This is a genomic window from Streptomyces tremellae (assembly GCF_039540215.1).
GTDB classification, from domain to species: domain Bacteria; phylum Actinomycetota; class Actinomycetes; order Streptomycetales; family Streptomycetaceae; genus Streptomyces; species Streptomyces tremellae.
Window position 1 is genome coordinate 1 of the sequence record NZ_BAABEP010000006.1, and the last position, 106,649, is coordinate 106,649.

General features: G+C 72.4%; 133 protein-coding genes, 1 tRNA gene and 5 pseudogenes (1 of these 139 running past the window's edge). 94 read left to right on the plus strand and 45 right to left on the minus strand.

The window, feature by feature from the left end; genetic code table 11:
• From ABEA77_RS06860 to ABEA77_RS06870, 3 genes and pseudogenes are all read right to left on the minus strand, one after another.
• Positions 1 to 181 (minus strand): annotated as a pseudogene (locus tag ABEA77_RS06860) (hypothetical protein); the annotation flags it as partial.
• Positions 168 to 734, minus strand: coding sequence for an RNA polymerase sigma factor (locus ABEA77_RS06865; protein ID WP_345642653.1), 567 nt, complete (start codon positions 732 to 734; stop codon positions 168 to 170). The gene ABEA77_RS06865 and the pseudogene ABEA77_RS06860, both read right to left, overlap by 14 nt.
• A gap of 63 nt (positions 735 to 797) precedes the next feature.
• On the minus strand, positions 798 to 1,295 hold the full coding sequence (locus tag ABEA77_RS06870) for a TIGR03668 family PPOX class F420-dependent oxidoreductase (RefSeq protein ID WP_345642656.1): 498 nt from the start codon (positions 1,293 to 1,295) through the stop codon (positions 798 to 800).
• A 165-nt stretch (positions 1,296 to 1,460) separates the two neighbouring features.
• Between ABEA77_RS06870 and ABEA77_RS06875 the strand changes: the two genes are divergently transcribed.
• The 3 genes from ABEA77_RS06875 (at position 1,461) to ABEA77_RS06885 (ending at position 4,933) form a co-directional block, all read left to right on the plus strand.
• A complete protein-coding gene (locus tag ABEA77_RS06875) occupies positions 1,461 to 3,164 on the plus strand; it encodes an alkaline phosphatase D family protein (protein ID WP_425588217.1) in 1,704 nt (567 codons plus the stop codon).
• Between the two features lie 246 nt (positions 3,165 to 3,410).
• Positions 3,411 to 3,875: a DoxX family protein gene (locus ABEA77_RS06880; protein WP_425588218.1), complete on the plus strand. Its 465-nt coding sequence runs from the start codon at positions 3,411 to 3,413 to the stop codon at positions 3,873 to 3,875.
• Positions 3,876 to 4,183: 308 nt separating this feature from the next.
• The gene (locus ABEA77_RS06885) at positions 4,184 to 4,933 is read left to right on the plus strand and encodes a DedA family protein (protein WP_345642659.1); all 750 of its coding nucleotides are present in this window, start codon (positions 4,184 to 4,186) and stop codon (positions 4,931 to 4,933) included.
• A 19-nt stretch (positions 4,934 to 4,952) separates the two neighbouring features.
• Here ABEA77_RS06885 and ABEA77_RS06890 read toward each other — a convergent pair whose 3' ends face one another.
• Together ABEA77_RS06890 and ABEA77_RS06895 are read right to left on the minus strand one after the other, a co-directional pair.
• On the minus strand, positions 4,953 to 5,180 hold the full coding sequence (locus ABEA77_RS06890) for a DUF2277 domain-containing protein (protein ID WP_345643119.1): 228 nt from the start codon (positions 5,178 to 5,180) through the stop codon (positions 4,953 to 4,955).
• A gap of 173 nt (positions 5,181 to 5,353) precedes the next feature.
• Entirely contained in the window at positions 5,354 to 6,430 is a 1,077-nt protein-coding gene (locus ABEA77_RS06895) for a LacI family DNA-binding transcriptional regulator (protein WP_345642662.1), read from the minus strand.
• 205 nt (positions 6,431 to 6,635) lie between these two features.
• Here ABEA77_RS06895 and ABEA77_RS06900 point away from each other — a divergent pair, with 205 nt between their 5' ends.
• The 5 genes from ABEA77_RS06900 (at position 6,636) to ABEA77_RS06920 (ending at position 13,718) form a co-directional block, all read left to right on the plus strand.
• The gene (locus ABEA77_RS06900) at positions 6,636 to 8,039 is read left to right on the plus strand and encodes an extracellular solute-binding protein (protein WP_345642665.1); all 1,404 of its coding nucleotides are present in this window, start codon (positions 6,636 to 6,638) and stop codon (positions 8,037 to 8,039) included.
• A gap of 19 nt (positions 8,040 to 8,058) precedes the next feature.
• Positions 8,059 to 8,985: a carbohydrate ABC transporter permease gene (locus ABEA77_RS06905; RefSeq protein ID WP_345642668.1), complete on the plus strand. Its 927-nt coding sequence runs from the start codon at positions 8,059 to 8,061 to the stop codon at positions 8,983 to 8,985.
• Positions 8,982 to 9,887 carry a carbohydrate ABC transporter permease gene (locus ABEA77_RS06910; protein ID WP_345642670.1) on the plus strand — a complete coding sequence of 302 codons (906 nt, stop codon included), beginning with the start codon at positions 8,982 to 8,984 and terminating at the stop codon, positions 9,885 to 9,887. The genes ABEA77_RS06905 and ABEA77_RS06910 overlap by 4 nt, the downstream gene beginning before the upstream one ends.
• A complete protein-coding gene (locus tag ABEA77_RS06915) occupies positions 9,884 to 12,337 on the plus strand; it encodes a beta-xylosidase/alpha-l-arabinosidase (protein WP_486389438.1) in 2,454 nt (817 codons plus the stop codon). Before ABEA77_RS06910 ends, ABEA77_RS06915 begins: the two co-directional genes overlap by 4 nt.
• Before the next feature lie 310 nt (positions 12,338 to 12,647).
• Positions 12,648 to 13,718 carry a glycoside hydrolase family 25 protein gene (locus ABEA77_RS06920; protein ID WP_345642673.1) on the plus strand — a complete coding sequence of 357 codons (1,071 nt, stop codon included), beginning with the start codon at positions 12,648 to 12,650 and terminating at the stop codon, positions 13,716 to 13,718.
• 77 nt (positions 13,719 to 13,795) lie between these two features.
• On the opposite strand, the gene ABEA77_RS06925 is transcribed toward ABEA77_RS06920, so the two are convergent.
• Positions 13,796 to 13,996, minus strand: coding sequence for a hypothetical protein (locus ABEA77_RS06925; RefSeq protein WP_345642675.1), 201 nt, complete (start codon positions 13,994 to 13,996; stop codon positions 13,796 to 13,798).
• Between the two features lie 87 nt (positions 13,997 to 14,083).
• Between ABEA77_RS06925 and ABEA77_RS06930 the strand changes: the two genes are divergently transcribed.
• From ABEA77_RS06930 to ABEA77_RS06940, 3 genes are all read left to right on the plus strand, one after another.
• Positions 14,084 to 14,725: an HAD family hydrolase gene (locus tag ABEA77_RS06930; protein ID WP_345642677.1), complete on the plus strand. Its 642-nt coding sequence runs from the start codon at positions 14,084 to 14,086 to the stop codon at positions 14,723 to 14,725.
• Positions 14,726 to 15,106: 381 nt separating this feature from the next.
• Positions 15,107 to 16,417 carry an MFS transporter gene (locus ABEA77_RS06935; protein ID WP_345642680.1) on the plus strand — a complete coding sequence of 437 codons (1,311 nt, stop codon included), beginning with the start codon at positions 15,107 to 15,109 and terminating at the stop codon, positions 16,415 to 16,417.
• Positions 16,418 to 16,476: 59 nt separating this feature from the next.
• Complete coding sequence (locus tag ABEA77_RS06940; RefSeq protein ID WP_345642681.1) at positions 16,477 to 17,064, plus strand: TetR/AcrR family transcriptional regulator; 588 nt, start codon at positions 16,477 to 16,479, stop codon at positions 17,062 to 17,064.
• Positions 17,065 to 17,083: 19 nt separating this feature from the next.
• Here the strand turns inward: ABEA77_RS06940 and ABEA77_RS06945 are convergent, their stop codons facing one another.
• Positions 17,084 to 18,085: an aldo/keto reductase gene (locus ABEA77_RS06945; RefSeq protein ID WP_345642684.1), complete on the minus strand. Its 1,002-nt coding sequence runs from the start codon at positions 18,083 to 18,085 to the stop codon at positions 17,084 to 17,086.
• Positions 18,086 to 18,274: 189 nt separating this feature from the next.
• Here ABEA77_RS06945 and ABEA77_RS06950 point away from each other — a divergent pair.
• Positions 18,275 to 18,514, plus strand: a pseudogene (locus ABEA77_RS06950) (GNAT family N-acetyltransferase); the annotation flags it as partial.
• Between the two features lie 276 nt (positions 18,515 to 18,790).
• Here the strand turns inward: ABEA77_RS06950 and ABEA77_RS06955 are convergent.
• Positions 18,791 to 19,081 (minus strand): hypothetical protein, encoded by a 291-nt coding sequence (locus tag ABEA77_RS06955; protein WP_345642686.1) that lies wholly within the window; start codon positions 19,079 to 19,081, stop codon positions 18,791 to 18,793.
• Between the two features lie 88 nt (positions 19,082 to 19,169).
• Entirely contained in the window at positions 19,170 to 19,973 is an 804-nt protein-coding gene (locus ABEA77_RS06960; RefSeq protein ID WP_345642689.1) for a class I SAM-dependent methyltransferase, read from the minus strand.
• A 253-nt stretch (positions 19,974 to 20,226) separates the two neighbouring features.
• Here ABEA77_RS06960 and ABEA77_RS06965 point away from each other — a divergent pair, with 253 nt between their 5' ends.
• On the plus strand, positions 20,227 to 20,763 hold the full coding sequence (locus ABEA77_RS06965) for a GNAT family N-acetyltransferase (RefSeq protein WP_345642691.1): 537 nt from the start codon (positions 20,227 to 20,229) through the stop codon (positions 20,761 to 20,763).
• 415 nt (positions 20,764 to 21,178) lie between these two features.
• On the opposite strand, the gene ABEA77_RS06970 is transcribed toward ABEA77_RS06965, so the two are convergent.
• From ABEA77_RS06970 to ABEA77_RS06990, 5 genes are all read right to left on the minus strand, one after another.
• A complete protein-coding gene (locus ABEA77_RS06970) occupies positions 21,179 to 22,438 on the minus strand; it encodes a cytochrome P450 family protein (protein WP_345642694.1) in 1,260 nt (419 codons plus the stop codon).
• Positions 22,439 to 23,091: 653 nt separating this feature from the next.
• Positions 23,092 to 23,703 carry a dihydrofolate reductase family protein gene (locus ABEA77_RS06975; RefSeq protein WP_345642697.1) on the minus strand — a complete coding sequence of 204 codons (612 nt, stop codon included), beginning with the start codon at positions 23,701 to 23,703 and terminating at the stop codon, positions 23,092 to 23,094.
• 460 nt (positions 23,704 to 24,163) lie between these two features.
• Complete coding sequence (locus tag ABEA77_RS06980; protein ID WP_345642699.1) at positions 24,164 to 25,456, minus strand: site-specific integrase; 1,293 nt, start codon at positions 25,454 to 25,456, stop codon at positions 24,164 to 24,166.
• Positions 25,446 to 25,691, minus strand: coding sequence for a hypothetical protein (locus tag ABEA77_RS06985; RefSeq protein ID WP_345642701.1), 246 nt, complete (start codon positions 25,689 to 25,691; stop codon positions 25,446 to 25,448). Before ABEA77_RS06985 ends, ABEA77_RS06980 begins: the two co-directional genes overlap by 11 nt.
• Positions 25,692 to 25,858: 167 nt before the next feature.
• On the minus strand, positions 25,859 to 26,224 hold the full coding sequence (locus ABEA77_RS06990; RefSeq protein WP_345642703.1) for a helix-turn-helix domain-containing protein: 366 nt from the start codon (positions 26,222 to 26,224) through the stop codon (positions 25,859 to 25,861).
• 272 nt (positions 26,225 to 26,496) lie between these two features.
• Between ABEA77_RS06990 and ABEA77_RS06995 the strand changes: the two genes are divergently transcribed.
• The 30 genes and pseudogenes from ABEA77_RS06995 to ABEA77_RS07140 all read left to right on the plus strand — a co-directional run bounded on the left by ABEA77_RS06995 (position 26,497) and on the right by ABEA77_RS07140 (position 40,845).
• Entirely contained in the window at positions 26,497 to 26,799 is a 303-nt protein-coding gene (locus ABEA77_RS06995) for an XRE family transcriptional regulator (protein WP_345642706.1), read from the plus strand.
• Positions 26,783 to 27,022 (plus strand): hypothetical protein, encoded by a 240-nt coding sequence (locus ABEA77_RS07000; protein ID WP_345642709.1) that lies wholly within the window; start codon positions 26,783 to 26,785, stop codon positions 27,020 to 27,022. The genes ABEA77_RS06995 and ABEA77_RS07000 overlap by 17 nt, the downstream gene beginning before the upstream one ends.
• A gap of 92 nt (positions 27,023 to 27,114) precedes the next feature.
• Positions 27,115 to 27,450 (plus strand): hypothetical protein, encoded by a 336-nt coding sequence (locus ABEA77_RS07005; RefSeq protein WP_345642711.1) that lies wholly within the window; start codon positions 27,115 to 27,117, stop codon positions 27,448 to 27,450.
• Between the two features lie 26 nt (positions 27,451 to 27,476).
• Positions 27,477 to 27,956, plus strand: a complete 480-nt coding sequence (locus tag ABEA77_RS07010) for a hypothetical protein (protein WP_345642713.1) — start codon at positions 27,477 to 27,479, stop codon at positions 27,954 to 27,956.
• The gene (locus ABEA77_RS07015; protein WP_345642715.1) at positions 27,953 to 28,093 is read left to right on the plus strand and encodes a hypothetical protein; all 141 of its coding nucleotides are present in this window, start codon (positions 27,953 to 27,955) and stop codon (positions 28,091 to 28,093) included. The genes ABEA77_RS07010 and ABEA77_RS07015 overlap by 4 nt, the downstream gene beginning before the upstream one ends.
• A complete protein-coding gene (locus ABEA77_RS07020; RefSeq protein ID WP_345642717.1) occupies positions 28,083 to 28,403 on the plus strand; it encodes a hypothetical protein in 321 nt (106 codons plus the stop codon). Before ABEA77_RS07015 ends, ABEA77_RS07020 begins: the two co-directional genes overlap by 11 nt.
• Entirely contained in the window at positions 28,396 to 28,761 is a 366-nt protein-coding gene (locus ABEA77_RS07025; RefSeq protein ID WP_345642720.1) for a hypothetical protein, read from the plus strand. The genes ABEA77_RS07020 and ABEA77_RS07025 overlap by 8 nt, the downstream gene beginning before the upstream one ends.
• On the plus strand, positions 28,758 to 29,141 hold the full coding sequence (locus tag ABEA77_RS07030; protein ID WP_345642722.1) for a hypothetical protein: 384 nt from the start codon (positions 28,758 to 28,760) through the stop codon (positions 29,139 to 29,141). The genes ABEA77_RS07025 and ABEA77_RS07030 overlap by 4 nt, the downstream gene beginning before the upstream one ends.
• Positions 29,138 to 30,136 carry an RING finger protein gene (locus tag ABEA77_RS07035; RefSeq protein WP_345642725.1) on the plus strand — a complete coding sequence of 333 codons (999 nt, stop codon included), beginning with the start codon at positions 29,138 to 29,140 and terminating at the stop codon, positions 30,134 to 30,136. The genes ABEA77_RS07030 and ABEA77_RS07035 overlap by 4 nt, the downstream gene beginning before the upstream one ends.
• Positions 30,133 to 30,312 (plus strand): zinc finger domain-containing protein, encoded by a 180-nt coding sequence (locus ABEA77_RS07040; RefSeq protein ID WP_345642728.1) that lies wholly within the window; start codon positions 30,133 to 30,135, stop codon positions 30,310 to 30,312. Before ABEA77_RS07035 ends, ABEA77_RS07040 begins: the two co-directional genes overlap by 4 nt.
• Positions 30,309 to 30,752, plus strand: a complete 444-nt coding sequence (locus ABEA77_RS07045; RefSeq protein WP_345642731.1) for a hypothetical protein — start codon at positions 30,309 to 30,311, stop codon at positions 30,750 to 30,752. Before ABEA77_RS07040 ends, ABEA77_RS07045 begins: the two co-directional genes overlap by 4 nt.
• The gene (locus ABEA77_RS07050; protein WP_345642734.1) at positions 30,749 to 30,928 is read left to right on the plus strand and encodes a hypothetical protein; all 180 of its coding nucleotides are present in this window, start codon (positions 30,749 to 30,751) and stop codon (positions 30,926 to 30,928) included. The genes ABEA77_RS07045 and ABEA77_RS07050 overlap by 4 nt, the downstream gene beginning before the upstream one ends.
• Positions 30,925 to 31,971 carry a YqaJ viral recombinase family nuclease gene (locus ABEA77_RS07055; RefSeq protein WP_345642736.1) on the plus strand — a complete coding sequence of 349 codons (1,047 nt, stop codon included), beginning with the start codon at positions 30,925 to 30,927 and terminating at the stop codon, positions 31,969 to 31,971. The genes ABEA77_RS07050 and ABEA77_RS07055 overlap by 4 nt, the downstream gene beginning before the upstream one ends.
• Positions 31,968 to 32,741 (plus strand): ERF family protein, encoded by a 774-nt coding sequence (locus tag ABEA77_RS07060; RefSeq protein WP_345642739.1) that lies wholly within the window; start codon positions 31,968 to 31,970, stop codon positions 32,739 to 32,741. The genes ABEA77_RS07055 and ABEA77_RS07060 overlap by 4 nt, the downstream gene beginning before the upstream one ends.
• Entirely contained in the window at positions 32,738 to 33,457 is a 720-nt protein-coding gene (locus ABEA77_RS07065) for a 3'-5' exonuclease (protein WP_345642742.1), read from the plus strand. Before ABEA77_RS07060 ends, ABEA77_RS07065 begins: the two co-directional genes overlap by 4 nt.
• Positions 33,454 to 33,714 (plus strand): hypothetical protein, encoded by a 261-nt coding sequence (locus tag ABEA77_RS07070; protein WP_345642744.1) that lies wholly within the window; start codon positions 33,454 to 33,456, stop codon positions 33,712 to 33,714. The genes ABEA77_RS07065 and ABEA77_RS07070 overlap by 4 nt, the downstream gene beginning before the upstream one ends.
• Positions 33,711 to 34,334, plus strand: coding sequence for a hypothetical protein (locus ABEA77_RS07075; protein WP_345642747.1), 624 nt, complete (start codon positions 33,711 to 33,713; stop codon positions 34,332 to 34,334). Before ABEA77_RS07070 ends, ABEA77_RS07075 begins: the two co-directional genes overlap by 4 nt.
• Positions 34,331 to 34,798, plus strand: coding sequence for a WhiB family transcriptional regulator (locus ABEA77_RS07080; protein ID WP_345642749.1), 468 nt, complete (start codon positions 34,331 to 34,333; stop codon positions 34,796 to 34,798). Before ABEA77_RS07075 ends, ABEA77_RS07080 begins: the two co-directional genes overlap by 4 nt.
• A complete protein-coding gene (locus ABEA77_RS07085) occupies positions 34,795 to 35,040 on the plus strand; it encodes a hypothetical protein (RefSeq protein WP_345642752.1) in 246 nt (81 codons plus the stop codon). The genes ABEA77_RS07080 and ABEA77_RS07085 overlap by 4 nt, the downstream gene beginning before the upstream one ends.
• Positions 35,037 to 35,405, plus strand: coding sequence for a hypothetical protein (locus ABEA77_RS07090; RefSeq protein WP_345642755.1), 369 nt, complete (start codon positions 35,037 to 35,039; stop codon positions 35,403 to 35,405). The genes ABEA77_RS07085 and ABEA77_RS07090 overlap by 4 nt, the downstream gene beginning before the upstream one ends.
• Before the next feature lie 2 nt (positions 35,406 to 35,407).
• On the plus strand, positions 35,408 to 36,238 hold the full coding sequence (locus ABEA77_RS07095; protein WP_345642757.1) for a DUF2303 family protein: 831 nt from the start codon (positions 35,408 to 35,410) through the stop codon (positions 36,236 to 36,238).
• Entirely contained in the window at positions 36,238 to 36,540 is a 303-nt protein-coding gene (locus tag ABEA77_RS07100; RefSeq protein ID WP_345642760.1) for a hypothetical protein, read from the plus strand. The genes ABEA77_RS07095 and ABEA77_RS07100 overlap by 1 nt, the downstream gene beginning before the upstream one ends.
• 12 nt (positions 36,541 to 36,552) lie before the next feature.
• Positions 36,553 to 37,020, plus strand: a pseudogene (locus tag ABEA77_RS34075) (DnaB-like helicase N-terminal domain-containing protein); the annotation flags it as partial.
• 81 nt (positions 37,021 to 37,101) lie between these two features.
• A pseudogene (locus ABEA77_RS07110) lies at positions 37,102 to 38,364 on the plus strand (AAA family ATPase); the annotation flags it as partial.
• 48 nt (positions 38,365 to 38,412) lie between these two features.
• The gene (locus ABEA77_RS07115) at positions 38,413 to 38,922 is read left to right on the plus strand and encodes an Lsr2 family DNA-binding protein (RefSeq protein ID WP_345642761.1); all 510 of its coding nucleotides are present in this window, start codon (positions 38,413 to 38,415) and stop codon (positions 38,920 to 38,922) included.
• Between the two features lie 69 nt (positions 38,923 to 38,991).
• Positions 38,992 to 39,567: a hypothetical protein gene (locus ABEA77_RS07120; RefSeq protein WP_345642764.1), complete on the plus strand. Its 576-nt coding sequence runs from the start codon at positions 38,992 to 38,994 to the stop codon at positions 39,565 to 39,567.
• 5 nt (positions 39,568 to 39,572) lie between these two features.
• Positions 39,573 to 39,785 carry a hypothetical protein gene (locus tag ABEA77_RS07125; RefSeq protein ID WP_345642766.1) on the plus strand — a complete coding sequence of 71 codons (213 nt, stop codon included), beginning with the start codon at positions 39,573 to 39,575 and terminating at the stop codon, positions 39,783 to 39,785.
• Between the two features lie 69 nt (positions 39,786 to 39,854).
• Entirely contained in the window at positions 39,855 to 40,043 is a 189-nt protein-coding gene (locus tag ABEA77_RS07130; RefSeq protein ID WP_345642768.1) for a hypothetical protein, read from the plus strand.
• The gene (locus tag ABEA77_RS07135) at positions 40,040 to 40,426 is read left to right on the plus strand and encodes a hypothetical protein (RefSeq protein WP_345642770.1); all 387 of its coding nucleotides are present in this window, start codon (positions 40,040 to 40,042) and stop codon (positions 40,424 to 40,426) included. Before ABEA77_RS07130 ends, ABEA77_RS07135 begins: the two co-directional genes overlap by 4 nt.
• Complete coding sequence (locus tag ABEA77_RS07140; RefSeq protein WP_345642773.1) at positions 40,423 to 40,845, plus strand: SLOG family protein; 423 nt, start codon at positions 40,423 to 40,425, stop codon at positions 40,843 to 40,845. The genes ABEA77_RS07135 and ABEA77_RS07140 overlap by 4 nt, the downstream gene beginning before the upstream one ends.
• 147 nt (positions 40,846 to 40,992) lie before the next feature.
• Here ABEA77_RS07140 and ABEA77_RS07145 read toward each other — a convergent pair whose 3' ends face one another.
• Positions 40,993 to 41,343: a hypothetical protein gene (locus tag ABEA77_RS07145; protein ID WP_345642775.1), complete on the minus strand. Its 351-nt coding sequence runs from the start codon at positions 41,341 to 41,343 to the stop codon at positions 40,993 to 40,995.
• Positions 41,344 to 41,845: 502 nt separating this feature from the next.
• Between ABEA77_RS07145 and ABEA77_RS07150 the strand changes: the two genes are divergently transcribed.
• Positions 41,846 to 42,670: a DUF3800 domain-containing protein gene (locus tag ABEA77_RS07150; RefSeq protein WP_345642777.1), complete on the plus strand. Its 825-nt coding sequence runs from the start codon at positions 41,846 to 41,848 to the stop codon at positions 42,668 to 42,670.
• A gap of 250 nt (positions 42,671 to 42,920) precedes the next feature.
• Here the strand turns inward: ABEA77_RS07150 and ABEA77_RS07155 are convergent, their stop codons facing one another.
• Together ABEA77_RS07155 and ABEA77_RS07160 are read right to left on the minus strand one after the other, a co-directional pair.
• The gene (locus ABEA77_RS07155; protein ID WP_345642778.1) at positions 42,921 to 43,148 is read right to left on the minus strand and encodes a hypothetical protein; all 228 of its coding nucleotides are present in this window, start codon (positions 43,146 to 43,148) and stop codon (positions 42,921 to 42,923) included.
• A 23-nt stretch (positions 43,149 to 43,171) separates the two neighbouring features.
• Positions 43,172 to 43,510, minus strand: coding sequence for a DUF6233 domain-containing protein (locus ABEA77_RS07160; RefSeq protein WP_345642780.1), 339 nt, complete (start codon positions 43,508 to 43,510; stop codon positions 43,172 to 43,174).
• A gap of 142 nt (positions 43,511 to 43,652) precedes the next feature.
• On the opposite strand from ABEA77_RS07160, the gene ABEA77_RS07165 reads away from it, so the two are divergent.
• On the plus strand, positions 43,653 to 44,390 hold the full coding sequence (locus ABEA77_RS07165) for a DNA-methyltransferase (protein WP_345642782.1): 738 nt from the start codon (positions 43,653 to 43,655) through the stop codon (positions 44,388 to 44,390).
• A gap of 53 nt (positions 44,391 to 44,443) precedes the next feature.
• Here ABEA77_RS07165 and ABEA77_RS07170 read toward each other — a convergent pair whose 3' ends face one another.
• Positions 44,444 to 44,707 (minus strand): hypothetical protein, encoded by a 264-nt coding sequence (locus ABEA77_RS07170; protein ID WP_345642784.1) that lies wholly within the window; start codon positions 44,705 to 44,707, stop codon positions 44,444 to 44,446.
• A gap of 143 nt (positions 44,708 to 44,850) precedes the next feature.
• On the opposite strand from ABEA77_RS07170, the gene ABEA77_RS07175 reads away from it, so the two are divergent.
• The 5 genes from ABEA77_RS07175 to ABEA77_RS07195 all read left to right on the plus strand — a co-directional run bounded on the left by ABEA77_RS07175 (position 44,851) and on the right by ABEA77_RS07195 (position 47,823).
• Entirely contained in the window at positions 44,851 to 45,018 is a 168-nt protein-coding gene (locus ABEA77_RS07175) for a hypothetical protein (RefSeq protein ID WP_345642786.1), read from the plus strand.
• 72 nt (positions 45,019 to 45,090) lie between these two features.
• Positions 45,091 to 46,098, plus strand: coding sequence for a protein transporter Sec31 (locus tag ABEA77_RS07180; RefSeq protein ID WP_345642789.1), 1,008 nt, complete (start codon positions 45,091 to 45,093; stop codon positions 46,096 to 46,098).
• Positions 46,095 to 46,730, plus strand: coding sequence for a hypothetical protein (locus ABEA77_RS07185; protein ID WP_345642792.1), 636 nt, complete (start codon positions 46,095 to 46,097; stop codon positions 46,728 to 46,730). The genes ABEA77_RS07180 and ABEA77_RS07185 overlap by 4 nt, the downstream gene beginning before the upstream one ends.
• Positions 46,727 to 47,233, plus strand: a complete 507-nt coding sequence (locus ABEA77_RS07190) for a hypothetical protein (protein ID WP_345642795.1) — start codon at positions 46,727 to 46,729, stop codon at positions 47,231 to 47,233. Before ABEA77_RS07185 ends, ABEA77_RS07190 begins: the two co-directional genes overlap by 4 nt.
• Positions 47,230 to 47,823, plus strand: coding sequence for a hypothetical protein (locus ABEA77_RS07195; RefSeq protein WP_345642798.1), 594 nt, complete (start codon positions 47,230 to 47,232; stop codon positions 47,821 to 47,823). The genes ABEA77_RS07190 and ABEA77_RS07195 overlap by 4 nt, the downstream gene beginning before the upstream one ends.
• Positions 47,824 to 48,122: 299 nt before the next feature.
• On the opposite strand, the gene ABEA77_RS07200 is transcribed toward ABEA77_RS07195, so the two are convergent.
• Positions 48,123 to 48,248: a hypothetical protein gene (locus ABEA77_RS07200; protein ID WP_345642801.1), complete on the minus strand. Its 126-nt coding sequence runs from the start codon at positions 48,246 to 48,248 to the stop codon at positions 48,123 to 48,125.
• 157 nt (positions 48,249 to 48,405) lie between these two features.
• Between ABEA77_RS07200 and ABEA77_RS07205 the strand changes: the two genes are divergently transcribed.
• The 26 genes from ABEA77_RS07205 (at position 48,406) to ABEA77_RS07330 (ending at position 70,412) form a co-directional block, all read left to right on the plus strand.
• Positions 48,406 to 48,543, plus strand: a complete 138-nt coding sequence (locus ABEA77_RS07205) for a hypothetical protein (RefSeq protein WP_345642804.1) — start codon at positions 48,406 to 48,408, stop codon at positions 48,541 to 48,543.
• 108 nt (positions 48,544 to 48,651) lie between these two features.
• Positions 48,652 to 49,020 (plus strand): hypothetical protein, encoded by a 369-nt coding sequence (locus tag ABEA77_RS07210; protein WP_345642807.1) that lies wholly within the window; start codon positions 48,652 to 48,654, stop codon positions 49,018 to 49,020.
• A gap of 240 nt (positions 49,021 to 49,260) precedes the next feature.
• A complete protein-coding gene (locus ABEA77_RS07215; protein WP_345642810.1) occupies positions 49,261 to 49,524 on the plus strand; it encodes a hypothetical protein in 264 nt (87 codons plus the stop codon).
• Positions 49,525 to 49,609: 85 nt separating this feature from the next.
• Positions 49,610 to 50,119 carry a hypothetical protein gene (locus tag ABEA77_RS07220; RefSeq protein ID WP_345642813.1) on the plus strand — a complete coding sequence of 170 codons (510 nt, stop codon included), beginning with the start codon at positions 49,610 to 49,612 and terminating at the stop codon, positions 50,117 to 50,119.
• Positions 50,100 to 51,605 (plus strand): hypothetical protein, encoded by a 1,506-nt coding sequence (locus tag ABEA77_RS07225; protein WP_345642814.1) that lies wholly within the window; start codon positions 50,100 to 50,102, stop codon positions 51,603 to 51,605. Before ABEA77_RS07220 ends, ABEA77_RS07225 begins: the two co-directional genes overlap by 20 nt.
• On the plus strand, positions 51,605 to 51,817 hold the full coding sequence (locus ABEA77_RS07230; protein ID WP_345642816.1) for a hypothetical protein: 213 nt from the start codon (positions 51,605 to 51,607) through the stop codon (positions 51,815 to 51,817). The genes ABEA77_RS07225 and ABEA77_RS07230 overlap by 1 nt, the downstream gene beginning before the upstream one ends.
• 19 nt (positions 51,818 to 51,836) lie before the next feature.
• Entirely contained in the window at positions 51,837 to 53,435 is a 1,599-nt protein-coding gene (locus tag ABEA77_RS07235) for a phage portal protein (protein ID WP_345642818.1), read from the plus strand.
• 1 nt (position 53,436) lies between these two features.
• Positions 53,437 to 54,435, plus strand: coding sequence for a head maturation protease, ClpP-related (locus ABEA77_RS07240; protein WP_345642821.1), 999 nt, complete (start codon positions 53,437 to 53,439; stop codon positions 54,433 to 54,435).
• 12 nt (positions 54,436 to 54,447) lie between these two features.
• Positions 54,448 to 55,815, plus strand: a complete 1,368-nt coding sequence (locus tag ABEA77_RS07245) for a phage major capsid protein (protein ID WP_345642822.1) — start codon at positions 54,448 to 54,450, stop codon at positions 55,813 to 55,815.
• A gap of 31 nt (positions 55,816 to 55,846) precedes the next feature.
• Positions 55,847 to 56,296 (plus strand): hypothetical protein, encoded by a 450-nt coding sequence (locus ABEA77_RS07250; protein WP_345642825.1) that lies wholly within the window; start codon positions 55,847 to 55,849, stop codon positions 56,294 to 56,296.
• Positions 56,293 to 56,697, plus strand: coding sequence for a hypothetical protein (locus tag ABEA77_RS07255; RefSeq protein WP_345642828.1), 405 nt, complete (start codon positions 56,293 to 56,295; stop codon positions 56,695 to 56,697). The genes ABEA77_RS07250 and ABEA77_RS07255 overlap by 4 nt, the downstream gene beginning before the upstream one ends.
• A gap of 299 nt (positions 56,698 to 56,996) precedes the next feature.
• Positions 56,997 to 57,254 carry a hypothetical protein gene (locus ABEA77_RS07260; RefSeq protein ID WP_345642831.1) on the plus strand — a complete coding sequence of 86 codons (258 nt, stop codon included), beginning with the start codon at positions 56,997 to 56,999 and terminating at the stop codon, positions 57,252 to 57,254.
• Between the two features lie 38 nt (positions 57,255 to 57,292).
• On the plus strand, positions 57,293 to 58,366 hold the full coding sequence (locus ABEA77_RS07265; RefSeq protein ID WP_345642832.1) for a hypothetical protein: 1,074 nt from the start codon (positions 57,293 to 57,295) through the stop codon (positions 58,364 to 58,366).
• Between the two features lies 1 nt (position 58,367).
• The gene (locus ABEA77_RS07270) at positions 58,368 to 58,754 is read left to right on the plus strand and encodes a hypothetical protein (protein ID WP_345642834.1); all 387 of its coding nucleotides are present in this window, start codon (positions 58,368 to 58,370) and stop codon (positions 58,752 to 58,754) included.
• A gap of 4 nt (positions 58,755 to 58,758) precedes the next feature.
• Positions 58,759 to 59,220: a hypothetical protein gene (locus ABEA77_RS07275; protein ID WP_345642837.1), complete on the plus strand. Its 462-nt coding sequence runs from the start codon at positions 58,759 to 58,761 to the stop codon at positions 59,218 to 59,220.
• Complete coding sequence (locus ABEA77_RS07280) at positions 59,217 to 59,981, plus strand: hypothetical protein (RefSeq protein ID WP_345642840.1); 765 nt, start codon at positions 59,217 to 59,219, stop codon at positions 59,979 to 59,981. The genes ABEA77_RS07275 and ABEA77_RS07280 overlap by 4 nt, the downstream gene beginning before the upstream one ends.
• Positions 59,981 to 60,421, plus strand: a complete 441-nt coding sequence (locus ABEA77_RS07285; RefSeq protein ID WP_345642843.1) for a hypothetical protein — start codon at positions 59,981 to 59,983, stop codon at positions 60,419 to 60,421. The genes ABEA77_RS07280 and ABEA77_RS07285 overlap by 1 nt, the downstream gene beginning before the upstream one ends.
• A gap of 3 nt (positions 60,422 to 60,424) precedes the next feature.
• Positions 60,425 to 60,835, plus strand: a complete 411-nt coding sequence (locus ABEA77_RS07290) for a hypothetical protein (protein ID WP_345642845.1) — start codon at positions 60,425 to 60,427, stop codon at positions 60,833 to 60,835.
• Between the two features lie 2 nt (positions 60,836 to 60,837).
• Positions 60,838 to 61,233, plus strand: coding sequence for a hypothetical protein (locus ABEA77_RS07295; protein WP_345642847.1), 396 nt, complete (start codon positions 60,838 to 60,840; stop codon positions 61,231 to 61,233).
• A gap of 138 nt (positions 61,234 to 61,371) precedes the next feature.
• Positions 61,372 to 64,683, plus strand: coding sequence for a TrbL/VirB6 family protein (locus ABEA77_RS07300; RefSeq protein ID WP_345642848.1), 3,312 nt, complete (start codon positions 61,372 to 61,374; stop codon positions 64,681 to 64,683).
• Positions 64,671 to 67,451 (plus strand): hypothetical protein, encoded by a 2,781-nt coding sequence (locus ABEA77_RS07305; RefSeq protein WP_345642851.1) that lies wholly within the window; start codon positions 64,671 to 64,673, stop codon positions 67,449 to 67,451. The genes ABEA77_RS07300 and ABEA77_RS07305 overlap by 13 nt, the downstream gene beginning before the upstream one ends.
• Before the next feature lie 15 nt (positions 67,452 to 67,466).
• Positions 67,467 to 67,865: a hypothetical protein gene (locus tag ABEA77_RS07310; RefSeq protein WP_345642853.1), complete on the plus strand. Its 399-nt coding sequence runs from the start codon at positions 67,467 to 67,469 to the stop codon at positions 67,863 to 67,865.
• Positions 67,866 to 67,887: 22 nt separating this feature from the next.
• Positions 67,888 to 68,607 (plus strand): C1 family peptidase, encoded by a 720-nt coding sequence (locus ABEA77_RS07315; protein ID WP_345642855.1) that lies wholly within the window; start codon positions 67,888 to 67,890, stop codon positions 68,605 to 68,607.
• Entirely contained in the window at positions 68,604 to 69,779 is a 1,176-nt protein-coding gene (locus ABEA77_RS07320) for a peptidoglycan-binding protein (RefSeq protein WP_345642856.1), read from the plus strand. The genes ABEA77_RS07315 and ABEA77_RS07320 overlap by 4 nt, the downstream gene beginning before the upstream one ends.
• 19 nt (positions 69,780 to 69,798) lie before the next feature.
• Positions 69,799 to 70,125 carry a hypothetical protein gene (locus tag ABEA77_RS07325; protein ID WP_345642858.1) on the plus strand — a complete coding sequence of 109 codons (327 nt, stop codon included), beginning with the start codon at positions 69,799 to 69,801 and terminating at the stop codon, positions 70,123 to 70,125.
• Complete coding sequence (locus ABEA77_RS07330; RefSeq protein WP_345642861.1) at positions 70,122 to 70,412, plus strand: hypothetical protein; 291 nt, start codon at positions 70,122 to 70,124, stop codon at positions 70,410 to 70,412. The genes ABEA77_RS07325 and ABEA77_RS07330 overlap by 4 nt, the downstream gene beginning before the upstream one ends.
• 57 nt (positions 70,413 to 70,469) lie before the next feature.
• On the opposite strand, the gene ABEA77_RS07335 is transcribed toward ABEA77_RS07330, so the two are convergent.
• The 6 genes from ABEA77_RS07335 to ABEA77_RS07360 are packed head-to-tail and all read right to left on the minus strand — an operon-like array spanning position 70,470 to position 72,062.
• Positions 70,470 to 70,670 carry a hypothetical protein gene (locus ABEA77_RS07335; RefSeq protein ID WP_345642864.1) on the minus strand — a complete coding sequence of 67 codons (201 nt, stop codon included), beginning with the start codon at positions 70,668 to 70,670 and terminating at the stop codon, positions 70,470 to 70,472.
• Between the two features lie 11 nt (positions 70,671 to 70,681).
• Positions 70,682 to 70,861, minus strand: a complete 180-nt coding sequence (locus tag ABEA77_RS07340) for a hypothetical protein (protein WP_345642866.1) — start codon at positions 70,859 to 70,861, stop codon at positions 70,682 to 70,684.
• A gap of 16 nt (positions 70,862 to 70,877) precedes the next feature.
• Complete coding sequence (locus ABEA77_RS07345) at positions 70,878 to 71,276, minus strand: DUF6221 family protein (protein ID WP_345642867.1); 399 nt, start codon at positions 71,274 to 71,276, stop codon at positions 70,878 to 70,880.
• The gene (locus ABEA77_RS07350; RefSeq protein WP_345642869.1) at positions 71,273 to 71,440 is read right to left on the minus strand and encodes a hypothetical protein; all 168 of its coding nucleotides are present in this window, start codon (positions 71,438 to 71,440) and stop codon (positions 71,273 to 71,275) included. Before ABEA77_RS07350 ends, ABEA77_RS07345 begins: the two co-directional genes overlap by 4 nt.
• A gap of 8 nt (positions 71,441 to 71,448) precedes the next feature.
• Positions 71,449 to 71,880: a DUF6221 family protein gene (locus ABEA77_RS07355; protein ID WP_345642871.1), complete on the minus strand. Its 432-nt coding sequence runs from the start codon at positions 71,878 to 71,880 to the stop codon at positions 71,449 to 71,451.
• Complete coding sequence (locus tag ABEA77_RS07360; protein ID WP_345642873.1) at positions 71,877 to 72,062, minus strand: hypothetical protein; 186 nt, start codon at positions 72,060 to 72,062, stop codon at positions 71,877 to 71,879. Before ABEA77_RS07360 ends, ABEA77_RS07355 begins: the two co-directional genes overlap by 4 nt.
• Positions 72,063 to 72,168: 106 nt before the next feature.
• On the opposite strand from ABEA77_RS07360, the gene ABEA77_RS07365 reads away from it, so the two are divergent.
• The 7 genes and pseudogenes from ABEA77_RS07365 to ABEA77_RS07395 all read left to right on the plus strand — a co-directional run bounded on the left by ABEA77_RS07365 (position 72,169) and on the right by ABEA77_RS07395 (position 76,514).
• The gene (locus ABEA77_RS07365; RefSeq protein ID WP_345642876.1) at positions 72,169 to 72,504 is read left to right on the plus strand and encodes a DUF6011 domain-containing protein; all 336 of its coding nucleotides are present in this window, start codon (positions 72,169 to 72,171) and stop codon (positions 72,502 to 72,504) included.
• A 270-nt stretch (positions 72,505 to 72,774) separates the two neighbouring features.
• Positions 72,775 to 73,549 (plus strand): annotated as a pseudogene (locus tag ABEA77_RS07370) (DUF6879 family protein).
• Positions 73,550 to 73,558: 9 nt separating this feature from the next.
• The gene (locus ABEA77_RS07375) at positions 73,559 to 74,392 is read left to right on the plus strand and encodes a helix-turn-helix domain-containing protein (RefSeq protein ID WP_345642879.1); all 834 of its coding nucleotides are present in this window, start codon (positions 73,559 to 73,561) and stop codon (positions 74,390 to 74,392) included.
• Between the two features lie 86 nt (positions 74,393 to 74,478).
• Complete coding sequence (locus tag ABEA77_RS07380; protein ID WP_345642881.1) at positions 74,479 to 74,730, plus strand: hypothetical protein; 252 nt, start codon at positions 74,479 to 74,481, stop codon at positions 74,728 to 74,730.
• Positions 74,727 to 75,059, plus strand: a complete 333-nt coding sequence (locus tag ABEA77_RS07385; RefSeq protein WP_345642883.1) for a DUF6415 family natural product biosynthesis protein — start codon at positions 74,727 to 74,729, stop codon at positions 75,057 to 75,059. Before ABEA77_RS07380 ends, ABEA77_RS07385 begins: the two co-directional genes overlap by 4 nt.
• A gap of 225 nt (positions 75,060 to 75,284) precedes the next feature.
• Positions 75,285 to 75,788: a glycine-rich domain-containing protein gene (locus ABEA77_RS07390; RefSeq protein ID WP_345642885.1), complete on the plus strand. Its 504-nt coding sequence runs from the start codon at positions 75,285 to 75,287 to the stop codon at positions 75,786 to 75,788.
• Positions 75,789 to 75,860: 72 nt separating this feature from the next.
• On the plus strand, positions 75,861 to 76,514 hold the full coding sequence (locus tag ABEA77_RS07395; protein WP_345642888.1) for a class I SAM-dependent methyltransferase: 654 nt from the start codon (positions 75,861 to 75,863) through the stop codon (positions 76,512 to 76,514).
• A gap of 46 nt (positions 76,515 to 76,560) precedes the next feature.
• On the opposite strand, the gene ABEA77_RS07400 is transcribed toward ABEA77_RS07395, so the two are convergent.
• Together ABEA77_RS07400 and ABEA77_RS07405 are read right to left on the minus strand one after the other, a co-directional pair.
• Entirely contained in the window at positions 76,561 to 76,803 is a 243-nt protein-coding gene (locus ABEA77_RS07400; RefSeq protein ID WP_345642890.1) for a helix-turn-helix domain-containing protein, read from the minus strand.
• Positions 76,804 to 77,145: 342 nt separating this feature from the next.
• Positions 77,146 to 78,114 carry a hypothetical protein gene (locus ABEA77_RS07405; protein ID WP_345642893.1) on the minus strand — a complete coding sequence of 323 codons (969 nt, stop codon included), beginning with the start codon at positions 78,112 to 78,114 and terminating at the stop codon, positions 77,146 to 77,148.
• 160 nt (positions 78,115 to 78,274) lie between these two features.
• On the opposite strand from ABEA77_RS07405, the gene ABEA77_RS07410 reads away from it, so the two are divergent.
• Entirely contained in the window at positions 78,275 to 78,502 is a 228-nt protein-coding gene (locus ABEA77_RS07410; RefSeq protein WP_345642895.1) for a hypothetical protein, read from the plus strand.
• Between the two features lie 244 nt (positions 78,503 to 78,746).
• Here the strand turns inward: ABEA77_RS07410 and ABEA77_RS07415 are convergent.
• Positions 78,747 to 78,821: transfer RNA gene (locus ABEA77_RS07415), tRNA-Val, on the minus strand.
• Positions 78,822 to 79,000: 179 nt separating this feature from the next.
• On the opposite strand from ABEA77_RS07415, the gene ABEA77_RS07420 reads away from it, so the two are divergent.
• From ABEA77_RS07420 to ABEA77_RS07430, 3 genes are all read left to right on the plus strand, one after another.
• Complete coding sequence (locus tag ABEA77_RS07420; RefSeq protein WP_345642898.1) at positions 79,001 to 79,786, plus strand: DUF4097 family beta strand repeat-containing protein; 786 nt, start codon at positions 79,001 to 79,003, stop codon at positions 79,784 to 79,786.
• Positions 79,787 to 80,022: 236 nt separating this feature from the next.
• Positions 80,023 to 81,345: a hypothetical protein gene (locus ABEA77_RS07425; protein ID WP_345643122.1), complete on the plus strand. Its 1,323-nt coding sequence runs from the start codon at positions 80,023 to 80,025 to the stop codon at positions 81,343 to 81,345.
• A 287-nt stretch (positions 81,346 to 81,632) separates the two neighbouring features.
• Positions 81,633 to 81,854 carry an FmdB family zinc ribbon protein gene (locus tag ABEA77_RS07430; RefSeq protein ID WP_345642901.1) on the plus strand — a complete coding sequence of 74 codons (222 nt, stop codon included), beginning with the start codon at positions 81,633 to 81,635 and terminating at the stop codon, positions 81,852 to 81,854.
• Between the two features lie 103 nt (positions 81,855 to 81,957).
• On the opposite strand, the gene ABEA77_RS07435 is transcribed toward ABEA77_RS07430, so the two are convergent.
• The 4 genes from ABEA77_RS07435 to ABEA77_RS07450 all read right to left on the minus strand — a co-directional run bounded on the left by ABEA77_RS07435 (position 81,958) and on the right by ABEA77_RS07450 (position 88,067).
• A complete protein-coding gene (locus ABEA77_RS07435; protein ID WP_345642904.1) occupies positions 81,958 to 83,118 on the minus strand; it encodes a MalY/PatB family protein in 1,161 nt (386 codons plus the stop codon).
• Positions 83,119 to 83,368: 250 nt separating this feature from the next.
• On the minus strand, positions 83,369 to 84,184 hold the full coding sequence (locus tag ABEA77_RS07440) for an HAD family hydrolase (RefSeq protein ID WP_345642905.1): 816 nt from the start codon (positions 84,182 to 84,184) through the stop codon (positions 83,369 to 83,371).
• Positions 84,181 to 86,754 (minus strand): phosphoribosyltransferase, encoded by a 2,574-nt coding sequence (locus ABEA77_RS07445; RefSeq protein ID WP_345642908.1) that lies wholly within the window; start codon positions 86,752 to 86,754, stop codon positions 84,181 to 84,183. Before ABEA77_RS07445 ends, ABEA77_RS07440 begins: the two co-directional genes overlap by 4 nt.
• 149 nt (positions 86,755 to 86,903) lie before the next feature.
• The gene (locus ABEA77_RS07450; RefSeq protein ID WP_345642911.1) at positions 86,904 to 88,067 is read right to left on the minus strand and encodes an HpcH/HpaI aldolase/citrate lyase family protein; all 1,164 of its coding nucleotides are present in this window, start codon (positions 88,065 to 88,067) and stop codon (positions 86,904 to 86,906) included.
• 209 nt (positions 88,068 to 88,276) lie between these two features.
• On the opposite strand from ABEA77_RS07450, the gene ABEA77_RS07455 reads away from it, so the two are divergent.
• A complete protein-coding gene (locus tag ABEA77_RS07455; protein ID WP_345642914.1) occupies positions 88,277 to 89,107 on the plus strand; it encodes a TerD family protein in 831 nt (276 codons plus the stop codon).
• Positions 89,108 to 89,120: 13 nt separating this feature from the next.
• On the opposite strand, the gene ABEA77_RS07460 is transcribed toward ABEA77_RS07455, so the two are convergent.
• The 7 genes from ABEA77_RS07460 to ABEA77_RS07490 form a co-directional block, all read right to left on the minus strand.
• The gene (locus ABEA77_RS07460) at positions 89,121 to 89,342 is read right to left on the minus strand and encodes a DUF6480 family protein (protein WP_345642916.1); all 222 of its coding nucleotides are present in this window, start codon (positions 89,340 to 89,342) and stop codon (positions 89,121 to 89,123) included.
• A 78-nt stretch (positions 89,343 to 89,420) separates the two neighbouring features.
• Positions 89,421 to 90,158 (minus strand): TerD family protein, encoded by a 738-nt coding sequence (locus tag ABEA77_RS07465; protein WP_345643124.1) that lies wholly within the window; start codon positions 90,156 to 90,158, stop codon positions 89,421 to 89,423.
• 227 nt (positions 90,159 to 90,385) lie between these two features.
• Complete coding sequence (locus ABEA77_RS07470; RefSeq protein WP_345642918.1) at positions 90,386 to 91,549, minus strand: DUF475 domain-containing protein; 1,164 nt, start codon at positions 91,547 to 91,549, stop codon at positions 90,386 to 90,388.
• Between the two features lie 48 nt (positions 91,550 to 91,597).
• On the minus strand, positions 91,598 to 92,173 hold the full coding sequence (locus tag ABEA77_RS07475; protein ID WP_345642921.1) for a TerD family protein: 576 nt from the start codon (positions 92,171 to 92,173) through the stop codon (positions 91,598 to 91,600).
• Between the two features lie 259 nt (positions 92,174 to 92,432).
• A complete protein-coding gene (locus tag ABEA77_RS07480; RefSeq protein WP_345642924.1) occupies positions 92,433 to 93,008 on the minus strand; it encodes a TerD family protein in 576 nt (191 codons plus the stop codon).
• 177 nt (positions 93,009 to 93,185) lie between these two features.
• On the minus strand, positions 93,186 to 93,659 hold the full coding sequence (locus tag ABEA77_RS07485; protein ID WP_345642926.1) for a peroxiredoxin: 474 nt from the start codon (positions 93,657 to 93,659) through the stop codon (positions 93,186 to 93,188).
• A 167-nt stretch (positions 93,660 to 93,826) separates the two neighbouring features.
• Entirely contained in the window at positions 93,827 to 94,264 is a 438-nt protein-coding gene (locus ABEA77_RS07490; RefSeq protein WP_345642928.1) for a DUF3052 domain-containing protein, read from the minus strand.
• Between the two features lie 525 nt (positions 94,265 to 94,789).
• Between ABEA77_RS07490 and aceE the strand changes: the two genes are divergently transcribed.
• Together aceE and ABEA77_RS07500 are read left to right on the plus strand one after the other, a co-directional pair.
• Entirely contained in the window at positions 94,790 to 97,534 is a 2,745-nt protein-coding gene (gene aceE, locus ABEA77_RS07495) for a pyruvate dehydrogenase (acetyl-transferring), homodimeric type (protein WP_345642931.1), read from the plus strand.
• A 309-nt stretch (positions 97,535 to 97,843) separates the two neighbouring features.
• On the plus strand, positions 97,844 to 97,975 hold the full coding sequence (locus ABEA77_RS07500; protein ID WP_345642934.1) for a hypothetical protein: 132 nt from the start codon (positions 97,844 to 97,846) through the stop codon (positions 97,973 to 97,975).
• A 259-nt stretch (positions 97,976 to 98,234) separates the two neighbouring features.
• Here the strand turns inward: ABEA77_RS07500 and ABEA77_RS07505 are convergent, their stop codons facing one another.
• The gene (locus tag ABEA77_RS07505) at positions 98,235 to 98,522 is read right to left on the minus strand and encodes an XRE family transcriptional regulator (protein WP_345642937.1); all 288 of its coding nucleotides are present in this window, start codon (positions 98,520 to 98,522) and stop codon (positions 98,235 to 98,237) included.
• 219 nt (positions 98,523 to 98,741) lie between these two features.
• Between ABEA77_RS07505 and ABEA77_RS07510 the strand changes: the two genes are divergently transcribed.
• Positions 98,742 to 99,209, plus strand: a complete 468-nt coding sequence (locus tag ABEA77_RS07510; RefSeq protein WP_345642940.1) for a helix-turn-helix domain-containing protein — start codon at positions 98,742 to 98,744, stop codon at positions 99,207 to 99,209.
• A gap of 331 nt (positions 99,210 to 99,540) precedes the next feature.
• On the opposite strand, the gene ABEA77_RS07515 is transcribed toward ABEA77_RS07510, so the two are convergent.
• The 3 genes from ABEA77_RS07515 to ABEA77_RS07525 all read right to left on the minus strand — a co-directional run bounded on the left by ABEA77_RS07515 (position 99,541) and on the right by ABEA77_RS07525 (position 102,059).
• Positions 99,541 to 99,819, minus strand: coding sequence for a small hydrophobic protein (locus ABEA77_RS07515; protein ID WP_345642943.1), 279 nt, complete (start codon positions 99,817 to 99,819; stop codon positions 99,541 to 99,543).
• Between the two features lie 109 nt (positions 99,820 to 99,928).
• The gene (locus ABEA77_RS07520; RefSeq protein ID WP_345642946.1) at positions 99,929 to 100,309 is read right to left on the minus strand and encodes a peptidase inhibitor family I36 protein; all 381 of its coding nucleotides are present in this window, start codon (positions 100,307 to 100,309) and stop codon (positions 99,929 to 99,931) included.
• Positions 100,310 to 100,463: 154 nt separating this feature from the next.
• Entirely contained in the window at positions 100,464 to 102,059 is a 1,596-nt protein-coding gene (locus tag ABEA77_RS07525) for an MFS transporter (RefSeq protein ID WP_345642949.1), read from the minus strand.
• Positions 102,060 to 102,242: 183 nt separating this feature from the next.
• On the opposite strand from ABEA77_RS07525, the gene ABEA77_RS07530 reads away from it, so the two are divergent.
• The 3 genes from ABEA77_RS07530 to ABEA77_RS07540 all read left to right on the plus strand — a co-directional run bounded on the left by ABEA77_RS07530 (position 102,243) and on the right by ABEA77_RS07540 (position 105,265).
• The gene (locus tag ABEA77_RS07530) at positions 102,243 to 102,983 is read left to right on the plus strand and encodes a TetR family transcriptional regulator (protein WP_345642952.1); all 741 of its coding nucleotides are present in this window, start codon (positions 102,243 to 102,245) and stop codon (positions 102,981 to 102,983) included.
• Positions 102,984 to 103,048: 65 nt separating this feature from the next.
• The gene (locus ABEA77_RS07535) at positions 103,049 to 104,260 is read left to right on the plus strand and encodes an alpha/beta hydrolase (RefSeq protein ID WP_345642954.1); all 1,212 of its coding nucleotides are present in this window, start codon (positions 103,049 to 103,051) and stop codon (positions 104,258 to 104,260) included.
• Between the two features lie 63 nt (positions 104,261 to 104,323).
• Entirely contained in the window at positions 104,324 to 105,265 is a 942-nt protein-coding gene (locus tag ABEA77_RS07540) for a DUF4429 domain-containing protein (protein ID WP_345642956.1), read from the plus strand.
• A 25-nt stretch (positions 105,266 to 105,290) separates the two neighbouring features.
• Here the strand turns inward: ABEA77_RS07540 and ABEA77_RS07545 are convergent, their stop codons facing one another.
• Entirely contained in the window at positions 105,291 to 106,310 is a 1,020-nt protein-coding gene (locus ABEA77_RS07545; RefSeq protein ID WP_345642959.1) for an aldo/keto reductase, read from the minus strand.
• Positions 106,311 to 106,316: 6 nt separating this feature from the next.
• On the minus strand, positions 106,317 to 106,649 hold the 3' portion of the coding sequence (locus ABEA77_RS07550) for a MerR family transcriptional regulator (RefSeq protein WP_345642961.1). 132 nt of this gene lie beyond the right edge of the window; the window shows 333 of its 465 coding nt (coding positions 133–465); the start codon falls outside the window, past its right edge; the stop codon is at positions 106,317 to 106,319.

Consider the following 106,649-nt stretch of genomic DNA (forward strand, 5'->3'; position numbering starts at 1 on the left):
GGCGCCTGCGCGACGCGGCGGGGGGCGCCGCGCGTACCCGCTCCCACAGCCCCGGCGGGACGGTGAGGGCGTCGTCGGCCGCGCGCAGCCGCGCGCCGAGCGCCGCGGCGAGCCGCTGCTCGTCCACGGGGGTCCCGGGGCCGTCGCGGCCGGCCGGGCCCTCGGCCTCAGGCCCTGTCATGGCCGCCCCCGCCCTCCGCGCAGGACCGGGTCAACTCGGCCCGCAGGGCACCGAGCGCGCGGGTGCGGTGCCGGGCAGCGGTGCCCCGGTGCACCCGCATGATCCGGGCGGCCTGGTCGAGGGTGTAGCCGTCGAGGTCCACCAGGATCACCACGGCGGCCTGCCGCGCGGAGAGGCCACCGAGCAGCCGCATCGCCTCCAACTCGCCCTGCCGCCGCTCGAATCCGCCGTCCCAGGCGACGGCGGGCGCGACACCGCCCGCGGCGCCCTCGGCACCCGCGAGGCTCTCCGGCGCGTCGGTCAGCACGTGGCGCTTCTCCTTCCTGCGGGCGTCGTGCACGGCGCTGAGCATCGCTCTGAAGGCGTAGGCGTACGGCTCGGGATGGCCGAGCAGCTTCTCCGGGCGCGCCACCAGTTTGAGATAGGTCTCGTGCACCGCGTCCTCGGCGGCGTGGGGCGTGCCCGCGAGCATGACGGCCCTGCGGTACAGCCGGGGCAGCAGTCCGCAGAACAGTGTGTCGAACGGGCTCTCGTCCGTCGCGTGGGGGGCCATCACGGAACATGATCCCGCGCCGGGCACGGTGGCGCCGCCCTCGGTGCGCCGCCTCCACAAGACCTACGCGACCGGATCCGTGTATGCCCATCCGGTCAGCTTCCCGACGTCGATGACGATCACCGGCCCGTCCGGCCGTCTCGCCGTGTACTGCGGGTACTTGGCGACGAGCAGGTCCAACGCCGTTGCGCGTTCCGCCTGTTCGCAGGCCGTAGGGCCGCGTTCCGCCCGGCCCTCGGGGCCGGGCGGGCCGTCCTCGCCGTAGAGCACGCGGGCCGTGCCGTCCGCGCGCACCCACCACAGCCGGGTCCAGTCGTCGCTGTACGCGTCGGCGAGCGCGCACACCCGCGGCTCCGCCTCGATGTTGCGCAGGCGGCGCAGGTCGCGGTGGCGCTTGGGCTTGTGGTCGACGGCGATGGCGATACGGTCGCCGCGCGGGCCCGCGTACCTGGCGAAGGTCGCGGGCACCTGGTGCGGCGCCCCGTCCGGGCCCACGGTCGCGAGCCGCAGCACCCGGGCCGCGCCGAGCCGCCGTGCCGCCTCCTCGTCGGTGAGTCGCATGGACCCATTCGTACCGCGTCCGTGCCGTATGTCGGGGAGATCTCAGGGATGTCCCTCGGGAAAAGCCGGGGCCGCGGCGGGTGGCCAGGGGCCCGCCACGGGGCAGCAGTCACGGTGTCCGTAGCGTACGGGCGGACGGAAGCGTGGCGCGGGGAGCGCGGACGGATGACGGATGGAGGACGGATGGAGGAGGGGCAGGTGACGGGGCTTCGGCTGGGGCCCGTGCTGCGGCACGTCGCATGGGACGGCTCCGGCACGGCGACGGTGTGGGTGGAGGCGGACGCGGCGTGCACGGCCGAGGTGCGGTGCGCGGACGGCGCGTCGGGCTCGGCCCCGACCTTCGAGGTGGCGGGCCACCACTACGCGCTTGTGGAGGTGGCGGGACTCACGCCCGGCACGTCGACGCAGTACGAGGTGCGGCTCGACGGCGGTCTGGTGTGGCCGCGCCGGGACGGCGCGTTCCCGCCGAGCGCGATACGCACGCCGGACGCGGGCGCGGACCGGGCCCGCGTCGCGTTCGGCTCCTGCCGGTGGGCCAGACCCGCGAAGGACGCGCCGGACCCGGTCGGTCCGGACGCGCTGGACACGCTGGCGCTGCGGCTCGCGGGGGCGGAGCCCGGGGACCGCCCCGACGTGCTGCTGCTCGTCGGCGACCAGGTCTACGCGGACGAGACCTCGCCCGGCACCCAGGAGTGGCTGGCCCGCCGCCGCGACCTCTCGGAGCCGCCCGGCACGCAGGTGGCCGACTTCGAGGAGTACACGCGCCTGTACGACGAGTCCTGGGGCGACCCCGAGGTGCGGTGGCTGCTGTCGACGGTGCCGAGCTGCATGGTCTTCGACGACCACGACGTCATAGACGACTGGAACACCAGCGCGGCGTGGGTGGCGCAGATGCGCCGCACCGGCTGGTGGGACGAGCGGATCGTCAGCGGCCTGATGTCGTACTGGGTCTACCAGCACCTGGGCAATCTCTCCCCCGCGCAGCTCGCGGCCGACGAGCTGGTCAAGGAGGTGCGCGCGGCGGCCGACGCGACGGCCCCGGTGCGGGAGTTCGCGCGGCGCGCGGACCGCGACCCGGCGAGCGTCCGGTGGAGCTACCGGCGCGACTTCGGCAGGACCCGCCTCGTGGTGATCGACTCGCGGGGCGCGCGGGTGCTGGCCGAGGACGCGCGGGCGATGGTCGGGGAGGACGAGATGGGCTGGGTGCGCGAGCAGGTGCTCGACGCGCCCGGTTCGTACGACCACCTGCTGCTCGGCACGTCGCTGCCGTGGCTGCTGCCGCCGATGATCCACGACCTGGAGAGCTGGGACTCGGTGCTGTGCGGCGGTGGGCGCGGCGCGCGCTGGGCGCGGCTCGGGGAGCGGCTGCGGCGGGCGGCCGACCTGGAGCACTGGCCCGCGTTCCCGCGCTCCTTCGAGGAGTTGACCGGGCTGATAGCCGAGGTCGGCAGCGGTGCCGGGGCGCCGGCGACGGTGTGCGTGCTCTCGGGCGATGTGCACCACGCGTACATCGCGGAGGCCTCGTGGCCCGGTGGCCGGGCGGCGGACGGGGTCGCCTCCCGCGTCGCGCAGCTCACCTGCTCGCCCGTGCACAACTCGGTCCCCGGCTACATGAAGGTCACCTTCCGGCTGGGCTGGAACGTCCTCGGCCGGTGGGTCGGCAGGGCCCTGCGGCGCCACGGCCGCCTCGGCGCGCCGCCGGTGGCGTGGCACCGCACGGGCGGCCCCTGGTTCGGCAACCAGCTGATGACCCTGACCCTGGAGGGCCGCCGCGCCGACCTGCGGCTCGACCAGAGCCGCGCGGACGGCTCAGCCCCGCCCCGCCTGGTCACGGTCGACGCCCGCACCCTGACGCCACACCACGGCTGACCGCCCGGCGCGTGGACGCGGTTTTCGGCCGTCGGCGGGCGCGGGGCAGACCGCCGCAGACGGCGGGATGCCACGCAATCCGGCCGCGCGGTAAGTGAACGACTGCGGGAGAAAGGGGCGTTCGGGCTCGACGCGTTTCGTTCGTGCGAAACCATCGATCTCGTGGGAGACGATTCGGCTCCCGCACGCCCCGGGGAGATTCCACAGGTCCAGACCAACCCCCCAGGGCGAAGGAGTCCCCTCCTCATGTCACGACTGTTCGGCCGGCTCGATCGGGCACAGCCGTACGCACTCGGCCTGTTCCGCATCGTCGTCGGCCTCCTCTTCACCTGCCACGGGGTGGCCACCCTGTTCGGCGTCCTCGGCATGCGGGCGGTACCGGTGGGCGCCTGGCCCGGCTGGTACGCGGCCGTCATCCAGCTCGTGGGGGGCGCCCTCGTGCTGACCGGGCTCGCCGCCCGGCCGGTGGCCCTCGTCGATTCCGGCTCGATGGCCTTCGCGTACTTCAGCGTCCACCAGGCACACGGCGTGCTGCCGCTCCAGAACGGCGGCGAGGCCGCCGTGTTCTTCTGCTGGGCCTTCCTGCTGATCACCGTCATGGGGCCAGGCGCGCTCTCCCTCGGCCGCGCGCGGGGCGCGGCCCGCGCCCCGGGCGGCGGGGACGGGGCCGGGAGCGGCGAGCGCCCGGTGGGTGACGCGGTCGCCGCCTGACCGGTTCCGGCGCCCGTGCCCGCCGCCCACCTGCACGGTCGCCACGCTCGGCACCCGGGCGCACACCCCGCGCGACGGTATCGGGACGGCCGGGCTGCATACCAGGCGGAAACGAACTCCACACATCTCGAAGTGGACAACATCACGCACGGCGGCGGAACCGCGCACAGCACGCGGGCGTACGCTGTTTGGCTGGTAGGCCGCTTCCGCCGCTCCCCTGCGACAACCCGCGGCCGCGCATCAGGGCGCAGACCGGGAACCCGTTCCACCGGGTCCGGAGTCGAGACGGGATCGGGGAACAGGGCACCGTGCTGGAGAGTCTTGGGTCGCTCGCGAGCAGCCCGTGGATCTACGCCGTCGTGGCGCTCTCCGTCCTGCTCGACGTCTTCCTGCCCGTGCTGCCGAGCGGTGTGCTCGTCGTGACCGCCGCCACCGCGACCGCCACGGCCGCGGGCTCCTCGACGGTCGCGCACGCCGCCGACCGGATGGCGGGCACGAGCCGGCTGCCGCACGAGATCGCCTCGCTGATCCTGCTCGGCCTGTGCGCGACGACCGCCTCGGTCCTCGGCGACCTGGCCGCTTTCCGTATCGCGCGCAGCGGCAGGCTCACCGGCGCTCTGACCCGCTCGCGCCGCCTCGCCAAGGCGCACGCAAGCCTGGGCAGGGCGCTCGCCGCGGGCGGCGGCGCCCTCGTCGTGATCGCGCGCTTCGCGCCGGCGGGCCGCTCGGTGATGTCGTTCGGCGCGGGGGCCTCGCAGCGCAGGACGAAGGAGTTCCTCCCCTGGTCGGCGCTTGCGGGCGCGGCGTGGACCGTCTACAGCGTCGGCCTCGGGTACTTCGGCGGGCAGTGGCTCGGCACGAGCTGGTTCGGCACGGCGCTCTCGGTGCTCGCGCTGTTCGGCGCGGGGGCGCTGGCTGCGTATGTCGTGCGGCGCCCGCACGCGCGGGGCGCCGCGCAGGCCGCGCCCGCGCCCCCGGCCGCGCAGCCGGGTGCGGTGCAGGTGATCGGCTGCGAGCCCGCACCCGCCGCCGACCCCGCCGCGGCCCGCGCCGCGTAACTCCGGCCGCCGCCCGCCCTCAGCGGCCTACGGGCTCCCGCCGCGCGGGGCCGCCCCGCACGTCGAGGCCGGACAGCAGGCGTGCGGTGGACGCGGTGATCTCCGCGACGGCCCGGTCGAAGACCTCGCGGTTGTGCGCGGCAGGGGCGCGGAAGCCGGACACCTTGCGCACGTACTGGAGCGCCGCGGCCGTGATCTCGTCCTCGGTGGCCTCTTCGGGGAGCGCGGGCGGACGGAGGGTCTTGATGCTGCGGCACCTGCCTCAAGTGTGCCGCGTACGGACGCGCCCCGCGCAGGCCGTGCCGCGTACGGCCTACGCGGTGCGCCGTGCCGCGCACGGTCCTGCCGCGCACGGCCGCGCCGGTCGTACGCGGCGACGCGCCCGGCGGCCCGGTCCGCGCCCCCCGCGCGGACGGCGGCTCACCGCCCGGCGGGCTCCTTCGGCGCGCGCGTGCTGTCCCGTACGACGAGGCGGGTGCCGAGCTCGATGCGGGTCTCGGGGCCCGCCCCCTCCGCCCGGTCGTCCTGCCGGGGTTCCGCGCGGCCCGCGCCCCGGTCCCCGCGCAGCCGCAGCAACATCTGCGCGGCCTCCTCGGCCATCCGTTCGAGCGGCTGGTTGACGGTGGTGAGGGCGGGGCTCGACCACTGGGCCGGCGGGATGTCGTCGTAGCCGACGACCGAGAGGTCCTCGGGGACCTGGAGGCCGAGGACCCGCGCGGCCTCCAGCACGCCGAGCGCCTGGAGGTCGCTGCCCGCGAAGACCGCGGTGGGCCTGTCGGGGCCGCGCAGCAGGTCGAGCGCGTGCTCCCGGCCCGACGCGACATGGAAGTCGCCGTAGCGCACGAGCGCCGGGTCGGGCGCGATGCCCGCCATGCCGAGCGCCGAGCGGAAGCCGTCGAGGCGTGCGAGCGAGCAGAGCATGTCCTCGGGGCCCGTGATCACCGCGATCCTGCGGTGCCCGAGGTCGAGCAGATGGCGGGTGGCGGCGAGGCCGCCGGCCCAGTTGGCCGAGCCGACCGAGGGCACGTCGGGCTCGGGGTCCCCGGCCGGGTCGACGATCACGAACGGGATGGCGCGGGACCAGAGCTTCTTCTTCAGCTCGTCCGGCAGGGTCGAGAAGACCAGGACGACGCCGAGCGGGCGGCGGCGCAGCACGCCCTCGACCCAGTCGGCGCCGGGCGAGTGCCGGGTGCCCGTCTCGGTGAGGACCACGCTGACACCGTTGCGTCGCGCGATGTTCTGCACGCCCCTGATCAGTTGCATCGACCAGATGCTGTCCAGCTCGTGGAAGACGATCTCCAGCAGCGGGGCCTCGGGCGGGGTGGGCGCGGAGCGCCGGTAGCCGTGCTCGTCGAGGAGTTCCTCGACCCTGACGCGCGTCGGGGCGGAGACGTCGGGCCGTCCGTTGAGCACTTTCGAAACTGTCGAGAGCGACACACCGGCCTCGGCCGCGACCTGGGCCAGGGTGATCCTGCCCGCGCTCCTGTCATCTGCCATGGCTGAAGGATAGAGCACGGGCGCTCGGTAACAGTTTGATTGCGCGAAGCCGCCCGCGTGACGGGACTGTTGACGCCGTGAGCCGCCTTCCCTACGGTCCCCGTCCATAGAGCTTTCGGGAATGATATCGACACTTTCGATACTTCTTTCCGAGCCGTCCTTCCGGACCCGCCGGTCCGGACCCATGTGTGCCGAAGGGGACCCGATGCGGATACCGACATGGACGTCGCTGCGCAGGCCGAGGCGCGGGCGGCCGGCGAGGGGCACGGCGGGGCACGCGGCGGGCGGGACGGCCGCGTCCGGCCCGGGGGCGCGGCCCTGCGGCGCCGTGCGCGCCGCCGCGGGCGCGGGCGCGGCCCTGCTGCTCGGCGCGTCCCTGACCGCCTGCGGCGGCGGCTCGGGCCGGGGCGGCGCCCAGGAGTTCCACGTGCTCGTCTACGGCGACGCGGGCAACAAGGTCGAGAAGCAGATCGTCACGGAGTTCAACAGGACCTCCCCCGTGAAGGCCGTGCTCGACACCATCCCGGGCGCCGACTACCAGCAGAAGCTGCAGACGGTCATCAACACCCCGCAGGCTCCCGACGTCTTCTTCAACTGGGGCGGCGGTTCGATCCAGCCCTTCGTCGAGGCCGGGCTGCTGATGCCGCTCGACGAGGTCTTCAAGGACGACCCGAAGGTCGGCGACCACTTCCTGCCGTCCGTCTACAACACGGCGAAGATCGGCGGGAAGGCGTACGGCGTCCCGATGCGCGGCACCCAGCCCGTGCTGCTGTTCAGCAACAAGAAGGTGCTCGCGGACGCGGGCGTCACCCCGCCGAAGACCTGGGACGACCTGCTCGCCGCGGTCAAGGAGCTCAAGGCGCACGGCGTCACCCCGGTCGCGCTCGGCGGCGGCGACAGGTGGACCACCATGATGTGGTTCGAGTACCTCTACGACCGGATCGCGGGCCCCGGCCTGTTCGAGAAGGCCGTCGGCGGTGACACCGGCGTCTGGGCGAGCCAGGACAGCAGGGCGGCGCTCGCGAAGATCAGGCAGCTCGTGGACGCCGGCGCGTTCGGCACCAACTTCGACTCGGTGAAGTTCACCGACGGCGGCTCCGCGCAGCTCCTCGCGGCGGGCAGGGCGGGCTTCGAGCTGATGGGCTCGTGGGAGTACTCCACGCAGAAGGACGGGGACCCCGGCTTCGCGGCGAAGGACCTCGGCTACAGCACATTCCCGAGCGTGCCGGGCGGCAAGGGCGACCCCGCCGATCTGGTCGGCAACACCAACAACTTCTACTCCGTGATGAAGAAGACGAAGCAGCCCGCGGCCGTCGCGAAGTTCCTGAAGCTCATGTACTCCGACACGTTCGTCAAGGCGCAGCTCGCCATCGGCAACCTGCCGACCACCACGAACACCGAGAAGTTCCTCGACACCAGCGACGACCCGGCGTACGCGAGGTTCCAGCTCGGCCTCGTCTCCAAGGCGCCGTCCTTCCAGGTCTCCTGGGACCAGGCGTACCCGCCGGCCGCGATGACGCCGGTCTACCAGGCGGTGCAGCGGTTCACCGACGGCCAGAGCGACGCGGACGGCTTCGTCAAGGCCATGCAGGCCCTGGACGCGAGCTGACGGCGGGGACGACGACGCCATGACGTCCGCACCGACGACAGCGGCGCGCGCCCGGGGCCGCGCCACCGCCCGGGGCACGGCGCGGCCCGGTGTGGTCTGGGCCCTGCCCGCCCTCGCGTTCTTCGGCCTCTTCGCACTGGTCCCGCTGGTGCTTGTGGCGGTGCTCTCCTTCACCAGCTGGAGCGGGCTCGGCTCGCCCGCCTTCGCCGGACTCACCAACTGGACCAAGCTGTTCCAGGACCCGGTGATGCTCCAGAGCCTGTGGCTGAGCGTGCTGCTCACCGGGCTCGGCGTGCTGGTGCAGACCCCGCTCTCCCTGCTGATCGGGGTGTGGGCCGCGGGCCCGCAGCGCGGCCGCGCGGTGCTCGCCGCGGTGTTCTTCGTGCCGCTGCTGCTCTCGGTGACGGCGGTGTCGGTGCTGTGGCGGGCCCTGCTCGACCCCAACTTCGGGGTGCCCGCGCAGGCCCGCTGGCTGTTCGGCGACGGGAATCTGCTCGGCTCGCGCACCGGCGCGATCGGGGTGCTCGTGGTCGTCAGCGCCTGGCAGTACACGCCGCTGCACTCGCTGATCTACCAGGGGGCGACCCGGGCCATCCCGAAGGTGCTCTACCAGGCGGCCGCGGTCGACGGCGCGGGCCGCGTGCGGCAGTTCCTCCACGTCACCCTGCCGCAGCTGCGCAACGCCGTCGTCACGTCGGTGATCCTGATGGTGGTGGGCGGCCTCACCACCTTCGACTCGGTTCTGATCCTCACCCAGGGCGGTCCGGGCAGCGACACCACCATCACCGCCTACTACATGTACGAGAAGGCGTTCAAGGGCTTCGACTACGGCGCGGGCGCGGCGATCGCGCTGCTGCTCGTGGTGGTGGCAACGGCCGTCTCGCTCGTCGTGGTGCGCCTCTCCGGCTACGACCGGATGGCCGGGACCCAGGAGGGCCTGTCATGAGCGCGCTGCCGCACCCGGCAAAGACCCGCGCCGGGCGCCCGGGGCGGCGGACGGCGCGGCGCGCCGAGGCGGCCGGCGCCGCGGTCGGCAGGCGGCCCAACCACCTCGCGGGCGCGGGCGCTTTTCTGTGGCTGTGCGTGGTGGGCCTGCCGGTGTACGTGATGCTCGGCGCGGCCGTGCGCGACCGGCCCGAGTACACGGCGAACGGCCCGCTCTCGCCGCCCGCCGGCTTCTCCCTCGCCAACTTCGCCCGGGACTTCGAGGGCGGCTTCGGCCGCTACTTCCTCAACACCGCGGTGGTCACGGCGAGCGTGGTGGCACTCGTGCTGCTGCTGGTGCCGCCGCTCGCCTTCGCGATCGTCCGCAACCGGGGCCGCGCCACGTCGACCGTCTTCCGGGTCTTCCTGCTCGGCCTCGCGGTGCCCGCGCAGGCGGTGATCGTGCCGATGTTCTACCTGATCAGCAAGGCCGGGCTCTACGACAACCTGATCGGGGTGATCCTGCCGACCGCCGCGTTCTGCCTGCCGGTGTGCGCGCTGATCCTCACCGGCACCATGCGCGACATCGGCGGCGAGCTGTTCGAGGCGATGGCCATCGACGGCGCGGACACCCGCCGGGTCTTCTTCCAGCTGGTGGTGCCGCTGTCCAGGGGCGGCCTCTCCACGATCACGGTGTTCTCCGCCCTCCAGGCCTGGAACGGCTTCCTCTTCCCGCTGGTGCTCACCCAGTCGGAGAGCACCAAGGTCCTCACCCTGGGCCTCTACAACTTCCAGACGCAGTACGGGGTCGACATCCCCGCGCTGCTCGCCGCGGTGGTGCTCTCCACCGTGCCCGTCCTGCTCGTCTACCTGTTCGCCCGCCGAGCGCTCGTCCAGGGCCTCATGGGAGTCGGAGGAAAGTGAACGCGACCGGTAAGAACACGGCCTCCGGGGACCGTGAGGCGCGCCGCGCCGCCCGGGTGACGGAGCTGGTCGCCGCGATGACGGTGGAGGAGAAGCTCGCGCAGCTGTACGGGCTGTGGGCGGGCGCCTCCGCGGACGGCGCCGAAGTCGCCCCGCACCAGCACGAGATGGCGGCACCGCCGCGCCTCGCCGAGCTGCTGCCGGCCGGACTCGGCCAGCTGACGCGGCCGTTCGGCACCGCGCCGGTCGACCCGGCGCTCGGCGCGCTGTCGCTGCTGCGGACGCAGCGGCTGATCGCGGCGGGGAACCGCTTCGGTATACCCGCGCTCGCCCACGACGAGTGCCTGGCCGGGTTCGCCGCGTGGGGCGCCACCGCCTATCCGGTGCCGCTGTCCTGGGGCGCGTCCTTCGACCCCGACCTCGTACGGGAGACGGCGGCGGCCATCGGACGCGACATGCGCGCGGTCGGCGTCCACCAGGGCCTCGCGCCGGTGCTCGACGTGGTGCGCGACGCCCGGTGGGGCCGGGTCGAGGAGACCATCGGCGAGGACCCGTACCTGGTCGGCGTGGTGGCGACCGCGTACGTGCGGGGGTTGGAGTCGTCGGGCGTGGTCGCGACGCTCAAGCACTTCGCGGGCTACTCGGCGTCCCGCGCGGGCCGCAACCTCGCGCCGGTCGGCATGGGACCGCGCGAGCGGGCCGACGTGGTGCTGCCGCCGTTCGAGATGGCCGTGCGGGAGGGCGGCGCGCGCTCCGTCATGCACGCCTACACCGACACCGACGGCATCCCGTCCGCCGCCGACGCCGCCCTGCTCACCGGACTGCTGCGCGAGACATGGGGCTTCACCGGCACGGTCGTGGCGGACTACTTCGGTGTGGAGTTCCTGCGCACCCTGCACGGCGTCGCGGGCGACGACGGGGACGCGGCGGCGACCGCGCTGGGCGCGGGCGTGGACGTGGAGCTGCCGACCGTGAAGACGTTCGGCGCGCCGCTGCGTGAGGCGGTCGCGGCGGGCCGGGTCCCCGAGCAGGTGGTGGACCGTGCGCTGCGCCGGGTCCTCGCGCAGAAGGCCGCGCTCGGCCTGCTGGACGACGACTGGTCGCCGGTGCCGCCCGCACTCGCCGCGGCGTCGGCGGACGGTACGGCGCCCGACGGCACGGCAGCGGACGGCGCGGCAGCGGAGCGTGCCGCCGGACTACTGCGCGGCACGGTCGACCTGGACTCCCCCGGCAACCGCGCCCTCGCGCGCCGGCTCGCCGAGGAGGCGGTGGTCCTGCTCGCCAACGACGGCACGCTGCCGCTCACCGGCCGCGGGGCCACGGCGGCGGGCGGCGGGGCGGGTCCGCTGCGGATCGCCGTGGTGGGCCCGCAGGCCGAGAGCCCGACCGCGGTCCTCGGCTGCTACTCCTTCCCCGTGCATATCGGCGCCCAGCACCCCGGCCTGGAACCCGGCATTCAACTGCCCACGCTTCGTGAGGCGTTGGCGGCGGAGTTCCCGGACGCCGAGGTCGTCAGCGCCGAGGGCTGCGGCGTCGACACGCCGGACGCCGCGGGGATCCCCGGGGCCGTCGCCGCCGCGCGCGGCGCGGACGTGGTCGTCGCCGCGCTCGGCGACCGGGCCGGACTGTTCGGCCGCGGCACCAGCGGCGAGGGGTGCGACGCGCCCGACCTCGCCCTGCCCGGCGTCCAGCAGGAGCTGCTCGACGCCCTGCTGGACAGCGGCACGCCGGTCGTCGCGGTGCTGCTCGCGGGCCGCCCCTACGCGCTCGGCCGCGCGGCGGCGGAGGCCGCGGCCGTCGTGCAGGCGTTCTTCCCCGGCCAGGAGGGCACCCGCGCGCTCGCCGGGGTGCTCTCCGGCCGGGTCGCGCCCTGCGGCCGGCTGCCGGTGAGCGTGCCGCGGCTGCCCGGCGCCCAGCCCTCGACGTATCTCGCGCCGCCGCTCGCCGGCCGCTCCGCGGTCTCCAGCGTCGACCCGACCCCGGCGTTCGCGTTCGGCCACGGCCTCACCTACACCACCTTCGGCTGGTCGGACCTGGTCGTCAGCGCCGCGAGCGCGCCCACCGACGGGCGGCTCGCCCTCTCCTTCACCGTCACCAACACCGGGCGGCGGCGCGGCACCGAGGTCGCGCAGCTCTACCTGCACGACCCGGTCGCCTCCGTCGTCCGGCCCGTGCAGCGGCTGATCGGCTGGGCGCGGACCACGCTCGGTCCGGGCGAGTCGGCGCGCGTCGGCGTGGGCGTGCCCGCGGACCTCGCGTCCTTCACCGGCGTCGACGGGCGGCGGATCGTGGAACCCGGCGCGCTGGAGCTGCGCCTCGCCTCCTCCGCGGCCGAGGCGGACACCAGGCTGCGGGCGGCGGTCGAACTGACCGGGCCCGTACGGGAGGTGGACCACACCAGGCGGCTGCACGCGGACATCGAGGTGGTGGCCGCGGCGCCCGCGCGCTGACCGGCGGGGCGCCCCTCTCCCCCGCCCGCGCGGCCCCCTCGCCCGTACGCTCGGCTGCCGTCCACACCTCCGCCGCCCGGCCGCCACACTCTGGCGGCCGGCGGTCACCGGCGTGCAGGAAGCGGAAGGTTTCGTGCAGAAGATGGAGACAACTCCCGCCGCGGCCGGGGAATCTGGTACCGATGACGTAGACAGGGCGGGCCGCGTCCGCCGTCCGCCCGTACGCCGGGAGGCCGGTGGAGGCCTCCGCGGTACGGCCGTACGCACCCGCCCGCAGCGGAACATGCCGCAACGGACCGGAGGAGACCGGATGGCCGCCACCAGTCGAGGGGTCGACGTATCCGCCTACCAGGGCGTGCAGGACTGGGCCGCCCACAAGTCGGACGGCGTGGTCTTCGCGTTCGCCAAGGCGAGCGAGGGCGAACACACCCACGACACCCGGTTCTCGACGCACATCAACGGCATCAAGAAGGCCGGGCTCGTGCCGGGCGCCTACCACTTCGCCTGGCCCAACCAGCCCGCGAGCGTGGAGGCCGCGAACTATGTGTCCGCCGTCAAGTCCCATGCGGGCAAGGGCTTCTGCCACTGGCTCGACCTGGAGCGCTACAGCGACGGCCGCAACTACGCGGGCCGCTCGGCCGCCCAGATCAAGGCGTACGTGACGGACTGGATCGCCGCCGTGCGCAAGGCGTTCCCCGGCCAGCGGGTGGGCGTCTACACCTCGGGCGACGACCTCGCCAAGGGCCATGTGCCCGCGGGTGTCACGCTGTGGTACCCGGCGTACACCTGGGGCACCACGGCCGTCTCGTACGCGAAGGCGGAGGCGGCGCCCCGCCCGCACCCGTCAGGACAGGCGCCGCTGTTCTGGCAGTTCACCAGCACCCCGGTGGACAGGTCGCTGTGCTACCTGTCCGCGACCGCCCTGCGCGCATGGGCCGCGGGCACCGACTCGGAGGACGACATGCCCCAGTTCGTCAACCTCGGCCTGGACAAGCCGTACACGATCAACCCCGGCCAGGACTGGGACGCCATCGAGTTCACCAAGGAGTGGACGGACGAGACCGGCGACCACGGCACGGACGGCAGCGTCTTCGTGCGCGGCAAGGCACGCTTCACGGGCACGGTCAGCCTGTGCATCGAGGGCGCGCCCGTGGGCGCGCAGATCCAGGTGCGCCAGTCGGAGGTGGACTCCAAGGGCACCTACGTGCTCGACCACCCGATCGCCGAGGTGATCGCCACCGCGGGCAAGACCTACGCGACGGTGCCGATCGCCAACCACCTTCCGTCGGGCCACGGCATGCGCATCCGCGTGAAGACCTTCCAGTCCACGAAGGTCACGGTGTCGGCGGCGGTGGTGAAGGCGCTGGTCTGGAAGGGCTGAGGGGCGGAGGCGCGCGGGCCGTGCCGGCGCCGGGCCGCCGCCCGCCGCTGCGGGCGCGCTCCGGCCGCCCCGCCGCCTCAGCCCCGCCCGTTCAGCAGGCCGAGCACGAACTCCGGCGTCCAGCCGGTGATCCGGGCGATCTCCGCCTCACCCTCCTGCCCCGGCGCCTCGCGCAGGGCGGCGACGGCCTCCGCCCGTACGTCGGCGTGCGCGGCCTCCAGCGCCTCCTCCGCCTCGCGGTAGCGCTGGACGGCGAGTTCGAGCTTGGCTGTGTCCATACGCGCAGCTTCGCACACGGCGACATGCCCGCGGCGCGAGGAGCACGGTCCCCGACCGGGCGTGCGCGCCGTCCTACGATGCCCGGCATGATCCGCGCAGTAGTCCTCGACATCGGTGAGACCCTCGTTCGCGACGACCGCTACTGGGGGGCCTGGGCCGACTGGCTCCAGGTGCCGCGCCACACCGTGTCCGCCCTCGTCGGCGCCGTCGTGGCCGAGGGGCGGGACAGCGCCGACGCGCTGCGCCTCGTCAGCCCCGGCATCGACGTCCCCTCCTCGTACGCGGCGCGCGAGGCGGCGGGGCGCGGCGAGTTCCTCGACGAGAGCGACCTCTACCAGGACGTGCGGCCCGCGCTCGCCGACCTCAGGGCGCGCGGCCTGCGCGTCGTGGTCGCGGGCAACCAGACCGCGCGCGCCGGCGAACTGCTGCGCGCGCTCGACCTGCCCGCCGACCTGATCGCCACGTCGGGCGAGTGGGGCACCGCCAAGCCCGACCCGGAGTTCTTCCGCCGGGTGCGGGACGCGGCGGAAGCCGAGGAGCACGAGACGGTGTACGTCGGCGACCACCCGGCGAACGACATCTTCCCCGCCCACGCCGCCGGCCTGCGCACCGCGCACCTGCGCCGCGGCCCCTGGGGCCACTACTGGGCCGACGACCCGGACGTGCTGAAGACGGCCGACTGGCACGTGGACGGCCTGATGGAGCTGGTCGCCGCGGTCACGGCCTGACGGGGCAGGCCCCCCGGGCGGGCCAGGGGACGGACGGGACGGACCGCGCGGAGGCCGCACCGGCCGGAGCCGGACCTTGCGGAGGCCAACCGGGGCCCGCACGGAGGCCGGGCCGCACGGAGGCCGGACCCCCACGCAGGCCGGGCCGCGCGGAAGCGGGGCCGCGCAGAGGCCGGCCCCCCACGCAGGCCGGGCCGCGCGCACGGCCGTGGCCCGGACCCGCCGTCCGGACCGCGGACCGCTCTCCCACCGACGCGGCGCACATGGCACCGTGAGGTACATGAGCACAGCACACATCGTCGCGGAGCCGCGACGGGACCCCGGCCGACGCGCCGCCTCCACGGCGTCCCCCCTCCCGCGGACCACGGGCACGGCCCCGCGGTGACCTCGACCGACAGCCCGAAGGAGACCGAACAGGAGGCCCGCCGGGGCGAGGGCAGGACCAGCAGACTCCGCCAGGTCGCCCTCGACACCCGCCCCCTCGCGATACCGGTGTACCGCCGCGTCCTGGTCGGCCAGGGCGCCTCGTTCATCGGCACGATGGTGACGGGCGTCACCATCCCGGTCCAGATCTACGCCCTCTCGCACTCGTCGTTCTACGTGGGGCTCGCAGGCCTCGCCGGATTCGTCCCGATCGTCGTCTTCGGCCTGTACGGCGGCGCCATCGCGGACCGGGTCGACCGGCGCAAGCTCTACCTGTGGTCGTCCCTCGTGACCTGGGCGGTGACGCTCGCCCTGCTGCTCCAGACGCTCCTCGACCTGCGCTCGGTGCCGCTGATCCTGACGCTGGTCGCCGTGCAGGGCGCGGGCTTCGCCACCTCGTCCTCGACGCGGGGCGCGATCATCCCGCGGATCGTGCCGCGCGAGCTGGTCCCCGCCGCCAACACCCTCAACTTCACCGTGGGCAACGTCGGCCAGGTCGCGGGCCCGCTGGTCGCGGGCGTCCTCGTCGACCTCCCGCACGGCTTCGCGTACGCGTACGGCGCCGACGCGCTGCTGTTCACCATCTCGCTCTACTCGACGTTCCGGCTGCCGTCCATCAAGCCGGTCGGCGACTCGGCGCGGCGCGGCCTCCTCGCGGTCTTCGACGGCCTCCGCTTCATCGGCGGCAACCCGGTGCTGCTGATGTCCTTCGGCCTCGACATCGCGGCGATGGTCCTCGCGATGCCGCGCGCCCTGTTCCCCGAGGCGGCCGCGGCCCGCTTCCACGGCGGCGTCGGCCTGCTGTACGCGTCGATCGCCATCGGCTCCGTCGTCGGCGGCCTGTGCAGCGGGTGGATCGGCCGGATCAGGCGCCAGGGCGTGGCGCTGACCTGCGCGGTCACCGGCTGGGCCATCGCCATCACGCTGGCGGGCTTCGCCCACACCCTGTGGCTCGCCGTGCTGCTGCTGGCCGTCGCGGGCTCCGCCGACCTCGTCAGCTCCGTGTACCGGCAGACCATCCTCCAGACGTATGCGCCCGACGAGATGCGCGGCCGTATGCAGGGCGTCTTCACCGTGGTCGTCGCGGGCGGCCCCCGCCTGGGCGACCTGCGCGCGGGCGCCATGGCCGCCACGACCTCGCTCGGCATCGCCTGGTCGGGCAGCGCGATGCTCTGCATCGTCCTGGTCATCGCGGGAGCCCTGGCCGTACGCCCGTTCTGGCGCTACGACACCCACGCAGCCGCCCCGCGGGACGCGGGTGCCGCGTAGCCGCCCCACGCGCCCCGGCCAGGCATGGGGCCGGGGCGCGCGTTCCCTATCCTGAACGGGTGACCGACGCATCCGCCGCCCCGGGCCGGCCGCCCCGCAAACGGGACTCGGCCGCCACCAAGCAGGCCATCCTGGACGCAGCCCGCGAGGTCTTCACCCGCTCCGGGTACGACGCGGCGGGCATGCGGGAGATCGCCGGCCTCGCCGGTGTCGACCCGCGGCTGATCGGCCGGTACTTCGGCTCCAAGGAACTGCTGTTCACCCGGGTCGTGGCCGACGCCTACGCCGGGCACCTGATGATGACGCCCGAGGCCAACGCGGAGACCGCCCGCTCGCTGCTCACCGACCCCACGCGGGCCCACCAGGACGGGATGCTGCTCACGCTGCGCTCCGCGTCGAGCGAGCGCGCCGCCGAGATCATGCGGGAGAGCCTGGAGCGCAACTTCCAGCAGGAGCTCGCCGACGCGCTCGAAGGTCCGCACGCGGCCTCCCGCGCCGCGGTGCTCGTCGCGATCTGCACGGGCGTGCAGTTCATGCGCAACGTCCTGCACAACAGCGCCCTCGCGGACGGCGACCCCGAGGTCCTCGCCGAGTTCCTCACCAAGGCCCTGAACGCCGTGGCGGTGGCGCCGCCCGCCGCAAAGTAGCCTCCGGGGCGCCCGCCGCTCAGCGCGGGGGCGGCGTGACGCCGTACGACCAGTTCTCGTCCAAGCGCGTCTCGCGCTCCCCCACGACCGGCAGGGCGTCGAGGCGCGCGGTCTCCGCAGCCGTGAGGTCGAGGTGCGCGGCGCCCGCGTTCTCCTCCAGCCGCGAGACGTGCAGCGTGCCGGGGATCGGCACGACGTCGGGCGCCTGCGCGAGCAGCCAGGCGAGCGCGACCTGTCCCGGCGCGGCCCCGTGGGCCGCCGCGACCTCCCTGACCACCTGCACGGCCGCGAGGTTGGCCTCGAACGCGTCGCGGGCGAAGCGCGGCATCGTGCGCCGGTAGTCGTCCGCGGGCAGGTCGTCGAAGGAGGCGATCGTGCCGGTCAGCATCCCCCGCCCCAGCGGGCTGTACGGCACGACACCGATGCCGAGCTCCCGGGCGAGCGGCACGACCTCCCGCTCGATGTCGCGCGACCACAGCGACCACTCGGTCTGGACCGCGGCGATCGGGTGGACGGCGTGGGCGCGCCTGATGGTGTCGGGGGCGGCCTCGCTCAGCCCGAGGTGGCGCACCTTGCCCTCGGCGACGAGCTCGGCCATCGCGCCGACCGTCTCCTCGATCGGGACGTCCGGGTCCATCCGGTGGTAGTAGTACAGGTCGACATGGTCGGTGCCGAGCCGGGAGAGCGAGCGCTCGATCCGCTCGCGGACGTACGCGGGCCGGCCGTTCATGATCGGGGACTCTCCGCCGGCGGCGGCCCGTACGATGCCGAACTTGGTGGCCACGACGACCTGTTCACGGCGGCCGGCGACGGCCTTGCCGATGCGCTCCTCGCTGTCGCCGTAGATGTCGGCGGTGTCGATCATCGTCGCGCCCAGCTCGATCGCCCGCCCGACGAGTGCATCCGCGGTGTCGTCGCCGACATCCGACTGCCCCTGTCCGTAAGGGCGGGCGAAGCTCATCGCGCCGTAGCCGACCGCGCCGACCGCCAGGCCGCCGACCGTGCGCCGGGGAATGGTCATGGAACGTCCTCACTGATGCGTCACGGCCGCGCGAGGCGCGCCCTCACACGCACCCTCACACGTGTCCTCACTTGTGGACAAAGGTAAGTCCACAACTGTGGAAACGCAAAGCCCGAGGCCGGCGGAGACGGGGCTGGTGCCGTGTGCCGCACGCGGCCCGTACGATCCGGTGACGCCCCTCACCTGTGCATGGCGCGGCGCCTTCGGCACGACGCTCTCAACCTCCTGCATGCCGAGGGCTTCGGCGGCCCGCCCGCCGACACCGACTGGCGCGGACAGCTCTCCCGCCACAGCCTCGACTGGGTCTGCGCCCGGGAGTCCGGCGCCCTGGTCGGCTCCGTCAACGTCGCCTGGGACGGTGGCGCACACGCGTTCGCCCTGGACACGGTGGTGGCGCGGCACCTCAGGCGGCAGGGCGTCGGCGCCGCGCTCATGGCGGCCGCGGCCCGCGAGGCGCGCGCGGCGGGCTGCGAGCGGCTCCACGTCGGCTTCGAGGCCCGTCTGCGGCCCTTCTCCACGGAGACCTGCGGCTTCAGACCGACCGCCGCTGGCCTCCTCGCCCTGCGGCCCGATGTCCCTGCGCCGTCGCAGGGCAGAGGACCAGGGGCACCGCGAGGCCGGCACACGGCGCGGCGCCGGTGCCCGCGCCCCTGTGCTGCGGGGGCGCGGACACCGGCGCCGGATGGCGACCGCCTGCCTGGCGTCCTACTGGAGGCTCGGCAGCAGCCCGGTCACGGGCGCGGCCAGGTCCGTCAGCTGGTGCAGCTGCTGGAGCTGGCCAAGGCCCTGGAGCTGCTGGGTGGCGGTCGGGACCTGCGCCTTCTGGTCCGCGGGCACGGAGGCGGTCGACAGGTCGTCGACGGTGTCGGCCACGCTGATCGACTGCGGCTGCACCAGCGGACCGACCGCCGAGGCCGTGGAGGCCGTCGAAACGCCGATGCCGGTGGCGCCGGCGGCGAGCGCGAGGAAAGTGACGATACGTCGTGTGGAGGTCATGCCCTCCCCAACGCGAGAGCCTCCGTCAGGACACGGCGGATCGCCCGCACGGGGGCGGACACGGCCGGCCTCGCGGGCACCCCTGCGGCTACTCCCTGCGCCCCCAGGCGGAGACCAGCGGGGCGGTGGCCAGGTCGAGCCGGCCGGCGGCGACGTTCGCCAGGTGGCGGTCGATCTCCTCGTCCGTCGCGAGCCCCGCCGTCACCAGGCGGCCGCGGATCTGCCGCACGGTCGCGTCCTCCAGGACGGCGCACGCGGGCGAGGTGATCGGGAAGTACGCGTCGGCCCGCACCCCGCCGAGCCCCGCCTCGCGCAGCGCCCTCGGCAGGGTCCTCCCGTACGCCAGGTCGGCGCCCCGCCCCGCCATCAGCGTGCGGAACCCGGCACGCAGCCGGTTGGCGAGCCGCTGCTCGGGGCCCGACTCGTCGGGGCAGAGCAGGGGTTGGAGCGACGGGTCGGCGTCCTCGACGAGGAGCCACCCGCCGGGCCGCAGCGCGCCTGCCATCCGCCGCAGCGCCTCCGCGCGGTCCGCCACGTGCACCAGGACCAGCCGGGCGTGCACCAGGTCGAAGCCGCCCCCGGGCGGCGGGTCGGCCGCGACGTCGTGGCGCACCACCTCGATCACACCGCCCGCGGCGTCCCGCGTCCACGACACGTCGATGTCCGTGGCGACCACCGCGCCACGGGGCCCGACCCGCTCGGCGAGCCCGAGCGGTACGGACGTGCCTCCGGCCCCCACCTCCCAGCAGCGCATCCCGGCACCGATGCCGACCCCGTCGACGTGCCGGAACGTCACCGGGTCGAACAGCTCGGCCAGCGCGCCGAAGCGCACGCCCGCCTCCGCCTGCCCGTTGTCCAGCAGGTACCCCTGGTCGGTCGCGCGTTCAGCCATCCGCCGATTCTGGCAGACGGCCCGTGGCCCGACGGCCCGCGCGGGCCTGATAGTTTGCGCGGAACGAACGACGCACACCGCCATCCGCCGGGCCGGGCCCCGCACCGTGGAGGCTTTCTCGTGCCCGGCCCCCGGCCGCCCCCTCCCCCGGCCGCCCCGGTGTGCCGCGACCCCGCACAGCCCCACGGGAATCTGCACAGCCCCACGGGGATCCGCTGAGATCCGCAGAGATCCACTGAGAGGCAGGACGCCCATGCCCGACGAACCCGTGCCCGTCCCTGGACCGGCGCCGGTCCCGGCGTCCGTGCGCCTCGCGACCGGGGCCGACCGACCGCTGGTCGACCGCCTCTGGCTGCTGTTCCGCCACGACATGTCCCAGTTCGACGGCGCGCTGCCGTACCCGGACGGCACCTTCAGGAGCGAGCGCCTCGACGCCGCGTTCACCCGCGCCGACTGGGCGCCCTACCTGGTGACCACGGGCGCCTCCCCGGCCGGCTTCGCGTTCGTCCGCAACCTCACCGCCGCCCCGCGGGTGTTGAACAGCTTCTTCGTCGTACGCGGCGCCCGCGGGGCGGGCGTCGGCCTGTACGCGGCCCGCCAGGTCATCGCGCGCCACCCGGGCCCCTGGGAGATCGCCTTCCAGGACGCCAACACCGCGGCCGCGGCCTTCTGGCGGCGCGTCGCCACCGAGACGGCGGGCACCGCGTGGGCCGAGGAACACCGCCCGGTCCCCGGCCGCCCCGACCTGCCCCCCGACACCTGGATCACCCTCGACACCACCGCACGCTGACACCGGACGAGGGGCCCCGCCGGGACGGCGGGGCCCCTCGTGTGCTCGTCCACGGGATCGAGCGTCCCGGTGGGCGCGTACGGTCAAGCGGCGAGCGCCCAGGTTTTCATCGCACCGTCCGAGCGGCTCCGCTGCTCTCGGCCACCGGGCTCACGCCTGGTGGCGCACTCGGAGCACTCCGAGCAACGCCGCGCTCGTGCACGGTTGTTGTTGCGCAGGGCCAGAAGGACCGTGAGGTACGCAGGCCCCGTGGTGATGACCGCTACTGCGATGTCGACGAGTGCCACGATCCCCACCTCCTCCTGCTCGTTCCGTTCCCTCGACGGTAGAGAGGAGACGCCCCCGTGGGAACCCCAAAACCGCGCCGGACGGCACTCGGTGACGGAGCTGTGACAGGCGCGCCGGCGGAGCCGCGTCAGCGGGGCGGTCCCGCGAGCCACACGGGGAGCGCCCGGTGGCCGTTGGAGACGATGCTGCCCACCGGTTCGAGCTCCTCGGCGGGGACCGCGAGGGCCAGTTGGGGAAAGCGCTCGAACAGCGCGGGGAGGGCGGCAGCCGCCTCCGCGCGGGCGAGGGGCGCGCCGAGGCAGAAGTGCGCTCCGTGGCCGAAGGAGAAGTGCCTCTTGTCGGGCCGGGTGATGTCGAAGGCGTCCGCCGTCGGGCCGTGGGCGCGCGGATGGCGGCCCGCGGCCCCGAAGGCCGCGAGGATCGGACCGCCCGCCGGGATGACCGTACCGTCTGCCAGCTCGATGTCCTCCAGGGCGTAGCGCAGCGGCAGATACGGGATGGGCGCCTCGAAACGCAGCGCCTCCTCCGCGGCCTCGCTCCAGGCGACCTCGCCCGAGCGGACGCGCGCCAGCTGGGCGGGGTGGTCGAGCAGGCCCGTGACGGCGGTGTCGAGGAGGTTCACCGTGGTCTCGTAACCGGCCCCGAAGACGATGGAGAAGGTGTCGGTCAGCTCCCGGTCGTCGAGCGACCCGCCCTCCTCGCCGCTGTCGTGTGCGGCCACCAGCATCGAGGTCAGGTCGTCGCCCGGCTCGGCGCGTTTCGTTTCGAGCATGCCGTCGAGCGTCTCGCGGAAGGCCCTGAGGTTCGCGTGCGACTCCTCCGGGGTGAGGTGGCTGGCGAAGACGCCGTCCACGATGGCCCGGAACTCCGGGCGCGCCGCCTGCCCGGGCAGCCCGAGCAGCTCGCCGATCACCCGCATCGGCAGCGGGTAGGCGTAGTGTTCGCGCAGGTCGACCGGGCGGTCGGTGGGCAACTCAGCCATCGCGTCCAGCAGTTCCGCGGCGATGGCCTCGACGCGGGGCACCAGGGCGGCGATACGGCGCGGGGTGAACGCGCTGCTCATCACGGACCGCAGGCGGCGGTGGTCCGCGCCGTCCCGGCAGAGCATGTTGTGCACGCCCACCCACGGCTCCAGCGCCCAGGTGCCCACGATCTCCCCGCGCCGGAAGGCCGGCCAGCCGCGGTTCGGGTCCTTCGACACCCGGCTGTCGGTCAGCAGCGGCCCCAGCACCGCCGGGTCCGACACCGCCCACGCCTCGACGCCCGCCACGTCCACGAGGGTGGCCGCGGGCCCCGAGTTGAGCGCCTCGCGCTCCAGATGCGGGCAGCGCGCCATCAGATCGAGCACCAGGGGCGAAGCCCCGTCACGTCCCACTTCACGTTCCATGGAGTCCTCCCGGGCCCGGGCGCACCGGCCGTGCTGCCGGAGACCGCCCCCGAGGAGAACACGCGGCCGGCCGCCCGCACGTTCACCCGGCCCGGAGGTCCCCACCCCGAGGCCGCGCGGATCCCCCCGAGGCCACGGCTTCTGAGCGCGGCGCCGGTTGAGACTTCTCCCGCTGGTCGCGAGCCTCCTGCCGAGCGGCGAAGGCGGCGGGTGGCTCGGGGAGCGACGGGCGTGCCTCGGGGACCTCCCGTCCAGACGGGCGCGCTGCGCGTGGGTCCTGGGACCGCGGTCGGTATGCCCCGGCTCCGGGTATGCCGTGCGGACCGACGACGCGCCAAGGAGAGCGCATCGGCGGCAATCTGCCGCCGCCGTCCCGGCGGTGGCGGCTGCCTCAGCCGTCCTCCAGGGCGGGCGCGGTCGTGCATCCCGTGCTCGGGACCCTGCCGGCCGCGCCGCTGCGGGCAGTCGCGCACCACGCCCAGAACCAGATCGGCCGGCGCTGGAGCGCGTCTCTCCGCCGGCCGGGACGCCACCCTCCTGCCGGTACCCGTCACAGGGACGGCGACCGCGCAGGTCGCCTTCCCCGGTTGCTCAAGGAGCCGGCTGATCGTGGGGAGATCCGCGATCGAGACGCGAGAAGGCCGGGTCGCTGCTCAGCCGGCGTCGCGTCTGCGGTAGCGGATATGCGTGGCCAGCGGCGAGTCAAGCACCTCGACGGGCTCGAAGCCGAAGGTCTCGACGCCGTCGAACAGGCGCTCGCCGCTGCCGAGCAGGACGGGCGCGATGTCGAGGGTGAGTTCATCGATCACGCCGGCGTGGAGTGCCTGTCGAACCGTCGAAGCGCCACCGGCGATGTCCACCCCCCTGCCGTCCGCGGCGTCGAGCGCCTGCGCGTACGCGGCGTCGAAACCTTCGGTGACGAAGTGGAAGGTGGTCCCTCCCTCCATCGCGATCGGCTCGTGGGCGTAGTGAGTGAGCACGAAGACCGGGGCGTGGTAGGGGGGCTCGGGTCCCCACCATCCGTCCCATGTCCCGTTCCACTCGCCCCGGACCGGCCCGAACATGTTTCGGCCCATGACGTAGGCGCCACGCGGGCGCATCAGCCGGCTGTTGGCCGTCTCGTCGGCTTCGGTCGCGCGCGGGTCTCCGATGTGCCAGCTGTGCAGCTCCTGGCCGCGCTTGCCCAGCGGATCGTCTCGGCTCTGCTCGGGTCCGGCGACGAAGCCGTCGAGCGAGATCGACATGTGGCAGGTGGTGTCGGACATCAGCTTCCCTCTGAAAGCGGCAGTTGCGGGTTGCCGTGAGGTCGTCGGACCCCACGGCACACGTACAGACTGGCGGAGACGGCCGGACCCATCGCGACATCGCGAAACCGTCGAAGGTCTGGCTGCCACGCGGTCGCTTTGGGGGCAGACGCACCGGCGCGCTGTCCGGCTCGGCCGCCCCGAGGAGAGGCGGGCGCGGTCGGCGCGGACGGGAGAGGTCGCGCACGGCCCCGCCGCGCGGGGCGGCGGGGCCGTTCTCGTGGTGGGCGCGGACGGTTTCGAACCGCCGACATCTGCTTTGTAAGGGCTTAGATCGAAAACACTAGGGGTTCCTGGTGGTTCCGAGTGATTCCGAGCTGTCATTGCTTGCCGGGCCGCCTGGTGTGCGTGCCAACCCGAGCGATTCCGAGCAGCTCCGGGGGGTGCGTGTGGACTCTTTGTGGACGCCACTCCGGAATGATCACTCGACGGCTCGGAGTCCACTACCGGCCCCTCCCGTGCTGGTCAACGCTGCCCGCACCGCCTCGCGAGCTCCTTCGCTCTCGTGGGTGTAGATCCACGTCACCTTTGCACCACGCTTCTGCCCGAGGAACCGCTGAGCGTCCACCTCCTTCACGCCCTGGTGGTGCAGACGGCTCGTGACGTCGTGCCGATACTCGTACGGTCTCGGCCACCATTCCGGCTGCCCTGTCTCGGGGTTCACCACCTTGCGAGACACGCCGGCCTGATCACACGCCTTCCGCCAAGGCCGCCGAAGGTTGTTGATGTTCAGCGCGGCGCCGCGCGGTCCGCGAAAGAGGAGCTCCTCGACATGCAGTGCCGTGCCGTCCCCCACCGCAGACCTCGTCCGGGCCGGTTTCCAGTGCTCGATCATCCACTGCACTGCGTCCCACGCTGTGGGTGTCAGGGGCACCGCACGGTACCCGGCTTCCGTTTTCGGACGCTCCTGCCGGAGGAGCCTGCCTGAGTCGAAGACGAGGATCTCCTTGATGTACAGGACGCGCTCCTCCTCATCGAGGCAGTGACGCCGGGCGCCGGCCACCTCCCCCGGCCGCATTCCGGTCTCGTACGCGAAATCCCGGAAGACGCGCTGGTAGTAGACCGGCAGAGCAGCATGGATCAGCGCGTACTGCTCGGCGGTGGGAGGTTTCGCGTCATCGGGGTGTTTCGTCTGTCGGGTTGCCGTCACCTCCAGGTGCGCGGCCGGGTTCGTGGTGATGCGCTCACCATCCTTGATGGCCGCGTCCAGGAGGGCGACGAGGATCTCCTTCGTCTTCTTCTGGGTCTCCCAGCCCTTCAGCTCGTGCGTGAGCCACTTCTGCAGCGCCATGTACTCCAGGTCAAGAAGGCGCCAGTCACCCCACTTCGGCCTGATGTACTTGGTCCACAGGCCGAGTTTGCGGTTGCGGGTGGTGGTAGCCACCTTCTTCTGCTCGACGTCCCACCACTCGTCCCACCACTTGGTGACCGTGATCTTCCCGCGGTCCGGGTCACGGTAGGTACGTTGTCGCACTGCGGTACGGACTTCGTCGAGGAAGGCTTCGGCTGCCGCTTTACCGCCTTTGGCGATGGTGAAGTTCTTGGCTGTCTGCCGGCCAGTGGGGTCGCGGTATCGCGCCTGCCAGGCGCCGAGGCAGTCTCGGCGCGGTTTGCGCTCGCCGTGGCTCTCTGGCGGGTATGCCGTGAGGCATAGCTTGCAGCCGCAAGTCTTGCTGCGGACCTGCCGCGGGTTGTTGGCTGCTCTACGGGGCATTGCTCACCACCTGGGTGCTCCTCTGCTCGGGTACGCGGGGGAGAGTCTCGATGGTCTCCCCGCAGAAGCAGAGTGCCTCGAACGGAGGCTGCGAGATGCAGAGTTCGGCCAGAACGGCACGTACTGCGGTGACTGTGAGCAGCGGGCTGAGGCCGGCGGGCACGGTGATGGTGCGCTCGGTGGGGTCCCACGGCTCGATACGGGTGCCCGACTCGAATCGGACTGTGACGCACATAAGTCCCCCCACACGCATGGCAATTCGGTCAGAATGCCGAAGGGGGAGGTCTTCAGCCGTATGGGTGACAGTACCTCGCGGTGAGCGGATCGGCGACCAGCGTTACGGATGTTCTTGCTGGTGACGGCGCGTCAGCACGGGGAGTAGTCAACTCCGGATGCTGAGACTCACGAGGCACCCTGTTGGTTGCGCCGCACAACCGCCTGGATCTGGATCTCCTGGAGCTCTCGCTGCTCCTCGGTGAGCTTCTCGAAGAGGTCGAGGAGGCGCTGCTTCGAATCGGGCTCCAGCGGGGGCGGAACGGACTGCTGAGCGGCCGCCGCGAGGGCATCCAGCGGGAACTTCGGGAAAGCCTCAGCCAGGGCACGCACGGCCGCCGGTCGAGGGGTGCGCTTCCCGTGCACCCAGGTGTTGACGGTGGAGACGTGCAGGCCTGTCCGTCGCGCGATCTCGGTGTCACTGACGCCGTACTCGTCTTTCAGGCGAGCGAGGATCTGCGCGAAGGTCTCGGGATGATGCTCCTCGTTCTCCACAGGAACATAGATTGCCCTCTGGGCTTCGACAGAAGCAAGTAAAAGTAGATCGCTGGCTTGAACATAACGCGGCGCGTGACCTTCCCGTCGCGCGCCGTGGCCGACGCCCCGCCTCCAGAATGGAACGCACGTCCGAGAATCGCGATCGACCACCAGGGACGACCCGGAACCCCTCGGAATCACGCGTTGACAACCACTCGACTTCGATTGTAGAAATGTCGCAGCGCTTCACCCCCGAGGCGCCACACGCCCACCGACCGCACGAGGCGCCCATGCCCAAGCTGCTCCGCAAGAGCGACGGCCAGCCACTCCGCGATGAGCTGGAGCGGCAGAAACTGACGCTCGCCGAACTAGCCGAGAAGACCCGCACGGTCGACCCGGGCGGCCGCGGAGTCAGCGCATCGGCCATCGGCCGCCTCACGAGCACCGGACACACGGCACGCGATCGGTGTGAGCTGCGGACAGCGTGGCTCATCACCGAAGGGCTCGACGTTCGAATCCACACGCTTTTCCGCATGCCCACACGTTCGACTTCGACAATCGAAAGGTCAAGTACTCATGCCCACGAAGGCTGACCGCGTCGTGGCTCTGCCCGCCGGTCTCGTCCCGCTGCTGACGCAGCCCGAGCTGGAGACGTACTACCAGATCTCGGACTGGACGGTCCTCCAGTGGATCAAGGCGGGGCTGCCCGTCGAAGAGGTCCAGGCCACCGGCGCGAAGAAGCGGGTGCGCCGGTTCGACCTCGCCGTGGTGAAGCGCTGGCTCGCTGAGCGCGACCAGCTGGCCGCAAGCGCCTGAACCTCACACGAATGCGGGGCCGCCCGGACCGGGCCTGGTCCACGGCAGCCCCTGAGCAATCCACCACCCCTGAGAGAGAAGTGGATCACCTGATGACGAACCCTATCCCGCAGGTGCGGGACCTGAGCGCCCCCGTGCTGCTCCTGTCCCACCTGCACACGACGCTGGCGCACCTGCCCGGCGCCACCTTCCACATCAGCCCGATCTATCCCGACCGGCTGGAGATCTCCCTTCACGACGACCGTCAGGCCGCGTTCGACGTCTGGCGCCAGGCGCTCGCGCTGCCGGAGCCGACTGGGCACCACTTCTCCGGCTCGTCGTGGCTGAGGACCCGGGGGCCGGTGTGGGACGTCGAGGTGGAGCTGATCGGCTACCTGACGCCGGACGTGTCTCTCGCGGTTCTGCCTGCTGAGTGGGTGGCGGCGTGAAGCGGGGCGAGAGCGCGGTGTCGAGGTTGGCGGCTGTGATTCTGCGGGCGCAGGAGTCGGGGCATCGGACGCCGATGGGCATCGCGGTGGCGGTCGAGTCGGCGCAGATGGTGATGTCGCCGGAGGTCGCGGCGGAGCTGGAGGAGCTGCGGACCCGGGTCGCCGACGTGGAGGCGGAGCGGGCCAAGCTCATCCGCTGGCGCGCCGAGGACGGGAAGCAGGCTGCCAAGAGCCGCGCGTTGCTGTCCGAGCGGACGCGTGAGCTGGTCGAGATGGAGGCGGACCGCAACCGCTGGAAGGCCCGGGTTGCTGAGCTGGAGGGGTCGGCGCTGGAGCGTGCGCGGGCCGGGCTGGACCGGCTCGCGGCTGACCTCCGGGCCGCTGCGACGGACCCGGAGCCCGAGCACGCGCACACCACGGTCATGGCCCGGGGCGAGATGGACGAGCCGCTCGGCTACTACATCTGCGGGATCTGTGGCAAGCCCGCGGGCGGTGAGGTCCGGTGACCGCGATCTCCTGGCTGCTCGTCCTCGCGCTGCTGTTCCTCGTCGCGTGGCTGTTCCTCGGGTTCGACGTGCCGGACCGCCTCGCCGAGGCACGGGTCGCGCGCCGTGCCGAAAGGAGGCACCGCCGTGGCTACTGACCGACTCCGTCTTGCCTGGATTTCGGCCCGCGAGCGTGCCAAGGACTTGGCCGACGACCTGGCCGACTGCGAGACCGACCTGGACCAGGCAGATGCCGAGATCGCGCGCCTCCGAGCCGAGGTCGCTGGTCTCCGTGGCCAGCTGTCACAGCTGCCGTTCGACTCACGCCGCACGGCTGCGGGCTGGCGGGTGCGGTGGCGTGCGGAAAACGGTAAGCACCGGGCCCGCAGCTTCCGCACCCGTGCTGAGGCGAACGCCTGGATCGCCACACAGGGCGGAGCCGGTCGCCGAGGAGACGCTGATGCCTGAGAACTTCAGCAGCAACCCCCAGCTCTCTGCGCGCGCGTCGGCGGACTGGCTGTCCGTGGTCCTGCGCGTCGACCAGATCCGCACCGACACCCTCGTGCAGCTCGTGCAGCACTGGGCCGACCCGGACTCCCGCGAGGACGTGATCGCGCAGCTCGACGCGCTCGCCGAGGCCCTGGCGGCGCCGCGCGAGGGCGAGTTGGACGCGCTCGTCGAGCACGTGGAGGACGCGGCCGCCATGGACGCGGCCGAGACCCGCATGACCCGCGCGGAGGCGTGGCGGTTGGCTGCCGAGCTCGGCGCGGCCGCGCGGCGGTCGCCGATCGGGCTTCCGGTGCAGCGGGATCGGAGGGCGTCGTGAAGAAGACGACCCGTGACGACTTCGAGGTCGTCATCACCCCGCGGCGCCTCGGTGACCTCGGGTGGATGTCCGTCTCCGACCGGATGGCGAGCAGCGATCCCGAGCGGGATGTGCGCGAGCGGTGCGAGGAGATCGCGGCCGCGGTGAAGCGGCACGTCGACAATGTCGCCGCCGTGGAGGTGCGGTTCACCGAGACGCACACCTGCTCGTTCTGCGGCTACGACTGGGAGGTGCTGACCGCAGAAGCCATCGCCAAGTACCCGACCATGACGCAGGACGAACGCAGCGTCGAGGGCGAGCCGGTGTGCTGCGAGAAGGCGATCGCCGAGTTCCGGACCGAGCGGGGCATCCCGCAGGTCTCCGAGGGCGGTGCGGCATGAGCGTCCGCGACGAGCTGTACCCCTTCGTCATCGCTGAGACCGACGAGGACCTCGCCGAGTACAACCGGCGCCTGGACGCGTACCGCGCCGAGGTGCTGCGCGAGGGCGCTGACGCCGCCGAGCAGGAGTTCATCTACGGGACCACACCCGCCGCCTCCGAGCGCGACGAGATCTGGGACGACGCGGTGCGCGCCGTGGCCACCATGCTGCGCGGCCTCGTGAACGGGGACGAGGACGGAGAGAAGGCCACCGCGACCACCGCAGCGGCGGCCACTCCCGCGTGCGCCGCCTGCCGCCACCCCTTCGACGAGGCCGACACGCGGCCGGACAGGCATCCCCGCCACGGCGACACCGAGTTCTGCCGCTCGTGCGTCAACCGCTGTCACGACAGCGAAGACGCGTTCCACCGGTGCCCGGTGTGCCGCGCGGCCGAGGAGAAGACCACCGCCCCCGTGGCGGCTGCGGTCACTCCCCAGTCCGACCCGGGGCGCACCCTCGCCGAGGCCGACGCCGGACGCGTCGCCACCACACCGCGCCACATCGGCCGCCACTGGCACGGCCACGACATCGAGGACAACTGCCCCTGCCCGCAGGCCCCGTGCGGCCTGATCGCCGAGGGAACCGCAGTCCCGGAGTGCACCCAGCACCCCGCCGCCCGGTCGCAGACGATCCGGCAGTCCCACCTCGCCACCGCGTGCCCGGCCGCCGAGCAGCCCCAGTCCGAGCCCACCCCCGCGCCGGAGCCGCTGTCCGGCTGGCATGCGGCCCGCGTACTCACCGGCCGCCTCGGCCGCCTCCTCAACCTGATCCGCACCGAGGGCGGGAAGTGGCGCACCGGCCAGGTCCACCGCATCTACCGCGCCACCGAGACCGCACCGCAGCGTGCGACCGCGCGCCACGACCTCGAAGCGCTCACCGCGCTCGGCTGGCTGGAGCGCCACACCCCGCCCGCGGACCGCTTCTACACCCTCAACTCCCAGAAGGACAGTCGATGACGCCCGACGAGGCTCCGGCCCTGGAGCTGCCGCAGCTGGCCGTGCCGTGCCCCGACTGCGGGGCTGCCGCGGGCGCCCTGTGCACGTCGCACTCCGGCACCCGGGTCCGCACCCACAACACCCACCAGGCCCGCAGCAGGGCCCACGCGAACACCCGGAAGGACAGCGGCCGATGAACGGGCCCGAGCACTATCGCGAGGCCGAGCGCCTCCTCGTCCTCGCCGACTACCACGACGACCCGGACCGGCGCGCGGCCGCGCAGGTACACGCGACGCTCGCTCTGGCCGCGGCCACCGTGGCCTCGGCTGCGTCCTCCGGGCCGCTCACCGTGTACCGCGCCGAGCACGAGTCGATCCCCTTCGGCCTGTACCTCACCGAGGCCGCTGCCCGGGAGCACTGCGAGCAGCGGCTCAGCGACGAGCACCCGGCCACCACGGCGCTCATCTTCGACTGGCTCGGCGACGAGGACGACCCGGAGGAGCCGCACGAGCCGCACGAGCTCGTCGTGGTCCAGGTCGACGCCGGTGACGAGACCGCCACGGGCTACGTCGTCACGGGCTACGTCGTCACGCCGCTGGAGGTCGCCCCCGAGTACGACCCGGAGGCCGAGGCATGAGCGACCGCCCCAGCACGTTCGGCGGCGAGTGGCGCCGCCCCCGGCAGGACGGCATGGGCCGCGACCTGCGCGACGTGCAGGACCGGGCCTCGTACGACAGCGCGCCCGCCGCCGGGGTCAGCTGCATGCTGCCCCTCGCCGCGCTCGCCGCGGTCCTGGGGGTGGTGCTCGGATGACAACGACCGCGCAGGCCGGGGCTTCGGCCCCGGCCGCCGGCCGCCGGGTCACACCGACCGGCCGCCTCATCCTCCCCGCCGACGCCGACCGCGCCGACTGGCTCCGCGCGCGCCGCGGCGGCCTCGGCTCCAGCGACATGGCCGCCATCCTCGGCATCTCCCGCTACGGCAACGCCCTGTCCGTCTACCACGACAAGACCGGCGGCCTCCCCCTGGAGAACGACGACTCCGAGCCCGCCCTGTGGGGCCGCGCGATCGAGGAGACCGTCGCCCGCGAATGGGCCCGCCGCAACCGCTCCGTCATCCGCCGCGTCGGCCTCGTCGCCAACATCGACCGCCCGTGGCAGATGTGCACCCTGGACCGGCGCGTCCTGAAGTGCCCGCTCGCCGACGCCAACGAGCGGTGCGCCGTCGAGATCAAGTGCCGCGACAAGATGAAGGCGTCCGCGTTCCGGGCGGGCGTCGCGGACGACGTCCTCGCGCAGACCCTCCACCAGGCCGACGTCTGCGGCTACGACCACATCCACGCCGCGGTGTTGATCGGCGGCAACGACTACCGGCAGTACGTGATCCGGGTCCGCGACCACGCCGACCTGATCGCCGACCTGCGCGCCGCCGGAGCCCGCGCCTGGCAGCAGATCCTCGACCGCCGCCCGCCCGTCCTCGACCACGACGCCGACCCGGACGTCCTGCTCGACCTCTACGAGCAGCTGCACCCCAACCGGGCCGGGGCCGTCGACATCACCCGCGACGTCGACACGCAGGACGCCATCGGCGACTACCTCGACGCGCACGCCGACCTCGTGGCCGCCGAGAAGCGGAAGAAGGCCGCCAAGGCCCGCATCCTCGCCGGCCTCGGCGGCGCCGAGGCCGCCACCGTCCTGGAGCGCACCTACGTGGCGCTCGACGAACGCACCAAGCAGTGGACCGACACCGAGCGGCTCGCCGAGCGCTGGCCCGAGGCGTACGCGGACTGCGTCGAGGACCGCACCTACCGCCAGATCAGCATCCCCCGTTCCGTCCGTGAGGAGCACGCAGCATGACGACGCTCGCTGAGCGCGCGAAGACGGCCGCCGGCCGCACCGAGGAGACCGCGGCCGACGAGCGGCCCGCCGCCGAGGACTTCACCCCGGCGCCCGACCCGATGGCCGACTACGAGCCCGGGGACGACGACCCGGACATGGTGCCGGTCGCCGTCGCCTGGCTGCGAGTCCGCCGCGACATCCGCGCCATCGGAAAGGGCGAGCTGTACAACCAGTCCGGCACGCGCTTCAACTTCCGCGGCGTCGACACCGTGGTCAACGTGTTCGGCCCGGTCACGTTGAAGCACGGCATCAACATCATGCCGACCCAGGTGGAGGCCACGTACGGCGAGAAGACCACCAAGAACGGCGGCAAGATGCGGGAGTGCTCCGTCCTCGTCACCTGGACGGTCATGGGCCCCATGGGCGACACCTTCACCCTCCAGACGATGGGCGAGGCTCTCGACACCGCGGACAAGAGCACAACCAAGGCGCAGTCCGTCGCGCTGCGGACGCTGCTGCTGTCATTCGGCCTGACCCCAACGCACGACAAGGACCCGGACGCCGACCGGATCGAGCGCGGCACCGACGCGCCCCAGCGCTCCGCCGAGTCGTACCGCGACGAGATCCTCGACCCGCGGACCACGCCCGCCCGCCTCCAGCAGATCAGCTACGAGCTGGGCAATGCCCGGATGCTCGGGCAGCGCGTGCAGAACGAAACCGGCGAGTCGGAGACCCTCGACAATCTCGGGCGCCGGATTTACGACGAGCGCACCGGCGGTGGCCAGTGAGCTGGCACACGGGCCGCCTGTGCGGCTTCGACCTGGAGACCACCGGCGTCGACGTCGAGGCCGACCGCATCGTCACCGCCTGCGTGGTACAGGTCGGCGCCGGGCAACCCACCGCCGTGGCGAACTGGCTCGCCGACCCCGGGATCGAAATCCCCGAGGGCGCCGCGAAGATCCACGGCATCACCACCGAGCGCGCCCGCGCCGAAGGCCGCCCGGCCCCGGAGGTCGTCGAGCAACTCGTCGCCGCGCTCGGCCAGGTCGCCCGCGAGGGCATTCCCATCGTGGCCATGAACGCCTCGTTCGACCTGACGATCCTCGACCGCGAGGCCCGCCGCCACGGCATCGAGCCCCTCACCGCCATCGCCCCGCCGATCGTCGTCGACCCCCGCGTCCTCGACAAGGCCGTCGACACCTACCGGCGCGGCGGCCGGACCCTGACCGACCTCTGCGCGCACTACGAAGTGGCGCTCGACGGCGCGCACAGCGCGGACGCGGACGCGGTTGCCGCCTGCCGGGTCGCGTGGCGGATCGCCACCCGCTACCCGCGCATCGCCGCCATGCCGCTGCCCGACCTGCACGCCCAGCAAGTCGAGTGGGCCCACCAGCAAGCCGAATCGCTCGCGGACTACTTCCGCCGCACGCCCGGCAAAGAGCACCAGGCCGCCGGCGTGCGCACCGAGTGGCCGCTCATCCCACACCAGCGAGGTGAGCAGTGAACACCGACGTCCTCGCGCTCCTCGTCGGGCTCGGCCCGTTCGGCCTCGCCGTCCTCGCGGTGCAGGCCCGCCGCGCCCTCCAGCCGACCGGCGCCCACCGCGCGCCCCGGCCCGCGCCCGCCAGCCCCTACCCGGACAGCGAGCCCACCGCCCGCGCCTGGTGCCCCGAGTGCGCCCGCACCGAGGCCCACGCCCTTCACCTCGACGGCACCCGCACCTGCTGGACCTGCCACACCACCACCCAGGGGGACATGTGACCGCCCTCTTCGACCTGCGCCCCGCCGCCCCGGCCCCAACGCCGCGGGCAGCCGGGCCCCGGCCCTCCGTCATCGGCCTCGACATGGCCCTCGTCACCAGCGGCGTCGCCGGACCGGGCTGGACCGACACCATCCGCACCGGCACCCGCCGCGCCGAGGACCGCCTACTGCACCTCGTCGAGACGACCGCCACGTTCTACCGGCGCGCCGACCTCGTCGTCATCGAGGGGCCCTCGTACGGCAGCGCGCTCCAGCGCGGACACGACGAGATGGCCGCCCTGCGGTGGATGATCCGCTGCGACGCCTGCCGCCGCGGCATCCCGGTCGCCGTCGTGCCGCCCGACTCCCGCACCATCTACGCCACCGGCCGGGCCCGCTGGAAGGACGAGGTCGGCCACAAGCTCACCGCGCAGCAGGTCAAGGGCCTCGTGCGCACGGCCGTGCAGGACACCTACGGCGTGCCCTGCGAGGGCCCCGGCCGCTACGACCAGGCCGACGCGTACGTCCTCGTCGCGATGGGCCTGGACTGGCTTGGCTACCCGCTCGCCGATCTCCCTCCGACACACCGCCGCGCGCTTGACGGGGTCGCCTGGCCCGAACTTCCGGCGGTGGCCCGGTGACCGGCCCCCGTACGGCGTTCCGCCCGCGCCCGAGCCTGGCGCTCGCCGCCGACGGCACCCCCTGGCAGCAGCTCGCCGCCTGCCGCAGCATCAGCCCGACGACCATGTTCCCGAGCAACGAGCGTGACGGGCGGGCCGTGGCCGCAGCCAAGGCGTTCTGCGCCGTCTGCCCGGTCCGCGACCGCTGCCTCGCCGCCGCCCTCGCCGAAGAGGACGGCCACAACCGCGACCGCCGCTCCGGCATCCGAGGCGGCCTCACCTCCACCGAGCGCGTACGCCTCGCCGCCGCCCAGCGGCGCGCCACCCGGCAGCGCTCCGACGGCCGCGAACCCGCGCCCTGCGGCACCGCGGCCGCGTACGAGCGACACATCCGCAACGGCGAGCCGGTCGACGACGCGTGCCGCACAGCGAGGGCGGCACAGCGGCAGGCCAACCGCAAGCGCAGCAAGGCGGCCGCAGCGTGAGCGCCCGGCAGACCATGATCGGCGCCCTGTTCGTCGACTCCGGCCTCGAACCCGACCCCGCGGACCCCACCGGCCGACTGCGCCGCATCCGGCCCCCGCGGGCTGGCTACGCCTGCTACCTCTGCGGCGCCCGCCTCGGCCCCGTCCACGGCCGCGACGTCCCCGCATTCGTCGCCGACACCTCCATCAGCCACCGGGCCACCTGCCCGGCCACCACCACGCAAGGAGCCACCGCAGCATGACCACCAGCACCGATCAACAAGTCACCGAGCCCGCCGAGTTCGCCGCGTTCCTCGTCCAGCACCTCGCCGGCCGAGCGCACGAGGAGATCAGCGCCGAGTTCCACGAGCTGCTGTCCGCCGTCAACGAGCACGGCAAGAAGGGCGCCCTCGTCGTCCGCATCACCGTCGAGCCGCCCAAGGGCCACATCGACGGCGACCCCGTCGTCATCAGCGTCGACAGCGACCTCAAGGCCCCCAAGGCGTCCGCACCGCCGTCGCTGTACTTCGTCGACCACGACGGCAACGCCACCCGCAACGACCCCCGCCAGACCGCCGCGTTCGACCTGCGCGACGTCACCACCGCCACCGAGATCAAGGACATCTGACCGTGGCCTACTCCGAACTCACCAGCGCACCCAGCGAGGCGCAGACCATCATCGACGCCGCCCTACGCAGCGCCGAGCCCGCCGAGCTGACGCCCGGCAAGGTGTACGCCTTCCACACCCCGCGCGGCATCGAGCGCGTCGACCTCACCGGCGACGAGTACCGCAACGCACCCGCCCGCAAGACCGGCACCACCATCGTCCGAGATGCCGGCTCCTGGCTCGCCTACTACGAGAAGCACCACGATCAGCAGTCCGAGGTCTACCGCGACGTCGAGGCTCTCAACATCACCGCCGTTCTCGACGCCCACACCGGCGACGCCCCGCGCTTCGGCCGGCACCGGGTCACCCTCGCGCTGCGTACCACCAAGTCGTGGCAGGCGTGGGCCCAGCGCGACGGCAAGTGGATGGACCAGGAGCAGTTCGCCGCGTTCCTCGAGGAGCGCCTTCCGGACCTGGTGACGCCCGACGCGGCCACCATGCTGGAGATCGCCCAGTCCATCCAGGGCAGCACCAAGGCGCAGTTCCAGTCTGGCACCCGGCTGGCCACGGGCGAGCGAAAGTTCTCGTACGTCGAGGACACCACGGCCAAGGCCGGAGCACGCGGCGAGCTGACCATCCCCGAGGTGTTCACCCTCGGCGTCATCCCGTTCGAAGGCGCCGACCGGTACAGCATGACCGCCCGCTTCCGGTACCGGATCGAGCGCGGCGGTGAGCTGCGGCTCGGCTACCACCTGGAGCAGCCCGAGGACCGGCTCGCCGCCGCCTTCGCCGAGGTCGCCGACACGATCGCCAACGCCATCGACGAGCCCGTCATGAACGGCACACCGGCCTGATGCGGCGTCCTCGCGCGACGGGCGCCGCCGACTCCCGGTGCCCGTCGTGCGGGGCCCGCCTCCTGCGCCAGTGGGTCGGCGACCGGGCCGCACTCCTCGCCACCGTCGACCCCGCCGCGCCGCTCACCCCAGACGAGCAAGCCGCCGCCCGCGGACCCAACCGGCTCATCTGGTGCCTGCACACCAGCCCGTACGCGCCGCCCCGCCTGACGTGGATCACCAGCTGGCACCCACCCGACTGCCCGCACCCCCACGTCGCAGACCACGACTGCCCGCCCCGGCAGCCCACCACCCTTTTCTGAGACGGAGCCCCCGTGGAGAACGTCCACCGCCTGCCGAACGACCGGGCAGCGGACCACGACGGGTTCACACGCATCCCCCCGCAAGACCTCGCAGCCGAACAGTCCGTCCTCGGCGGGATGATCCTCTCCCGCGACGTCATCACCGACATCCTGGCGGCGCTCCGCGGCCCCGAGTTCTACCGGCCCGCCCACGAGACGATCTTCCGCGCGATCGTCACGCTCTACACCGCCGGTGAACCAGTCGACCCGATCACCCTCACCGACCAACTCCACCGCAGCGGAGACCTCGACCGCGTCGGCGGCGCCCCGTACCTCCACCACCTCGTCCAGCAGACCCCGACCGCCGCGAACGCCTCGTACTACGCGGACATCGTCCGCGACCGCGCCCGAGAACGCCGCGTCGTCGAGGCTGGCCTTCGGATCACCCAGCTCGGGTACGAGGGCGGCGACCCCGACGAGATGGTCACCGCCGTTCAGGCCACCGCCACGGACGCCACCAGCGGCCACCGGCCCGACGAACCGAGCCACCTCACCGGCGCCCTCCTCGACTGGGCCCCCTTCTTCCAGACCGACTTCGCCAGCGTCGAACTCCTCCTCGGCAAGCTCATGGCGGCCGGGCAGCAGATCACCATCGTCGGCGACGGCAAGGCCGGCAAGTCCCTGTTCGTGCAGGAGTGGATGTGGCGCATGGCCAGCGGCCAGCCGTTCCTCTCCGACCACGCCCACGCCCCGGTCTCCGTGCTGTACGTGGACGCCGAGAACGGCCACCAGGACATCCAGGAACGGTTCATCTCCTACGGCGCCGGGCCCGGCCGCATGGGTCTCCTGTCGTACGCGTCGTTCCCGCCGATACGGCCCCTCGACACCCCGGGCGGCGGCGCCGACCTCCTGGCCATGGCCCGTGAAGTCGAGGCGCAGATCGTCGTCCTCGACACCGTGTCCCGGTTCATCTCCGGCCCCGAGAACGACTCGGACACCTGGCTCGCCCTGTACCGCAACACCCTCCTGCCGCTGAAGCGCGCCGGTATCGGCTCCGTGCGCCTGGACCACATGGGCAAGGACGCCGAGCGCGGCGCCCGCGGCTCGTCCGCCAAGACCCAGGACGTCGACCACGTGTGGACCCTGAGCGCGCAGGGCGGCGGAACGCTTCTCCTGCGCCGTACGCACACCCGCACCGGCATCGGCCCGGACCAGTTCGTCCTGCACCGCCAGGCGCGCCGCGACGGCGAGCACTGGGCCCCCGGCGGCACCCGGCACGTCCTCGCCACGTGGGACGAGACCCCGGGCACGGACACCGGTCTCGCCGCGATCCCCGGCACCGCCGAGCACATCGTCGCGCAGCTCGACCGCGCCCAGGTCCCCTCCGACTGGGGCAGCCCCCGCGTGATCAAGAAGTGCGCGGAGCTCGGCATCCGCGCCGCGAAATCCAAGATCGAAGAGGCGGTACGAATCCGGAAAAACCGCCCCGCCGAAGACCTCCCCCCGCACCTCCCCTACTCCCCAGTAACAAAAGAAGACCTCCCCGCCGGGGGACCCCCGAACAAAACCCCAGCTCAAACATCCCCCGGGGAGGTTGAGGGGACCCTCCCCCACGTCCCCGCAGCACCTCCCTCCCCCCGTCCCCCCTCTCAAGAGGGGGGAGGGGGTGCGGACCACCCCCGGGGAGCCCAGAAAGACCACCCCCGAAACACCCGCCCCAAGACCCCCTGCACCGTCTGCGGCAACCCCATCGCCCCCGAATGGGCCGCCCGCGGCTACGACACCCACACCGGCTGCGCCGAACCCCACCCCGACACACCCAGCCACCCCCACAACGCCGCCTAACCCCGCACCAACCACCCCACGACCCAACCAGCCACCAGGAGCCACACCATGACCATCGAAGCCCTGCGCCGCATCCAGGAGGAGGCCACAACGGCGCCGGACATCCCGCACCGCGCCTGGCCCACATCGACCGGCGACCATCCCGCGGACCCTGCGCCGGCCGACTCGCCCGAGCGCCCGGTGGCCGCCGACGCTGAGCAGCTGCCTGTTGGCGCGTTGCTCGCCTGGGCCCGGGAGCACGACGACAAGACGGTCCGGGCGCACGGCGAGCGCACGACCGAGAGCCTCGCCGCGCTGCGTGCCCGGCACGCCGCGGACAGGGAGCTGGCTGCGCTCACCGTCGAGGAAGCCGAGCTGACCCGGCGCCTGGAGCAGCTCGTCGCGCGGCGCGCCGAGCTCGCGCCGACCCGCAAGCCGTCGGCGCGGCGGGCGGACTACGACCCGCGCGCGGTGCGCGCGTGGGCGCAGGAGCACGGCCACGAGGTCGCGCCGCGCGGGCTGATCGCTCGGGACGTCGTGGAGGCGTGGCGTGCGGCGCAGCAGGACGCGACGGCCTGAACGAGTCGGGCCGCCCCGCTGCTTCGCCCGGGGCGGCCCTCTATCCACCACATCACGAAGGAGCACCACATGCCCAAGCCAGCCCGCTGCGGGAACGACCCGCGGGCGCAGCTGACGCCCGGGGACCGCGCCGCCGTCGAGGAGTTCCGGGAGTACCTCGCCCTCCGGAAGATCCTCGGCGACCTGGCCCCGATGTTCGAGGGCCTGTACGGCCTCCTCGTCACCAGCTCCCGCGAATGGGGCGAGTACCCCGTCGACGCATGGCTGTACGCCGTTCTCGTCGGCTGGGACTGCGAGACGGACCACGAACACGACGACGTCTGCGGCGGCGCCGCAGCTATGGCAGAGATGGCCGAGCGGCACGGCTGGAGCGACGAGGCCGTGGCGAAGGCCCGGCGGTACCGCGCGACTGTCCGAGCCGTGGCGCTCCCTGCCCGCGAGGAGTACAGCGACCTGCCCGCCCGCGCGTTCATGGAGAACCGGTGCCTCCTGCCCCCGCACGGTTGCGGCGAGCCGCTGATCCGCGAGGACGGCACGTCCCGCGTCTTCTGGGACGCAGCCGAGGCCCAGCGGTACGAGACGGAGTACCGCCGCACCGGTCTCTGCCCGGACTGCCAGGACACACGCGCGCAGCGCGAGGGGTGAGCGTCGTGCACCTGCTCCTCATCCGCATCGACCGGATCCAGCAGATCGCCGCCGAACCCGCCACCCTCGACGCGCTGAAGACCGCCCTCAGCCCGCACACCCAGCCGCCGCAGACCGCGCCCGAACTGCCCGGCTCGCTCGCCGCCTGGCCCCTCGTCGCCGACCCGAACGTCCCCGCCAGCTACGTCCGCTGCAGCCCCACCAAGAGGTCCGCGTGACCACGATCCACCGCGACAAAGCCCACGCCCTCCGCCTGCCGCTGGTGCGGTATCGAGCAGCGCGAGCACATGCAGCGGTGGAAGGCGCCAGTCGGCTGGCACGCGTGGGTGCAGCCCACCAACGCCCAGATCCTCGCCCGCATGACCGCTCGCCGCGCCGAACGGGCGGAGGAGAAGCGCCTGTTCCACGTCTTCCTGGCGTTCTCGGCAGCGGCAGGCCTCTTCGACCGACCCGCCAGAAAGGCCCGTACCTCGTGACCACCGCAACGCCCGTACCCCTCGCCAACCGCCCCCAGGAGCAGCACGACATGCCCCAGCCCACCGCCACCGCCGGCGCCCGCGTCCGCGTCACCTTCGACGACCAGGTCCACCACCTCACCGACGGCACCGTCTTCCTCGCCTCCGGAACCCGCATCGACCCCGCCACACCCGGCATCCACATCGCCGTTCTGGAGCCCGGCTACCAGCCCGGTGACCAGGCCCACGACGGCACCGCGCCCCTCTTCCGCGTCGCCCCGCCGGACGCGCCCGCCTACTGGATCAGCCCTGACGGGCGGATCGTCGGCGACCACGAGGTCCACCCGGCGCAGCTGCGCATCACCCGCGCGCCAGCGGAGCAGGGCAGCGAGGCGCAGCAGTGACCGACGCCCCGTACCGCGTCCTCGTCACCGGCAGCCGCGACTGGGCCGCACCGAAGACCGTCGGCGGCGTGCTCACTGCGCTGCTCGCCGCCACAGCTGCACTCGGTGGCCGCCTCATCCTGGTGCACGGCGCCTGCCCAACCGGCGCCGACGAGCACGCCCGTGCCTGGGCCGAGCACCACCGGCACCACGGCGCCCCGATCGACATCGAGCCCCACCCCGCGGACTGGCGGGGCCCACGGCACGGCGGCCGGCCCGATCCTCACGCCCTGATGGTGGAGCTCGGCGCCGACGCCTGCCTCGCGTTCATCGGCCCGTGCCGCAGCCGCCGCTGCCCACAGTTCGGCGCGCACGGCGCCACGTCGTGCGCGGACATGGCCGAGACCGTGGGCACACCGACCCGGCGGTGGACGACGTGACCGACGCCGTGATGCTCGCGATATCCGTGTGGGGCCTGGCTGGCCTGCTGTGCGGGCACGCTGGTTGGCACACCTGGGGAGAGTAAAGCCCGGTGGGCGGCGCGCCGCCCACCGGGCGGCTGGGCACGAGGCTTGGGGCTGGACCGCCTACTCCCCAATCACTGCGGCATTCATCGCCACCATCGCGCGCCGAGCCTTGTCGTCGGAGACTGCAGCCTTCTGCTCTGCGGCAGCCAGTCGCCGTTCCAGATCGGCCACCTTCGTCCGAAGCGGGCAGTCATCGCAGGTTGCCAGCGTGCTGCTCCAGAAGTTTCCCTGCTCAGGGACCACCCGGCGCCCCTTCAGCCGCTGAACCTTCAGGGACTCGACATCTCGGCGGAGGAAGAGGTTGACTCCGTTCTTTCCCTTGCCGACCACCTTGAGTCGGCCATCCGCTTTCATCCCGTGTACGGAGTCGCTGCGCACTCCGAGTAGTTCAGCGGCCTCTGCCGTCGTCATCGTGGTGTGGTCCCGCTCATGGGTTGGGGGTTGGTTCTCATTCATGCTCCACCAACGAGGGAACCCGCCTTCGAAGGCACTCATCTCGTTGGCTGTTCGCTCATGTTGATGATGAGCTGCCCCTCTCGATGACGAGCGGCGAGGCGCCTGAGCCATCGCCTTCGTGTGACAGCGCACTACTTGCCGACGCAAACCGGATGGGGCGAGTAGGTGTTCCGGAACGGGAGGCGGAAGCGCCGCGACGACTTAACTGACGTCTCACCAGCAACGACGCATCTCGTTGCGCTCGGGGCACCCGTAAGGATTACCGGATAGGTCGGCTATCAGGCGTAACATCGGGTCACCGAGCATGCCGCGTGGGGCCCATGAGGCGAGTCGGTCACAAAGCAGAAAGGCCCTCGGCGGATCCGACCCCGCCGAGGGCAAGACCAGAGGAGACGAAACCTCCCGTGGTGCCGACCAACCGTAGCGCGCAGTGCTACACCCCCGGCGGGGGACGCCGATGACAGCTTTCCCGACGCCCCCGTCTCTGGGGCGTCTCCCTAAGCTTCACGTCTACGTCGATGAAACGGGTGACCGAGGCTTCAGCGACAAGTCCAAGGCCAAGTCCCCCTTCTTTGCGATGACTGCGGTCATCGTGCCGGAAGAGGAGGAGTGGGCCGTGAAGGTCGCGGTCGGGGGCCTACAGGGCATGGTCCACAGTGGGCCTCCACAGGAGGCGCATAAGCCTCTTCACTGGGTCGAGCACTTCAAGGCGAAGCACCCAGAGCGACGCCGACGGGCCGCCCTCACGCTGGCGCGCATGCAGGACGTCATGGTCATCCACGTCATCGCGGACAAGGGGACGATGCAGGACGACTGGGCCATGTCGAAGAGCAAGGAGGTGTTCTACAACTTCACGACCCGCCTCCTTCTGGAGCGAGTCGCCCTGGCCGCGAAGGGTTGGCCGGGCGGGCGGCGGCTCGCTATCGTGCGCCTGGGCATGGTGAAGCACATGGACCACTCCACCTCCGAGAGCCATCTCGACTGGGTGCGAGGCGGCAACGTGGAGACCTACAACGTCCCATGGGGGCTTATCAAGTGGCCGCCCACATGGGAGAGCACCCAACGGCACGGCATCCAGCTGGCAGATCTCCATGCGGGGCTTCTCGGAACAGCCCTGATGGGAGACCCCCAAGACATGGACTGCGCCCGCAACCTCCTGGCATGCCGGCACCAACTGCGCCGCTCCCCGACAGGAAAGCTGCTGGGCTGGGGTGTCAAGGTGATCGGCACAGATGCGTTCTTGCTGAAACGCGCATGGTGGCCGGAGTGGGACACGCCCTGATCAGCAGCGAGCCCCCTGGGGGACTCCCGGGGGCCACAACCACCTCGTGGGGTGGAGGGATCCAGTTCCCTGGTTCCGGCCTTACTCCCGGCAGCCCTCCAGGGGGCTCCGCGTCTACGTTTCTGCGAGCAGTCTACCCAGGTTTCCTGGGGAACGCTTATTTCAAGTCGGATACAACATCGATTTCACCCCTTCGAGATGGGCAACAGAAGCTTTGTTGCCACGTCAGCCACCCGACCGACCGACGCAGTCACCTGGAGTCCCAGTCGTGCGCCCGGCCGCCGCGCCACTCCACCCACGACGGATCATCGAGCAGCCACTCCGCGTCCGGGATGCCCGGGCGCTGGAGCAGCTGCACCAGGTCCTCGTCGTCGTAGGCGATGCCGAGGATGCGGCTGCCGAGTAGCTGGCGCCGCAGGGTGACGCGCCGGCCGCCGGTCGGTGACGGCCGGTGCACGACGATCGCCGCCCGCGACATGCCCCCAGCTTCGCCGCGACCGACTACCCCAGCACGCCGAGCTCGGCATCCGGGTGGCACGCCGGGCACGGCTCAACCCCGCCGGCAGTGAGCGCTTCGAGCGCCTGGGCGCGGGTGATCGGCTGCATGCCCGCTGCGAGCTCCCAGCACCAGCCCTGATGCAGGAGCTGCGGCCGGTGCCTGCTGTCGAGGAGCCAGTCGCCAGCGGGCGGGCGCCGAGCGGCCGCCTGCTCCTCCCGGCGCTGCTCGGCCGCCGCTGCTCGCTCGGCTTCGTCGAGCCAGCGCCGGGTGCGCGCGAGATCGCGCTCCTGGACGCGCAGCAGGAAACGCAGCATCTCGACACGCTCGACCGATTCGGACACGCGTTCGATGATAGGCGTCCGATAGATGGGGGTGATGTGGTGCGGACCCTATGGAGTCGAACAGACGTTCAAGCGATGATCAAGAAGCTCCGGCACCGACTCGCTCGCCCCTGGCGCACGCGACCACACCCAGGAGGCGCCCATGCCCAGCTGGACCCTGCACCAGGGAGACGCCCTCACTCTGCTGCCCACCCTCGACACCCTCGCCGACGCCGTGATCGTCGACCCGCCGTACAACAGCGGCGGCCTCCAGGCGGCGCAGCGCCGCGGTCAGAGCGCCCGGGGCAAGTACGTCTCCGGCGACGCGAACCACCTGCTTCCCGACTTCGGGGGCGACCGACGCGACCAGCGCGGGTACACGTACTGGCTGTCCAGCATGCTCGCGGCGTCCCTCGCGGCCGCGCGCCCAGGTGCGTCCGCGCTCGTGTTCACCGACTGGGCGCAGCTCCCCGCCACGTCCGACGCGCTCCAGGCCGGCGGCTGGGTGTGGCGCGGCATCATCCCCTGGCGGAAGACGATCGCGAGGCCGACCCGTGACGGGTTCAAGCGCGAGTGCGAGTACGTCCTGTGGGGCAGTCACGGCGAGCCGACGCGGCATGCCCCGAGCATCTACCTGCCCGGCTGGCTGGAAGGCTCGCAGCCGCGGGGGAAGGGCCGGGTGCACATCACGCAGAAGCCGGTTGCCGTGATGCGGCAGCTGGTGCGCATCGCGCCCGAGGGCGGCACGGTCCTGGACTGGTGCGCGGGCTCCGGCACCACCGGCGTCGCGGCCCTGGCGGAAGGCCGGCGGTTCGTCGGCATCGAGGCGAGCGGCGAGTACGCCGCGGCTGCCCGGCAGCGGCTGATGGCGGCGGTCGATAAGGAGCCCGCTGCCGCGTAGCACCTCAGCGTGACGGCCCCGTTCGTCGAGCGGGGCCGCCGTCGTCCTGCGAGCTACTCCTCGCTGCTCCTCTTAAGGTCCGTCCGCTCGCCCTGGCGGGTCTTGCGTGTGGCGAAGTACGGCTTGGCCATCCGGTAGTCCACCGCGTTCGAGCGGCCGACCGGCACCACGGCCGGGAAGTCGGGATCGATCTGCGAGAGCTGCGAGATCCGCTGGTGGGTGATCGTCTCGACGACACCATCAGCGACGAGCCGCCTGGCCAACTCCCTGAACGACACCATGTCTGGCCCTCCCTCGTCGTCGGCCATGGGCACCATACTTTCTGACTTCCTTGCCGTATGGCAAGGAAGTCGCTACCTTCGTTCTCGGCACAACGGGAAAGCCCCCTGACCCATGTGGAGTTGCAGCTCCGGGCCCGGGGGCGGACCCGCCCCGACAGCGACGAAGGAGCAGGTCCGCCATGGAGCGTACCGACCAGCCCGCCAACGACGACAGCCCCGAGACCCCGCCCGAGAGCCAGCTCGTCGACGAGCCCGCGACCCCGGAGAACTGCGCCGCGGACTATGCGGCCGGCAGCGGCGCCCGCCAGGCGTTCGACAAGCACGTCCAGAAGTACCGCGACCGCTGACCCCGCCGACCGGCCGGGCCCGCGGCGGCACATACCCGCGGGCTCGGCCCCAGCGTCCTGGAGCACCAGCCCATGAAGACCCGCGCTGTCACCCGCTGGCGGGAGATCGAGCACACCGAGGCCGGCGAAACCCGCCTCATCACCGAGCCCTACACCGTCAACATCCCCGTACCGTCCCGCGACTGGGACCACATCGTCCTCAACACGGTCACCACAGCAGCCCTCGGCTTCACCGCCGTATCCGTCGCCTGGTCCACCGTGTCCGCCGGAGCACTCCTCGCCGCCGCCGGCCCGGCCGCCGTCGCCTACCCGGTCGCCGCCGCGTACGACGCCGCCTGGCTCACCTGCATGGGCCTGGAGTGGCTCTCCCGCTACGACCCCGACCGTGCCCGCGCACCCCGCCGCGCCGGGCACGTCTTCCTCCTCGTGGCCGTGGCGGTGATCTTCGCTCACGGATACCTCGACGTCGGCTTCGTCGTCGGCGCGGCCGGCGCCGTCATCTCCGCCATCGCGAAGGGACTGTGGTCGCTCGTGCTGGGGCACATCGCACAGCCCCTCCCGGACCGCACCCGCGCCTGGCTCGGCGTGCGCCGGGCCGAGTTGACGGCGCAGCTTGCGCTCGGCGCGCAGCAGCGGCAGTTGACCCGCATGCAGGAGCAGCACGCCGCGCTCCTCAGCGGCCTGCCCTCTACCGGTGCGCAGCCGGACACGAGCCCGGACACCGCGGCGGACGTGTCCGCGACCGTCCGGGCCGCCGTCCGTGCAGCCGCGGCGACCCTGCCGTCCGCGACCGCCGCGGACATCACGGATCACCTCGCCACGGTCGGCATCGACACCGACGAGGACACCGTCCGCACCGTCCTGGACACCTCGCCGGACACGCTGGACAGCAGGTCAACCGGCCGCGTCCAGCCTCTCGCCCCTCGCGGGCAGTCCATCGCGGACAGCGTCCGGACAGCTCTCGCGTCCGGGATCACGGACAAGTCCGCTGTCCTGTCCTACGTCCGGACGATCCACGGACAGTACGTGTCCTCAGACACCGTGGCCCGGACACTCAACCGGATCGAGCGTGCCTCATGACGGCCGATCAGGGCGCCGACGAGCGCCGCGTCGCACACCTCCTGCGCCGCAACGGAGTCGGCCCCGACTCCGAGGCCCCTACGCCGCGTCGGCCCATCACCCCGAGCCGGGTCATCCCCGCGGGCGCGCCGCTGCCCGCCCGGCCGCCCGAGCCGGACGACATCCCACCGTGGCGCACCCCGCCGGCGCCCCCGCCCCCGCCGCCCGCGCCGCTGCCTCCTCCGGTCGTCCTCCTCGGACCGCCGCCCGGCCCGATCGAGGTCATCGTCACCCTCACCCCCGAACAGGCACCAGGGCCGACGTGGCGCGAGCGTCTCGCCGCCGCGGTGCGCCGGATCGGCCGTCCCTGGCAGATCCTCGGCGCGCTCACCCTCACCGTCACGCCGATCCCAGGCACCGGGTACAGCGCGGCGACCACCTGGCACTACACCGTCAGCCTCGCCCGCCAGGACCTCGGCGTGGGCTGGGGCTACGCCACCGGCGGCATCCCGCTCGCCCTGGCGCTCCTCCTCGTAGTCCGCCGCGGCGGCACCCTGCTGCGCCTGGCGGCCCTCGCCGTCACCCTCGTCGGCGCGGTCGGCGCCATCTCCTGGTACGACCCCATCCAGCTCATCACCGGAGTCCCCCGATGAACGCCGCCCTGTCCCTAGGGGGCGTCACCGTCGCCCTCGCCCTCCTCTGGCTCAACCTTCGCCCCTGGCTCAAAGGCAGCCGCGACCCGAAGGCCCTGCTGCCGTACGCCTCCGGGGCCGGCCTCGGCTCCGTCGCGACGATCTGCACCGGCGGCGCGCTCGGCTGGGGCGCCGCGGGGATCGCCAGCCTCGCCACCCGCGGCGGCAGCACGGGCGTCCGCGGCGTGACCGGCGTCTCCGGCGCCGCCACGCTGCCCACCGGGCGCATGGGCGCGCTAACCCAGCCCGGCGCGGTCGTCGCGTGCGTGCTCCTCGTCGGTGTGTGCGTCCTGTTCAAGGCGTCAGGGAAGCAGGACAAGCGCAGGCTCGTGGGCGGCTTCGTAACCTTCGCGATCTTGGGTTTCCTGCCCGGCGTGGCCTACCTGCTGCACTGGTGGCCCGACACGCTCAACTGGCTCGGCGCCAAGGGCCAGGACCTCGCCAACACGGGGAACGCCCGGTGAAGCGCCGCCTCGCCGCGTGGGCGGCGCGCAGCAGCGCAGCCGAGCGCCTGTGGCGCGGCAGCAGCACCGTCGCGCGCCGCCGCGTCACCGCGCTCGCGGACTGGGTCGGCCGCGGCCGCCGCGACGACCTCACCGGCTGGCGCGCCGCCGTCGGCCCGCTGCTGCGCCTCGCCCTCCTCGCCGCGGCCGCGTACGCGGTGTGGGCCGTCGTGCGCGCGCTCCCGTGGCTGCTGTGGCTCCTGACCGGCTGGTGGGTGGCGGTCGCGTGGAGGGCCGGGCGCACCTCGGCCGACGGCCGTTCGGAGGCCGAGCCAGCCCCGGCACCGGGTGGCAGCCGGGAGGCGGTCGTCGAGCTCCTCGCCGACCTGATCGGGGACCGCCCCGGCGTGCACCTCTCGGCGCTCCTCGCACACCTCCAAGAGCGCGGGCACGGAGAGGGCTGGAAGGTGGCCGATCTGCGGGCCCGCCTGGAGACCCTCGGAGTGCCCGTACGCCGGTCGGTGAAAGTGGCCCGGAAAGTGGCGTACGGGGTCCACCGCGAGGACCTCCCGGAACGCTCCCCGGCCGCGCCTGCCGAGCCTGCGGCGTGAGCGTCTACCACCCGGGTCTACCTGCACGTCTACCGTCCAGCTACGCGCTGATCTACTTCCTCACTACCTCTGTGTGTCCGGGGCTCCCCCCATGGGTACATTAGAGAAACGTGGTTGAATAGATCCTGTTCGGCGGACTGACATATACATTCTCAGTTGCGCTTGATATCAGAAAGACCCGGCTTGGCGGCTACCAAACCGGGCCCTTCTTGCAGTTCACGAGCCCGGTCGCGTTGGAAGAGACCGGGCTCGCTGCTTGTGCAGAGCCCAGCTTTCCGACCGGTCCATGTGGCGCCTCGCTACTTGGCGAGCTGCAACGCCAGGGTGGCGAACGCCGTGAAGGCGACCACCGACTTGAGCAGGAGCGAGTACCGCTGTACGCCGCTCATGCGCTGACGGGGGCTCTCTTCTTCGGGTTCATCCACAGTGCCCTCCTGACCTCCGGTTGACCAGGCATGTTTGCCAGGCCCTCCGCCGTGGCCCAACCGGGTTCCGGCGGAGCTTTGGGGAGAGTCACGTAGAGCGCCGCCACAATATCGGCACCCAGGCGAACAGCCCTAATCGGACGGCACGAAGGCCGATGTGTCCCGCGGGCCCGTCGCGCGCCCGCTCGTCTCCGATGCCGCGCAGGCCCTCACCGAGGCGCTCGTTGCCGCGGCCCAGCCCGACGAGGACAGATACCGCCACGACGCCACGCCCATGGTGATCGTCCGCGCGTAGGTACCGCGCGCCGCACAGAACCGGCCATCTAACTAGGCCGAAACCCGCTGCAACCCTTCACCAGCGGCATAGGTCGCATACGTCACCAAACATCACAAGGGGACCGCCATGAGTAACCCGTACGACAGCAGAAACCCCTACGGCCAGAGCCCGTACGTCGCCGCACCGATCACGCCCACCAGGCCCAAGATGTTCGGCTCGACCACCGCCCACATCCTGTGGGTACTCCTGCCGATCGTCACCCTCAGCCTCGGCGCAGCGATCCCCTTCGTCGTCGCAGCCGTAAAGGGCGTCGTCCGCCCATGGGTGGCCGTCGTGTACGGCGTCGTGGAGATCGGGATCTACATCACCAGCACTGCCATGCCGAACCCGGAAGCGGGCGGCGACTTCATCGGCCTGTTGCTGATCTTGCTTGTCATCGTGTCGGCGACCCACACGGGTCTGCTGGACAGCACCAAAATCCGCATCGGCAAGTAAAGGCCTCGGCGAAAGGCCGCGGTGAGCAGCCGGTTCGAAGTGACACACCAAGGCCGCTCGCCCCGGCCGTACGCTAGCCAGGTCATGCACCACAAGCAGCCTGGCTCTGCTGCTCCTGCAAGACACGGTGGGTACCGGCCCCCTCGCGCATCCCCCGCGCGAGGGGGCTCCCCGTTTCCCTGCCCGGCCGGCCCCCGCGGGCGCATCATGGCCCCGGACACATTCGACTGGGGAGGGGCCATGGCGCAGGGATACGGGGACGTACGCAGAGCCGTGCGGGACCAGAAGCGGAACATCTGGATCATGTGGGCGGTCTGCGGGGGGATCTGGCTGCTCATCACCCGCGCGGTGTGGAACGTGCCGGTCCTCGGTCTGATCATGCAGATCGCCCTCGTCGTGCTCGGGATCGCCGCGACCATCGCGGCGTTCTGGCTCAGCGGCCGGGTGCAGCGGATCGCGGACCGGGCGCGTGACGAGACGCTGCGGCAGGCCCAGGACGGCTGAACCGGCAGAGTGGCCCACTCGACGAGGGAGTAAACCCCCAGTTGAGTGGGCCATTCGCCTACCCTGACCACCGAGGGGAGGCCGCATGGACCACGAGCAGCAGCGCAACGGCAAGGGCAAGTTCGAACGCGGCATCGAGTCCGTACGCCGCGACGCGGCCGCCGCCGAGATGCGTGCCCAGCGACCGACCCCCACCTACCAGGAGATCGCCGACCGACTCGGCTACAGCGACAAGGGCGAGGCATGGCGCGGCGTGCAGCGCGCGAAGGCGGACGTTGCCCGCGAGCCCGTCGCGCGCCTGATCGCCTCCGAGGCCGCGCAGCTCGACGAGCTGTACGCCGCCGCACTGGAGGTGCTGGAGCGGGACCACGTCGTCGTGTCGTACGGCAGCGTCGTCAAGGGCGAGGACGGCAAGCCACTCCTCGACGACGGGCCGAAGCTCGCCGCGATCCGGGAGCTGCGCGGGATCCGCGAGTCGTACCGGAAGCTGCACGGCCTCGACGCCCCGTCCCGCGTGAGCGTCGACGCGCAGCAGCTCGGCGACGACATCCTCGCCCTCCTCGACCGGGCCACCGATGGCGACACGGACAGCTGACGTCGAGCGCCTCCGCCACCAGATCGACCAGCTGGTCCGCGCGGGCGACACACGGCAACTCCGCGCGCTGCGGGACCGGCTGAAGTCCGGCGTGGACCGGCGGGACCTGGCGCGCCGCACCACGCGGTACGGGGCGGAGCCGGTGCGGTGGGTGCGGGAGCGGCTGCGGCAGACCGTGTGGTCGAAGCAGCGCGAGATCCTCAACGCCGTCCGGGACAACCGCAGGACCGCAGTACGGTCCGGGCACGGCGTCGGCAAGAGCTGGACGGCCGCGCTGGTGGCGTGCTGGTGGCTCGACACGCACCCGCCCGGCGAGGCGTTCGTCGTCAGTACTGCGCCGACGTTCTCGCAGGTGCGGGCGATCCTGTGGCGGTACATCCGCAAGCACCACCGCTCCGGCCAGTTGGCCGGCCGGGTGAACCAGACCGAGTGGCTGATCGACGACGAGCTCGTCGGCTACGGCCGCAAGCCGGCGGACACCGACGAGGACGGGTTCCAGGGCATCCACGCCCGGTACGTCCTGGTGATCCTCGACGAGGCGTGCGGCATCCCCGAGCAGCTGTGGACGGCCGCCGATGCGCTGGCGACGGGCCCGGACTGCCGGATCCTCGCGATCGGGAATCCGGACAATCCGGCGTCGCACTTCCGGAAGGTGTGCGAGCCGGGCTCCGGCTGGCGGCAGCTGACGATCAGCGCGTTCGACTCCCCGAACCTGACCGGCGAGGACATCCCTGCGGACATGGCGGCCGCGCTCGTGTCCCGGGAGTGGGTGGAGGAGAAGGCGAAGGACTGGGGCGTCGACAACCCGATCTATCGCTCGAAGGTGCTCGGGGAGTTCTCGAAGGATGCGCCCAATCAGGTCGTGCGGCAGTCAGATGTCGTCGCGTGCCGGGCGGCGGCCGAGCACAGGCCGGCCGCCGAGGACCTCTTGCCAGTGGAACTCGGCGTGGACGTCGGCGGCGGCGGGGACGAGACCGTGATCCGGGAGCGCCGGGGCCGGACGGCCGGGCGGGAGTGGCGGGCGCACACGGACCGGCCGGAGAAGATCGCGCCTCTCATCATCGCGGCGGTCAAGGAGACCGGGGCGACGGCGGTCAAGGTCGACAGCATCGGCGTCGGCTTCGGCGTGATCGGCGAGCTGCGCAACGCGGCCACGCGCGGGGAGCACACGGCGCACGTGGAGGGTGTGAACGTCGGCGAGGCCGCGTCGGAGCCGGGGAAGTTCCTCAACCTCCGGGCCGAGCTGTGGTGGTCGCTCGGGCGCGGCCTGTCCGAGTCGCGTGGCTGGGACCTGGCGGTCATGGCCAACGCGGACACCACCGTGGCGCAGCTGCTCGAACCCCGGTGGGACACCGACCCGAAGGGCCGTATCCGGGTGGAACCGAAGGACGAGATCAGGAAGCGACTCGGCAGGAGCCCGGACAACGCGGACGCCCTGCTGCTCGCGTACTACAGCGCGGGCAGGCCGCGCGTGAGGTGGCTGTGATGGCGAAGCGCTCGGCGCGGCGACAGGAAATCTTGCGGCGAGCGGGCACCCAGGCCGCGCGATCGGCGAAGAAAATGCGGCCTACAGCCATGGTCACCGTAGGATTTACGCTAATCTCGGGTGGAGTCTGGAGCATCTTCGGTATGGGTGTCGGTCTGATCACCGCCGGAGTGCTCACCATCGGGCTCCAGTGGTGGGTCGACACCGAGTGACGGCGAAGGGGAGGGGCCCATGGGCAAGACGCTCCTCGGGTCCCTCGCCCGCTCCGCAACCGCCGTCGCCACCCGCGCCACCGCCGAACCGCCCGTCCCGTACGCCAGTCGTGGCGCCGAGCGCGCCCTGCCGTTCCTGCGGCCAGCCGGGATGGAAGCGCAGATGCGCGCCATGGGCAGCGTCGGCACGCTCTTCTCGATCGTCAACCGCACCTCGAACGCGACCGCGCAGGTCGAGTGGAAGCTGTGGCGCAAGGCGAAGTCGGGCCGCAAGGAGGACCGGACCGAGGTCACCTCGCACGCGGCCCTCGACCTGTGGAACCAGCCGAACCCGTTCATGCCGCGGCAGGAGTTCGTCGAGACGTTCCAGCAGCACATCGACCTGACCGGCGAGGGCTGGTGGGTCATCGGCTACAGCCCGTACGCGCGGATCCCGCTGGAGATGTGGCCGGTCCGCCCCGACCGGATGACGCCCATCCCGTCCACGGACCGGTTCCTCGCCGGGTACATGTACACCTCGCCCGACGGCGAGCAGATACCCCTCGGCCTCGACCAGGTCATCTTCCTGCGGATGCCGAACCCGCTGGACATCTACCGCGGCATGGGCCCGGTGCAGGCCGTCCTCGCAGACCTCGACGCCACCCGCTACTCGGCGGAGTGGAACCGGAACTTCTTCCTGAACAGCGCCGAGCCGGGCGGCATCATCGAGGTCCCGACCGCGCTGTCGGACCCTGACTTCGACCAGCTGCGCGAGCGGTGGAACGAGCAGCACCGCGGCGTCGCCAACGCTCACCGGGTCGCGATCCTGGAGCACGGCAAGTGGATCGACCGGAAGCTCAGCCAGCGCGACATGCAGTTCGTCGAGCTGCGCACCGTGTCGCGCGACGTGCTCCGTGAGGCGTTCGGCATCAGCGCGTTCGCGCTCGGCGACGTCCAGGACGTCAACCGCGCGACCGCCGAGGCGAGCAAGGCATGGTTCGCCGAGCAGCTGACCGTGCCGCGGCTGGAGCGCATCAAGGGCGCCCTAAACAACGACCTGCTTCCCCTCTACGGCCGGACCGCCGAGGGGCTGGAGTTCGACTACGAGAACCCCGTCCCCGCGGACCCCGAGGGTGAGGCGGCACAGCTCGCCTCGCGGTCCGCGTCCGCGCAGGCCCTCGTCTCCGCCGGCGCGTACGGGCCGTCGGTCCTCTCGGCCCTCGGCCTGCCGGAGTCGATCGAGTTCGGGCAGCCCGGCAGCGACCCGGACAAGGACCTGCTCGTCGAGCTGGTGAAGGGCGCCCCGTCCCTCGCACCGATCATCCTGCCGATGCTCGGCTACACCCTGCCCGCGGGCGCCGTGCCGGCCCCGGCCACGGCACCGTCCGCCCGGGCCCTTCCGCCCGGCAGCACGGACGACGACGAGATCGAGGCGGCGCAACGCTGGGTGGCCGTCGCGAAGGACGACGACGACACGTGCGAGCCGTGCCGCGACAACGACGGCCACGTCTACCGCAACCGCGCCGCGGCCTACCGGGACTACCCCGGCGGCGAGGGCTACATCCACTGCGTCGGCGCCGAGTACGGCAACAAGTGCCGCTGCACGGTCGTCAAGCGCGGCCGCAAGGGAGGGAACTGAGATGGACTGGATCACCAACCTCGCGCCGCGCGTCCCCGGCATGCATGCCCGCGCGGGCGCCGCGCCGGCCGGACGCTTCTGGGAGTTCCGCAACGCCACCGCTGACCAGGCCGAGCTGCTGCTCTACTCCGAGATCGGCGGCTGGTTCGGCACCTACGCCGAGGACTTCGTCCAGGAGCTGGCCGCGGTCACCGCGCCGAACCTGACCGTGCGCCTCAACAGCCCCGGCGGATCGGTGTTCGAGGGCATCGCCATCGCCAACGCGTTGCGCGCGCACTCCTCCACCGTGACCGTGCAGGTCGACGGGATCGCCGCGTCCATCGCCTCCGTGATCGCCCTCGCGGGGGCCCGGCTGGTGATGATGCCGCACACGCAGCTGATGATCCACGACGCGTCCGGCCTGTGCGCAGGCAACGCGAGCGACATGCAGCAGATGGCGGAACTCCTCGACCTCCAGTCGCAGAACCTCGCCGGGGTGTACGCCGCGAAGGCCGGCGGCACGGCGGCCGAGTGGCGCGAGCGGATGCAGGCCGAGACCTGGTACCTCGCCGAGGAGGCCGTGGCGGCCGGGCTGGCCGACGAAGCGATCCCCGCCCGTCCGGCGGGCCCGGACGACCCGGCGGAGCCCGCAGGCCCGGACGCCCAGCCTGCCGCCCGCTGGGACCTGTCCCTGTTCCGCTACGCCGGACGCGAGGCCGCCCCGGCGCCCGCTGCGACTGCCGCAGCCTCGACGGACGACAGCCCCCACGCTGCCGTCACCGAGCCGGAGCCGGTCTTCCCCCCGGCCCCAGCGCCCCCCGACGAGCCCGCGCCTGCGGCGCCGCTCGCCGAGCCGACCGATTCGCCACCCGCAGAGCCCGCGCCCGCGCCGGCCGACGAGACCGACGAGTGGGCGGCATCCGTAGCCCACCTCCTGCCCGACCCGGCGGACGCCTGGGCAGCAGAGATCGCCCACCTGATCACCCCCGACTCGTCGTCCAGCGCGGCGACGGAAGCCTGAAGGAGGACCCACGTGGCACCCACGATGACCGTCCCGCGCACCTCGGCCGAGCTGGCCGAGATGCTCGCCGACCCCGCAAAGCGCAGGGAGGTGATGGCCTCGCAGGAGTCCCTGACCGAATTCATCACCGCGTACGGGCAGGCGCAGCAGTCCGACGGCACCGAGCTGTCCCGGCTCGTCGCCGAGGAGACCCAGAAGGTCTTCGCGCAGATGCTCCGCGACAACGACCTCGACGACAAGGACCCCGCGGGCCAGATCCAGCGCCTGAACCTCGACCCGCAGGCGCGCCGCGGCGGCACCGTGCTGACCAGTCACCGGCAGGGCACCGCCTACAACCCGGCGGCGGCCGGCGCGCAGCTGGACAAGCACTTCGCGAACTCGATCGAGTACGTCAAGACGATCTGGCACCGCTCGCCCGAGGCATCCGTCGCGGAGAAGCTGGGCATCCTCCGCAACGCGGCGTCGTCCGTGTCGCCCTCGGACGGCGGATTCCTCGTCCCGGAGACCCTGCGCTCGCAGCTGCTCCAGATCGCCCTGGAGAAGAGCATCGTGCGCCCGCTGGCGACGGTCGTGCCGATGGAGTCGGCCCGGGTCCCGATCCCGATGATCGACTCGACCACCAACCAGGGCAGCGTCTTCGGCGGGATGATCGCGTACTGGGGCGAGGAGGGTGAGGAGCTCGAAGACTCCTCGCCGAAGTTCGGCCGCGTCGACCTCGACGCGAAGAAGCTCACCGGCCTGTCGGCCGTGCCGAACGAGCTGCTCCAGGACTCGATCACATCGTTCGCGTCGCTGATCGAAACCCTGTGGCCGCAGGCCCTGGCGTTCAAGGAAGACGCCAGCTTCATGGCCGGCACCGGCGTCAAGGAGCCGCTCGGCTTTCTCGGGAAGGGCAACACTGCCGCCGTCACCGTCGCCCGCGACACGAGCGGCGCCATCGGCTACGTCGACATCGTGAACATGCTCGCCCGCATGCTCCCGGCGTCCATCTCCAACGGCATCTGGCTGGCCTCCCCGGACGCCATCCCGAGCCTGCTCCAGATGGCGATGAACGTCGGCACCGGCGGCAACAGCGTGTTCGTCGTCAACGCCACCGGCCCGATGCCCATGAGCATCTTCGGCCGGCCGCTGGTCATCTCCGAGAAGGCCGGGCAGCTCGGCGCCCGCGGCGACCTGTCCTTCGTGGACCTGTCGTACTACCTGATCGGCGACCGCCAGACCATGTCCGCCGACAGCTCCACGGACTGGAAGTTCGGCTCCGACAAGACCACGTTCCGGATCATCCAGCGCGTCGACGGCCGCCCGTGGCTCAAGTCCCCGATCACCCCTGCCAACGGCAGCCCGAACACGCTGTCGCCGTTCGTCGAGCTGGCGGCCTGACCGCGCTCCGGCGCAGAGAGGAGAACACGACATGGCGCAGTACTCGCTCGGCCGGACGTTCAACACCGTCCCGGCTGCCGACAACAAGTGGATCAACCTCCAGGACGCGGGAAGCGTCGCGTTCCTGTGCTACCTGACCGGCGCGGCCGGGGACACCTACACGGTCACCCAGGCGCAGGACGCGGCCGGCACGGGGGCGAAGGCCCTGACGAAGGTCGGCACGTACTACACCGCCACCGGCGACGGTTCCGACACGTGGGTGGCCCGGACACCGACGGCGCAACAGCAGGCGGCGGGCACGGTCGTAACCGCGGCTCAGGCGGCGCAGAACGCCGCGGTGTTCGAGGTCCTCGGCGTGCAGCTCGACGAGGGCTTCACGCACATCCGCGTCGCGTCCACCGGCGCGGGCACCGTCAACGCGCTGCTCGGCGACCTGATGTCGCAGCGCGCCCCGGAGAAGCTCGCGGCGGTCAGCGCATGATCCGCGGCCGCACCGGAGATGACGGCGACCTGGAGTTCTTCGACGACCAGGCGCCGGGCACCGTCGTGGGCGCCGTGACGCGCGAGGGCATCACCGGTGCGGCCGGCGGCGACGTCACGGCGGCGGACATCACCGACGCGACGGCGACCGGCCGCTCGGTACTCACCGCCGCGAGCGCGGCGGCGGCACGGTCGGCGATCGGCGCCGGGACATCGTCGGTGGCACTCGCCGGGTCCGGGACGGCGACGACGGGTGCGCACTCCGACCACACGCACGCGGCGCCCGCCGTGCCGACGGCGTCACAGGTCACCGCCTCGGCGATCAGCCCGGGGAGCGCCACGACCGTGCAGGGCATCCTCGCCGAGCTCGCGGCCCGGATCAGCACGCTGGAGGCGGGATGACGGCCTGGCAGTGCAGCGCCTGCACGGCCGTGTACGCGGTCGGCGCCCCGGCGTGCCCGCAGTGCGGCGCGACCGAGCACACCGAGCACGGAGGAGGCGAGCGGTCATCAGCTGGGAGCAGCTCCGAGACATCGTCCAGGCCGCGGCCGCCCTCGCTGCCGACGAGCGGGCCCAACCGCCCGAGGCGTGCCCGAACGACGGCGAACCCCTCCGCTCCGGCCCAGACGGACAGCTCTACTGCCCGTGGGACGGCTGGCGGCCCGACGGCCGATACGTCGGCCAGTGAGGAGGACTGACCCGTGCAGAAGCCCAGCCTCGGCCGCGTCGTCCTGGCCCTCGTCGAACCGACCACGAACGGCGGCGCCGACATCGCGCCCGCCGTGGTGGTCCGGGTCGGCGCAGCGCACGACGACGGCAGCCACACCGTGAACGTCAAGGCGGACCTCGACTCGTCCACGAGCCCGAAGTGGATGACCGGCGTCCGGCTCTGCCCGGACGAGGAGACCGCCCGCGCGTACGACGGGGCCGCCGCGTTCTGGCCGCCACGCGCCCGCTGACCCGCCCGTACCCGATCACAGGAAGGAGGTGACGAGAGATGATCACGCAGCCCGTGTACGCGACGCGCGAGGACGTGGCGAACGCCGCCGACGGCAAGGTCACGGCGCGCGCTGACCGGCGCCTCGACCGCGCCCTGGAGCAGGCAACCGAGAGCGTGGACGGCCTGTGCCACCGCCACTTCGCGCCGACGATCGCGACTCGCTTCTTCGACTGGCCCAACGGCCAGTACGCCAGGCCCTGGAGGCTCTGGCTCGACGCGAACGAGCTGATCTCCGTCACCGAGGTCACCTCCGAAGGGCAGGTCATCGATCCGTCGGCGGTGCTCCTGGAGCCGCAGGCCTACGGGCCGCCGTACAACCGCATCGAGCTGGACATCAGCACCACGTCCGGCTGGGTCGGCGGCGACACTCACCAGCGCAATATCGGCATCAAGGGACTCTGGGGGGACACCGACCAGCAGAGCCCGCTCGGCGCTGCCACCGGTGCCGTAGACACCCTAGCGACCCGCCTCGACGTCGACGGCGAGACCGCCGCCGAGGTCGGCGTCGGCAGCATCGTGACCCTCGACACGGAACGCCTGATGGTCATCGGCCGGCGCCAGGCCGACACCGGCCAGACCCTCGCCGCCGAGGTCGGCGCGCAGGCCGCGGCGACCACGCTCACCGTGCAAGACGGGGACGCGTTCGGCGTCGGCGAGACGGTCCTCGTCGACTCTGAGCGCATGCAGATCGTCGACATCGCGGGCCCGGCCCTCACGGTCCGGCGCGGCTGGGACGGCTCCGTCCTCGCCGCACACGCGGCCAGCGCCGCGGTGTGGGCGTCCCGGCGCCTGACCGTGCGCCGCGCCGTGCTCGGCACGACCGCAGCCGTGCACCCGGCCGGCACCGGCGTGCGGCGGTGGGACCCGCCCGCCCTGGTGCGCCAGCTGACGATCGCCGAGGCCCTCGTGTCGCTCGGCCTGGAGGCCGCGGCGTACACGCGCACCGTCATCACCGGCTCGTCCGCCGGCGGGACGGGGTCGGGCACGGCCCGGGACAGCTCGGGCGTGCAGGACCTGCGGGACCGCACGTACGAGGCCCACGGCCGCAAGGCCCGCCTGCGGGCGGTGTGACGTGGCTGGATTGCAGGTGCGGGCGAGCGGCCCGCTGTTCGACGGCCGGGCCGCGCGGGCGATCGCCTCGGCGGTCGACGAGGCGCGCGAGGACATCGCCGAGTTCGCCGAGGAGCAGGTGCTCTCCGAGCTCGGCCGGGTGCTGCGCCACCCGACGGGCTACTACGAGTCCCGCATCACGACCGACCGGGTCTCCGCCGACACGTCCCGGGTGGGGGACCAGGGTGTCGTGTACGGGCCCTGGCTGGAGGGCGTCGGCTCCCGCAACTCGCCGGTGACCTGCTTCCCGGGATACGGGCACTGGCGCCGCACGAAGGACCTCGTAAAGGACCGGGCCCCGTTTATCGCGCAGCGCGCCATCGCGCAGCACCTGCCGGAGATGGGGTGACGGCGTGGCACTCGACATCACGGGCCTGACCGACGCGGTCGTCTCGCACGCCATGGCCTGCGGCCGCTTCGAGACGGTCAACGGGCACGAGCCGATGGCGCCGCCCGCGTCCGGCGGGCTGACGGCGGGCGTGTGGGTGGACCAGGTCCGGCCGGTCCGCTCCTCCGGCCTCGCGTCTGTGTCCGCCGGGGTGACGTTCCTGGTGCGCGTGTACACCTCGGCGATGTCCGAGCCGCTCGACGCGATCGACCCGGCGCTGATCGAGGCCGTCGACGACCTGTGCACCGCGTACGCCGGAGACTTCACCCTCGGAGGTCTGGTCCGCAACGTCGACCTCTTCGGCCAGGCCAACGGCACCGGTCTCGACGTGCGCGCCGGGTTCCTGCGCGAGAACGGCGTCACGCTCCGGGTGATGACGATCACCCTGCCCCTCATCGTCAACGACCTCTGGGAGGAGGAGGCATGAAGCAGAGCGGATTGGGCGACCACCTGTACGTCTCCGGGCACGACCTGTCCGGCGACATCGGCCAGGTCAACCGGGTCGGAGGCGGCCCCGCGACCCTCGACGTGACCTCGATCGTGAAGGAGGCGTTCGAGCGGATCGGGGGCGTCCGGGACGGCGGCATCGACTACACGAGCTTTTTCAACCCGAGCAACGGGCCCGGCGGCCCCGCGTCGGCCCACGAGGTGCTGTCGACGTTGCCGTACGGCGACCGGCTGATGACGTACGTGCGCGGCGCGACGCTCGGCGGGCCCGTCGCCCAGTGCGTGGCGAAGCAGCTCAACTATGACGGGACCAGGGCGGACGACGGGGCGTTCACGTTCGCCGGGTCGACGCAGGGCAACGGCTTCGGGCTGGAGTGGTGCAACGGGCTCACGGCCGGGCAGCGCACGGACACGGAGCCGACGGACGGCGACACGGTCGACCTCGACACGATCACCGGCGTGCCGGTGTCGGGCGCATTCGGGTTGCAGGCGTACCTGCACGTGTTCGCCCTGGACGGCGACTCGCTCACCGTCACGCTCCAGGAGTCCGCTGACGGCGACACCTGGACGGACGTCGTCGGCGGCCACTTCGACGAGGCCACCGACATCACGAGCCAGCGCATCGAGACCGCTCGGGACCAGGCGGTGCAGCGCTACCTCCGCGCCTCGACGGCCGGTGACTTCACGAGCGCCGTGATCGCCGTCGCGGTCAACCGCAACGAAGTCGAGGTGCAGCCCTGATGGACCGTCCCGTGAACCGCATCGAGCGCAACCTCCTCGCCGCCGTCGCCTACCAGACGTACAGCATCCGCCAGCCCCGGGACACGGCCGTGGTGACCGCGTGCGAGCAGGCCGGGTGTGAGCAGTGGGCGCGCGGCTGGGACACCCCGGTCGACGAGTCCACCGAGCTGGGCCGCCAGCAGGCGGCGTACATCCGCGGCCAGTCCCGGCGCACCTTCCGGGAGCTGCGCGCGCAGGGCGGCGTCACCGTGTTCCGGTTCGAGCCGGGGCAGCGCTGCTTCCGCGAGCACCGCACCAGGCCGCAGCTGTTCGCCGTCCGGGACGGCGACTACCGCGGCAACCCCACCGGCCGCGTCCGCCAGCACTCCCGCCCGCAGGACTGGGTGGAGGACTTCGGCGAGCACCAGCTCGCCCTCACCGACCAGCAGAGGAAGGGCTGACCCATGAAGCAGAGCGGTCTTGGGTGGACCACGTGCGACGTCGACGACGCGACGGGCACCCCGCAGGACGTCCGCAACGACCTGACGAACCTCCAGTTCTCGACGCCGAAGGCGACGCAGGACGTGACCGGCATCGACAAAAGCGCGATGGAGCGGATCCTCCTCCTGGCCGACTTCTCGATCACGCTGAACGGGGTGTTCAACCCGGACGCCGGGAAGGGCCACTCCGTCTTCCGCACCGTCCCGTCCACGTCGGTGCCGCGCACCACGAAGCTCACCGTCGCTGGGCAGACCCTCATCAACGAGTGCCTGTACACGGACTACCCGCTCACCCGGGCCGACTCCGGCGAGCTGACGTACGCCGTCCCGGGCGTCCTGTGCGACGGCACTGTCCCGACCTGGACGGCGGCCTGACCATGGGATACCGACGCAAGCGCAAGGTCATCGAGGTCAAGCTCACCGGCGAGCACCAAGGCTTCGAGGCGCGGCTGCGCGGCAAGACGCTCGGGGAATTCCTGGAGCTCAACGGCATCGGCGAGATCGACCGGTCCGCACTCGACAACCAGCTCCGGGAGATGGCCGACTCGCTCATCTCCTGGAACCTCGAAGACGAGACCGGCGCTCCGGTCCCGGCGACGGCCAAGGCGGTGTACGCCGAGGACCAGGAGCTGATGCTCGCCCTCGCGGCAGAGTGGATGCGGCTCCTGCACGGCGGTATGACCCGCCCTTTGGAGCAGCCATCGACCGATGGCGCGCCATCCCTGGAGGCGTCGCTGCCGATGGAACCCGTGTCCGAGAGCCTCGCGAGCTGACGTACGCCCGCACCGTGCTGGGCCTGTGCGAGCGCTTCGGCTGCCTGCCCAGCCAGCTCCTGGACGAGGACGCCTCCCTGTGGGGGCTCCTCCTGATCGAACAACGCGCACGGCCCACAGACGAGGAGGTGAGCCCAGATGGCGAATGACATCGAGATCAACGTCAAGGTCGACGACCAGTCCGGAGGCGGGCTTGCCGGGGTCACCTCCTCGCTCAAGGCCCTCAAAAAGCAGGCCACCGACACGGGCACGGCGCTCGTGTCGCTGGCCACCCGCTCAACCGTCGCCGGGACAGCCCTGGACGCGATGGGCGACCAGGCCGACGACGCCGAGCACTCCCTCGCCGGCCTTCGCGCGGCCGCCCGCGACATCAAGGTCAAGGCCACTCTCGACGACGACACCGCAACCGGCATCGCCGCGGTGCGCGCGGCACTCGCCGACCTTAAGGCCGAGTCGCCGCTGCACCTGCGCGTCGACTTCGACGGCGGCGCCGGGGACATCACCACGACCTCGGGCGCCCTCCAGACCCTGCGGACCCGCGCCTCGGCGGCCGGCACCGCGGTGGAGGGCCTCGGCACGAAGGCGGCTGCGGCGGCCGCCGAGCTCGTGGTCCTGGCAGCAGCCGCCGACGAGGCCGGAGACAAGCTGCGGGACCTCCGCTCGCGCGCGGCAGCTGCGGCCGCCGAGGTGCAGAACCTGCGCTCGACCGCAGTCGGCGCGGGCAACGCCATGCAGACCTTCAGCAACCGCACGAACACCGCGAACAGCCGAGTGGACGACCTGTCCACGCGCACGCGCACGCTGCGCACAGACATGACCGACCTCGACGGGGCGCTGACCCGAGTCGGCGGCAACATGAACGGCCTCCGCGGCTCGGTCGGGTCGCTCGGCTCGTCGTCGTCCAGCGCCTCCGGCGGGATGGAGAAGCTCACGGGGGCCGCGCTCACGCTGGCCCCGGCCCTGGTGCCGATCGCGTCGTCCATCACCCCGGCGATCCCCCTCCTCGGCGCGGGCGCCCTGGGGGCCGTCGCGTTCGGTGCGGCGCTGCTCGGGCAGGTCGGCGCGATGACCGACGCCGCCACGGCCCAGGCGAAATACACGGCCGCTGTGGCGAAGTACGGGCCCGCGTCGAAGCAGGCGGCCACGGCCGAGGGCGAGTACATGGACACCTTGTCCGCGATGCCCCCTGCGACCCGGACCGCCGCGGCGGCGCTGTCGGCTCTGAAGGACGAGTACCACGACTGGTCTGACGAGCTGGCTGGCAGCACCATGCCGGTCGCGACCCACGGGTTCGAACTGCTCGGCGGGACGATCGGAAGGCTCACCCCGCTCGCGAAGGACTCTGGTACGCAGATGGGGCGCCTGGTCACGATCATCGGCGGCGGCGTCGCGAGCCCCGGGTTCGACAAGTTCATGGACGAGGTCGACGCCTTCGCCCACAAGGCCCTCCTCGACATGATCACCGGGACGCTCCGGCTCGGCGAGGCCCTCCACAACTACACCGGTAGCGGGCAACTCCAGGAGTTCATGGCCTACGCACGCGCCAACGGCCCGCTGGTCGCTGACACCCTGAAGAACCTCGCGGGGGCCCTTGCGCACCTCGTCGAGGGCGCCGGGGACGTCGGGGTCAGCATGCTGACCGTCGTCAACATCCTCGCGAAGCTCGTCAACGCGGTGCCCCCGGAGGCCATCGGGGACCTGCTCCAGCTCGCTGCCGCGTACAAGGGGCTCCAGCTGGCGGTCGCGGGCGGGAGCGCGCTGAAGGCCGGGGTCACCGGCGTCGCGACGGCGGTCGGCGGCATGCGTACGGCGTCCGCGGGCGCCACCGGCGGGGTCGCCTCGCTGACGGCGGCGTTCGGGTCCCTGTCGAAGGGGGCGAAGGTCGCGGCGGCCGGCACCGGTCTGGGACTCTTGATCATCGCGCTCGGTGCGCTGTCGCAGGCGGGGAAGTCGGCGCCGCCGTCGGTGGACGCGATCACCACGTCTCTGGAGAAGCTCGCCGACACGGGGCGAGTGACGGGCGCCGCGGCGGACGCGTGGGGGAAGGACTTGTCGGGCCTGGCGAAGTCGCTGGACACGCTCGTCAAGCCGTCCGGGCTGGACAGCTTTCAGCAGTCCCTCACCCACCTGATCGGTATGGACTCGACGCCGGTCAAGGACGCCAAGGACAACATCGACTCGCTGGACAAGGCGCTCGCCGGGCTGGTGCAGAACGGGCACGCCGACATTGCGGCGCAGGCCCTCGCCGACCTGACGATCAAGCTGAAGGCGCAGGGGCTGACGAGCAAGCAGATCAAGAGCCAGCTCGACGACTACAAGCAGGCCCTCGCCGACCAAGCTTTCGAGGCGAAGCTGGCGGCGCAGGCGCAGGGCCTGTTCGGGGAGCAGGCGCAGCAGGTGAAGGCGAAGCTCGACGCGCAGAAGCAGAGCACCGATGGCCTTCGGAACAGCATCCAGGCCCTGAACGACGTCAACAGGTCGGCGCTGGGCGGGATGATCGGGTTTGAGCAGGCCATCGACGACGCGGCGAAGGCTGCGCGGGACAACGCGGGCGCGCTCACGATGTCGCACGGTGCGCTGAACCTGTCGAGCCAGAAGGCCCGTGACGCCGCCTCGGCGCTCTCTGACCTCGCGGACAAGACCGATGAGGCCGCGGCCGACGCGCGGGACTCCGGCGCTTCCTGGTCGACGGTGGCCGGGATCTACGACCGCGGCCGCTCGAACCTGGAGAAGTTCGCGCGCTCCATGGGCCTCACGAAGGACCAGGCGAAGACCCTCACCAACCAGATCCTGAAGATGCCGGACAAGACGACCCTGTTCAAGGGCGACGTGACCGACCTGAACGCGAAGATCAAGTCAGCTCAGGCGAAGGTCGACAGCCTCAAGCAGAAGCGGAAGACCGCGGTCGGCGCCGACAAGAGCAATCTCGACGCCCAGATCAAGGCCGCCCAGCGGTCCCTCGACAACCTCAAGCAGAAGCGGGCCGCCGCCATCAAGGCGTCCAACCAAGCTGGCGCCGGAGCGGGCGCGGCGCAGCGCACGATCAACGGCGTGCACGGCAAGACCGTCACCATCACGACCCGCTACGTCGCCACCTACGGCTCGGGCTACAGCCAGCACGCCGCCGGGAACCCGTACTTCGCGCACGGCGGCGTCACCGGCAGCCTCGGCCGGGCTGCGACCGGCGGCCCCCGCGGGGGTCTCACCCTCGTCGGCGAGCAGGGCCCGGAGCTGGTCGACCTCGCCGCCGGGTCCCGCGTCCGCTCGAACCCCGACACCAAGCGGCTCCTCGCCGGGGGTGCTGCGTCGGCGAGCGGCGCCGCCCCGATCAACATCAACCTTGTCGTCGACGGAGGTGTCCTCGCGCGCGCGGTCTTCGACCCGCTGCGCAACGAGATCCGCACCCGTAAGGGCGGCGACGTCCAAAAGGCCCTGGGGTGGACACGATGACCTTCCCGCTCGAACCTCTCCCGATCCAGGCCGAGCTGATGGTCGACGGCGCGTGGGTGGACATCACCGCCGACGTGTACGCGCGGGACCCCATCACGATCACGCGCGGGCGGTCCGCCGAGGCCGCCGAGGTCGACCCGGGCACGTGCACGCTGACCCTGAACAACCGGGGCGGGAAGTACACGGTGAAGCACCCGCTGTCCCCGTACCACGGGAAGATCGGCCGCAACACGCCGATCCGGATCTCGGTGCACACCGGCAGCGCGTACCTGGTCACGGCGGCGGGCGGCGAGGGGCGCGCGACGACGCCCGACAGTCCCGCACTCGACATCACCGGCGACATCGATGTGAGGGCCGACCTCACGACGGCCACATGGCGCGGCGCCTTCGTGAACGGCTACTACGAGCTCCTCGGCAAGTACGACCTCAGCACGAACCAGCGGTCCTGGCGCCTCATCGTGAGCAACAGCGGCATACCGGAATTCGGCTGGTCTCCAGACGGGGCCGCCCTACTCACTGCCTCGGGCGGTGTGCCCCTGCCCTTCGATGTCGGGCAGCGAGGAGCCGTCCGAGCCACGATGGACGTCGACAACGGGCTCGGCGGCTACACGGTCACCTGGTACACCGCACCGACGCTCGCGGGCCCCTGGACACGGCTCAGCCAGCTCGTCACGACGAACGGCACCACCAGCATCGCCAGCACGTCGGCCGCCATGGCGGTCGGCAACATCCCCGTCCTCTTCTTCGGCACGATCGCCGCCCGGTGGCACGGAGTAGAGGTACGGGACGGCATCGACGGGCCCGCGGTCGCCACACCGGATTTCAGCTCGCAGACACCCGGCACCGGGAACTTCACAGACGCGGCCGGACGGGTGTGGACCGTCACCGACGGAGCCGAGATCACGAACCGGCGCATCAGGTTCGTGGGCGAGGTGCCCTCCTGGCCGCGCATGCGGGACACGTCGGGGCAGGACCGGTACGTGCAGATCCAGGCGGCCGGCATCCTGCGGCGGCTCTCCCAGGGGCAGGCCCCGCTCCAGTCGACGCTACGGCGCCGCATCCCCACCGAGCCCACGCTGCTCGCGTACTGGCCCATGGAAGACGGAGCGGAGTCCGCGCAGGCGTCCTCCCCGATAGCCGGGGTAGCGCCGCTACGCACCACCGGATTCGACTTCGCGAGCGCCGACACCCTCGCCGGGTCCGGGGCGATGCCCACGCTGGACAGCAACGGCGGCAAGGCGCTCGCGACCATGTCCGGCACGGTGCCTGCGCCGCCGGCGGGCGCGGCGGCCTCGTGGAAAGTCGAGTTCATCTACCGCCTGGACAAGCCGGACACCACGGTCTGGACCGTGATGCGGGTCCTCAGCAGCACCGGGACAGCCCGGGACTGGTTCTTCCAGATGAGCTCGACCATCGGCCGCGTCCTCGCGCACGACGCGGACGGCAACGAGGTGCTCCGCCGCGACACTGACCTCACGACGTTCGCACCCTTCGGGGACTGGTACCGCGTCCAGATCAAAGTCGAGCAGTCCGGCACGAACATCTCGTGGACCGTGCTGTGGATCCACATCGACGGCAACAGCGGCCAGATCAGCGGCACCTTCCCCGGCACCGTCGGCCGCGTCACCGCCGTCGCCGCCCCCGCGGACGGCTACGCCTCGGCGCTCGACGGCATGGCCCTCGGCCACATCAGCGTCATGACCAACACCGGCAGCACCGTCTACAACGAGGCCGACCACGGCTTCACCGCAGAGACCACAGCCGCCCGGCTGACCCGCCTGGCGCAGGAGGAGAACCTGCCGATCACGGTACTTCCCGGCGTGGACGACCCCTCGACAGCTCTCGGCCCGCAGACCCCGGAAACCGCGCTCGCCCTGGTGCAAGAGGCCGCCGACGCCGATCAAGGCGTGCTCTACGAGGACCGGAACACCGTCGGTCTGCTCTACCGCTCCCGCGCCACCCTCTACAACCAGACCCCGACCACCGTCGCCTACGAGGACCTGGCGCCCGGCCTCGCTACCCCGGACGACGACCAGCTGGTGCAGAACGACATCACGATCAGCCGACCCGGCGGCTCGTCGGGGCGCGTCACCTCGCAGGAGGGCGCCCTGTCCGTCCTCGCGCCGCCAGCTGGTGTCGGCCCGTACCCGACCAGCGCGACCCTGAACCTGGCGGCCGACAGCCAGACGCAACAGGCGGCCGGGTGGCGCGTGCACCTCGGCACCGTCGATGAGCCCCGGTACCCGACGGTGCCCGTGAACCTGGCCCGGACTCCGGAGCTGATCGAGCAGATCACCAGCCTCGACACCGGCTCCCGGCTCCGGATCGACGACCTGCCGGCGGACTTCCCGCCCGGCCCGATCGACGCGCTCGTGCAGGGCTACACCGAACAGCTGTCGCAGTACCAGTGGGACTGGACGGGCAACTGCACGCCCGCGTCGCCGTACACAGTTGCCGTGCTCCAGGACGGGGACGCCGTCCCGCGGGCTGACACCGGCGGCAGCGAGCTGGCGGCCGCGGTCGACGCGGACGCCACCACGCTGGCAGTGACGACGACCGGCATCTGGCGGTGGATCACCAGCGACGACTTCGCCGACGACTTCCCCTTCGATGTCCAGGTCGGGGGCGAGGTCGTGACGGTCACGGCAGTCGCGGCCGGGGCTCCGTCGCAGCTGTTCACCGTGACGCGCGGCGTCAACGGCATCCGAAAGCCACACCCCGCCGGCGAGGACGTGCGCCTTGCCTCACCGTCCTACGTCGCCTTGTGAGAGGAGTACCGGCCCATGACGCAATGGCTCGCGGGGATGCGGATCACCGCCGACCGGCTGAACGACCACAGTGAGTACGACGACACAACGACGACCGGGCTGGTCGCGGCGACTGGCTTCACGGTGTCCGCGTTCTCCGGGAAGAAGCGCAGCGGCATCACGTACGTCGACGTTTTCGTGACGCGGACCGGCGGCGACATGACCAGCAGCGGCGGCAACATCACCGACACCCAGATGTGCGTGCTGCCCGTCAACTGGCAGCCCGGAGAGGTCATCAACGGGCAGTGGGGCCAGGGTCTCGCGGACGGCGAGTGCACGATCAACCCCGACGGCACGATCGTGCTCCGCTCTGCGAACGGCACCATCGGCAACAACACCAACCTCCGCGTCACTTCCTCCTGGCCTACCCCCTGACCTGCAACAACCTGGAGAGATCATGCCTATTGTCCCTGCCTTCCGCCGCTTCACCGAGTCGCCGGACGCCCCGTACCGGCTCGGCCGACACCAGGTCCACGACGCGCTGCCGCCGCGCCTCGCGGCGGTCGTCGACCACACCGAGCCGATCAAGACCGTCGAGCACGAGGAGTTCGTCCCGCCCTTCGACCAGGGCCGGATCGGCAGTTGCACCGCGAACGCTGCGCTGGGCACCCTGGTGACCGCGCCGTACGGGCACGCGGGCGTCGCCTACACCGAGGACGATGCCGTCGAGCTGTACGAGCTGGAGACGAAGCTGGACGACTCGCAGATCCCGGGGAACTACCCGCCGGACGACACCGGCTCGACGGGACCGTGGTCGATGCAGGCTCTGGAGAAGCGGGGCCTGATCCACTCGTTCCGACACGCGCGCGACCTGGCGACCGCGCTGCGCATGCTCAACACGGGCCCGATCAGCATCGGGGTCACCTGGTACAACGCGATGTTCACGCCGGACGCTACGAACGCCATCCACGCGGACCCGTCCAGCGGCATCGGCGGCGGTCACCAGGTCTGCATCGTCGGCAACGACGTCGAGAACAAGCGCATCCGCATCCGCAACAGCTGGGGCACCAGCTGGGGCGACAACGGCCACGCGTGGCTCTCCTGGGCCGACTTCGGGGCCCTCCTCCGGGACGGCGGCGATGTCGTCCAGCCCATTCTGAACGGAGCCTCTGCATGAGCACCCCCGGCGTTGACTACGCGTGGAGCCACCCCGGCGGCGCCGCGCTGAAGGCCGCGGGCAAGAAGTTCGCCTGCCGCTACCTCTCCAGCGACCACAGCAAGAACTTGACCCGCACCGAGGCGGACGACCTGGCGGCGCACGACGTCGCGTCCGTCGTGGTGTGGGAGACCACCACAGACCGGGCCCTCGCCGGGAAGACCGGCGGCACGGCCGACGCGAAGACCGCCGCGTCCCAGGCCGCCGCCGCGGGCATGCCGGGCGACCGGCCGATCTACTTCGCGGTGGACTTCGACTCCACCCCCGGCCAGCAGACCGCCATCAACGCCTACCTCGACGGCGCCGCGTCCGTCATCGGCCGCGCGCGGGTCGGTATCTACGGCGGGTACTACCCGGTGAAGCGGGCCCTCGACGCGAAGAAGGCGACCTGGGCGTGGCAGACCGCGGCCTGGTCGGGCGGGCAGTGGGACGCGCGGGCGCACATCCGGCAGGGCGCGCAGAGCACCATCGGCGGGGTGTCCTGCGACCTGAACACAGGCATGGTCAGCGACTTCGGGCAGTGGACGCCCGGCAGCGCCCCGTCCCCGGACGACGGGTTCCCGGGCGCCTCGGCGTTCGGGCCGGGCGCGAACAACGCGCATGTGACGCAGCTCGGCACCTGGCTGTGCGCGCGCGGCGGCTCCCGGTTCTACAAGGTCGGGCCCGGCCCGAAGTGGACGCAGGCCGCGGACGGAGCGGCCACCCAGGCGTTTCAGAAGGCACAGGGCTGGACCGGCTCGGACGCGGACGGCATCCCCGGCCCGACGACCTGGTCCCTGCTCGCGCACGACCAGGGCCACGACATCCCGGCCGCCGCACCGGCGAAGCCGAAGGTGTCGCTCGCGAACCTGATCGCCGCGGCCAAGCGGGACCCCGGCCTGCCACAGGGCGGTACCACGCACCCGGCCGACGTGAAGATCTACGAGGCCGCGCTCAGGGCTGAGGGCCTCCTCCCCGCGAAGTACGCATCGGACGGGAGCTTCGGGTCCACCACCATCACGGCCAACAGCGCCTGGCAGAAGGCGTACAGCAAGGCCCACGGGCTCGGCTGGTCCGGCGCCGACGTGAACGGAATCCCCGGCAGGACCTCCGCAACGGCGCTCGGCGCGAAGCACGGCTTCACCGTCGCCTGATCACAGAACGGAAGAACACATGTCTCAGATACACCTCGACCTCGCGTACTGGCTCGGCCTCGTCACCTCGGTGCTGCTGCCGGTCCTCGTCGGCCTGGTCACCACGAAGGTCACCAGCGGCGGCACGAAGGCCGTCCTCCTCCTGGCGCTCAGCACGATCAACGGGTTCGTCGTGGAGTGGGCTAACGCGGGCGACGGCTGGAGCTGGGGCACCGCCGCGGTGCTCTCCCTCGTCTCCTTCGGTACGGGCGTGCTCAGCCACTTCGGCTTGTGGAAGCCCACCACCGTGTCGGCCAAGGTGCAGGCGGCGCGGCTCTTCCGCAAGAACGTCGGCTTGGCCGCATGAGCTGGGACACCGCGGCGGCCGTCGCCGGGGTGGCTATCCCTGTCCTCGGCGTGGCCGGGGCCGGCGCTCGCTGGGTGGGGAAGCGGTGGGCGAGGATCGACGAGTTCATCGACGACTGGCAGGGGACCCCGCCGCGGCCGGGGGTGCCTGCGCGACCGGGGGTGATGGCGAGGCTGGACGCGATCGAGCACGAGCTGCGTCCGAACTCGGGGTCGTCGCTGCGGGATGCGGTCAACCGTGTGGATCGGCGTACGGCTCAGGCGATCCCGACGCCGGACGACGAGTAACAGCACCGTGCGCGAGAGGCCTCTCCGAATCGTCGGCGGGGCCTCTGGCGTGCTCGGCTACTCGTCGGGGTCTGGGTGTCGTACGTGCTTCTTCAGGGCCATCTCGACGGCCATCCGGCCCTGCTTGGTGGCCTCTGCGTGTGCGGTGATGGCGGCCTGTACGGCGACCGCCGTATCCACGGTGAGGGCGCCGGCCTGTTGCTCGACCCAGGCGCGTCTCTCCAGCTCGATCAGTTCGTCGGTGAGTTCGATTGCCACGCCGGGAGAGCTTAGGCGGCAAGCACTGTTACGGCGCGGACCGCCTCGGCGTACTCGACAAGGAGCTGGTGGTAACGGTCGCGCTCGATCGGGGTGAGGCGGGGCTCGGTGCGGCCGGCCCAGAGGGTGCGTATGTCGGCGTTGATGACCTCAAGCGAGCGCGCGGAACTGGCTGCGGGGGCCGGGGACATGACCCAATTCTACTGGTCAAGCGCGCCATGTCTCCTGGTAATCCGGGTGGTCTGCCCACTCCGCTGCCAGCTGCGGCAGGATGGCGCGCCGGTACTCCGAGAGGATCGCCTCGACGCCCGTCACGACGGGCACATCCGCCTCCATCGCTTCATACCGGCTCAGGAGTTCTCGCGCAGCGGCGGTGCGGCGCAGGACGCGGGCCGGATCGTGGCGGGCGATGTGTTCCATTTCCGCCGCGTTGAGGGCGCTGACGTTGTCGAGGTGCTGAGTGCCCAGGTCAACATAGGGATTGTCGCCCGAGTGGAAGGTCCACGCCGTCGTCGCCCATGCTGCGTCGGCGGGTGCATTGGCCACCGCTTCGTCCTCATCGAGTCGGGCCTGGACGAAGGCGATCAGGTCTCTGAAGTCGTTCACTCGGTGGTGTCCTTTCTGGGGCGCCCGCCCTTGCGGGCCCGGCGCGTGGCCAGTTCTTCCTCGGCGGCCGAGAGCCGCGGCTCGTCGCGCCCGTTCCGGGTGGCGCGTATGTCGGCGTTGATCTGGTCCAGCGGGCGCGTGGAACTGGCGGAGGCTGGGGACATGCCCGATTTTACTCGGGCTGTTCGAGGAACGCGGACCCCCAACGGGCCTGGTAATCGGGATGGTCGGAGTAGATCGCGGCGGTCTGTTCGACCGCGAACCACAGGCCGTTCACGTACCCGGAGTCGCCCTGCCAGTGGGACGAGACGAGGTTCTCCGGCGTGTCCACGGCGGCAGCTGCGGCTTCGTACGCGTCGAGGATGGCGCGCTGCGCGGCGATGCGGCGCAGGGTGCGAGCCGGGTCTTGACGCTCGATGTGCACCCCTCGCCATGACCGGGTGCATGCGACGACGCGTTCGAACGAGTAGTCCACATCGACTCGGCGGGTCCCGGTCTGTTCGTTCTCCTCGAACGCTGTCCAGGTCTCTGGCGCCTCGATCGCAGCACTTTCCTCGTCGAGCCGGGCCCGCACGAACGCGATCAGGTCTGCCGTGTCACTCATGAGCTGGTCCCGTCTTCGGCCGGCCGCCGGGGCAGCTTCGCGCCGGGACGCCGGAGGTACCAGGCGACGAGGTCTTTGATCACGGCGGCGCGGTCGCCGCTGGGAGCGCGGTCGGCGAGGTCTTTCCAGTCGTCGTCCGGGATCCGTACGGATCGGTGCTGTGTGCGTGGGGCGTTCGGCATGGGCCGATGGTAGCGGGTGTACGTACAGATGGATGGCGGAAACCCCTTGCGGTGTACGTACACCTATGTCTAAGGTGTACGTACACCAAGAGCGAGAGGGACCCCGATGGCCAGCACCGAGACCCACGCCCACTGCCTCCGCTGCGGCCGTCGCCTCACCTCCGCCCACTCCATCGCCACCGGATACGGCCCCACCTGCGCCCGACACATCCGCCACGCCGCCGTTGACGCCACCGACTACAAGCCCCACCAGATCGCCTCCGCCCGCGAGCTCATCGAGGACGCCGCGATCGTCCCCGTCCGGGGCGCGGTCTTCGCGGTCGTCTCCACCGACGGCACCGAGACCTACCTCACCCACCCGACCAACTGCACCTGCACTGCAGGCCTGCGCGGGGCCCGCTGCTACCACCAGCTCGCCGCCCGCCTCCTGCTCGCCGCCTGACCCCGAGGGGACCCCGGTGGCCCAGAGCCTGATGACCCACACCGGTGCCGCTCACGCACCCGGTCGCGCGTACAAGCAGCTCCGCGGCGGTCGAGCACCGAAGTGCTGCGCCAGCCTCTATGCACTCAGCCGTTACCACTTCCCGGTCCCGACGGATGACTCGGTTACCTGCAAGCGGTGCCTCGCAGCACTCGCCAAGGAGTCCGAGGGTGCGCGCCGCTGATCACCTCCTGCACGCCTCCCCTACGCGCCCTGTTGCAGGCTGCCTCTATGGCGCTACGGTGCGCGACAGAATCAGCGAGCGAGGGAGAATCAAACGTGCGTATCTTCCGCAAGGTCGGCACCAACAGCGGCAACGACGGTTGCCCGACCCTCTACACCGAGCCCGCCTCCGACACCTACGTCGTCCAAGGCGACCCCGTCACCGACCCGGGCGAGCTCGCGCAGCTGGACCTGGCGCGCGGCGAGAGCGCCGTCACGGTGCCCCGCGAGCTCCTCGCCAATTTCGGCCCGCAGGAACCTGTGCACGTGCCGCAATCCATCAGCTTCGACGAGTTCACCGGCATGTTCTCCAGCCTCCGACACTCCGCATGGCGGTTGGAGACGCGCCGTCGGTACGCATCCGACGAAGCCACCGACACCTACCATCAATTCCTCGCCGAAGGTCGGGCCGATTGGGACCTCGACGACCCATGGTGCGTGGAGCGCCGCAGGCAGCACGAACTCGGCAAGCGGTTCGAGCGCGTGAGGCTGCTCGACGAGCCGCCGACGATCGGGCAGCGGTACCTGCTCGACAACGCACGCCGCAACACCGAGGTAGGCGAGGACATCCGCACCCTCACCCGCGCCGAGGCGGACCACCTCCGTCTGCCCGCCGAAGACTTCTGGATCTTCGACTCGCGCGTGGTCGCCCTGCTCCACTTCGACGACGCCGACGAGATGACCGGCGTCGAGCTCATCACTACCCCCCGTCGAGGTGCTCCGGTACGCGCAGGCCCGTGAGGCTGCCTGGCACCACGCCTCCCCGTACCGGGTTGCCGGGTAGCCTGCCCGCGTGAGCACGGACTTCCAGCAGGCCAGGGTGGCCCTCGGCGCGCGGCTGCGTGAGCTGCGCGCCGAGGTTACCGGCAGGGAACTGGCGGCCCGGCTCGGCTGGCCGCAATCCAAGATCAGCAAGCTTGAGACCGGTCGGCAGACGGCGACTTCAGCCGACCTCACCGCGTGGGCCGAGGCAACCGGCCACAGCGACGCGAGCGCGGAACTGCACGCCCGGCTCTCCGGGATGGAGTCGCACACACGCTCGTGGCGCCGCCAGCTCGCCGCCGGCCACCGCCCGGTGCAGGACGCGCTCAGCGTCGAGTACGAGCGCTCCACCAACTTGCGGGCCTGGGAGGGCGCCATGGTGGTCGGCATCCTCCAGACGCCCGACTACGCCCGCAGCATCTTCTCTGCGTACGCCGACCTCCAGCAGTCGCCGCGCGACACGGAGGCCGCTGTCCGGGCCCGCATACGACGGCAGGAGCTCCTCTACCGGCCCGGCCGGGTCTTCCACATCGTCATGTGGGAAGCCGCCCTTCACGCGCGTATCGCTGCGCCGGACGTGATGGTGGGGCAGCTCGACAGGCTCGCGGGCACGGTGGGCATGGACACCGTCCGCCTGGGGATCGTGCCCCTTGGCGCGCCTGTGCCGATCCCGCCCGCCAACGCTTTCTGGCTCTACGACAACCGCTTGGCCATCACCGAGGATTGGCACGCTGAGCTGTGGCTGGATGACGCCGACAGCCTGGCGACGTACCGGCGCGTCTGGGACCGCCTCGCCGAGGCCGCGGTCTACGGGCCGACGGCTCACCGCCTGATCGCTGGGGTTCGCGCGCGGGTCGAGTCGTAGCCCATACGGGCCACTTCGTGCCCTGACGGAGAATATTCGAGAATCACGGCCCCCGGTCTCGGCGAGGCACTCGTACGGTCCTCGGCATGGACACCCGGACCTCCGCCGCCGGGCCTGCCGAGCGCCTCTGCCACTGGCACTCCGGCACTTCCACGACGGCCCGCCTCGTCGCCACCTACCCGCCTGTCAGCGGCGGTGGCGCCGCCGACCTCTACGCCTGCGCCGACTGCCGCGAACGGCACGGCCTCACCCCGATCGACACGCTCACCACCGACGAGCTGTACACGCACCTCCGCGAGGCCGTGGCCCCGTACCTCCACCTGGGCCGGGCCTCATGACGACCACCGCGGCCAGCACGGCCGCCATCCAGGCCACCATCGACCGCGCCGGCGAAGTCCGCCGCGGACAGGGGCGGCACATCGAGATGGCGCACCTCGCCGACCAGCTCGCCCTCCACATCGGGCAGATGATGCCCGCCGCGCGCCGCGCCGTCGAGGAGCTGTGGCACGGAGACCCGCGGTGGTACTCCCTGCGGTCGCGGCTCGACGGCATCGAGTACCAAGCCGCGCGCGGGCTCGGCGACGGCGTCCTCGCCGCCCACGTCGAGCTCGGGCTGCTTGCTGCGGATGCCGCGTGGCTCCTGGCCCGCTACGGGCCCACCGAGTAGCCCACCCGACCGCCTCGCACGCGTCCGCCGACGGATCGGCCGCGCGCGAGGCTGCCCCGCTCGACGGACGGCGGAGATCCGCGGCGGGGCCCTGCTCCGGCCGACCGCGCGCCCCGCTCTCGGCCGGAGCAACCAACACCCCCGCCCCGAGCCATTCCGGCAGCCGCCGCCCTGGGCGGGGTCCGTAAGTGCAGTGCACCACCCCCACGAAGGGACGTACAGCACATGAGCACAGCAGTCATCGCGACCGCAGAGCAGACGAGGACCCGCGATCCGCAGGCCATCCTCAACGCGGTCGCCCCGCACATCACGGAACTGACCACCAACGTGTTCGACAGCGGCATGAGCCTGTGGGACCGCGAGGTCGCCCTGCTCCTGCGCGACCACACCATGGTCCGTGACATGGCAGAACGCATTCTCGGCAACGCGATCATGTACGTCATGGGCTCCATCGAGAACCCCGACGTCCACCTCGGCGTCGGCCAGCTCGTCGACATCGGCGTTCACCAGCTGATCCTCGACACGCCCGTGTGGTGGGGAATCTGCCGCCTCTACAACGAGGGCCGCTTCAAGCACCACGCACCGTTCATCGAGCGCCGCAGTGACGGCCTGTGCCTGCGCACCGGCGACTTCCTGCGCTCCCAGGGCTGGCCCGTCGACGAGGAACTGTGGGCCATCGACGGCGCCAACTGCTCGCCCTGCGACGACAAGGTCCCCGACAGTCACTGACGCTCTACCCTGGCCCTCGTCCGCTCCGGCGGGCGAGGGCCGCCGTCCATCCGCATCCACGAAGGAACGCCCGTGCCTGCACTGCACGACATCGCCGCCGAGACCGAGCTCTGGGACACGTTCGCCGAGTCGGCGTTCAAGGCCGACGCCGAACCGTCGTTCTGCTGGACGCAGTACGCAGGTCACGGCCCCGGCCCCGAGCTGCTCGGCGAGCCGGACACGGTCCTGGAGATCGGGTGCGGCACCGGGCGCGCGCTGGCCTTCCTCGCCACCCGCGGGGTGAAGGCGACGGGCCTGGACCTCTCGCCCGTGATGGTCGCGAAGGTGACCGAGCGGTGGTCGGCGACAGGCGCGCAGTTCGAGCAGGGCGAAGTGCTCGACTACCTGCGCGAGACGTCGGGCACCTTCGACGCGATCTACTCCATCTTCGGCGCCGCCTGGTTCGCACCGCCGAACCTGCTGTTCCCCCTCGTCGCCGAACGGCTCACCCCGGGCGGCCGATTCGTGTTCTCGCAGCCGCCCGCGATCCCGGGCGCCTACGGGCCGCAGGGCATGTACAAGGGCGGCTTCGCGGGCAAGGCGATGTTCACCTACCGCTACAGCTACAAGCCCCAGGTCTGGGAGCGGCTGCTGTTGCGCGCCGGGTTCCGCTCGGCCGAGGCGCGCGTGCTCGGAGCGCCGGAGGCCGGCCACATCGGCACGCTGATCGTCGAAGCCGAGCGCTGAGCCACCGCCCTCTGGAGCCCCGGCCGCCACCACGGCGGCCGGGGCCTTACTCGTCTCGTACGAGATGCGCGAGCGGCACGCCGAGCGCGTCGGCGATGCGGATGAGGGTGTCCAGAAGCGGGCTCGCCTGCCCCTGCTCGATCCGCACATAGGACGCTCGGTCCATCTCCGCCCGCAGCGCGACGTCCTCCTGAGTGCGCGCGGCCGCGAGACGAGCATCCCGGATCTGGCGACCGATGGCGCGGCGGCGCGCGAGCACGCGGTCACTGGGCGGCGGAAGGGGCGGCACTTCCTCACGCTCGCCTGCTGGCGATCTTGTGTCTGTAGGGTCCGCCCTACAAAGTGAGCTGCGCCGCGCGACCCGCTCGCGCGGCGCGTGCGCGGCCGACCGGCGTACTCGTCTCCGCCAGGTCGCGCCGCCCGGCGCCACGACCCAGTCGAGGCGCCCCGCCCCACACCCAGAAAGGTGTGGGGCGGTCTACGTTGAACGCACGACGCCCCCCGCCGAGCTATCCGGCAGGGGGCGTCGCTCCCGCAGGGCCAGCCTCCCCGCTGACCACCACAGGCACGCGGGAGGCCCGTCTCAGGCGCATGAGGGGAGTCACGCCTGCCCCTCCCGGGGCCGCCCACTCTACGACGCAGACCTCCGCGGGCCATCCCCTGATCGAGTGACGGCCATCTGCCCCCACCAGGCCATCAGCTGAGCCGTGGTGTGCATGCCGAGCGCCGCCCGCGCCTCCGCCAGCTCCTTGCCGACGGTGCGGGCGCCGACGCCGACCCGGGCGGCCGTCTGCTCCTGGTCGTACCCGGCCGCCAGCTCCCGCAGGATGAGCGCCTGGCGCGCGCTGAGGGTGCCATCCGTCGGGGAGGTGTCCTGCCATCGGCGTCCGGCGTCCCAGAAGAGGGAGAAGATACTGCGGGCCCACATGACGATGGCCCGGTCGAACACGTGCCAACCGGAGTTGCTGCTCGCGTCCTCGACGACGAGGTTGTCGATGAACAGGTGCCTGGCGTCGATGATCAGCATCCGGGGGAACGGCATGTCGACCGCGCGCACTTCGGCGCCGGCCTCGATGATGCTGTCCACGTACGCCCGCGTCTGGCCGTGGCAGACCGCAGAGGCGGGGTAGAGCGAACGGGCGCGCACGCCGCGCTCCAGGACGCCGACCATGCGCTCGACGCCCGCGCGCTGAACCTCCGGGTCCCGGTCGACAGGCCGCGCCGGCTGCGCAGTCCACGTCTCCACCTCCGCGGCCGCTGACACGTCACCGATGCGCCGGTTCATCTCCTCCGGCGTCGGAAGGAACTCAGCCGCGGCACCGCTGTACCAGCGCTCCGGGTCCCAGTAGGTGGCGAGGCCGTCAAGGTGTGGAACGTCCGCGAGGCGGGCGGCGGCGCGCTCCAACTCGGCGCGAGCGTCGGCCAGCTGGCGGCGCGCGGCCCCGCGGGGATCGAGCGCCGCGTACATTCCCGCGACCCATGCCTCGCGGTCGGCCAGGCCGAGGCCGACCAGGCGCTCGATGTCCGGCTCGGGGACGTCAGCGCCTTCCGTAAGGAGGCGGTACGCCTCTCGGTCTCGACTCGTCAGCCCGTCATCCATCCCGCTCAATCCCCCCACACAGTCACCGCATTTCGCGGATTCCCGCATTGCCGATTCCTGCACGCGGAAGACTCTGGCGGTGGCCGTGCGCATATGTCAACGTACTGAACGTACTCATCGGGGCGCCGCGAACAGGCGCCGTACAGAAGGAGGCCCCGTCGTGCGCGCACTCGCCGTCCGTATCGCCACCGCAGCGCTGATCGTGGCGGGCGCCCTCCCGGTCGCGGCCGGGCATATCGGAGCCGACCGCCCCGCGGTGCGGCCGATGGCGAGCCAGCAGGATCTGGGCTGGGGGAAGTCTGACTCCGCGTCCGCGCCGACTGCCCCAGACGCATCGCTGGCCCAGCCCGCGCCGGCCTCGACGCTCAACGACCTCGGCTGGGGCTGACACTGCCGACAAGGACCCCTGCGGAGCAACACCTGGGGAGGAACGCCCCGCAGGCAAGAGGCCCCCACCCGACCGAAACGGGTGGGGGCCTCCTTCTTGCTGCATCGTAGGACAGATCGGGCACTTAGCCCAGCCCCGAGACTTGACGGCTTGACCGCCTGGGGTTGTGGACTCTTTGTGGATTCAGGCCCGTTCGTGACGCTCGGGTGCAATCACGATTGGGCCTCTGACCAGCCACTACGAATGGTGGGCGCGGACGGTTTCGAACCGCCGACATCTGCTTTGTAAGAGCAGCGCTCTACCCCTGAGCTACGCACCCGTGGAGGCAACAGGGTACATGGCGGGCGGGGCGCGGCCGCACACCCGGCCGGGCCGCGGAAGAGGGGGGTTCGCCCCACCACGGGACGGTGGCCGGCCGGATCGGCGGGGCGCGGTGCGGCTCCTACGGTGGGAGCACCGCTCGACACCGAGCCGTCCGACCCTGGGGGACCGATCACCGTGACCACCACCGCCCGCCCTCACCCGGGCACCCGCGCCCGTGCCGTACTCGCCCTCTGCGGGGCCGTCGCGGTGGGGGCCACCGCGACGGCCTGCGGTTCCGACGTGTCGCACGCGCCCGTGCGGGAGCACACCTTCGCGTTCAGCGGCAGGAAACTGACCGTCGACGCCGACGACTCGGGGGTGCGGGTGGTGCCGGGCGACGTCACGGGGGTACGGGTGCGGCGGCAGGTCGGCGGCTGGGTGTTCCTCGGCAGCGGGCCCGACGCGTCGTGGCGGCTGGCCGGGGACACGCTGACGCTCAGGGTGACGTGCTCGGGTCTCGCCGCGGACTGCGACGCCCGGCACACGGTGACCGTGCCGCGCGACGTCGCGGTCACCGTCAGGAGCGGCAACGGCGCCGTCACCGCGTCCGGTTTCCGTACGGCCGTGTCGGTGCGCACGTCCAACGGCAGCGCCGAGGTGCGGGACAGCTCGGGACCCGTCAGCCTCAGCTCCCGCAACGGGTCGGTGACCGGGACCGGGCTCACCGGCGGGAAGGCCACGGCGCGGAGCAGCAACGGCGCGGTCAGCCTCGGCTTCTCCACCGTCCCCGACGACGTCGAGGCCGTCAGCCACAACGGCCGTATCCGGATCAGCCTGCCGAAGGGCCGCACCGCGTACGCGGTCGACGCGGGCAGCGGGAACGGCAGGACCGACGTCGGCGTGCCGCGCGACGACGCGAGCCCGCACGCGGTGAAGGCGCACGCGGCCAACGGCGGTGTCTCGGTGCGGGCGGCGAACTGACCGACCCGTGTGTTCGTCCTTGCCGGGTGGGACAATGAACCGGCAGGACGCAACCGGCACGGGAGAGGCATGTGACACACGCGCATCCGCACTCCGGGGGCTCCGGAGACTCGGGAGCGAGGGCGCGCGCCGTCCATGACCCGACTGGCCCGGCAGAGAAGACCGCCGTACGCGGTGCCCGCACGGCCCCGGGCCCGCGGCGCCGCGGGTCCGGCGTCTTCCGCGATCTCTGCGCGCTGGTGCTGCTGCCCGTTCCGCTGCTGGTGGCGGCGGTGCCCGCCGCGCTCGCGAGCGGGGGCGGCGGCAGGCGCTGGTTCGGGGGCGGGCGCGGCGGCAGCGAGCAGCAGCGCGCCGCGGCGCAGGCCGCGAAGGACGCGGCGGCCGAGTCGTTCTACGAGCTGGACACCGCCCAGCGCGACCTGCGGATCTCCGTCGAGACGATCAGCGCGGTCGACAGCGGCCCGCGGGCCCGCGAGGCGCTCGACGACTTCGCGGCGCTCGGGCGCAGGATCGACGAGGTGAGCAGCCGCTACATCTCCGCCGTGGACGCGCACGACCTGGACCGGCCCGACCTCGACCTCGCGACGGCGACCCGCGCGCACAACGAGCTGACGAAGGCCAAGGACGACCTCGACCGGGTCAAGGGCGAGCTGGAACGCTTCGCCCAGGGCATCGGCCCGCTGCTGGGGGACGCGGAGACGCAGCTCGCGCGGCTCGCCCCGGCCGTGGAGCGGGCGAAGCAGGCGCTGCTCGGCGCGAGCAACGCGCTCGACGCGGTGCGCGGCTCGGGCCTGCGCGCCGACGACCTCGCGGCCCGGCTCGCCGCCCTCTCCCCCGAGCTGACCAGGCTCAACGAGGGTGCGGGCCGCCATGGCGTCCCCGAGACACTCCAGCGCGCCGACCGGGTGCTGCGGGAGGCCGAGGGTGTCAGGCGGGACGCGGAGCGGCTGCCCGAGCGGGCCGCGGAGATCGACCGCCGCCTGGTGTCGCTGCGCACGCGGGCACAGGCGCTGGCCAACCGGGCGGCCTCGGTCGAGCCGGTGCTGAGCGAGCTGCGGCGCAGGTTCTCCGCCGCGTGCTGGCAGGACCTCCAGTCGGTGCCCGCGCAGGCCGGTGAGAACGTGCGCCAGGCCGAGGCCAAGCTCGCCGAGGCGACGCGGGCCCGCGAGGAGCAGCGCTGGCCGGACGCGACGGCGCTGCTCGGCACGGTACGGGCGCTGCTGAACGACACGGACGAGGCGGTGTCCGCCGCGGGCGATCGCCTCCAGCGGCTGAACGCCGTGCAGAAGGACCCGCAGCGGGAGGTCGAACGGGCGCGGTTCGCGGTGCGCGACGCGCAGCGGCTCGCCATGGCGGGCCGCAGCACGCCCGACCCGCGGCACGCACGGCCACTGGACGACGCGGTCGGCCGGATCGACCGCGCGCTCGCCGGCCTCGAAGGGCGCCACCCCGACTACTGGCACTTCCTCACCGAGATGGAGGCCGTGCGCGAGACGGCGGCCCGGGTGGTCACCGAGATCCGCGAGGAGCGCGCGGGCGGCGACCGGCGACCGCGCTGAGCCACCGGCGCCCGCCTGTCCCGCGGGCGTCCGCCACGCCCCGGCGCGGACGTCCGCGCCGGGGTGAGGTCGTACGCCCCGGGGTGGGGTCGTACGCCCCGGCGCGGGCAGCGACCTGCGGCGCGCCGAGCCGGCCGCCTGCGGGCCCGGGGGCGTGCGCCCCGCCGACTCGTACACCCCGGCGGGCGCGGACCGTGCGGGGTCCGTACGCTCAGGCCCCGGGAGCGGGCCGTGCGGATCGCGGGCGCCCCCGGCCGCGACCGCCCCGCACCGGCTACGCTCGGACCATGCCTCGTTACGAATACCGCTGCCGCGCCTGTGGCGCCACGTTCGAACTCCGGCGGCCGATGGCCCAGTCCGCGGCGCCCGCGCCCTGTCCCGCCGGGCACGACGACACCGTCAAGCTGCTGTCGACCGTCTCCGTGGGGGGCACCGCCCGCGGCGGCGACGCCCCCGCGCCGAGCGGCGGCGGTGGCGGTTGCTGCGGCGGTGCCTGCGGCTGCGGCTGACCCGCGGGGCCCCGTACGGCACCGCCGCGCGCGGAACCGGCCGCGCGTCGCGGCCCCGCCACGGCGCCCGCCCGCGGCCCGCGGCCCCGGCCTCGGGCGCGCGTCACAGGGCGTGCAGCCGCCGTACGGCCTCTTCGAGCACGGCCGTGCTCGTGCCGAAGTTGAGCCGCGCCCAGCCCGGCGCGCCGTACTCCTCGCCGTCCGAGAGCCGCACGCCGGTGCGCCGCTCCACCTCGGCGGCGGTGGGCGCGCCGCCCGGCAGGCCCCGCAGGTCGAGCCAGGCGAGATAGGTCGCGGCCTGGGGCGTGTACCCGATCGCGGGCGCGTGCTCGGCGAGGCTGCGGGTCAGCAGGTCGCGGCCCTCGCCCAGGTACGCGCGCAGGCCCGCGAGCCACGCGTCGCCCTCGGCGAAGGCCGCCTCTCCCGCGAGGACCCCCAGCAGGGAGATCCGGTGGGAGACCAGCTCGGGCAGGCCGCGCAGCGCCGCCGCGGCGGCCTCGGTGACCGGCAGGAGCAGGGCGCACTTGAGTCCGGGCACGTTGTACGCCTTCGACGCCGACGTGAGGACGACCGTGCGGGCCCCGTCCCCCTGCGGCAGGGTGGCGTACGGGACGAAGCCGGGCGCGCCGTCCAGTACGAGGGGTGCCCAGATCTCGTCCGCGAGGACCGCGACGCCGTGCTCCGCCGCGAGCCCCGCGACGGCAGTGAGCGCCGCGCGGTCCGCGAGGAAGCCGGTGGGGTTGTGCGGGTTGCACAGCAGCATCGCCCGCGCGCCCCCGGCGAACGCGCGGCGCAGCCCCTCGGTGTCCCGCCGCCAGCCGTCCTCCGTCCGCAGCAGCGGTACGGGCACGAGGGTGCGGCCCGTCTCGCGCAGCACCCGGAAGTACGGGCCGTACGCGGGCGTCTCCACGACCACGCCGTCCCCCGGCGCGGTCAGCACCCGCAGCGCCTCCACCACGCCGACCATCACCTCCGGCACCGGCACGGCGGCGGCCGGGTCCGGGTGCCACCCCCAGTGGCGCCCCGCGAACGCGGCGAAGGCGGCGGGCAGCCCGAGCGCGCCGGGCGGCGCGTAGCCGAGGTCGCCGTCGGCGAGCGCGCGGCCGAGGGCCGCGGCGACGGGCGGCGCGGGCGCGAAGTCGGTCTCGGCGACGGAGAGCGCGAGGACGCCGTCGCCCGCGCCCTCCCACTTGGTGTGGTGGCGGCGGCGCACGGCGGCGAGGTCGACGGCGTCGAAGTCGAAGGGGGCTGAGGCGTACGGCACGGGCATCCGTTTCTGGCGCTGGCGGACGGACGGGGGGGCGGGACGGGCGGGGCAGACAGGGCTGCGGGCTGGCGGGCCGGTCGGCGGGCGGCCCGGTCGGCGGAACGGACAGGGCATGCGTCGGGCGGGCAGCGGCTCGGGCCGTCCGTCCACCTGGCAGGCTAAGCGCCCGCCGCCCCGGCGCGCCACCGTCCGGCACCGCGAACCCGCAGGCCAGGGGCGCGGAGGCGGCCGGACAGCGCGCCCACGCTCACTCCGTGGCCGCTCGCAGGAACGCGCGCAGGATCTCCTCGCCCGCCAGCACGCCGGCGGTGGGGAGGGCGGTGACGCCGGGCGCCGTCCACCCCGCGTCGGCCAGCTCGCCGTGGCCGGGGCGCCAGGCGCGGTCCGCGGCCGTGAGCAGGTCGGCGTCGAGGAGGGAGTCGCCCGCGGCAAGGGTGAGGTCCGCGCCGGTGCGCCGCACCACCTCGGCGAGGGCGGCGCTCTTGGTCAGCGGCTGCGGCACGACATACACCTTGCGGCCCTGGAGGGAGACCGACCAGCCGCGCCCGGCCGCCCACTCGGCCAGATCGTCCAGCCAACTCTGCGGCATCAAGGCCCTGTTGACGACCGCGTAGACGAACAGGTCCTCCGCGACCCGCTCCTTGAGCAGCCAGGCCCCGTCGGCGCCGGCGGTCAGCCGCTTGCGCGCCTCGGCGAGCGGCGCTGAGGCGTCGGCGAGCAGCCGGGCGACCCGTGCCTGCCACGCCGCGTCGGAGACCCCGTCCACGAGGAGGTGGCCGCCGTTGGCGCAGATCGCGAACCCCGGTGGCGGGCAGGGCAGTCGGATACGTCGGTACTGCTCCCTCGTGCGGGTCGTCGTCGGCACGAAGACCGCCGCGCGGGCGAGCGCGTCCAGCAGCCCCGCCGCGGTCTCGGTGAGGTACGACAGCGGCCTGCCCCCGTACACCTCGACGCACAGCAGCCGGGGCGCGACGGCGTCCGGCACGGTCAGGCCGAGGGCGGCGGCCGAGTAGACGAGGGTACGGTCCAGGTCGCTCGCGACCACGGCGCGCGGGTCGCTCACAGCGCGGGCACCGCCCTGCCGTCCGCGCCGCTCGCGCCGCGGGTGAAACGCGGGTGGATCAACCCCACGCAGCTGTACGGGAGTCCGTCGACCTCCTCGACCGGCACACCACGCTGCGCGGCGAGCAGCCGCACATGGTCGAGGTCCGCGCCGGCGCCGCGCGCGGCCAGGACGCGCCAGGGGACGCGGCGCAGCAGCACCCGCGTGGTCTCGCCGACGCCGGGCTTGACGAGGTTCACGTCGTGGATGCCGTACTCCTCGCTGATCCGCTCGACCGCGGCCCAGCCCGCCCAGGTCGGCGCGCGGTCGGCGGCGAGCAAGTCCTTGGCGTCGGCGTCGACGCCGTCCGCCACCTCGGCGAACCGCGCGGACACGGTGTCGAGGAACAGCCCGGAGACGTCGGCGCCGGCGAGCGAGCGGTAGAACTTCGCGCCGTGGAAGTCGTCGGGGCCGACCAGGTCGGAGCGGAGCACGGTGCGCGAAATCAGCCCGGAGACGGTGGAGTTGAGGCAGGCGGACGGGATGAGGAAGTCCTCGCGCGTGCCGTACGTCCGCACGCAGCCGCCGGGGTCGGCGAGCACCGCGACCTCCGGGTCGAACCCCTCGAACCGCCCGATGGCCGCGGCCAGTTCGCGGGTAATGGCGCCCTTGCCCGTCCAGCCGTCCACGAACACCACGTCCGCCGGGTCGTGGTGGGCGGCGAGCCAGCGCATGGCGGTGGTGTCGATGCCTCGGCCGCGCACGATCGAGACCGCGTAGTGCGGCAGGTCGAGGCCGTGCCGGTGGGCGGCCCAGCGCCGCATCAGCACGCCCACCGGGGTGCCCGCGCGGGCCAACGACACCAGGACGGGGCGCGGCGAGCGTTCGGCGAGCACGGTCTCGGTGACGGCGCCCACGGCCCGCGCGACGCGGGCGGCCGAGGCGTCGAGGGCGGCACGGAACAGCTCCTGGTAGGCCGCGCTCGGCTGGTACTCGACGGGCAGCGACTCGGCGTAGTGCGCGCCGCCGCTCTGGATGGCCTCCTCGCGCTCCTCGGTGGGCGCCTCCAACTCCACGTCGGACAGGTCCTGGAGGAGCCAGCCCACCTCGTCGGGGGCGTACGAGGAGAAGGCGGGGCCGCGCAGCGGCTCGGGCAGCATGGGCGTGTCCTGTCGTTCGGGGGCGGCGGGCGCGTGCCCCCCGGGCGCGGGCCGTGCCGCGGCCGGCGCGTAGGTGGGGACCACGGCGAGCACCACCCGCGGCACCTGCCCGGTCAGCTGCGCCAACAGGCCGCCGGGGGCGTGGAGTTCGGGTGTGTCGCCGGCCGAGTCCACGACGAGCACGACCGCGTCGAAGCCCCCGCCCGCGACGTTGTACGCGTACCGGGGGCCGGAGCCGTCCGGCGACCCCGGGGGGAACTGGGCGGTGTCGTGGGCGGGGAAGACGAGCCTGCTGCGGATCGCGTAGCCGGGGTCGTCGACGGCGAGCACCGGCGAGCGCGTCGTGGTCGAGAACCGCACCTCGGCGCCGCCCCGCGCCTGGAGCGCCTCCGCGATCCGCAGCGGCGCGTACATCAGCTCCTCGTGGCCGAGGACCAGCACGCGCCGCGCGCTCTGCGGCAGGGCCGCCGCGACGGCCGCCGCCATGCCGGGCAGCGCCGCGTCGAGGACGAGCCTGTGGGCCGGGAGGAAGCCGTGCCGTCCGCCGTCCGGAAGACCGGCAGGCCATGCCAGCGGGGCGCGTACGACCGTGCCCTCCGCGGGCGCGGGCGCCGCGGCCAGCCCCGCGGCGCCCGGGGTCTGCGCGTCCGCGTGCGCGGCGACGAGCTCCCTGCCGCGGCCGAGCACGCCCTCGGGCAGCCGCACGGTTCCCGAGGCGAGGGCGACGAGGTCGACGCGCGCGCCGATCTCCGCGGCGAACGCGGCGGACCGCTCCCGGTCCGCGGCGCAGCGCATGTCGACGAGCGCCACGATCACGTACCAGGCGCGCGGGGCGCGGTCGTGGAGCGCGCGGATCGTGTTGAGGACGGTGTTGCCCGTGGAGAACTCGTCGTCCACGAGCACCAGCGGCCCGTCCCCGGCGAGCAGCGCGGGGTCCTCGGGCAGCAGCAGGTGCGAGGAGGCGTGCGAGTGGGACTCCTCGAAGCCGCCCGCCGGCACGACCCCGGCCACGGGGCGCCGGGTGGAGTGCAGGTAGGGGGCGTGCCGCAGGCCGTCGGCGACGCTGTGGCCGAGGGCCGTCGCGGTCTCCGCGTATCCGAGGACCACCGCGCGGCGCACGCTGTCGCCGAGCAGTCCGGCGACCCGCTCCCCGAGCCGTACGCCGGTGCCGTGCACCACGGAGGGAAGCTGGGGCACGTGCTTGCCGAGCACGGTGGAGACCAGCAGGTGGGCGCGCTTGGGGTTGTCGCGCAGCGCGAGGCCCAGCAGGCCCCGCAGGCCGGGGTCGCCGCCGAGCCCGACGCCGAGCCGCTCGGTGACCCAGGTGCCGGGCCAGGGATCCCCCGGCTCCGGGATGCCGCACGGGCCGCCGCCCTGTGCCCCGCCGGTCGTCACCCGCGCCGCGCGCCCCTCGTCGGCCCTACGCGCCATCCGCCGCACATCTTCCTCCACCGATCCCGCCGATCCCGCCGATCCCACTGATCCCGCCGAACTCACCCGTTCCGCCCGTTCCGCTTCCGCCCGTTCCGCCCGTTCCACTGGTGCCGCCCGTTCCGCTGGTGCCACTGGTGCCGCCCGCCTCACCGGCCGAGTCCTGCCGCGAGGAGCTCCACGAAGCCGATGTCCTCGCGCGCCACTCCGAACACCTCGGCGCGCCGCAGGGTGCGCTCGGCCCAGGCGCGGTGCGGCTTCACCTCGTTCATCTTGTTGGTGTACGCGGAGCGCAGCACGCCCCCGCCGCCGCGCTCCGGACGCAGAATGTCCCGCGCGTCGACGTACTCCTCGTGGCTGACCACGGAGAGCGCATGCACGGGGATGACGTGCGAGGGGTGGATGCAGGTCTTGCCGAGCAGGCCGTTGGCCCGGTCGAGCTCGATCTCCCGCAGCAGCCCGTCGAGGTCGTGCTCGATCAGTGTCCTGCGGAGCGACTGGGCACGTCCCTCCTCGAAGGGGCTGGCGCGCAGCTGCGGCTTGAACATGCGCTCCTGGAGGCGGAAGTACTCCCACACGGGCCCGGTGATGGTGAAGCCGCTGCCGTCCGCGCGGCCCAGCACGTTCACCACGTCCGCGATGACGTGCGCGACGATCCCCACGTCGTACGCGGTCGTGTCGGCGGCGCGCCGCAGCCCGTACGCCGAGCAGAAGTCGGTCACGCCGAGGCGCAGCGCGAGGACGCGGTCGCGGTACTTGTCGACGACGGTCGCGATGTCGACGAGGGTGCTGGTGCGGGTCTCCAGGTGCAGCAGCTCGGGCGACTCCAGCACGGGCATCGCGAAGAGGCGGTGCCCCGAGGAGTACTCGGCCTCGGCGAGCGCCTCAAGGAACGGCTCGCCGCGCTCGTAGGTGAATTTCGGCAGCACGAATCCGGACAGCAGCCGGGCCGCGGGGCCGAGCCTGCGCACCAGGTCCGTGATCTGTCCGGGCGCCCGGACCCGGACGAACAGCAGCGGCGTCTCGGCATCCCGCGCGGCCAGCTCGGTGAGCTGCTCGACGAGATTGGCCTCGCCCACGGCGACCTCGCCGTCCGCGATGGAGTCCTCAAGGCAGAGCACCATGGACCGCACGCCGAGCCCGGTCTGTCTGACGACGGCGTCGGCGAGGCGCGGCCGGGTCGCGGGACTGTAGAGCGTGGCGCCCAGGGCGGTCGCGAGGAGGCCCGCGGGGTCGTCTCTGGTGAACTCCGCGGGCTCGCGGTGGAAGAGGCGCTGCCGGTCCTCCGGCGAGACATGGCCGAAATGACGCATCTGTCATCCCCCGAACTACCCGTAGCACTGAACCGGCCACCCGCACAGGTGGCCGGTAATAGTACGTATGGATCGATGTCGGCGGTTCCCGCCCCGCGTGAAATCCTGGTTGCCGTCCCGCCACACCAGGGTGCGCGCGCCGCGCGGGGTGCGCACCCGGGCCCCGGCCGCGTTGTCCCGCCGACGGGCGGGGAGGCAGGATGTCCGGCATGACGCAAGCGATGCTGAAGGGCTCCAACGTCCCGCTCGACGCCACGGCCGTGCGGGCCGTGCTGCGCTGGACCCCGGGCGCGGGGGTCCCGGACGTCGACGCGTCTGCGCTGCTGCTGGGGCGCGACGGGCGGGTGCGCTCCGACGAGGACTTCGTCTTCTACAACCAGCCGCGCCACCCCTCGGGCGTCGTGCGGCGGCTGGCGAAGAAGCAGCGCCCTGACGGCCTCACGGACTCGGTGGAGGCGGACCTCGCCGCCCTCGACGCGTCCGTGGACCAGGTGGTGCTCGCGGCGTCCTCGGACGGCGAGCCCTTCGGGCACGTACCGGACCTGCGGATCCTGCTGTACGACGCGACCGCGCCCGAAGGCGACCCGATCGCGGTGTTCGACGTGCGGCCCGAGACCGGCGAGGAGACCGCGATCATCTGCGGCGAGCTGTACCGGCGCGGCGACGGCTGGAAGTTCCGCGCGGTCGGCCAGGGCTACCCGACAGGCCTCGTGGGCCTCGCCACCGCCTTCGGCATCTCGGTCGACGAGGCGGAGGAGGCCGGGGCGGCGCCAGGGGCGCCGGGCGAGGCGTCGGCGCCCGCGCCCGCCGCCGCGAACGGGACGCACGCCGCTCCCCCGGCCGCGCCGCCGCCCGCCACCTACGGCTATCCGCTCGCGGCGCCCGCGCCCGCCGCGCCGCCCGCGTACGGCTACCCGCAGCCCGCGGCACCCCGGCCCTACGGCTACGGCTATCCCAGGCCCGCCGCAGCCGCGGCGCCCGCGCCCGACCCGGGTTTCAGGCTGCCGCCGATGGGGCCGCAGTTCCTCCCCACCGCGTAGGACGCGGTGCGCCTCACACCACCACGGCGTAGGCGAGGAAGAAGCCGGCGACCACCACGACGAGCGCAAGGATCACCGTGAGCGGGGCCCTGCCCCACCCCGGCGACGTCTCCTGCAGGGGCCCCGCCTCCGATGTGCTGCCCTCCGCGGGCGGTGTCTCGCCCGGAGGGACGCCGCCCCCGGGTTCGAGCCCGGCGGTGGTGCGCGGATCGGGGTCCGGATTGGCGGTCTTCATGCCGACCGGGTACCCCTTGCCCGCTTTCCATGCCGGCAGGCGGGCGGCGATCTGCCCGCCGGGGGGCGGGGGTGCGCCTCAGGCCTTGGTCTTGTAGCCGCGGCCCCACTGGAGGCCCCAGCCGTAGAGGCGGTCGAGCTCGGCCTGGAAGCCGTAGACGAAGCGCACCTCTCGGCGCACCAGCAGGTCGCCCTTGACGTTCTCCAGGGAGAAGACGGCACAGGAGCGCGCCTCGGGGGCCCGCTCGTCCAGCTCGATCTCCACCCGGGGGCCGCTGCTCGGATAGAGCGTGACCTTGGCGTGCGTACGGTCGAAGGCCGGAGTCTGGTCGTAGATGTAGACGAAGAACAGCAGGCGCTTGATCTCGTCGCGGTGGTCGAGGTTGACGAAGATCGTCTCCCCGGACGGCGCGCCGAACCGGTCGTCGCCGCTGAGCTTGATGTACGGCGAGGTGTTGAGGTCGCCGAAGAAGCCGCCGAGCGGCTGCACGACGCCCTTGCTGCCGTCCGTCAGCTCGTACAGGCAGCCGAGGTCCAGGTCGACGTTGACCATGCCCTGCGTGTGCGCCTGCACCACGTCGGGCTGGAACATCTTCAGCGGGTGGCGCAGCAGGCCGCCCTGCTTCGAGCGGCCCTCGATGTCCGAGGTCCGCATCCGCCACGACAGGTTGACCCGGAGGTTGCCGGTGGCCGCGTCCTGCTTGGACAGCGACACCGAGGAGTGCCGCTTGGTCAGTTCGATGGCGTTGCTGGCGGCGCTGCCCGAGTCGAACTGCGCGACCCTGCCTCCCGGCCGCAGACCGTCCCAGAAAGACATGCTCACTCCCACCCTCGTGCATCCGGCCTGAGACTGCGGGGGGCGGCCCTCCGGACCCAGGTCCGGTGGCCACCCCCCGCGAGAAAGCGTTCCCTGGCTGACCGGCGCCGCACACACCCGTCCGCGCCCTCGACGGGTCACACGGGGTCGCACGGAGTCGCACACCTGTCGCGCGCCGGCATATCCGTACGACAAGGGCGCCGGGCAGGCGCGCGCCGGCGCCCGGCTCAGGCCTGCGCGCCCGCCTTCTCCTGGGCGCCGGGCGACCCGCTGTCGCCGCCGTCTCCGTCGCCGCCCTGGGCCGACAGGGCCCGGTTGCGGCGGATCGACGACCAGAACGAGGCGCCGATGAGGACCACGCCGACAAGGCCGGTGACGACCTCGTTGATCTCGTGCTGGATCGTGACGAGCAGGATCACGGCGAGGGCGCCGATCGCGTAGTGCGCGCCGTGCTCCAGGTAGACGTAGTCGTCCAGGGTGCCCTGGCGCACCAGGTAGACCGTGAGGGACCTGATGTACATGGCGCCGATGCCGAGGCCGACCGCCATCCAGAAGATGTGGTTGGTGATGGCGAAGGCGCCGATGACGCCGTCGAACGAGAACGACGCGTCGAGCACCTCCAGGTAGAGGAACATGAAGAAGGCGGCCTTGCCCGCGAGGCCGACAGCGGAGACCGCGCGCCCCTCGGCGCGCGCCTTCTCCTCCTCTTCCTCCTCGCGCTCCTCGGCTTCCTCCAGGCTGTTCTCGAAGTGCGAGGAGAGCCCGCCCACGACGAGGTACGTGATGAGGCCCGCGACCCCGGACAGCAGGACCGTGGAGGACTTGTCGACGCCGTGGCCCGCACTGGTGTGGGCGTGCGCGGCGAAGGTCAGGGACGTGACGACGAGGACGATCAGCGCGACGCAGACCGAGAGCATGTCGACCTTGCCGAGCTTGGCGAGGGGCCGCTCGATCCAGGCGAGCCACTTGATGTCCCGGTCCTCAAGGATGAAGTCCAGGAAGATCATCAGCAGGAACATCCCGCCGAAGGCGGCGATCGCCGGGTGGGCGTCGGTCACCAGCGACTCGTAGCGGCTCGGGTTGTCGACCGCGAGCCGCACCGCCTCGACGGGGTTCACCTTGGCCGTGATGGCCACGATCAGCACGGGGAAGACCAGCCGCATGCCGAAGACGGCGATCAGCACGCCGATGGTGAGGAAGATCTTCTGCCAGAAGGCGTTGAGCTTCTTCAGCACGCCGGCGTTGACGACCGCGTTGTCGAAGGAGAGGGAGATTTCCAGGATCGAAAGGATCAGGACGACCCCGAACGCCTCCCACCCCCAGAACACGGCCGAGGCCGCAAGGCCGAGGACCGTGATGACCAACGGCCAGCGAAAGGTTTTCAGGATCACTGCTACCCCATCCGGTGATACGGGCTTTCCCCCGTGCAGAGCACTGCTTTACGCAACATTGACCCCGAAGTCTAGGGCGATGCCCCGCAGCCCCGACGCGTACCCCTGGCCCACGGCCCGGAACTTCCACTCGCCGCCGTGCCGGTAGAGCTCTCCGAAGATCATCGCCGTCTCGGTCGAGGCGTCCTCGGTGAGGTCGTAGCGGGCCAGCTCCTGGCCGTCCGCCTGGTTGACGACGCGGATGAACGCGTTGCTGACCTGGCCGAAGGTCTGGCGCCTGTTGTCGGCGTCGTGGATCGAGACCGGGAAGACGATCTTGTCGCAGTTCTGCGGCACCAGCGTCAGGTCCACCAGCAGCGTCTCGTCGTCGCCCTCGCCCTCACCGGTGAGATTGTCGCCGGTGTGCTCGACCGACCCCTCGGGGCTCTTGAGGTTGTTGTAGAACACGAAGTACTCGTCGCCCATGACGCGGCCCTCGCGGCACATCAGCGCGCTGGCGTCGAGGTCGAAGTCGGCTCCCGTGGTGGAGCGCGCGTCCCAGCCGAGCCCTACGAGCACCTGCGTGAGGTTGGGTGCGGCCTTGGAGAGGGAGACGTTGCCTCCCTTGGCGAGCGTGACGCCCATGGTGTTGTCCTCCCCGATGGTGGTCCGGGGCGGTGGCCCCGGCGCGGTCGTGCGGCCCCCTGCGGGCGGGGGCCCGACGCGCTTGTCGTCCTGCCCACGGGGGTGTTCTTCATGCACTTCACGCCGCTTCGGCCCGGAACGGTTCCGGCCCTCCGTGCGGCCTTCCCGCCCCTCGGGGCCCGGAAGGCCCGTGCGGCGCCGCACGGGAGCGTGCGGCGCCGGACGGGCGTGCCGTGCGCGGTGCGGCCTCGGCCGCGGCTCAGACGTTGACGCCGAAGTCCTGCGCGATGCCGCGCAGCCCCGAGGCGTACCCCTGGCCGATGGCGCGGAACTTCCACTCGGCGCCGTTGCGGTACAGCTCGCCGAAGACCATCGCGGTCTCCGTCGAGGCGTCCTCGGTGAGGTCGTAGCGGGCCAGCTCGTTGTTGTCGGCCTGGTTGACCACGCGGATGAAGGCGTTGCGCACCTGGCCGAAGGACTGCTGGCGGGTCTCCGCGTCGTAGATGGAGACCGGGAAGACGATCTTCTCGACGTCGGCGGGGACCGTGGTCAGGTTGACCTTGATCTGCTCGTCGTCGCCCTCGCCCTCGCCGGTGAGGTTGTCCCCGGTGTGCTCGACGGAGCCGTCGGGGCTCTTGAGGTTGTTGAAGAAGACGAAGTTGGCGTCCTGCGTGACCTTGCCCTCGGCGTTCGTCAGCAGCGCGCTGGCGTCGAGGTCGAAGTCCTGCCCTGTCGTCGTACGGACGTCCCAGCCCAGACCCACGGTCACCGCGGTCAGGTTGGGCGCGGCCTTGGTCAGCGAGACGTTTCCGCCCTTGCTGAGGCTGACTCCCACGAGTCCTCCCATTGGTTGTCGGGGCCGGCGGCCGTGGTCAGCGGCAGCTGCCGCGGGCCTCGCGCCCCCTGATGCGTTGCCATTCGGATCAACGTCTCGATCCTAGTGACCGGTTCCCGTGCCCCGCGCTATTTCGGCGGCGGGCCACCGGGGCGCGCGCCCCCGCGGCGCGGCACGTCAGAGCCGTGCGAGCGCCCGCAGATAGGCGTCGGTGTCCCGGGCCTCGTGGACGGGGTTGACCACGCTCCAGCGCAGGATCCCGGCCGTGTCGACGAGGAACGTGCCGCGTACCGCGCGGCCCCGCTCCTCGTCCAGGACGCCGTAGGCGCGGGCGGCTGCGCCGTGCGGCCAGAAGTCGGCGAGCAGCGGGAAGTCGAAGCCCTCCTGCTCGGCGAAGGCGCGCTGGGCGTAGAGCGAGTCGACGGAGCAGCCGAGCACCTGGGCGCCCGCGTCCTCGAAGGCAGCGGCCCGGTCGCGCAGCTCCTGGAGCTCGCCGGTGCAGGTACCGCTGAACGCGTGCGGATAGAAGACCAGGAGGACCGGGCTGCCGGGGCGGTCGCCGCCGGCGCGGTGGTCCGAGAGCCGCACGGTCCTGCCGTGCTGGTCCTGGAGGCTGAGGTCCGGCGCCTGCGCGCCGACCGCGACGGCCATGGGGCGTGTCCTTTCCCGCGGGGGCGGCGCTCCGTCCCGCGGCCGCCCGCACCCGGGTCAGCCTACGCAGCGGGGCCGTACGCCCTGACGGGCGGGCCCCAGGTACTTGCGGCAGCGCGCCGCTCCCGGCCCGCGCCAGGTCGGGCGGCGGGGCCGGGGCGGCGGGCTCAGCGCTTGCTCTTGGCCGTCTTGGGCGTGACGAGCCGGCTTCCGGTCCAGTCCTTGCCGGCGCTGACGCTCTTGGTCTGCGACAGGCCGGCCGTCTGGGCTGCCTCGTTGATGTCGCTCGGCTCGACGTAGCCGTCGCGGCCGGTCTTGGGCGTCAGCAGCCAGATCACGCCGCCGTCCTCGATCAGGCCGATGGCGTCCACCAGCGCGTCCGTAAGGTCGCCGTCCTCGTCCCTGAACCAGAGGAGGACGGCGTCGGCAACGTCGTCGTACTCCTCGTCGACGAGGTCCTGGCCTGTGACGGCCTCGATGGACTCGCGGAGCTCCGGCTCGACGTCGTCGTCGTAGCCGATCTCCTGGACCACCTGTCCGGGCTCGAACCCCAGACGTGCCGCCTGGTTGGTCCGCTCCTCCGCGTGGTCCGCGGTCGCGCTCACGGATTGCCTCCTGATCATGTTTCGGTGAGTTCTTCGGCTTCGCGCACGGGCGAAGCATTGGCCGTAGTCCACACGGGCGCGACGGATCGCGCAAGTACCCGGCGGCCGAGACCGCCGAAACGGTGACGTTCCGGGCCTCTCCCCCGTTCCCTGGGGCGGTCGGGGGGCGACCCTGTGCGACGGCCCGCGCTTCTTTTCTCCATGTTTGCCATGGTATGCCGTACGGCTACGCCATTCGGGTAGGAACCGTCGCGGATCCGCCGGGCCCGGGCGTGGCCCCGGCGCCGCCGCGCTCCCCCGGTCGCGGGGGTACGGGCACGTTACGCGGGTGGGCGCGCGTTACCCGTACGGCGCGCCCGTACCGGCCCCGCGCGGCCCGGCGGCCGCCCGCCGCCTGTTACCTCTCGGTAGAGGTGACGTCCGCGTACGTCGCGGTACACGATGGGTGCGGCGTACGACACCCCCACGGAACCAGCCCAAACAGCCCAGACAGCCCAGACAGCCCACAGACAGCGAGGGAACAGCGTGGCTTCCGGATCAGATCGCACCCCGATCATCATTGGCGGCCTTCCCAGCCAGGTCCCGGACTTCGACCCCGAAGAGACCCAGGAGTGGCTCGACTCGCTCGACGCCGCGGTCGACGAGCGCGGCCGGGAGCGCGCCCGGTACCTGATGCTCCGGCTGATCGAGCGCGCGCGGGAGAAGCGCGTCGCCGTGCCGGAGATGCGCAGCACGGACTACGTCAACACCATCGCCACCAAGGACGAGCCGTTCTTCCCAGGCAACGAGGAGATCGAGCGCAAGATCCTCAACGCGACCCGCTGGAACGCGGCCGTGATGGTCTCGCGGGCGCAGCGCCCCGGCATCGGGGTCGGCGGCCACATCGCGACCTTCGCGTCGTCGGCGTCGCTCTACGACGTGGGCTTCAACCACTTCTTCCGCGGCAAGGACGGGGGCAGGTCGGGCGACCAGATCTTCTTCCAGGGGCACGCGTCCCCCGGCATCTACGCCCGCGCCTTCCTGCTCGACCGCCTCAGCGAGGCGCAGCTCGACGCGTTCAGGCAGGAGAAGTCGAAGGCGCCCGACGGCCTCTCCAGCTACCCGCATCCGCGGCTGATGCCGGACTTCTGGGAGTTCCCCACGGTGTCGATGGGCCTCGGCCCGCTCGCCGCGATCTACCAGGCGCGGATGAACCGCTACATGCACGCGCGCGGCATCGCGGACACCTCCGACTCGCACGTGTGGGCGTACCTCGGCGACGGCGAGATGGACGAGGTCGAGTCGCTCGGCCAGCTGACGATCGCGGCGCGCGAGAACCTCGACAACCTCACCTTCGTCGTCAACTGCAACCTCCAGCGCCTCGACGGCCCGGTCCGCGGCAACGGCAAGATCATCCAGGAGCTGGAGTCGGTGTTCCGCGGCGCCGGCTGGAACGTCATCAAGCTGGTGTGGGACCGCACCTGGGACCCGCTGCTCGCGCAGGACCGCGACGGCGTGCTGGTCAACCGCCTCAACACCACGCCGGACGGGCAGTTCCAGACGTACGCGACGGAGAGCGGCGCCTATATCAGGGACCACTTCTTCGGCGACGACCACCGGCTGCGCGCGATGGTCGAGAACATGACGGACGAGCAGATCCTGCACCTCGGCCGCGGCGGCCACGACCACCGCAAGGTGTTCGCGGCGTACGCGGCGGCGAAGGCGCACAGCGGCCAGCCGACGGTGATCCTGGCGCAGACCGTCAAGGGGTGGACGCTCGGCCCGAACTTCGAGGGCCGCAACGCGACGCACCAGATGAAGAAGCTGACGGTCGACGACCTGAAGGGCTTCCGCGACCGGCTCCACCTGCCCATCGCGGACAAGGAGTTGGAGAACGGCCTGCCGCCGTACTACCACCCGGGCCGGGACTCGGAGGAGATCCAGTACATGCACGACCGCCGCCAGGCGCTCGGCGGCTACGTGCCGACGCGCGTGGTGCGCTCGAAGCCGCTCACGCTGCCGGGCGACAAGGCGTACGCGACGGTCAGGAAGGGCTCGGGGCAGCAGTCGATCGCGACGACGATGGCGTTCGTCCGGCTGTTGAAGGACCTGATGCGGGACAAGGAGATCGGCAGGCGGTTCGTGCTGATCGCGCCGGACGAGTACCGCACGTTCGGCATGGACTCGTTCTTCCCGAGCGCCAGGATCTACAACCCGCTGGGCCAGCAGTACGAGTCGGTGGACCGCGAACTCCTGTTGTCGTACAAGGAGTCGGAGACCGGGCAGCTGCTGCACGACGGCATCACGGAGGCGGGGTGCACGGCGTCGGCGATCGCCGCGGGCTCCGCGTACGCCACGCACGGCGAGCCGCTGATCCCGGTGTACGTCTTCTATTCGATGTTCGGGTTCCAGCGCACCGGCGACCAGTTCTGGCAGATGGCGGACCAGATGGCGCGCGGTTTCGTGCTGGGCGCGACCGCGGGCCGCACGACGCTGACCGGTGAGGGCCTCCAGCACGCGGACGGCCACTCGCACCTGCTGGCGTCGACCAACCCGGGATGCGTCGCCTACGACCCGGCGTACGGCTTCGAGATCGCGCACATCGTCAGGGACGGCCTGCGCCGGATGTACGGCGAGGCCGCGGAGGGCGAGGACCCGAACGTCTTCTACTACCTCACCGTCTACAACGAGCCGATCCAGCACCCCGCGGAGCCGGAGGACGTGGACGTCGAGGGCATCCTCAGGGGCATCCACCGTCTGCGGACGGCGACGGCGGGCGAGATCCCCGCGCAGATCCTCGCGTCCGGCGTGGCGCTGCCGTGGGCCGAGGAGGCGCAGCGGATCCTCGCCGACGAGTGGAACGTACGGGCCGACGTCTGGTCCGCGACGTCCTGGACGGAGCTGCGGCGCGAGGCGATGGCGGTCGAGGAGTACAACCTCCTGCACCCGGAGGAGGAGCAGCGCACGCCCTACGTGACCCGCAAACTCGCGGACGCGCAGGGCCCGTTCGTGGCGGTGTCGGACTGGATGCGGGCGGTGCCCGACCAGATCGCGCGGTGGGTGCCCGGCACCTACCAGTCGCTGGGCGCCGACGGCTTCGGCTTCGCGGACACCCGGGGAGCGGCGCGGCGCTTCTTCCACATCGACGCGCACTCGATCGTGCTCGCGGTCCTGACCGAGCTGGCCAGGGAGGGCAAGGTCGACCGCTCGGCGCCCAAGCAGGCCCTCGACCGCTACCGGCTGCTCGACGTGGCGGCGGCCGACCCGGGCGCCGCGGGCGGCGACGCGTAGGGCGCGGGGAGCGTTCGGGCGCGCCGGCCCGTGCGCGGGGCGCGCGCCCTGAACGGCGGGGCGACGGCGGCGGGGCGGGTACCCGAGGGGTCCCGCCCCGCCGCCTGTCCGGGGGCGCGCGGCGCGGAGCCGCGCAACCGCCTCGCACGGCGGGGTACTTGAAGCGGCCGTGGACCCTCACGGGCGCCGGTATGCTGATCCGACCTGACTCCTCCAGTCCTCCGAGAGCTTCGCCGCACGCTCGGCAAGGCGGGCGCGGCGAGGGCTCCGGGCGCGTCCGCCCGGGGTACCCGAGGGAGAGGAGCGGGCGTGGAGGAAGACCTCGACGGGGCAGAGCCCCCGCGGAGGCGTTGGACGGGCCCCGAGAAGTGGTCGGTCGCGCTGACGGCGGTGGGCGTTCTTGTCGCGGTCGTCGCCACGGTGGAGCAGCTCGTCCGCTAGGACGGCTGCGCACGGACCCGTCGAGACCGACGGGCGGCGCTGCGCAGGCAGCGAGCCCGGTCGCGTAGTGATCGACCGGGCTCGTGAACTGCCGCACGAAGGGCCTGTCTCCGGGTGCCACCGGAGGCGGGCCCTTTCTGCGTGGCGACCTCGCCCGGGGGCGGGGTCACGCCTCGCGGCGGCCTCATTCTATTCATTAATCTATCCTCGCGGGCGGGAATCGGGGATCTGTTACAGATATGCCAGTGGCATATCCACGTCATGCCCGGGTCTTCTCCGCCCCCGCCGCGGCCGGCGGCGGCAGGCTGAACAGGTCGTGCATCCGCGCGTTGAGGACCTCCGCGATCAGCCATGCCGTGCTCAGTTCGCAGCGCTCCCGCGCCGTGCTCCCGCGGCCCGCGATGCGGCCGATCGTGGCGGCGCTGACACCGCGCCCGGTGGGGTCGATCTCCTTGGTCCTGGCGGCGAGGCCCGGACCCGACAGGCCCTGCCGACGCATTTCGTCGCGCAACGGCTGGCCGTGTGCCTTGCGGAGCACTTTCGGCATCGGGTACCTCATGCGGGGTCGGTGAGCCTGGGGGACGCCTCCGGACGAGGTGCTGCTACTTTTCTACAGTTGCAGTTACAGGAGTGTCAACGACATCACGCCTCCACAAGTGACTCAACGCGATCATTCACACACCCTCCGTGCACACATGAGATCTGTATGGCACGGCCTTCTACTTTTGCTTGCGAAAAGTAGAAGGGGCCAGGCAGTCTGTAGTCCGTGGCAGACGCTGAACCGACCGCCGACCGTCCCACCGACCCGACGGGCGAACCGACCGCGGGGCAGAACGCTGCCCGCAACGTCGCGCGCAACCCCGCCGCCGAGCGCGACGAGGAGGACTTCGCGCAGCTCCTCACCCGGCTGAAGCAGGACTACAAGGTCTCCGAGAGCGAGATCGCCCGGCGTATCGGCGTCTCCTCGGCCACCGTCAACCACTGGGTGCACCGCAAGCGCGGCTACGGCCGGGGACCCCAGCGGACGAGCCTCGTGACGCTGTCCAAGGAGTTCCCGCGCTTCTCGCTCGACAAGATCTACGCCTCACTCGGCCGCCCGGTCCCCGGCACCGTCAGCCGCGACAAGGAGGCCGAGGTGCTCACCGTCTACGCCGACCTCACCGAGGTCCAGCAGGAGTTCACCCTGATCCAGATGCGCGCACTGCGGGAGAGCAACCTCAACAAGCGCACGTAGCCGCGGGCGCTCGGTGGCATCGCGACACCTCGGCCACCGAGCGCCCCGCACCTGCTGCCTTTCCTCGACCCTTTGAAGAACCAGTTCTCTTCTCCGGTTCCCAGAGCCTCCAGCAGCGCGTCGAGCTGCCACTTTCATGCTCTTCTCGCATCCGGCCAGATCGGCAGACGAATCTTCTCCATGGATATTTCGTCCGCATGACACCGCTCCGGGACCGAACGGGTGGCGATCCGGCCTACGTCAAGGGTGATCGACGAGATGGGGATGAAGGCGCCGGGGGGCGGTGGCTGGTACCGCCGTCCCCCGGCCGCGTGCCCGGGGCCTGCCCGGGTCAGAACAGGCTGATCAGGGCGATCACCGTGTCGATGGCGCCGAGCACCACGGCGATCACGGCCGGGACGTGGCGGCTGGACCACCGCCGGTTCATGGAGAGCCAGCCGGTGATCATCGCGACCGGGCCGAGCACGATGCCGAGGACGAAGAACCCCGCGATCGCGCAGACGAGCCCGATGATCCCGAAGGTCGCGCCGTCCGGCCCGCTCCGCGACCCCATCCGGCCGCGTGAGCGGGGGCTCATGCGTGTTCGGGTACTGCTGCCGAAGCCCGCCATGACGTGTCTCCTCCCGGAGCTACCGGCCCGAGCCACAGGCCTGTTCGGACCTTCGCCCGTCCGCGTACCCGCCCTCGCCTGGGGCACTCCCCCGGCCGCGGACAGGGGCTCAGCGCTCCCAGACCTTGAACGCGCGGACGCGGTAGGGCGACCTGGGCACCCAGGTGCCATGGCCTGGATAGGTCTCGAACTCACCGGTCTCCGCGCACTCCTCGGACTGGTAGACCGTCACCGGACGGCCGAGGCGGTTGGCGAGCGAGAGCGCGGAACCGGCGCCGCGCAGCCGCACACAGTCCTGGACGACGAGGCCGGTCAGCTCGTATCTGCTCCGGGGGCCGCCGTAGCCGCCCTCGGGCCACAGGCACAGCTCGCCCGGCGCGCAGTCACCGCGCGGGGCGGGCGCGGCCCCGGCCGGGGCGGTCCCGCCCGCGGCGCAGGACAGTGCCGCGGCGAGCAGGGCGAGCGCCGTCGTTCTCTTCGTACGTCGCATGGTGAGGGACCCCCGTCGGTCGTCGTGTCGTGGCCGGTCTGCGGGGACAGCCTGCCCGGCGGGGCGGCCGCGGACAGCCGGAGGGGCCCGCCGAAACGATCCGGCGGGCCCCTCCGAACTGCGGATTTGACCCTCTGTCAGCCGCGTGTTGACGTCAGATGTGCGCCGCTCCGCCCGCCGCGGCCGCGTTCTCACCGCGCTTCGTCAACAGCGCGACGAAGATCGCCACGAAGCCCACGGCCGCGGCCACCAGGCACGCCAGCGTCATGCCCGACATGAAGGTGTCGTGCGCGACGGCCGTGATCTTCTCCGCGATGGCCGCGGGGGTGCCCTTCGGCACGGGCGCCACACCGACCTGCACCGCCTCGGAGACCTGCCCGATCTGGCCGGAGGTCAGGGGCGGCAGGCCCGCGTCCGTCCAGTTGCCCGGCAGCTTGTCGGAGACGCGCGAGGCCATGACGGCGCCGAGCACCGCCGTACCGAGGCTGCCGCCGATCTGCATGGCGGCCTGCTGGAGGCCGCCCGCCACACCGGAGAGCTCCATGGGCGAGTTGCCGACGATGACCTCGGTGGCGCCGACCATGACGGGCGCGAGCCCGAGGCCGAGCAGCGCGAACCAGAGCGACATGGTGGCGGTGCCCGTGCCGACCTCAAGGCGGGACATCCCGAGCATCGCGGCGGTCGTGAAGATCATGCCGCCCGCGAGCGGGATCCGCGGCCCGACCTTGGTGATCAGGGTGCCGGCGACGGGCGAGGCGACGATCATCATGGCGGTCAGCGGCAGCAGGTGGAGGCCGGCGTCGACCGGGCTCATGCCGTGCACGTTCTGGAGGTAGAACGTCACGAAGAACAGGCCGCCGAGGAAGGCGATGGCCATCAGCGCCATCAGCACCACGCCGGCCGAGACCGGGACGGACTTGAACAGCGTCATCGGGATGAGCGGTTCCTTGACGCGGTTCTCCCAGAGCGCGAAGACCGCGAAGCACACGATCGAGACGCCGATGAACAGCCAGGTGCTGCCTCCGCCCCAGCCCCAGGTCGGGGCCTTGATGAGCGCCCAGACAAGGCAGAACATCGCCGCGGAGAGCAGCAGGATGCCGAGCAGGTCGAAGGACCTGGGCGCGTTCTCGGCCCGGTGGTCGAGCAGGATGAAGACGCCGAGGACCAGCGCCGCCACGCCGACCGGCACGTTGATGAAGAACACGGACTGCCAGCTGATGTGCTCCACGAGCACACCGCCGAGGATCGGGCCGCCCGCGGTGGAGGCGCCGATGACCATGCCCCAGATTCCGAGCGCCGCGTTGAGCTTCTCCGCGGGGAAGGTGGCGCGCAGCAGGCCGAGGGCGGCCGGCATCAACAGGGCGCCGAACAGGCCCTGGAACACCCGGAGGGCGACCACGAGGCCGATGGTGTGGGAGAGGCCGATGGCCCCGGACGCGGCGGCGAAGCCGACCACGCCGATGAGGAAGGTCTGGCGGTGACCGAACCGGTCACCGAGCTTGCCCGCGGTGATCAGCGCCACCGCCAGGGCCAGGAAGTAGCCGTTGGTGATCCACTGGACGTCGGCGAACGAGGCCCCCAGGTCCTTCTGAATGGCCGGGTTGGCGATCGCGACGATGGTGCCGTCAAGGGCCACCATCATCACGCCGACGGCCACGGCGATGAGCGTCAGCCAGGGGTGGCCGCGCAGCCCCTTCTTGGACGGCGCCGTCGTCGGGGGCGCCTGATCGACGGTGGTCTGACTTGTCATACCGCACACGCTAATGTCAGTAGCTGACAGTTGACAAACCAATTCACAAGTCGGTAACTGTCACGTGGCTCACAAACGCCGGGACTACCGTGGTGGAGGGGCGTGACCGGCCGGAACGCCCCGGTCGGCCCGGCAGACGCCGACAGGACAGGACGCCGGAAGAAGGAGCGAGGTTCCCCCACAGTGAGCGTCGGGCAGGGCACAGCGGCAGAACGGCCCACGGGTCTGCGCGCGCGCAAGAAGCAGCGCACGCGGGACGACCTGATGCGCGTCGCGCTCCAGCTTTTCACCACCCAGGGGTACGAGGCCACCACGGTGGACGAGATCGTGGAGGCGGTGGAGGTCTCGCAGCGCACGTTCTTCCGCTACTTCGCCAGCAAGGAGGACGTCGCCCTGGCGATCGTCTCACTGGTGGAGGGGCAGTTCGTCGAGCAGCTGCGGACGCGGCCGCCCGAGGAGGGCCCGCTGTGCGCGCTGCGTGCCGCGATCACCGAGGGCTGGGCCCGGATCGGCGAGACCATCGAGGACATCGCCCCCGTCGAGCTGGTGATGAAGGCCTACCAGATGATCGAGTCCACCCCCGCGCTGCTCTCCGCGCACATGCGCCGCGGCAGCGAGACGGAGGAGGAGATCGCCCGGATCGTCGCCGAGCGGGAGGGCCTCGACATCGAGCGGGACGCGCGGCCACGCGCGGCCGTCGCCGCCGTCTGCGGGGTGCTGCGGATGGCGGGCCGCGTCTGGGGCGGGCCTGGGCACGAGACCAGCGTGGAGGCGCTGACGGCGCTGACCGAGACGTATCTGGACGCGCTGCACCCGTCCCTGGCGGGCGACTGGCGTACGGCGGACGGCGCGGCGGAGGCGGCCACCTGTGTTCCCGACACCCGCCCTTCGGCTAGCCTGGCACAAGATGTGACCTTTACGTGATCGGTGCGTGACCTGTCGCCCCCGCTGCGGGGGCGCCTGACGACGCGCTCTAGGGTGGCCTGCCAGTGATTCCTTTCGCCTCTTCACCCGCTCTGCTGACGTGGCGGACGCTCCTGGCGCTCGCCGTGGTGTTCGTGATGCTCGCGACCACGGGCTGGACCGCCGTACAGCGGGGCCAGAGCCCGGCCGACCCGCTCAAGGCGGCCGTGGCCTCGTGGCGCAAGGGCTCGATCGGCCACCGCCGGCTGCCCGACCCGCGCTCCTCGCCCCGCCGCATCGCCGCGTTCTTCGGCGCGCTCACCTCGGGCGAGCGCTCCCGGCTCGTGTCGCGCTACCCCCTGGTGGTCGGCAACCTCAACGGCGCCCCCGTCTCCCTGCGCTACCGCGCCAACCGGCTCGCGCTGCGCCAGGAGGCGGCCGTGGAGCGCCGCAGGGCCGAGGACACGCAGCTCTCGCCCGAGGGCCGGGGCCTCGCGGCGAAGACCGAGCAGCAGTACGCGTCGATGCTGGAGCCCGGCAGGGACTTCCTCGCCTTCGACCCGTCGGGCACCGGGCGCGCGGCCGAGGTCTTCGGCGACCTCGCGCACGCCCGCAGGATCTCGGTGGTGGTGCCGGGGGTGGACACCAACATGCTGACGTTCCAGAAGACCGGCAAGTGGTACAGCGCCCCTGCGGGCATGGGCTCGTCGCTCTACACCGCCGAGCGCGCCGCCTCCCCCTCCACCAGCACCGCCGTCATCGCCTGGGCCGACTACACGGCGCCCGCAGGACTCGGCATGGACGCCGCCATAGGGACGCTCGCGCGGGCCGGCGCCGTACGCCTGACGGCACTGGCGCGGGCGCTGCCGGGCGCGGCGCCCGTCTCGCTGTTCTGCCACAGCTACGGCTCCGTGGTGTGCGGCGTGGCCGCGCGCGACCTGCCGCGGCGCGTGGTCGACGTGGCCGTCGCGGGCAGCCCGGGCATGCGGGTCGGCAGCGCGGCGGGCCTGCGCACGCGGGCGCGCGTGTGGGCGATGCGGGACACCGGCGACTGGATCCAGGACATCCCCTACGTGGACGTGGTGGGCCTCGGCCACGGCGCCGACCCGGTCTCCGCGGGCTTCGGCGCACGGGTGGTCTCGGCCGCGGGCGCGCAGGGCCACGCCGGCTATTTCCAGCCGGGCACGACGAGCCTGGACAACTTCGCGGACATCGCCGTCGGCGACTACGGGGCCGTGGTGTGCGCGGGGGACGTTTCGGGCTGCCACGACGGAATCCACGCCGGAGGGGACTCCTGACGCGCGTAGATTTCCGCGCTCGGGCTGGAGACGTGGCGGCGAACGCCGCCTAACATGTGGCACATGGGTGATGTACTGGCCGGTATCCACGCCACCTGGGAGTTCGAGGGCGACTCCGTGCTCATCCGCTTCGGACGGGGCATACGGACGCCCAGGCTGTTCCAGGTGCTGCGGGAGCGCCGCATCCCCCACGAGGCGCTTGCGTCGGTGGCGGTGTCCCCCGGCAGACGCGGCACGGTGGTGCTGCGCGCCGTGGTGCGGCCGGGCGCAGACCCCCTGATGGACGCGGCGGCCGGGCAGCTCAAGGAGGGGTACGACCCCTACCGCCTGGTGGTGCCCGCGGGCCGCGAGACCCTCGCCGAGTTCTACGCGCGGGAGCTGCGCAAGGCCCTGGAGGCCCGGGGCCCGCAGGACTCGGCGGCCCCCGCCGACCAGCACCTGGTGGCGCCGCCTGAGGCGCCGCTCGCCTTCAAGGCGTACGACGGCAGGGCCGCGTTCGACGGCAGCGAGGTGTCCTTCCGCTGGTCGTGGACGGGCGCCTCCACCGCCAAGTGGAAGGCGGGCGACCAGACGTTCAGGGTCGGCGACCTCCAGGGCGTCGAGTGGCGCTCCCCCGAGGGCTCCGACGGCTATCTGCGGCTGACCGCGCGTCAGCCGGCCGTCGCGCAGCCCGCCCTGCGGGCCGCCGTGCCGGGACAGCCCACCGCGGCGGAGGCCGAACGGCGCGCGCGGCCCGACCTCGACCCGTCCGCGGTGGTCTTCGGCGTCGGCTACGGGCCGGTCCACGAGTCCCTGCCGTTCGCCGCCGCCGTGCTCGCCGCCGTGCGCGGCGGCTCCTCGGCCCGCTCCCACCCCGGGGAGCGCCGGCACGCCCCGGCACCCGCCGCCGACCCGGGGCGCTCGGTCGCCGACCGGATCAGGCAGCTGGGCGAGCTGCACAGCGCGGGCCTCGTCACGGACGAGGAGTTCACCTCGAAGAAGGCCCAGCTGCTCGCGGAGCTGTGAGCCCCGTTCCCCGCGGCCCCGCCGGCTACTCGCGGCCCGCCGAGGTGAAGCTCATGTCGGCGTAGCGGCCACCGGCGACGCGGGAGGCGATCGGTTCGAGGACGTCCAGCTCGCTGGGGGTCAGGATCAGGTGCGTGGCGCCCACGTTCTCCTCCACGCGGGCCCGGCTGCGGGTGCCGGGGATCGGGACGACCCCGACGCCGTGCACGCCCGCCCGCTGCTGCACCCAGGCGAGGGCGACCTGCGCGAGCGTCGCGCCGTGCGCGCCCGCGACGGCTCGTACGGGTTCGAGGAGCGCGGCGTTGGCCGCCGCGTTGTCCCCGGTGAAGCGGGGCTGCTGGCGGCGGAGGTCGTCCTCGCCGAGCTCCTTGTCGGCGCTGACGAACGCCCCGGTCAGAAAGCCCCGGCCGAGCGGCGAGTACGGCACGAGCCCGACGCCGAGCTCGGCGGCCGCGGGGACGACCCTGGCCTCGATGTCGCGGCTGAACAGCGACCACTCCGACTGCACGGCGGCGATGGGGTGCACGGCGTGCGCGGCGCGCAGCTCGTCCGCGGTGACCTCGCTCAGCCCCAGGTGCTTCACCTTGCCCTCGCGCACCAGCTCGGCCATGACGCCGACGGTCTCCTCGATCGGGTACCGCACGTCGCGCCGGTGCATGTAGTACAGGTCGATCGCCTCGACACCCAGCCGCGACAGGCTCTCCTCCGCGCTGCGCCTGATGTACGCGGGGTCGTTGTCGATGATGCGCTTCGTGCGGTCCTCGCGGTCGATGGCGAGGCCGAACTTCGTGGCCACCACCACCTCGTCGCGGTGCGCGGCGAAGAACGGCGCGAGGAACTCCTCGTTGCCGCCGTCCCCGTAGGCCGCGGCGGTGTCGAACAGGGTCACCCCCAGCTCCAGCGCGCGCTCCAGCGTGGCGCGCGACTCGGCGGGGTCGCTCGGGCCGTAGGCGAAGCTGATGCCCATGCAGCCGAAGCCCTGGGGGCCGACCTCGGGCCCGTGCGTGCCCAGGCGGATCAGGGTGGGGGGCGGGGTGTCGCTCATCGGTGCTCAGCACCTCTCCGACGCCTGGGAGGCGTCCGCGTAGAAGCCGATCTTCTGGTCGAGTACGGCGACGGTGTCCTGGAGCTCCGCGATCCGCGCGTGGACGTCCCGCCGTGTGTGCAGCAGGAGTTCGTGCCGCTCGGCGAAGGTGCTCTCCCCGGCACGCACCAGCTCCGCGTAGCGGACCATGTCCGCCACGGGCATGCCCGTGAGCCGGAGCTTGGCGACGAGGGAGAGCCAGTCGAGGTCGCGGTTGCTGAAGCGGCGCTGGCCGGTGTGCGAGCGGTCGACGTGCGGCATCAGGCCGATGCGCTCGTACCACCTGAGGGTGTGCGCGGT

Bases quoted from the DNA above. Each gene is read 5' to 3' on its own strand.
- ABEA77_RS06865 (WP_345642653.1), bottom strand. From the start codon at position 734: ATGGCCCCCCACGCGACGGACGAGAGCCCGTTCGACACACTGTTCTGC.
- ABEA77_RS06870 (WP_345642656.1), bottom strand. From the start codon at position 1,295: ATGCGACTCACCGACGAGGAGGCGGCACGGCGGCTCGGCGCGGCCCGG.
- ABEA77_RS06875 (WP_425588217.1), top strand. From the start codon at position 1,461: ATGACGGATGGAGGACGGATGGAGGAGGGGCAGGTGACGGGGCTTCGG.
- ABEA77_RS06880 (WP_425588218.1), top strand. From the start codon at position 3,411: ATGTCACGACTGTTCGGCCGGCTCGATCGGGCACAGCCGTACGCACTC.
- ABEA77_RS06895 (WP_345642662.1), bottom strand. From the start codon at position 6,430: ATGGCAGATGACAGGAGCGCGGGCAGGATCACCCTGGCCCAGGTCGCG.
- ABEA77_RS06900 (WP_345642665.1), top strand. From the start codon at position 6,636: ATGCGGATACCGACATGGACGTCGCTGCGCAGGCCGAGGCGCGGGCGG.
- ABEA77_RS06905 (WP_345642668.1), top strand. From the start codon at position 8,059: ATGACGTCCGCACCGACGACAGCGGCGCGCGCCCGGGGCCGCGCCACC.
- ABEA77_RS06910 (WP_345642670.1), top strand. From the start codon at position 8,982: ATGAGCGCGCTGCCGCACCCGGCAAAGACCCGCGCCGGGCGCCCGGGG.
- ABEA77_RS06920 (WP_345642673.1), top strand. From the start codon at position 12,648: ATGGCCGCCACCAGTCGAGGGGTCGACGTATCCGCCTACCAGGGCGTG.
- ABEA77_RS06925 (WP_345642675.1), bottom strand. From the start codon at position 13,996: ATGGACACAGCCAAGCTCGAACTCGCCGTCCAGCGCTACCGCGAGGCG.
- ABEA77_RS06930 (WP_345642677.1), top strand. From the start codon at position 14,084: ATGATCCGCGCAGTAGTCCTCGACATCGGTGAGACCCTCGTTCGCGAC.
- ABEA77_RS06945 (WP_345642684.1), bottom strand. From the start codon at position 18,085: ATGACCATTCCCCGGCGCACGGTCGGCGGCCTGGCGGTCGGCGCGGTC.
- ABEA77_RS06955 (WP_345642686.1), bottom strand. From the start codon at position 19,081: ATGACCTCCACACGACGTATCGTCACTTTCCTCGCGCTCGCCGCCGGC.
- ABEA77_RS06960 (WP_345642689.1), bottom strand. From the start codon at position 19,973: ATGGCTGAACGCGCGACCGACCAGGGGTACCTGCTGGACAACGGGCAG.
- ABEA77_RS06965 (WP_345642691.1), top strand. From the start codon at position 20,227: ATGCCCGACGAACCCGTGCCCGTCCCTGGACCGGCGCCGGTCCCGGCG.
- ABEA77_RS06970 (WP_345642694.1), bottom strand. From the start codon at position 22,438: ATGGAACGTGAAGTGGGACGTGACGGGGCTTCGCCCCTGGTGCTCGAT.
- ABEA77_RS06975 (WP_345642697.1), bottom strand. From the start codon at position 23,703: ATGTCCGACACCACCTGCCACATGTCGATCTCGCTCGACGGCTTCGTC.
- ABEA77_RS06980 (WP_345642699.1), bottom strand. From the start codon at position 25,456: ATGCCCCGTAGAGCAGCCAACAACCCGCGGCAGGTCCGCAGCAAGACT.
- ABEA77_RS06985 (WP_345642701.1), bottom strand. From the start codon at position 25,691: ATGTGCGTCACAGTCCGATTCGAGTCGGGCACCCGTATCGAGCCGTGG.
- ABEA77_RS06995 (WP_345642706.1), top strand. From the start codon at position 26,497: ATGCCCAAGCTGCTCCGCAAGAGCGACGGCCAGCCACTCCGCGATGAG.
- ABEA77_RS07000 (WP_345642709.1), top strand. From the start codon at position 26,783: ATGCCCACGAAGGCTGACCGCGTCGTGGCTCTGCCCGCCGGTCTCGTC.
- ABEA77_RS07005 (WP_345642711.1), top strand. From the start codon at position 27,115: ATGACGAACCCTATCCCGCAGGTGCGGGACCTGAGCGCCCCCGTGCTG.
- ABEA77_RS07025 (WP_345642720.1), top strand. From the start codon at position 28,396: ATGCCTGAGAACTTCAGCAGCAACCCCCAGCTCTCTGCGCGCGCGTCG.
- ABEA77_RS07035 (WP_345642725.1), top strand. From the start codon at position 29,138: ATGAGCGTCCGCGACGAGCTGTACCCCTTCGTCATCGCTGAGACCGAC.
- ABEA77_RS07040 (WP_345642728.1), top strand. From the start codon at position 30,133: ATGACGCCCGACGAGGCTCCGGCCCTGGAGCTGCCGCAGCTGGCCGTG.
- ABEA77_RS07045 (WP_345642731.1), top strand. From the start codon at position 30,309: ATGAACGGGCCCGAGCACTATCGCGAGGCCGAGCGCCTCCTCGTCCTC.
- ABEA77_RS07050 (WP_345642734.1), top strand. From the start codon at position 30,749: ATGAGCGACCGCCCCAGCACGTTCGGCGGCGAGTGGCGCCGCCCCCGG.
- ABEA77_RS07055 (WP_345642736.1), top strand. From the start codon at position 30,925: ATGACAACGACCGCGCAGGCCGGGGCTTCGGCCCCGGCCGCCGGCCGC.
- ABEA77_RS07060 (WP_345642739.1), top strand. From the start codon at position 31,968: ATGACGACGCTCGCTGAGCGCGCGAAGACGGCCGCCGGCCGCACCGAG.
- ABEA77_RS07090 (WP_345642755.1), top strand. From the start codon at position 35,037: ATGACCACCAGCACCGATCAACAAGTCACCGAGCCCGCCGAGTTCGCC.
- ABEA77_RS07100 (WP_345642760.1), top strand. From the start codon at position 36,238: ATGCGGCGTCCTCGCGCGACGGGCGCCGCCGACTCCCGGTGCCCGTCG.
- ABEA77_RS07115 (WP_345642761.1), top strand. From the start codon at position 38,413: ATGACCATCGAAGCCCTGCGCCGCATCCAGGAGGAGGCCACAACGGCG.
- ABEA77_RS07120 (WP_345642764.1), top strand. From the start codon at position 38,992: ATGCCCAAGCCAGCCCGCTGCGGGAACGACCCGCGGGCGCAGCTGACG.
- ABEA77_RS07130 (WP_345642768.1), top strand. From the start codon at position 39,855: ATGCAGCGGTGGAAGGCGCCAGTCGGCTGGCACGCGTGGGTGCAGCCC.
- ABEA77_RS07145 (WP_345642775.1), bottom strand. From the start codon at position 41,343: ATGACGACGGCAGAGGCCGCTGAACTACTCGGAGTGCGCAGCGACTCC.
- ABEA77_RS07150 (WP_345642777.1), top strand. From the start codon at position 41,846: ATGACAGCTTTCCCGACGCCCCCGTCTCTGGGGCGTCTCCCTAAGCTT.
- ABEA77_RS07155 (WP_345642778.1), bottom strand. From the start codon at position 43,148: ATGTCGCGGGCGGCGATCGTCGTGCACCGGCCGTCACCGACCGGCGGC.
- ABEA77_RS07165 (WP_345642782.1), top strand. From the start codon at position 43,653: ATGCCCAGCTGGACCCTGCACCAGGGAGACGCCCTCACTCTGCTGCCC.
- ABEA77_RS07170 (WP_345642784.1), bottom strand. From the start codon at position 44,707: ATGGTGCCCATGGCCGACGACGAGGGAGGGCCAGACATGGTGTCGTTC.
- ABEA77_RS07175 (WP_345642786.1), top strand. From the start codon at position 44,851: ATGGAGCGTACCGACCAGCCCGCCAACGACGACAGCCCCGAGACCCCG.
- ABEA77_RS07180 (WP_345642789.1), top strand. From the start codon at position 45,091: ATGAAGACCCGCGCTGTCACCCGCTGGCGGGAGATCGAGCACACCGAG.
- ABEA77_RS07185 (WP_345642792.1), top strand. From the start codon at position 46,095: ATGACGGCCGATCAGGGCGCCGACGAGCGCCGCGTCGCACACCTCCTG.
- ABEA77_RS07190 (WP_345642795.1), top strand. From the start codon at position 46,727: ATGAACGCCGCCCTGTCCCTAGGGGGCGTCACCGTCGCCCTCGCCCTC.
- ABEA77_RS07210 (WP_345642807.1), top strand. From the start codon at position 48,652: ATGAGTAACCCGTACGACAGCAGAAACCCCTACGGCCAGAGCCCGTAC.
- ABEA77_RS07215 (WP_345642810.1), top strand. From the start codon at position 49,261: ATGGCGCAGGGATACGGGGACGTACGCAGAGCCGTGCGGGACCAGAAG.
- ABEA77_RS07220 (WP_345642813.1), top strand. From the start codon at position 49,610: ATGGACCACGAGCAGCAGCGCAACGGCAAGGGCAAGTTCGAACGCGGC.
- ABEA77_RS07225 (WP_345642814.1), top strand. From the start codon at position 50,100: ATGGCGACACGGACAGCTGACGTCGAGCGCCTCCGCCACCAGATCGAC.
- ABEA77_RS07230 (WP_345642816.1), top strand. From the start codon at position 51,605: ATGGCGAAGCGCTCGGCGCGGCGACAGGAAATCTTGCGGCGAGCGGGC.
- ABEA77_RS07235 (WP_345642818.1), top strand. From the start codon at position 51,837: ATGGGCAAGACGCTCCTCGGGTCCCTCGCCCGCTCCGCAACCGCCGTC.
- ABEA77_RS07240 (WP_345642821.1), top strand. From the start codon at position 53,437: ATGGACTGGATCACCAACCTCGCGCCGCGCGTCCCCGGCATGCATGCC.
- ABEA77_RS07250 (WP_345642825.1), top strand. From the start codon at position 55,847: ATGGCGCAGTACTCGCTCGGCCGGACGTTCAACACCGTCCCGGCTGCC.
- ABEA77_RS07255 (WP_345642828.1), top strand. From the start codon at position 56,293: ATGATCCGCGGCCGCACCGGAGATGACGGCGACCTGGAGTTCTTCGAC.
- ABEA77_RS07265 (WP_345642832.1), top strand. From the start codon at position 57,293: ATGATCACGCAGCCCGTGTACGCGACGCGCGAGGACGTGGCGAACGCC.
- ABEA77_RS07280 (WP_345642840.1), top strand. From the start codon at position 59,217: ATGAAGCAGAGCGGATTGGGCGACCACCTGTACGTCTCCGGGCACGAC.
- ABEA77_RS07285 (WP_345642843.1), top strand. From the start codon at position 59,981: ATGGACCGTCCCGTGAACCGCATCGAGCGCAACCTCCTCGCCGCCGTC.
- ABEA77_RS07290 (WP_345642845.1), top strand. From the start codon at position 60,425: ATGAAGCAGAGCGGTCTTGGGTGGACCACGTGCGACGTCGACGACGCG.
- ABEA77_RS07295 (WP_345642847.1), top strand. From the start codon at position 60,838: ATGGGATACCGACGCAAGCGCAAGGTCATCGAGGTCAAGCTCACCGGC.
- ABEA77_RS07300 (WP_345642848.1), top strand. From the start codon at position 61,372: ATGGCGAATGACATCGAGATCAACGTCAAGGTCGACGACCAGTCCGGA.
- ABEA77_RS07310 (WP_345642853.1), top strand. From the start codon at position 67,467: ATGACGCAATGGCTCGCGGGGATGCGGATCACCGCCGACCGGCTGAAC.
- ABEA77_RS07315 (WP_345642855.1), top strand. From the start codon at position 67,888: ATGCCTATTGTCCCTGCCTTCCGCCGCTTCACCGAGTCGCCGGACGCC.
- ABEA77_RS07320 (WP_345642856.1), top strand. From the start codon at position 68,604: ATGAGCACCCCCGGCGTTGACTACGCGTGGAGCCACCCCGGCGGCGCC.
- ABEA77_RS07325 (WP_345642858.1), top strand. From the start codon at position 69,799: ATGTCTCAGATACACCTCGACCTCGCGTACTGGCTCGGCCTCGTCACC.
- ABEA77_RS07330 (WP_345642861.1), top strand. From the start codon at position 70,122: ATGAGCTGGGACACCGCGGCGGCCGTCGCCGGGGTGGCTATCCCTGTC.
- ABEA77_RS07340 (WP_345642866.1), bottom strand. From the start codon at position 70,861: ATGTCCCCGGCCCCCGCAGCCAGTTCCGCGCGCTCGCTTGAGGTCATC.
- ABEA77_RS07350 (WP_345642869.1), bottom strand. From the start codon at position 71,440: ATGTCCCCAGCCTCCGCCAGTTCCACGCGCCCGCTGGACCAGATCAAC.
- ABEA77_RS07355 (WP_345642871.1), bottom strand. From the start codon at position 71,880: ATGAGTGACACGGCAGACCTGATCGCGTTCGTGCGGGCCCGGCTCGAC.
- ABEA77_RS07360 (WP_345642873.1), bottom strand. From the start codon at position 72,062: ATGCCGAACGCCCCACGCACACAGCACCGATCCGTACGGATCCCGGAC.
- ABEA77_RS07365 (WP_345642876.1), top strand. From the start codon at position 72,169: ATGGCCAGCACCGAGACCCACGCCCACTGCCTCCGCTGCGGCCGTCGC.
- ABEA77_RS07380 (WP_345642881.1), top strand. From the start codon at position 74,479: ATGGACACCCGGACCTCCGCCGCCGGGCCTGCCGAGCGCCTCTGCCAC.
- ABEA77_RS07385 (WP_345642883.1), top strand. From the start codon at position 74,727: ATGACGACCACCGCGGCCAGCACGGCCGCCATCCAGGCCACCATCGAC.
- ABEA77_RS07390 (WP_345642885.1), top strand. From the start codon at position 75,285: ATGAGCACAGCAGTCATCGCGACCGCAGAGCAGACGAGGACCCGCGAT.
- ABEA77_RS07405 (WP_345642893.1), bottom strand. From the start codon at position 78,114: ATGGATGACGGGCTGACGAGTCGAGACCGAGAGGCGTACCGCCTCCTT.
- ABEA77_RS07430 (WP_345642901.1), top strand. From the start codon at position 81,633: ATGCCTCGTTACGAATACCGCTGCCGCGCCTGTGGCGCCACGTTCGAA.
- ABEA77_RS07445 (WP_345642908.1), bottom strand. From the start codon at position 86,754: ATGGCGCGTAGGGCCGACGAGGGGCGCGCGGCGCGGGTGACGACCGGC.
- ABEA77_RS07450 (WP_345642911.1), bottom strand. From the start codon at position 88,067: ATGCGTCATTTCGGCCATGTCTCGCCGGAGGACCGGCAGCGCCTCTTC.
- ABEA77_RS07455 (WP_345642914.1), top strand. From the start codon at position 88,277: ATGACGCAAGCGATGCTGAAGGGCTCCAACGTCCCGCTCGACGCCACG.
- ABEA77_RS07460 (WP_345642916.1), bottom strand. From the start codon at position 89,342: ATGAAGACCGCCAATCCGGACCCCGATCCGCGCACCACCGCCGGGCTC.
- ABEA77_RS07465 (WP_345643124.1), bottom strand. From the start codon at position 90,158: ATGTCTTTCTGGGACGGTCTGCGGCCGGGAGGCAGGGTCGCGCAGTTC.
- ABEA77_RS07475 (WP_345642921.1), bottom strand. From the start codon at position 92,173: ATGGGCGTCACGCTCGCCAAGGGAGGCAACGTCTCCCTCTCCAAGGCC.
- ABEA77_RS07485 (WP_345642926.1), bottom strand. From the start codon at position 93,659: ATGGCCGTCGCGGTCGGCGCGCAGGCGCCGGACCTCAGCCTCCAGGAC.
- ABEA77_RS07505 (WP_345642937.1), bottom strand. From the start codon at position 98,522: ATGCCGAAAGTGCTCCGCAAGGCACACGGCCAGCCGTTGCGCGACGAA.
- ABEA77_RS07515 (WP_345642943.1), bottom strand. From the start codon at position 99,819: ATGGCGGGCTTCGGCAGCAGTACCCGAACACGCATGAGCCCCCGCTCA.
- ABEA77_RS07520 (WP_345642946.1), bottom strand. From the start codon at position 100,309: ATGCGACGTACGAAGAGAACGACGGCGCTCGCCCTGCTCGCCGCGGCA.
- ABEA77_RS07525 (WP_345642949.1), bottom strand. From the start codon at position 102,059: ATGACAAGTCAGACCACCGTCGATCAGGCGCCCCCGACGACGGCGCCG.
- ABEA77_RS07540 (WP_345642956.1), top strand. From the start codon at position 104,324: ATGGGTGATGTACTGGCCGGTATCCACGCCACCTGGGAGTTCGAGGGC.
- ABEA77_RS07545 (WP_345642959.1), bottom strand. From the start codon at position 106,310: ATGAGCGACACCCCGCCCCCCACCCTGATCCGCCTGGGCACGCACGGG.